Genomic DNA, 113,732 nt, shown 5'->3' on the forward strand with positions numbered 1-113,732 from the left:
GAGAACGGTATTCACATCTGAACTGGCCACTATGCTTTGCGACAGCGCTTGCGGGGTGAGGTTCAGTCCTAAACTATCGATCACGGGTTGAAGAACTGTAGGTGTGTTTACAGTTTTCACATATGACTGCACGCGGGCCTGACTAAAGACGTTACCCTGTTGCAATTCTGTGACGGATCCAGAATTCTGGAGCGCTACAAACAGCTTTGTGTCAGATTTGTAGCTTGGTTTGACAACCAAGGAGGTCGCGCCAGCAGCTAGCACCCCGGTCAATACGCAGGCTAAGACGATAATCCAGTTGCGTCGTAAAATCCGCAAATAGTCCTTCAGCTCCAAAATCGAGCCCCTTCCAGGTATCGTCCTCGGGCAAGTGCTCCTTATGGTACCCGGTGGAGGTCGTGACATGCGGGCACAATCTTATTCCGGCCTGTTCTTCCCGCCGTCCACTTGAATGATCAAGTGAACTGATTGGGGATCTACGGGTACTTCTTATGACTTCCCTTTGTAATTGAGCATCATCAGGTAATAATGAAGAAGAATTTGCAAAGCTGGAATCGGTCTCAGCTTTTGCCAGCCTTGCATTTTCGTAGGGGAACCAAGTCACTGTGGTGCCCTGCCTGTCGAAGTGTCCTCATCGGACTCTTCGCAGTCGAATTTTTCCGGGGGGATACTTTCAATGCGGGCAAGAAACCAAACACAAGGCCGACCTGTCGACGAGGGCCGCACAGAACGATGGGCGTCCCGAGTACTTCAGTATTCAGTGGACGCTGAAGCCTGGGTTATTGCCGTTACCTTCGCCGTGCTATTTCGATTCGACTTCGTTGCTGCCCGGGTCAACTGGGGCTCTGTGGGAATACTTGTAATTTGTGCGATTCTGCTTCAAGCAGCCATTGGTTGGCACTTGGCTCTATATAGGGGGCGCCATCAGCACGGCGTTTTTCACGAAGCCCAAACTCTCCTCTTTACTGTCTGTGCCGTTGCGGCGGCACTGTTTGTCGTCAACTTTCTTCTATTGGATGCAGCCGGCGCCCCTCGCAGCACAGCCTTAGTCGCCTTACCCGTGGCGTTCGTATTAATGGGAGGAAGCAGATACCTGCAGAGACTCGTATCAGAACGACGAGTCCGGCCCCGCGACTCCGCAGAGCGTTCATTAATCTATGGAGCGGGTCAAACCGGGGCTTATCTTGTGAAGCGGATGCTGAGCGATCCAGCCTCCCCTTATATGCCTGTCGGGCTGATCGACGATGATCCGGACAAGCGTCATCTTCGGCTCTCCAATATTCCAGTACTGGGTGATGGAAGCGATTTAGTGGAGTTGGCACGGAGAGTCGAGGCAACGGCTCTTGTATTTTGTATTGCCCGAGCAGATGCCGAGTTCATCCGTCAAGTCTCCGACCAAGCAGATAAAGCTGGGTTGCGAATGATGGTCATGCCACTTCTTTCCGAGATTCTTGAAGACGGCATGAAACTTGGAGACCTCAGAAACGTCGCGATCGAAGACATCATTGGACGACGTCCTGTCGATACAGCGGTGGAGTCTATCGCCGGTTATGTTGCTGGAAAGCGAGTTTTGGTGACGGGGGCCGGAGGATCGATTGGATCTGAACTATGTCGGCAACTGTCAAGGTACCGGCCGCAAGAACTGATCATGCTGGACCGTGATGAATCGGGACTTCATGGCGTCCAGATGAGTATTTCCGGGCATGGCTTGCTGGATAGCGATGACGTGGTATTGGCTGATATTCGGGATCGGGAAGCCCTGAATGAAATCTTTGATCACCGTAAGCCAGAGGTAGTGTTTCACGCTGCCGCCTTGAAGCACCTCCCGATGCTTGAGCAGTATCCGGAAGAGGCCTGGAAGACCAACGTCCTCGGGACATTGAATGTCCTGACTGCCGCACGCCGCGTTGGTGTAAGGACATTTATCAATATATCCACAGACAAGGCTGCGAACCCGACGAGTGTCCTTGGCCATTCCAAGCGTATTGCTGAGAAGCTGACGGCTTGGGCTGCAGACCAAACCGGCGAAACTTTTCTGTCGGTTCGATTCGGAAATGTGATCGGAAGCCGCGGATCAATGCTGCCGACTTTCATAGCCCAGATTGAAGCCGGAGGGCCATTGACAGTCACTCATCCCGAAGTGACGCGTTACTTCATGACCATTCCGGAGGCCTGCCAGCTTGTGATTCAAGCGGGAGCAATCGGCCGCCCAGGGGAAGTCTTGATCTTGGATATGGGGAACCCGGTAAAGATCTTGGATGTCGCTGAGCGCATGATAAGCAAGTCAGGGAGGCGAATCGATGTGGTCTTCACTGGTCTCCGCGACGGTGAAAAGCTACACGAGGAACTCTTCGGGGTCAGTGAACACGATGAACGACCGTTCCATCCCAAAGTGACCCACACCGCAGTGCCTCCCCTGGAGCCCGCGATGCTTGACCACGATCAGTGGGAGCAAACCGAAGGTCATACAAACGACATACCGAAGCCCTACCTGGCTTCATCATTTTCGGGCAACAATGACTGAGCGTATCTACATATCGGCTCCCGACGTTGGTGAGTTGGAGGAAAAGTACGTCCTGGACGCGCTCCGTTCTGGCTGGATTGCTCCGCTGGGGCCGGACGTGGACGAGTTCGAACGGGAAATGTCCGGGCGCATTGGTCGTAAGTATGCTGTGGCGTTGAGTTCCGGAACGGCTGCCTTGCACCTGGCCCTCCTTGCAAAAGGAGTTGGACCCGGTGATGTGGTGCTGACGTCAACTATGACTTTCGCAGCAACTGCAAACGCCATTGTTTACACCGGTGCCGAGCCATTCTTCATAGATTGCTTGTTGGAAACAGGGAATATGGATCCTTCTTTGCTCGAGCAGGCACTTCAAACTCTAACAAGTGCCGGGACACGGGTTGGCGCTGTTGTTCCGGTTGATCTCCTGGGAAAGGCCGTCGATTATACGGCTATCGGTGAAGTTGCAGCTCGCTATGGTGTGCCCGTAATTGCTGACGCTGCCGAATCTTTGGGTGCCCTGCATGCTGGAAAGCCCACTGGCGCCTTTGGTGATGCGGCTATCTTTTCCTTCAACGGCAACAAGATCATGACAACCTCCGGGGGCGGAATGCTCCTGACGGACGAGGAAGCGGTTGCTTTGCGCGTCAGATACTTAGCAACGCAGGCACGTCAACCCGTAGCCCACTATGAGCATCACGATGTCGGATTCAACTACCGCTTGAGCAATTTGCTGGCCGCCCTTGGCAGGGCACAGCTGGCCCGACTTGACGAGATGATATTGAGGCGCCGCGAACACCGGAACACCTACAGACGACTGCTTGCTGGCGTCGACGGTGTCTCGATCTTCGGGGGCAACAGGGACGAGGAGGATAACGCCTGGTTGACGTCGGTACTTGTGGAACCAGAGAAGGCGGGTTTCAATGCCCGAGATCTGAGCCTTGCCTTCGACGCGGAGAATATCGAGAACCGTCCGCTGTGGAAGCCTATGCATCTTCAGCCGGTGTTCAGTAAAGCCGGCGGCCTCATCAACGGCACTTCGCAACGTCTGTTTGAAACAGGCATGACCCTTCCCAGCGGGTCTTCCCTTACCGCCGATTCCATTGAGCGGATCGTTCACACAATTGAGGGCTTTTTGAAGACTCAGAGATGAAGGCATCGATGCCGCTCCCAGTCAGACCTGGAGCTGAAGTGTCTGAGAAAAATGATAATCAAACAAACTTCTTGAAAGATCCAGTACAGATACGGGATCTATTACAACGGCAGGACATGGGGATATGAAAGTCAAAGACCGCAAAGTAGTAATTGTAGGACAGGGCTACGTGGGCCTCCCGGTTGCAATGCGTGCCGTCGAGGTTGGCTATTCTGTCGTGGGGGTAGATCTGGACAAGAATCGAGTCAATAGTCTTCAGAACGGTGATTCGTATGTGGACGACGTGTCTGACGTTCAGTTGCGAGCGGCCTTGGATTCCGGTCGGTATGCAGTTTCGCATAGCTACGAAGCCGCCGAAGGATTTGACGTTGCCGTGATCACAGTCCCGACGCCGCTGCGTGAAAGTCTTCCTGACCTAACATTTATTGAGGAGTCGAGTAAGTCTTTGGCCGATTACCTCAAGCCCGGTGCAGTGGTTGTCCTCGAATCTACGACTTATCCTGGCACGACGGAAGAGCTTCTCGTACCGATACTTCAGCAGGGCTCCGGGCTCACAGCGGGCAAACAGTTTCATGTCGGGTACAGCCCTGAACGTATAGATCCTGGCAACGCGACGTGGGGTTTTGTCGAGACGCCGAAGGTGGTTTCCGGCATGACTGCTCTCTGCCTCGAAAAAGTCAAGGGCTTCTATGACGATATGGTTAACCAGACAGTTCCCGTGAGCTCCCCCAAAGAGGCCGAGCTCACCAAGCTACTTGAGAATACTTTCCGTCACGTCAACATCGCACTGGTCAACGAGCTCGCAATCTTTGCCCATCAGCTAGGTGTCGACGTTTGGGAATCAATCGAGGCTGCCGGAACAAAGCCATTCGGGTTTATGAAATTCACGCCCGGGCCTGGCGTTGGGGGCCATTGCTTACCCGTAGATCCTAGCTACTTGTCCTGGCAAGTTCGTCGGAAGCTTGGTCAAAACTTCCGGTTTGTGGAGCTTGCAAACGACATTAATGACAATATGCCGCAATACGTTGTGCAGCGAATGATGGAGTTACTCAACGTGCAGGGTAAGCCTCTGAAAAACTCACGTGTTCTTCTGCTCGGTCTCGCTTACAAAAAGAATACGGGTGATATCCGCGAAGCCCCCTCGCTTCGGGTAGCCGAACTGTTAGGCGAATTTGGTGCAACTGTAAGCGGTGTGGATAAACATGTTGAGTCTCACCGCTGGCCAACAGGGGTTGCTGAAGCGGAACTGTCGAAGGAAACGGTTAAGGACGCCGATATTGTGGTGCTCCTGACCGACCATGACTACTTCGACTACGACTGCGTGGTAAATGATCTGACCTGCGTTCTAGATACCAAACACCGAGTACGTGGGCCGAAGGTACACCACCTCTAGACCTAAGGCTAGAGAAGACTCGCTATCTCATTTCCAAACAGGAGAGCAATGGACATCCTTATCACTGGTGGTTGTGGCTTCATCGGTACGAATCTCGTAAATCGCCTCCTACGAGAGCCTGAAGTAGAGAGGGTGAGGACGCTGGACAACTATGTCACAGGGGTACGTCGTGTCTCCGCATCCCCTCGCATCCAAGAGATTGATGGTGATCTCCGTAATTTCGATGACGTCCTACATGCTAGCGAGGGAGTGAACGCCATCGTTCACCTCGGCGCCCTTCCGTCAGTCCCGCGCTCCATCAAAGATCCCGTTTCGACGAATGAGGTCAACGTCAACGGGACATTGCACGTATTGGAGGCGGCTAGATTATGCCGTGTTGACCACGTTAGTGTGGCTTCGTCGTCCTCGGTCTACGGGGCAAACCCCACTCTTCCCAAAGTCGAGTCCCTAGCGACTTTGCCGCTTAGCCCCTATGCAGTTACCAAGCTCGCTACTGAGGCGTACGCAAATGCCTATTCCAGTAGTTACGGGCTTTCAACAATAGCGTTCCGTTTCTTCAACGTCTTCGGCCCCTTGCAGCGAGCCGACCATGTCTACGCTGCCGTTATCCCAAAGTTCTTAGCTGCGTTGAAAGATGACAGGCCGCTAACTATTTTTGGTGACGGGGAACAATCCAGGGACTTCACTTCGATTCATGCAGTGACCGACGCCCTAACGAAGGCTGCAACCCGTAAAGCGACCAGTTCTACTCCCGTAAACTTGGCTTTTGGCACACGCACATCCCTCAACGCCGTTGTTCAACTATTGCAGGAGATGCATCCCAAACGCATTGAAGTCGAATACGTCGAAGCACGGCCCGGGGACGTCAAACATTCCCAGGCGTCTTCGACATTATTGGACAGTTTGCTGCCCGATGTGGAAAAGCCAGAATTTGTCCAAGCGCTCAAGGAAGTCTACGAGTGGTACATGGCTTTATAAGCGGCGAGCCGACGCAGACAGTGTTGAACTGCACTGCCATCTAGTACATTCACTTCAGCCGAGACTTCTTTACGGTTGGCGGCCTGGGACTGACGTCTAGCTCTTTCAGGTCCTTATCGACCCCACCCATGGGAGTGCGTGAGTCGACGCTACTTGCCTGGGTTGGATTGGTAGAGATGAACAAACTGCCAAGCCCGGTTGTTGCGGACATTGCAAGGTAGGCCAGCAAAGCGGACCACGCAGCTCCAACCGCTCCGCCGGATGGAACTAACAAAAGGCAAGCTGCTGCCAGCGTCAGAAAACCGACCAGGCCGGCGGCGCTTGCGGTCCGCATACGTTGAGTTCCGACCAGAACCCGTCCGAGAATGAGGAAGGGGGCGAGGGCTATCTCTGCGACTAGGAGCACCCTGAATGCCGCCACGGCTTCTACATAATCGTCGCCGAAGACAAGAACGAATGCCGGTGTGGCTATGAACCAGGCCAATGATGCGAGTGGAAGAAGCAAGCACGTCAGCTTGAGGAGTGTAACGATCAGCTTTGGTCCAGTTACCTGATCCGATGCTGCCTGGTGAAAAAATAGTTGGCCCATTGCATTCGATGGGATGCGCAGTAAAGCAGCAGGAGTAGCGGCTACGGCGTACAAACCCACTTGGGCTGGAGTGGATAGTATCGCCAAAAATATCAGGCCGGAAGTGTAGGTCAAGTGCTGCCCTACATTGAGACCCATGGACTTCAGGCCGTCTCCAGTTAGTTTCAGCATTCCCTCCCGTGAGTGAGTCTTCGAAGCCTTGATAGTGGGCCGCAAGGTCCTCACTGTCAACAGGAATTGGAAAACGACGGACAGACTATAGGCGCAGATCACGGCGATAAGGTTGCCATCTAGCAACCAACACACGAATACAAAAAATAGACATAATACTGAGCCATACGCATTATGTTTCGCAGATTTACTAACAAAGCCTTGGGCATTGAGTAAATCAAGCGACTGGGCCGCGAAAAAATAACCGAGCCCGTAAGCAGCGAATGCGAATGCAACCCCAAAATCAACCAGTCCTCCCTTCACTGTCTGGGACGCAACAAAGTAAGCAACGGCAAGAACTACTGTCACGAGCCCGGCCAATAGACCTGTGAGTCGAACATAGTCCGCAGCGACGACCGATTGCTTCCGGGGAAGATGAGTTCGGACGGCGATGTTGGAGCCGAGTGCTCCTAACAGGACACTTAAACCAGCTAGGGTGAGAACCACTGCAAGAGTCCCTCGTGAATCGGGTCCGAGTGACCGAGCAGTGATTACGCCTGTAACGGTTGAGGCCGCGACAGCGGCAATGGTCCACCGAGCTACCTTGGATGTAGGTCCAGTTAGAAAGCCCAATCCCCTCATAGGATTGACCGCACTTGTTTTCGTGGGATGTCTGGTTTAGGAGTCTTTTGGTTGAATAAATAAACGCATCCAACTACGAGTCCACTGATGAGGATGAACGGCAGCACTGGGACGAACGAGTTGCGGATATGGTTGAAGAGTGGGACCGCAACACAGACGTAAGCTACAGCTACAGCAACATTAAACGATCGCTGCGAGAAGTAACCGAATAGAACGCCCAGACATAGAGCAATGAGTACGACGCCGATAATTCCAAAATTGTGAAATGGTTCGGCAATCACCGAGCCACCGATTGCGCCTGACCTAGACATTATTTCAGAGTTCATCAGTCGAAAATCAGAACCGGCAGGTATGGTACCTGCTGGAGAGAAGAGGCCCTCCAACAATCTGACAGGAGCGACCGTGTAGGTATCTCCCATCTGGTAATCCTCACCTTGGTGTTCGTGCCAGATTATGACTTGGGCGACCACCCTCAGGGATGATCCCATTTCAGCCAACGCCTCAAGCGGGCTAAATGCTGTCACGTCCACTGGACCACCTGAAATGCCTCTCTCGCGAATGTTCCTGGCTCCATTGATAAGTGACAATACGAAGGCGCATGCTGCGACGACCCAACCTCCCCTCGGCATAGGAGCCCGATATGCCAAAACAGACGCAGCGACAGCAGTAGGGAAGAGGACCTCACCCCTTAGACCTAGAAAAAAGGCAATGAAAGCGTAGGCCGCGAACGCGAGGAGGGAGAGTTGCACGAGACGTAAGTCGTGGCCAAGCGCTGCTAGACCCAAGCCCAGGCCAATGACCATGTATGTAACAGGAAGGTTTGTGTTTGCAGTGACAGAAAGAAAGGAAATATATGAACCGAAAAATATACCTACACCGCCAGCGTTATATGTGAGGTAGAACCAATATAGAACCCCCCCTATTAGCGTTAGGGCGCCGAATTTCGCCAAGCCCGTTCTTCCGTCCCCCACATTGTTGCTTGGAACAGGCTCCGTGAGGGAGGATTGTTTATGCGTTGCCAAGGCGACAACAATGCCGGCGAATACAAAACTCGCCATGAAAAGATTTACCGCCGAAAATGCTTGTCTTCCCACCTCACCGTAAAACCATGTGTAGTCATCAGGACGGATAAACAGCGGATCCCAGTCGAAGATGGCAAACGGGGCGAGTCCTACGTGGAAGATCCCGACTATGAGTAGGAAGAGGACCGCCGGGGACCAGAACCCTCGAACAAACGAAGTGCTGAGCGTTGCTACACCCGCCGCGACCAAACTCACTGCTTCGAGGGCCAGCCAGAACAGAGGGGGGTGAAGTTCGAGTATCTGAAATATGATGAATAGTGCTATCAAAAACCACACAATTCCGAAAATCTCCAGCCGGCTCCGACTTCGGTTAGCCACCAGTACATCAGCCATCCAGACCCCACACCTCCATAAATTGGGGGACAACGCTCTTCAGCTGAAAAGGACTCGCATCGAACGAGGAGCGGATAGCATCCTTATTTGTTGATGCCGCTGAATGAATGGCACGGATCCAAGACTGGTTTGGTTCACTAACGTTACAGATCTGAATGCCGCTAACCTGCTGTTGTATCCAGCGGGTCCCGGGAAGATCGTTAGCGACTACCGGGACGCCAAGGGCCAAGGCCTCGAGCACCACGCCCGGAAGTCCTTCCCTGGTGGAAGTAACAAGCAGCACGTCCGCGGAGTAGATGTGGTCCAAAGGACTTGAAGTAAAACCAACGATGTCTATTGTTGAGCGCGTTTCGGATTCCCTGCCGAGTTCGGCACACAAACGCTCCTCGTTCTCGGACAGATCGCCAACCAGTATCAAGGTGGCGTCACAGGATCTTGTCAGCTCTCGCCAGATCTCAATCGACCGCAACCTGTTTTTCTCTGGAAGCCGTCTTCCGACGTTGATTATCCGCAGAGGGGCGCTCTCGATAGGGGTAGTACGTAGAGCTAACGATGTTTGGTTTCTCATCTTCTGGCTGTCATATCCGTTGGGAATCACCTTGCAACGCGGGTCTCGGCGCCATGTTGCTTTCCACCCATTCTGAAGTGCGCCGGGTGATACACCAAGAATATCTGTAGCAACAAGCTGGATTAAGATTCTGGAAACCCACAAATGAGCCATTTTAGAAAGTCGCCGGCTGCCACCTATTCCGTCGCTCCGGAAATGTACGATTCGGCGCGGCACACCGCAGAGGAGAGCCAGAAGCATTACAACGCCCGACGCCGATCCTAGATGGGAGTGAATAGCAACATATCGCCCAGAACGGAAGAATCTGTAGTAATTCAATATGGATTTCAAGCGCAGCTGTTCGTTGATGACGGTGTGACCCTGCCGGATGAGGTCCTCATCGAGTTGACCCGACCCGCCCCCGATGCCATAAAAGTGAAATATGGCCCCGACTTCGCTCACCAGCTCAGCAGTGCGAAGCTCCGCTCCGCCCGGATCCATACGATTGAATATGTGGGCGACGCCGCTATTCCGTTTCTCAGTACTGCTGACCACCGGCGATGTCATGTTGCTTCCGCCTTCTCGGTTCCTTTGACGGGCAGGCCCGTCTTCCATATCGTCGTAGTCATCCATGGACTCTCACGAAGGTGATAGTTCATTGATCACGCTCATGCTGCCGGCCTTCAAACTCTGGTGTAGTTGCATGCCCTGGAGACGCAATACCGTCGCGACGGAGGACTGTCCAGAGCGTCTTCCAAAGGATGTAGACGTCCAGCTTCATGGATCTCTGCTCAACGTAAAGAACGTCCAAGCGAAATTTATCTTCCCACGTCAGCAGGTTCCGCCCATTGACTTGTGCGAGCCCTGTGACGCCGGGCTTAACTTGGTGGCGCCGCGCTTGTTGCGGCGAATATAAACTGAGGTATCCAGTCAAGAGCGGACGTGGTCCTACCAGGCTCATATCCCCTCTAATGACATTAATGAGAGTGGGGATTTCATCTAAGCTCGTTGAACGAAGAAATGATCCAAGACGCGTAATTCGATCGTCGTCAGAGGCATTATTTGTAGCATTTTTCATGGTTCGGAACTTCAGCAGTACGAAAATCTCACCATCCAAACCCGGCCTATCTTGTCTGAAAAGTACCGGTTTACCCAGATCGAAGAGAACTAATATTGCGACTATCGCCTGAACTGGCAAGGTAGCAAAGTAAAGGGTAGATGCTACCGCTAAGTCCAATAATCGTTTGGTAACGGCATAAGTGTTCAAATTGGTCATGCGCATTATCAGTTTCTCTCTCGCATCCGCTGATTCATTCAGGTTCGCTACTATGAAACGTGATCGACATGGCTCTGCTGTTGTGCACGGTGGGATACGATGTCGCACCACTCATCAAAGACCTTTTCCAGTTCCTCGTAGTGGTATCTTCTGGCCACAACGTAGTTGGAGCGTGCGGCTGTTTCCGCCTCCTGAGGATTATCGAGCATGCGCTGAATGCACTCTGCAAGCATCTGGGCGTTCCCGGGTTGCACAAGATGCCTGCCGTTTAGCAACTCTGGTAGTCCGCCGACTGTTGTGGCAATGACTGGACGAGAGCGAGCCATTGCTTCGAGGACCACCCTGGGTAGTCCTTCTGACCGGGAGGGGTGGAGGAAGACGTCAGTTGCATCCAGAAACTTCCAGAGTTCTGATTTAGAGCTATAGCTGTCAACAAAAGTAACGGAATTAGTGACTTTCAATTTGCGTGCCAGATGCAGGAGGTCTGAATGCAGGGCCCCATTACCAATCAGCACCATTGTGCAGTCATAACCACGATCCCTCAAAAAGGTGAGTGCTTCCAGGGCTATATCGTGACCCTTGTAGTTCGTCTCTTGTGTCCCGATGCATGTCAAAGTCCATGAATGCGCACTACGAGGCATGTATGTTGAACAAAAATCATCATCATGCAGTTGAACATTACTCATGTTCAGGGATGGGGTATCTGGTCTGGGTGGATAGAGCGATTGAAGTGTCTTATGGGTTACAAATCGAGTGCCGTCAGCAGTGCGAACACAATAGCGCATGAGAAAGCCCGCAGTCTTCGCAAACGCACGTACCGGACGAGATGAATGATGGCGAATAACAGTTTCCGGATCACCTACCACTTCCACGAAAACTGGCTTCGACAAAATCCTCGCCAAGATGATCGTGATGAAACCGAGAGGACCCGGCAGCCTGGCAATGAGCACCCGTGACCCATGGACAACTTTCCACAGTCGAAATACGAGTGCAGGCGTTGTTCGCAGCAGCTGAACGAGGCCTACGTAATAGGGTAGCCGCTCCAACTCCACTGACCCCAGGGACACTCGTCCGGAACCATGAATGGGCGAGGTCCGGGCAGCTAACCTGAAGTCGTTGATCCGGAACGAGTAGCGTTCCCAAGCAGCCGCGGCACTAGCGGCATCGAGGGCTGCGACCTGTCCGGCTTTGTCCATTCCGAGCCTGGCTTCGCTGACCAGGGTTACGGCTCTGAGTGCTCTACGGGTCCGGATAACGCTCTCCAGGACGTCGACGATTCTCGTGGCGCTCGTTTTTGCGTCGAAGTATTGAGCTGTCTGTTGACGACTGATGATCCCCTTGCCTTCCAGGGCGCCGGCACGGTGCTCGCTGTAGGCTTGCTCGAGCGCCTGAAAGAGGGCTTCTTCATCTCCGCGTGGAACAACCCAGCCGGACGCTTGGTCAGTTGTCTCAGGCAGTCCGCCAGCGTCGCTCACAATACGTGCTACGCCGCTTGCTCCGGCTTCAAGGGCTGCTCCATGATTCTCCGATAGCGATGGGCTGACACTCACGTTGCTGGCCCAGTAGTACGGCCGAACGTCCTCAACATTTTCTATCCACCTGACATCCGTGGATCCGGTCACGTACCTGCCAATAAGTTGCTGCCGGTGTAACTCACCCTCGCGGTCGAAACCATTTCCGACCAATAGTAGCTTTACATCCTTTTTATTGATCGCAAACCTCTTCCAAGCAGATAAAAGAATGTCGTGTCCTTTTATTCCCGAATGAACGTGAACCAGTCTCTTCGGTCCATAAACGTAAGCAACAATGACGGCGACGAACAAGTCCTGAGAGAAATTAAGCTCATCACGAGCCGCGAGTTTCTCTTGAAAGGTCGGCAATCGGAAGGTTTCGACGTCCACTCCATAAGGTACGACGTCCAGATTCGAAGGTTGTAAACCGAGTGCAAGATATCTATCAGCAGTGTTCCTGCTTCCAGCGATAAGCTTCGTGTCTCGTGTCACAAGAAAGCGTTCTGCAAAACGAATAATCCCAGAATCAAGATAGAGCGGTCCTGCCACCATATGTACCGACGGGATTCCCAACCCGATGGCAGCCAAGCGTGTAGCCAATGCAGACGCATAAAGATGATAATGGAGCACATCCGGGCTGGTCTCCTTGATCTGGTCCCGAAGTCGGAGGAGGCCCCAAAAGGTACTAGGTCGAGGTGAGAACTTGAATTCAAATCTCGACGGAACGATTCTCACGTTTGTTTCGCGGAGGGATCGAGTCAAGCGGCCGTCTCCGGGTGGAACGATGACCGACACTGAATGACCGCGCAGGAGCATTTCTTGGACGTGCGGAAGTATCCAGAGACCGCCTTCATTTGTCTTTAGAACAAGTGTTATGCGTAAGGGGTGCTTAGACGGCGGCTTTGCAATCTGCTTCATCATTTTCGCTCATTAAGGGTATTGATCGTACCTTCACCGTGTTGGTTGAACAACCGCTGAAACTGTTTCATTGGCATTCGATTGCTGGCGGATTACATGAACCGGCGCAGCAGATGCTTCTGTTTTTCAACAGGCTGAGAGCCAAAGTTCGCGAGTGTCGTGGATATGAAGCGGCAGTTTTGGTCAACAGTTACCCGTAGTTTCTTGGCCGCCACGATGGGGTCTTGGTCAAAGCTTGCAAGGATGTGCGTGAAGTCTTGACTTCTGCGGATAAGCGCCTTAGGTATGGACATTTTTCGCCTTCGTCTAACTGTCGACCTCGACTGGGGTAATTCTTGTCTACTTGCTCCAAAGACTAGCCGCTCTTCCTGGATTTCGTTATGGCTAGAATTGGGGCGGGACACCGCGTGCACAGCATCTCGCTGTGCTGAGAGACCGCAAAAAGGCCGACAGCTTTGCCATGTTAGGTCCGTATACGATAGTGGTAACCATGACTCTTCCGCTTGTAATAATTGGCGCTGGTGGCTTCGGTCGCGAAACCCTTGATGTGGTTTTGGCGCAAAATGCCGCCGCGTCTGGCCCAAAATACGACCTTTTAGGCGTCGTTGATTCGAGCCCAAGCAGCGAGAATATTGACCGACTGAGTCGGAGCGGTATCCAGTATCTGGGTGACGAGAGTCAATGGCTAGCAAGGGGGCTGGAGACCTGCTACCTGGTGGGAGTGGGTAACCCCACAGCCAGAAGATTGATAAGCGCCCGATTTAGTGATGCGGACAATACGCCGGGCCTGGCGATTCATCCGTCCGTGACAATTGGTTCCCTGAGCACGGTTGGCGCAGGATCCATCATATGTTCGGGAGCGCAGATCTCGACGAATGTGCTCATGGGCAAGCACGTGCAGATTAACCCGAATGCCACCGTTGGCCACGACTCCGTTTTGGGTGATTTTGTTTCCGTCAATCCGGGTTCGGTAATCTCCGGCGATGTTCTCTGCGAGGAGGAAGTCCTGGTTGGTGCGGGGGCCGTTATTCTTCAAGGTCTCAGAGTCGGAGCAAGGAGCACGGTAGGTGCTGCGGCTTGTGTTACCCGCAGCGTCAATCCGGATTGTATTGTCAAGGGGATCCCGGCCCGCTAAAAGAGTCCTGTCCGTAACAGCGGCGACAGTCCATCGCCTGCACTTGCTGAGATTGCCGTCGTCTAACGTCACCGCGTATCCAGATCCTCAAACACCAGGAATGTTTGGGTATCCAACACGCCAGGCATGGATTGCAACTGATCGAAGATCACTCGCCGTAAATCCACGTTATCCAGGGCGCGAACCAAGAGGATCACGTCAAAGTCCCCGCCCACCAGGGCAATGTGATGAATTTCGGGAATGGTCCTGAGCTGTTCCCGGAGCTCACGCCAGGAATGTTGGCTGACTTTGAGCGTTACGTAGGCGGAGGACTTGAGGCCGGCCTTAATGGGGTCCACGAGGGCTGTGAACTTGGTCAGCACGCCTTCGCTGGTCAGGCGCGCGATGCGCGTGTAAGCATGCGCCCGGGAAATATGGACGTTCTCCGCTACCTGTGTCACCGACATCCGGCCATCGCGGGTCAGTTCGGCAATGATGTTCCGGTCCACGTCGTCCAGGAGGACTTCGCCTCGGGCAGTTCCATTCTGTGCCATTCGTCTACACCTCTACCCGTAATCCAGCTCACACTTACGATTTGTCTTTCAGGGTAGGCCATCCAGCCTCGGTTTTCCACGATTTACTGTGACGCTGGATACGAAACAGCCTTCGGGACGATACTGGGAATGAATAGTGGCTATAGAAGGACTGACCAATGACGATCTCCGCAGACCACGCCGCCGTCCAACCGGCAGGACCCGAGGGGCAGCCCGGACATACCGGCGAGGACGCCGTTACCGAGGCTGTACGCAAGTTCGGTATCACGGTTGAGGACTACATGCTGCCCGCCCGGCACCCCATTCAGATGGTGGACCAGGACGGCGCATTGGTACACCACACTGAGCAGGGCACCCAGCCTGGCCACGAGTATCCGCTGCCGGGCGACGCTGAGCTGCTCGCCGCTTACGAGCAACTGGTGGTCGGACGCAGGGTCAATGACCAAAACTCGGCGCTGGTCCGCCAAGGACGCATGGCGGTTTATCCCTCCAGCCATGGCCAGGAGGCATGCCAGGTGGCAGCTGCCCTTTGCCTTTCCGAGGGCGACTGGATTTTTCCCACGTACCGCGATTCCGTTGCGGTGATGGCCAGAGGAGTCGACCCCGTTCAGACCATGACCATATTCCGGGGCGACTGGCACAGCGGCTACAACCCCACCGAGCACAAGGTGGGCCCCCAGTGCACACCGCTGACTACGCAACTGCTGCACGCCGTCGGGGTAGCCCATGCCGCCAAACTCCGTGGCGAAGACACAGTTGTCCTGGCAATGTGCGGTGACGGCGCCACGAGTGAAGGTGACTTCCACGAGGCCCTGAACTTCGCGGCCGTGTTCCACCTTCCCGTGGTGTTCTTCGTCCAAAACAACCAGTACGCAATTTCGGTGCCTCTGGCCCACCAGTCGGTGGCTCCTTCCCTGGCTCACAAGGCTGTGGGCTATGGAATGGCAGGTGAGCGTGTGGACGGCAACGACGTCGTCGCGCTTCTCGCGGTGCTGGACAGGGCGGTGAGCCTAGCCCGCGGCGGCTCCGGCCCCCTTTTGGTCGAGGCCCACACTTACCGAATGCAGGCCCATACAAACGCCGATGACGCCACGCGCTACCGCCAGGACAGCGAGGTGGCCCAATGGGCTGCCCGGGATCCGCTGAAACGGATGCAGGTTTACCTCACCGAACGCGGGCTGTTGGATGAAACTGCAGAGGCCCGGATCACGGCGAAAGCTGAGACGGTGGCTACCCAACTCCGCGAAGGACTGGGCCAAGACATGCCGGTGGATCCGCAGGAACTCTTCCGCCACGTCTTTGCAAAGTCCACACCACAGCTGCGGGAACAGTCAGCAATGCTCGCTGACGAACTTGCCCGAGAAGCAGCAGTTGATGCCAGCACAGAAGAGGCAGAACGATGAGTCCATCCATCACCACCTCATCAGAGGTTAACGGCAACGTCAGCGCTGCCACCGCACGAGCCGCGGCGAAGGCAGCAGCGTCCGCGGAGGAGTCCGGCCCGCAGGCCATCACAATGGCCAAGGCGCTTAACACCGCGATGGTCGATGCAATGCACGCTGACCCTACCGTCCTGGTTTTCGGTGAAGACGTCGGAATGCTCGGCGGCGTCTTCCGAATTACAGACGGACTCACCAAAACCTTCGGGGAGCAGCGCTGTTTCGACACTCCTCTGGCGGAGTCGGGCATCGTTGGCATGGCTGTTGGCATGGCCATCAATGGCATGCGTCCCGTGATCGAAATGCAGTTCGACGCCTTCGCCTACCCGGCCTTCGAGCAGATCGTCAGCCACGTCGCCAAGATGCACAACAGGACCAAAGGCGCCGTGAAGCTGCCGATCGTAATCCGCGTCCCATATGCCGGCGGCATCGGAGGAGTCGAGCACCACTGCGATTCCTCTGAGTCCTACTATGCGCACACTGCCGGTCTGAAGGTCTTCACCCCGGCAACGGTTGCGGACGGTTACCGGATGCTGCGGGAGGCCATCGACTCAGATGATCCGGTGATGTTCATGGAACCAAAGAAGCTGTACTGGTCCAAGGACATGGTTGACCTGAACGCCCTCCGAGCAGAACACCAGGCGAACCTCGACGGCGGCACTTCCTCCGAAGGCCGTGCCGCCGTCGCCCGTCCTGGCACGGACGCAACGCTCATCGCCTACGGCCCCACAGTTCCCACCGCTCTCGCCGCCGCTGCTGCGGCCGCCGAAGAAGGACGCTCGCTGGAAGTCATCGATGTCCGCTCGATTGTGCCTTTCGACGATGAGACGGTGAGCGCCTCTGTCCGCAAGACCGGCCGGGCCGTGGTGATCGCGGAGGCGCATGGCTTCGCTTCCGTGTCGTCCGAGATAGTGGCCAGAGTGCAGGAGCGCTGCTTCCACTACCTTGCGGCACCCATCCGGCGGGTGACCGGGTTCGATATTCCCTACCCTGCTCCCAAGCTGGAGCATTACTACTTGCCGGGCGTGGACCGAATCCTTGACGCCGTTGACGACCTCCAGTGGGAAGACTGATCCTATGAGCGAAACCAAAGTATTCCTCCTGCCGGACCTCGGCGAAGGCCTCACGGAGGCCGAACTTGTGAACTGGCTTGTCTCCGTGGGCGACGAGATTCGCGTCGACCAGCCGATAGCCGAGGTGGAAACCGCCAAATCCATGGTGGAAGTGCCGTCGCCCTACGCGGGCACTGTCGCGGAGCTTCATGGAGAACCGGGCCAGACATTGGATGTGGGTAAGCCACTGATCTCTGTCAGCACGGGCCCAGGCCTTGAACCGGCCCAGACTCCTGTTCAGGAAGCGGCTGAAACCTACCGGGAAGAGGAAAAGGCCGGCTCCGGCAATGTCCTCATCGGATACGGAACTCCGGGCGGAGCGGGTGCAGCACGACGCACGCGTGCACGAAAGGGCTCAGCTTCCCTCTCGTTGGTGGAGCCGGCAGAAGCGTCCAGGCCGGCGGCTGATCCTGGTGACCTCTCGCTACTCCGGACGCGAGTACCGGGAAAACTTGGAGCAGTCATCTCGCCGCTGGTCCGCCGGATGGCCCGGGAGCACGGCGTTGACCTGGGCGAACTGCACGGCTCGGGGGAGAGCGGCCTCATCCTGCGCCGGGATGTGGAGGCTGCCATTAACCCGAGGCCGGAGCAGGATTCCGCTCAGGCTGAAGAGCCTTATGCTGCCGACCCTGCTGCCAGCGTTGCACGCTCTTCAGAGAGCCAACTGGAGACAGATCCACGCAGCGGCCTCAAGATCTCCAGCCGCACGCCTATCCGCGGGGTCCGGAAAGCGACGGCTGCGAATATGGCCAGAAGCCGCTCCGAGATTCCAGAGGCGACCGTCTGGGTAGACGTGGACGCCACCGCGTTGGTGGAGATGAGGGCCTCCTTGAAGAAAGCGGATCCTCACAACACCCCTGGCCTTTTGGCCTTCATCGCCCGATTTGTCACAGCTGGGTTAAAGAAGTATCCGGAGCTGAACTCGCGCCTCGTTTCGGCTGATGACGGTCAGGGCGGTCAGTCTCAGGAGATAGTGGCCTTTGACGGCGTGAACCTCGGCTTCGCGGCCCAGACCGAGCGCGGGCTGATGGTGCCCTCCATTCGGAATGCTGATAAACGAACCGCCCGCGAACTTGATGAGGAGATCCGCAGGCTTACAGCGGTTGCGCGTGAAGGTAAGGCAACGCCCTCTGAGCTCGGCAGCGGCACGTTCACGCTGAACAACTACGGCGTATTCGGCGTGGACGGCTCAGCTGCGATAATCAACCACCCGGAAGTGGCAATCCTCGGCGTGGGGCGGATCGTCGACAAGCCCTGGGTGCTGAACGGGCAGCTGGCGGTCCGTAAAGTCACCGAGCTGACACTGACATTCGACCACCGCGTTTGTGACGGCGGAACGGCGGCCGGCTTCCTGCGTTATGTGGCGGACGGGATGGAGAACCCTGGGACTGTGCTGGCCGATCTTTGATGCCGCCGTTACAGGAGGTGACAGCTGGGGCACACGGAATCGCCGGTGCCTTGGCTGATGCGACTGAGTTTCTGGCAGTCAACAACAAAGTCCTCTGGCCGATGTCAGGCCCAGACGTCGCCTGAGACGTTGCCGCGTGAAAGGTTGTCAGTCGGTCCACCCATCACTAAAGAGTTGACTGAGCTTCGTGGAATGTAAAAACCGGAGCCTCCACATCCTACGGCAACATTGTCCCGGACAATGGCGCCGTCGACCCCATTCAACACATAACCATGGCGAGCTGCGCCGCGGATGTAGTTATTGGTCCAGACGATGTTCTGGGTGTTGGCCAAACCGTCATTCGTTCTTCCCGACCGCATGCCATAAGAAGAACCGCCTTCAATTATGTTGCCGGTAGCTATCACTGCCGAAGTAGCAAGCTGCATTGAGGGTGACGGAGTGCCGGTACCCATGTTGACCAAGTGATTATTGGTGACAATAATGCGGTCTGATGGATTAGTGGCACCGTTCGATGAAACTTTCATTTCTATGCCGTGGACGCCCATGTCTACTATGGTGCATCCATCTATGAGGCCACGTTGCGCGTCATAGGCGTCGATTGCGTCTCGTGTTCCATTGTTTAGACGGCAATGGAGAACTTTCCAGTACTCGGCGCCAGCAGAGAATTTGATCATGTCGCCCTTTGCTGTGTCGGTTCCCGCATCATGGAACCAGCACTTATCCAGGGTTACATGCTTCGTGCCTCTAGCGTGAAAACTGGCGTCTTCCGTATACGCGGTCCATTCGCAACCTTCAAATTCTACGAATGCATCAAGACCGGCCGTCAAGGTTAACGTTGTTCCGTCTATCGTCTTTGACCCTATTCGCCCAGGCACGGTACTAACCCCATCAAACTTGACGTTTTCAAACCGCCAGTTCCTAAAATTGCCGTTATTGACCAGTTGGAACAAAGTGCGGGCGTTGGATCCGTTTCCTTTGATTGTCATGTTCCGAATGAGTACGTCTGATGCTCCAACCTGAAACATGGCAGCGTTCAGAAGGAGAGTAGTGGCATCTACGCCTTCTCCTTCCAAGATCATCCCTGGCCTGGTTATTATTAGTCTCGTGCCCATTAGGTAGGAGCCCTTGCGAAGAAACACTTTCCCGCCTTTAGGCGGTATCAAGTTGTGACTCCCACCAATTTTTGGCTGAGCATCTGTAGTGCCGTCTGTTGGTGTGCCTTCCGCAACCGCGTCTATAAACAGATCACGGTTTCGCAAAGCCTTTTGGTTTCCCACCAATAGAGGTGCGAAGGCTGTAGTGAATCCTTCTGCTGCAGGACCATAGGTTGCAGACAGATCAGGAATTTGAGCAGGTGGGATTTTCGATTCGACATCTAGTGTCGCTACACCAGAGGCCGCGCCTTTTTCCGCAACGGGGACGTAAGTGTTCGGCGGGTTTTTGTCCCCTGGTGCAGCTTCAGCGTTTTTGGCGCCAATGGCTGAAATTGCGGAAGCACCCGTAAAGGCAGTTACTAAGGTTCCAAATCGGAGGAGACCCCGGCGTTTTATGCCGGCAACCGCGTCGGATGACAACTTCTTTCCAGCCTCGTCAGCCATGGCTGCACCGCGACACAACCGAGCGACTAGGGACGGCATGCTCAGTTGAGCGTGTGCAGACCGCACCCGATCCTGGATCCCAGAAGGACCTGTTCGCTTTAGTGCAGAGACGCGCGAGACAAGGGTTAGCAGTTCTAGGTATCAACACTTTGAGCCTCCCAAACTCATAGATTGCTGTACTTAGAAGCTAATTCGCTGAAATGGCCCAAACCACAGTGATGAATACGTGTTTTATTTCGTCCATTTACTTGCCGAAGGTGTTTAGTACGCAGTTATTAACTACCAACACTTAGGCGGCCGGTGGTAGTAGAAGCTCAATTTGACTGAACGTTGATCTAATAGTGAGAATAAATTGAGTAAAGTCGGTCTCTTGCAATGATCAATAAATGCATCTTCGAAAAACTGAATTCACAAGCCTTGACGCAATAGACTGGGTTGTACTTGAACCCTAGTTCCAGGATGTCTATGCAAGCCCAACGCTTCACGTCGGTACTTGTGGCATCGGCTGTGATTGCTTTCTCGGTTGGCTGCACAGCCAACCCGACACCCGTGGCACCCCTACCGTCCAGTGCCACACCTTCAAGCAGCCCGCAACAGTCAATCGACGAGAATCCCAGCAGGGCCGCTCCGGCCCCAACCTCAAAGTCCGTTACCTTCGCCGCCATCGGTGATTCGATTACCGAAGCCAATAGCAGCGATTTTTTGGTCGGCAAGATCGGGTCACGTTCGTGGGTGTCACATGTTGGGCCGGGGGCGAGGTTCGCCGGCGGCTGGGCCCTTAGCGGAGCTCGTTCTGCGGCCATGGCTGAGAACGCCAGTGACGTTGAGGCTGACGTCCTCGTCATCTTGGCGGGAACTAACGATGTCTACAACGGCGTGCCGTTCGAGCAGAGCGCCGGAAACCTGGTCCGCGTCGCAGAGAAGGTGGGCGCCCAGAAGGTGCTCGTTTCCGCCATTCCCCCTATCGATATCGAGCCTGGATTAGCCACGCGATTCAACCAACAGCTGAAACAGTTTGCGCTGTCACGAGGCTGGGTTTTTGTGGATCCTATGGCAGGAGTTCGCCAGGGGGACCGCTTTGCCCCGGGCATGACAACCGACGGCGTCCACCCCACGGAGGCAGCTGCGCAGGTGATTGGGGAGGCCTTGGGTAAGGCCATAGCGGAATGAAGCGCGCGGTTGTTGCGGGCCCCACAACCCGGCCGTCCCAAGCCTCACCGCGTAGAATCGAGGCCTGAACAACGCAGGTACACGCCGGAAGTACGGAGAAGTAATGTCACCATGGCAAGAAGTTGGCTCTGAAAACTATGTGCTCGCAACCCAGGGTTCACTGCTGAACACTGGCTTGGTTGTAGGTACGGAACGGGCCATGGTGATTGATACAGGTTGCGGTCCACGGCAGGCCCGGGAAATCTTGGACGCGGTCCGCGAAAAGACCCAACTGCCCCTTGTGGTGGTGAATACCCACGCCCACTACGATCACTTCTTTGGCAATTCGGTTTTCGCAGGCGCCGGGGTTACGGAGTTCTGGGCCCACGAGAACTGTGCTGCAGAGATTGAGGAAAACGGCGACGCCCAGCGCCGATTCGTTGCCTCCATTGAACCGGAGATGGCCGCTGGTGAAGGCGATAACGTGGAACTGGTGGTGCCCAACGCCATCGTCAAGGACCAGCCCGTGCTGGTTGATCTGGGTGGACTCACAGTAACCCTCTTCTGGCTGGGCCGAGGCCATACTGATGGCGATCTGCTGGTGGGCACTCCCACCACACTTTTTGCAGGCGATCTGCTGGAGCAGGGCGCGCACCCTTCCTTCGAGGACTCATACCCGGAGGAGTGGGCAGACGTCTTGCGGCATATCTCTGCGCTGAGGCACCGATACGAATTCCTCATTCCCGGCCATGGCGGTCCCTGCAGCGACCAGTTCGTGAAAACCATGGCCAATACCATGAGCACGGCAGTGCGCCAGGCCTGGCAATCCATCCGGGATACACCGTCGGATGCCACGAAGGCCATCCCTGTGCTTCCCTACGGCCCGGAACAATCCCGCTGGTTCATTAAGCGGCTCCAGGAGACCCGCGGCCACCACTAGGAGCTGGCCTGCCACCACTACGTTTAAGCGCCAGCTGGGCAGCACTCGGAAGCAATCGACTTTTCCTCGTGACAATCGGACCGTCAACATTCGGGTTACGATCACCGGAGTCTCCCAAGGAAGGTTCCCATGCCGTACATCGACATCAACCCGCATAAGCAGCGTCCAAAATGGGTAGGGCTACTGGTGCTTGCCGTCCTCTCGCTGGCGGCAGCCGCCGTCGTCGTCCTGGCTCTTAGCGCGCACTAGGAGACGCCTCTGGTAATCAGTGCCGGAGCGAAGTCAAAGCTAACCGTCGAAGTGCGTACTGACCTTCGCTCCTGAAATGTTGCCCAGCATTTCCTCGGCCACAACTCGCAGTTTCTGGTTGCGGTGGCTCGATACCTTTCCAAGGATGGCCATGGCCTCCTCCTGCGAGCAGCGGTTCTGGCCCATGATCACGCCGCACGCCAGATCAATGGACGTCCGGCTCTGCATTGCTGACTTGAGATCGTCAGCCAGATTTTGGACAGAACCCAGGCGGACCGCCAGGCGCAGAGCCCGGCCAGCGATGTCAGCGAAGTCCTCTGCTTCCCGCACCACGCCGTCCGTGAAGACGTTCGTTTCGCTGGCAAAGAAGTTCAGGGCCGCTGAAGAGTCATCGCCGATCTCCAAGGGTACGCCCAGAGTGCTGTAACAGCCGACTTTCTCCAACTCCGCCTGATAACGAGGCCAGCGGGGATCGCTGCGGACGTCCGCCAGCAGGACGGTACTTTTCACCCGCAATGCTTGAATGCAGGGGCCGTCACCCAGCTGCTGCTCGATCCTGTCCAGCTTGATCGCATGCGGGCTGCTGCCCGCAACGGTGTCCGTCCGCCGTCGCCGTTTCAGCGTGACCCCGACTTCCACAGTGGAGCCGCTTTCGCGGCTGAGGGCGGCAGCGGCCAATGAGGAGAGGTGCCCCAAAAACTCAGCAACGCTTTCGCTGCTGATGATGAGGTCCTGCAGTTCAAGAACGCGCTCACGTTCCGAGGAAGTGGTCATTCTTCAATGTAAATTGTGCTGCCCATGTGCACAACCAGAAGCGCGGGAGCGGCCCGAGCCCGCTCCAGAATCAGGAACTGCAGGCTAACCACCTAGAATTGCTAGCTGGACGAAGTTTTACGGCCTCCGCAGGTCTCAACTTGCGAGTTATGGGAGATCAGAAATGTCCGATTCTTTGGAAGACCGCACTGATGCAGCGCCAGGCCAGGAAGAGCCGCTGGTGCGCCGCCGCGACCGCCGTCGCACTGATGGCAGCGACGCCACAGGAACGATACCAACGGTACCCAGCGCAACCGGCTCCGTCGCAACCCTCGAGGCGGAGATCCCCAGCCCACCCGAACGTGAACCCTCCGGCTCCCCACTGCCGGATTCGTCCATAGATAACCGCCCGGCCCCTGATGCCGTGGCCGTTCCAAAGCGCGGAAAAAGCCGGAACGCCGCCCGGGAGGCCTTGGCCGATGCCCCGATGCCGGACTTCATCAGCTCACCGGGCCTCTTTGTCCGCGAGCAGAAGCCCCGCCCCATCGGAGGCTTCCGCGGCGTGCTCTACGCCGTCACCGGCGGCGCCCTGAATCTTGGCCCCAGCGCCCGCCAACGCGAGGAAGACGAACTCGGCCGCCGCATCTCACGGCAGCTGCAGGGCAGCTACAACACCGCGGTCCTCAGCCTCAAGGGCGGCATCGGCAAAACCTCCACCACAGTTGGCGTCGGCCTCACTCTCGCCGAATTCCGCGGCGACCCGCCCTGCGCCATCGACGCCAACCCGGATTCCGGCGACCTGGTGGAGCGCGCCCTCGGCGAAGGGATCTACCAGCAGGCCAGCCCGCGCACTATCACGGACCTGCTCAAGAACATCGAATCCATCGATTCGCTCACGGCCCTGGCACGCTACATGCACCATGCAGGCCGGTTGCACCTCATCGCGGGAGAGCAGGATCCTGAAGTCTCGGATTCCCTTACAGCTGAGGAATACCTGCGTATCCGAAAGCTCATTTCCAGCTACTACTCGATCGCCCTGACCGATTGCGGCACCGGTGTCACACACAACGCGATGAGCGGCATCCTGCAATCGGCGGACAATCTCATCATCGCCGCCGGCTACGCCGTCAGCGGTGCCAAGCGCGCCCGGAGCACCCTGCAGTGGCTGGCCCACCACGGCTACGAGGAGCTGGCGCGTAACGCCATTGTGGTGATCACGGACAAGGACGAGGTCTCCACCCGTGTGGATAAGGACGCCATCGAGGAGCACCTGTCAGGCATCTGCCGGCAACTGATTGCCGTTCCCCACGACAGGGGAGTGGCCGACGGCGACCTGGTCACCCTTGAGGCTTTGCGGCCCGAAACCCGGCGGGCCTACCGGGAAATCGCTGCCGCGATTGTGGACGGCTACGTCTAGGCAGGCAAGTCCCTACATCTTGACCCCTTAAAGACGGCGGCGGAGAATTTGTGCCACCTGACGAGTTCGTTGGGACCATCTGAAGGGACAGTCATGCCTGTCATAGAAGAAAGTGTCGTGCTTCATCGGGAGCCGGACGTAGTTTTCGACTTCATCGCCAACCCCACGAATCTCCCCGTGTGGGACAGCTCGGTGGTTGAGGCGGAGCAGGTCAGCGACGGCCCGCCCCGCGTCGGAACCCGTGCGCGTGGAACCAGCAAGATCTTGGGCCGCCGGTTCGAATGGGCAACGGAAGTCACTGAATTCGATCCGCCCAACCGCGTGGTCAATACCGCCGTTGACGGCCCCTTGAAATTCCAGGTGGCCCTTATTTTGGAACCCGTCGACGGCGGGACAAAGCTCACTTACCGCGTTGACGCCGAAACAGGCCTCGGTGGCGTCTTCGGCAAACTGGCCGATCCGCTCATCGAACGCGCTCAGGGCAGGACAATCCGCGCCAACCTGGAGTCTCTGGCCGAACTTCTTGCTGACCACCCGGCGGGCTGACACATGAAGGCGGCCCACGCCGATCGCGGCGGGTACCCCTACCGGATGGCAGGGGCAGTCATTGTGGCAGGCACCATTGTGGTGGGAAGTCGGAATCTCACCGGTACCACGCGTGTACACAACACCCCGGGCAGCGGACCGTCTGGCATTGCTGCAGCGCGGCCGACGTGGATGGGTGGCCGGGCAGTTCCTGACCGCCGCAGGAACAGCCACTGTGCCCGTCGGCTTCGCCCGCTTTGCCCAGGCCCTTCCGGATGGGCCTCCCAAGAATTTGGCGACGGCGGCGGCAGGAGCCTTGCTTGTGGGGGCGCCCTTGTTCGTGGCCGACCTCGCCGACAGGGGATCGGACCTTGAAAGGTTCGCCTACCGGCGCGGTCCGGTGTGGCCCTTCATTAGCTACTGCAGCCTCCACCTCGTGGCCCTCGCGTCATTGGGGACCGCTCTGCTGACAATGCCGGCCCAGAGCGACCCGGCACCGAGCACTCCGGCGCGGGGCGACCGGGCCAGGCGGTGGATCGGGCTGACCACCCTGCTGAGCGCTCCTGCGTTCGCAGCGATTCTTGTGGCCAAGAAGGACATACCGCCGTTCGTGTTCTACATGATGGAACAGGCTGTGGGCTTCTACCTTTGCTTCCACCGGAAGCCCGAAGCCACCCATACTGCACTCCAGCCCTAAACGTGCGGAGGCTGCAAACGTCCTAGAGCGGAATCTCTTCCAGGATGGTGCGGACGGTGTCCTGGTGCCCCAGGATCCGGAAGTGCCCCGGGACGTCCAGCTTGATGTTCCGCGCCCCGGGGAGGATGCTGCCCTCCGGAATGTGAGGATCGAACGGCCCGAACACCGATGTGATGCGGTGGTTGATGCGTTCTTCCCGGGCCAGCTGCAGGGTCAGGGCGTTCCGGGGGGAGAACGCCCGCAGGTTCGGCGCCAGCATGAAACGGGCGTACCGGGATCCCGAGAACGGCGAACAGACCGCCACCATCCGCTCGACCCGCCGCTCGCCGTCGTGCGTCATCATGAGGTATTTGCCGATCAGGCCGCCCTTGCTGTGCGCCACAATGGCGGCGTTCATCACGTCTGCGGCAGCCAGGTGCTTGGCCACCAGCTTGGCCGCCGCCGGTATGGCGAGTCGGTTCCGCTGCAGCACAGTGACCACGTGCACGGGGTGCCCCGCCTGATGCAGGGCAGTGATCAGGGGCAGCATGAACTGCCAGTTTTCGTACACACCGGGAATCACGACGACGGGGCGTCCGGTACCGCTGAGGAAGTCGTCCGGCTGGGTGCGGTCAAAGAAACTGCGGAGCTGCCGGCCGGTGGCATAGGCGTAGTCCTCCGTCCACCACACCGCTTTCTGTATGGCCCGCCGGGCCCTCAATGCCGTGCGGACTTTCTCTGCCGGCCGGGCTTTCCCTCCCCGCCGGGCGGCGCCATTCACCTCGGGCCGTCCTTGGACGCCACAGCGGGAAGGCCTGCGAACGTCCTGATCACCTCGGCAACCTTTTCCGTGGCCAGGTGCTGCACCACGTGTCCGCATCCAGGGAACTCGGCGAGCTGGCCGCCCGCCTGCCTTGCAAGCCTGCGCGCCCAATCCCCCTTGGCCACGGGATCCTGTTCACCCCTGATCACCAGGACCGGAGCCTTGACCTGTGCCACGCGTTCTTCCATGGGGTAGTCCATCATCACGGGCAGCTCCTTCAGGTACCAGCGCGGCCCGCACCTCCAGTAATCCGAGAAGACGATCCAGTTGGAGCTCCAAGATTCGGAGCCCACACCGTCCCGCATAAGATCCCAGGCCTGCTTGAGAACATGCCTCCGCTTCGGATCCACCACAGGCCCCATCAGCACCACGCGCGAAAACTGCCCCGGATCCTGGATGGCCGCCTCCACCCCGAACTGCGTACCCATGGAGTGGCCTATGACGACGCAGTTCTCCGTGATGCCAAGGTCTGTCAGGGCCACCCGGATGAAGGAGGCGTACTCCTCCACGCTCAATTGCCGCTTCGGCTTAGGCATTGAGCCGAACCCCGGGAGATCGATGGAGTAGGTGTCCGCAGACAAGGCCAGGGCCTTGTGCAGCCGGGCAAGGTAGCGGTGGGAGACGCCAATGCCGTGCACCAGGAGGAAGGTAGGCCCGCCGTCGGGATTTCCGCTGTTGCTTTTGGACGCGTAGATGCGCCCGCGGAGGCCCCCGTACTCGACGTCGGTGACGTCAGGCTGTGCGGAACGGTCCATGGCTTGAGGATATCGCCGTCCCGGGTTGGCGTTTCGTGGTCCTTTATCGGGAGCAGGTGCCGGATGCGGGGTGTGGGCATCTTCGTCGATGGACTTCATGGATAGTAAGCTTACTGTCTAAATGGCTGTGCCGAGCAGGAGCGGGGTTGCGGATGTCTGAGAAGCTGGCTTCGGAAGGTCGCGGGTGGAGGAGCGGAGCACCCGCCATCCGGCTGCCGGGGATCCTCTTGGGGATTGGCCTTGGCGGGTTTGTGGATGGCATCGTACTGCATCAGATCCTGCAATGGCACCACATGCTGAGCAGCGCGGACACCGCCAATATCCCGGTCGGACCCCATCCCGTGGATACGGTCGAGGGCCTGGAAATGAATACGCTGTGGGACGGCCTCTTCCATTCGTTCACCTGGCTGGCCGTGGTGGTGGGCCTAGCCATGCTGTATTCCAGGGTGGCAAAAGCCCGGGAGAGGGTCTGGGCTTCAAGGGTCCTCTGGGGTTGGGTCCTGGTGGGATGGGGAGCCTTCAACCTGGTGGAGGGCATAGTGAATCACCATGTCCTGGCCATCCACCATGTGATCAGCGGCCCCTGGCAAACTGCTGCCGACCTCCTGTTCCTGCTCTTCGGCGCCATCCTGGTGGTGGCGGGCTGGCTGCTCCAACGTTCCCGTCCCGCGGGGTCTGCTGGACTTGTTTCCGGGGCGGCGCGGCGGGACACCTAGGATAAAAGGGATGACCACCCAGCGCGCAGCCCCTCCGTTCAGCCTCCGGGGTATCGCCGTTCCCGCTTTCGGTCCCAGCCTGCTGTTCAGTTTGGGGGAGGGGGCCGTACTCCCCGTGGTGGCCTTGACAGCCCGGGACCTTGGCGCCTCCGTAGCTGCAGCCGCGCTTATCGTCACGCTGATCGGGCTCGGGTCCTGGTTCTTCAACCTGCCGGCTTCGCTGATCACCCTGAGGTTCGGCGAGAAGTCGTCCATCGTGGGCGCCGGAGCGGCGGGAGCACTGGCACTGACCGCCGCAGGGCTTTCCCTGCTGGTCCCCGATGGAGTCTGGCTGCTCGCAGCGGCGATGGTCGTCGTCGGGATGGCCTCTAGCGTTTTCAGCCTGGCGCGGCAGAAGTACCTCACGGAAGCAGTACCCGTGAAGTTCAGGGCAAGGGCTTTGTCCACTCTTGGGGGAATCAGCAGGATCGGGATCTTCCTGGGGCCCTTCATCGGTGCGGGTGTAATGCAGTTAGCTGGAATCAGCGGCGCCTACTGGGTAGGGGTGGCCGCGATGCTCGCTGCTGCCGTCATTGCCCTGACCATCCGGGAGCTGACACTCCCGGACACGGCTGGTTCGCAGACCGGACCGGAGCCTACCCTCCGCAGCGTTGGCTCCTCCCATGCAGGCGTGTTCCTCACTGTTGGCTTCGGGATCCTGCTGCTCAACGCCCTGCGTGCCTCCCGCCAGGTGGTGATCCCGCTCTGGGCCGACCACCTGGGGATGGATGCCACCCAGGCCTCGCTGATCTACGGGTTGTCCGGCGCGGTGGACATGCTGGTGTTCTATCCGGCAGGCAAACTGATGGACCGCAAAGGCCGGCTCTGGGTTGCGCTACCTGCCACGCTCATCATGGGGGTTGCTCTGTTGCTGATTCCGCTGACGTCCGGATTCCTGGGGCTCACGCTCGTCGCCATGCTGGTGGGATTCGGGAACGGCATCAGCTCGGGCCTCAACATGACCCTCGGAGCGGACTTCTCGCCCGAGCATGGCCGGGGGCAGTTTCTGGGCCTGTGGAGGTTCATCGCCGATGCCGGCTCCACGGGAGGGCCTGTGCTGCTCTCAGCTGTCACGGCTCTTACCTCGCTGGGTGTGGGAGTGCGCGCAACCGGGCTCCTGGGTTTCGCCGCAGCTGCCGTCTTCGCGGTGACAATTCCCCGGCTCAGGCACCGCCGGAACTACTGATTTCGGGGGAGGAGTCTGCTGGTTCCTTCAAAACCTCCGCTGTGCCGTTCTGAGCCGGCCTGATCTTTCAGGACAGTTCAACCCAGCCAAGGCTGCCGTCGTTATCGACAGCCCGGAGCCATTCGCTGCTGGTGCTCAGTACGGTGTCGATCAGGTCTGCGGTGCCCTGCGCTCGGATCTTCTCGATCACGACGAAGGCGGCAGCTGCCAACTGAGGCCAGGATTGGTCAAAGGCGGTGGAAGGGACGAGCAGCAGTGTGGCGCCGGCTGCCAGTGCGAACGCCACCTGAATGATCAGCACCCAGATGAGCATTCGTCCTCCGGATGGTGCGGTGGAGGCGTCCCGAACCTGGTGCTCGAAAACTGTCTCCGGCAGCGGCGAGGCCGGTGGAGGCTGCTACTGGTATGCGGGGGACGCGCACGCGGCCGCCCCTATCTTGAGGCACCGGTCCTCTGCCGGTTGGCCCGCCGTGTGCCCGGCTGAGGGGTTTCCTCTGAAGCAGTTCGGCGCAGGCGGCTCCGGCGTTGGATCAGCAGGGCCGTGGCGATCAGGGTCATCAGTACTGCTGCAGCGACGGCGGCCACCGGGACCCACTGGTTGTTGTCGTTCTGGACGGCAATGATGGGTTCGCCGGGGCCAGCATCAGGGAAGGTAACCGGGGCCGACGCTTCACGTTCCACCAGCCCGCTCTTGAGCTTGATACCTGCAGTCCAAGGGCCGTTGGGGAGTTCCCGGGGCAGTGTGAAGGTGACCTTCTGGGTTTTGCCAGGTGCGATGGTGGTTGCCGACTGGACGCTGAAGGGACCGGCAGACAGACCACCCGGTCCCGCGGTCAGGTTGAGCTCGCCGGTGATGTCCAGGGCTCGTCCGCCGGTATTGGTGACAAGGGCGCCGAGCTCTGGATCGCCCTCCTGGCTACGGGAAGGTGTGAGGGAGGCGATGCTGAAGTCGGCAGGCGGGCCGTTGCCCGGGCCGACGGAGAGGTAGATGCGGATGCCGACCCGGCTGGCCTGGACGACGCCTCCTTTGCCGGGTGCGCTGCGCATTTCTGCCCAGACGGCGCCGTACTGTTCGCCCTCCGGCGCGTTGGCGGGGACTTTGATGGTCACGAGGACCTCGGCTGATTCTCCGGCCCCAAGATCAACCTCCGGGTCTGCCAGGGTCGTCCAGGTGCTTAGTTCATTCCGCACCCCGGAGTCCTCGCCGACGAAGACACCGCCGTCGATGCGCGCCGCTCCCGAATAGAGGTGCACCGTTTGTGTGGCCGCGCTGTTGTTCTCGACCCGGATCCTGCGTTTGATCTCGCCGCCGGGGGCGAGACGGTCAATGATGTAGGTCCGTGCCCTCGGGTCATTTTGCGTACTGGCCGGAATATCCAGCAGCTGGATGCTCAGATCAGCCTTGGCGGGGGCGGTTGCAGCGGAAGGGTTCGTGATGGCGGATGCCGTGGCTGGCACTATCTGGAGGAGTGCCAGCAGGATCATCACGGACACTGTCATCAGGAAACGCAAAACGGGACCTCGTCTTGAAATAGGGGAACTGGTGGGTGTGCCCCCGGAGCGGTCGCCTGCAAACTGCAGGCGACCGCTCCGGATCTGCTACTTGCTGACTGGTCTTAGAGGAGCGAGTGGGTCAGGGTTGCCGTGTAGGTGTCGGCCAGCGCATTGGAGGGTGCAGTGACGCTGAGCGTGGCTCCCCAGGTGGCGGTGTTGTTTCCACTGACGCCGGTCGCGGCCTGAACTGTCTTGGCCGTGGATAGGTCCGTCTGGGTGGTGGGAGCGACGGTGGATGTTCCGGTTTCATCAGCTGCGGCGGGGGCGTAGCTCGCGGCGGTTGCCGGGATGATGTTGGTGGGGGTCGCACCGACAAAGTTGCTGAGGGAGACCTGGGCGCTCCAGTTGGCTTGACCGGCGCGGTTGTCTGTAACCGCTACACCGGAAAGACTGGCAGATGCGGTGCCGCCGGGGGTCAGGGCGCTCAGCGCGGTATTGGCCGGGGCGGAGATACCAATGGAACCGGCGGGCACCTCCACGGTGGCGGTGGTGTCGGCGGCGGAAGCCGGAAGGGCCATGAAGCCGATGAGTGCGGCGGATGCGGCTGCAACAAGGGAAATACGGGAAATACTACGCATGGGTTGAGACCTTTGCTTATAGAGTGTAGCGATCACGGAAATGTCCCGGATGAAGAATCCGCTCCGCCCGCGGCCTGTTCGCAAAACGACGCGGCTGGAGCGGATTCCTCCCGGTTATTCGAAGCTAACAGCCCCAGCACCCAAGCCGGCCAACGCGGGCAGGAAGCTTTCCCAACCCTTGAGCTTCTTTGAGATACCTGCGCCGGGCCTGCGTAAATTTATGGTTACTGCGGAAAATCTGAAGAAAGCTCAAGCCCTGAACCCGATCGACAGGACCTGGTGCCGGCGCGGCGACAGCCCGACCTCTGGGACCCGCACAGCGGGAATCCGGACCAGAGAAATGGTGACGGCGGTGCGCGAGGAGGTGTGGAGATGGCCCGAGTGCTGTCCGTCGCCTTGCCGATCCCAGCCGATGGTCCCTGCATTAGTATGGGTCAATCCGCAATTTACGGCCTGTTGCCGGGACCCAACTAAGGAACGGCCAGGGCAGAACCGATTCGATTCAGCAGCAAACGAATTGACCGGAATGGCAGGGGGTGCCACAGTGACACGGGGAGACGACGTATGGGTCACCGACCCTGCCACGCTCCGTGAGATCATCCTGGACCGGGCAGCGTTGACGGCGCGGCTGGATTCGTGCCCCGATCTGGAGCGGGTATGGATCCTTGCCCTGCTGGGACGGTTCGAGGAAGCGGCTGCGCGCGGAGAAGAGCTGCTGGCATCAGCATCCAAGAGGTTTCACCCGCTGCTCGCCCTCGCCCGCGTGTACCAGGGACAGTACCGGTGGCAGGAGGCGGCGTTGCTGCAGGAGGAGGCCCTGCGCCTCGCCAGGCGGCGGGCTCGGGAAGCCACCGTACGCTACGAGATCGGCCGACGGCTTTTCCATGAAGCGAAATACGGGGAGTCTGCGGCTGAATTCGAATGGTCCGCGGACCTCCATCGCACAGCCGGCAGGTCTCAGAAACGAGTACGCGCTGCCGAACAAGCGATGGCCAGAGCCCGGGAGCTCGCCGCCCATTCATTTCTGGACGCCCCGACCTAAGCACTGTCCATCATTTGCGCGCCAATTCCTTGGAACCGTCGTCGGAAGGCCCGGATAGTTGCGGCTCGGCGGGGATCTAAGCAGCCCTGGCCTAAAGCACTCCATCAGTTTTATGTCCATGGGCGCGAGGCCCCTGGGTACAGAGTGTCCTTGAGCTTTCTGCCGTTCGCAGGGTAATCGCAGGCTTTCCGCAGCATCTGCCGGAGAATCATCTTTGGCCGAAGTTCAGCACCTAGCCTTTAGAACATGTACATTTCAGGTCCTCAATCGGGCGACAGAGGTCGCGACACTGCCCTGCCGGCTTCCTCTGCAGGCCGCTTCCGGGCAAGCCCGAGCCTTGAAGGGGGCGAGCCGCGCTGGATCGAGAGTGCAGTTCTTGATGACTTGGAGGCCCAGATGGGAAGCCGGGACATCGTCGTGCGTTTCGCCCACGACTACGCCCAACTGTGGGTACAACGGCACCACTCCCTGATGACAGCAATTGAGCGTCAGGATCATCAGGCGGCCCTCGATGCAGTCCTTAGCCTAAAGAACTCCTCCGGGATGGTCGGAGGGCTACGGCTGGCAGGTCTGGCGGAGACGCTTGAGGCGGCTATCCGAATGGGCGAGGTCGGGGACATGGGACAGGAGCTGCTGGAAGCGGTGACGCGGCAGGGCCAGGCAACAGTAAACGAGTTGCAGCACAATTACCTCAGGGACAACCCTGCCGGCGTGCATGCCTTGAAGGATGATTCCAGGCTGTGACCTAGACATCCCGGTTCTCACCCTTCGCCGGAGTCAAGCGATAGCCCAGGCCACGGACTGTCTGCACCCAGTGGGGTGCTTCAGGATGCTTTTCGCCAAGCTTACGGCGGAGGTTGCCTATATGAACTTCCACGGCACGCTCGTCGGCTTCACGAAGATGGTCATCGGGATACTCACCCCTGACGACGCGCACCAGATCGGATTTAGTGCGGATTGCTCCCCCTCCTCGGAGTAGCTCATGCAGGAGATCGAACTCCTTCCGCGTGAGGTCCAATGCCGACCCGCGCACGGCGGCTGTGCGGGTACGGAAGTCCAACGTCAACCCTCTGTGCCGGAGGATGTGCTCGTCGTGGCGTACTTCGGCAGACGCTCGGGCTTCCTGGCGAGATCTGCCCTCATGCCCTCTGGATGGTTCCTTCCGCGGGCGGCGCATCATCGCGGCTATTCGCGCCCGTAGCTCGAGGGGGCGGAATGGTTTCATGATGTAGTCGTCAGCTCCGCCTTGAAGTGCACTCAGAAGATCGGACTCGGTAGTTCTGCCAGTGAGCATAACCACATACCCGGTGCTGAACTGGCGGATCCGCCGAAGGACTTCAAAACCGTCGATGTCGGGAAGCCCCACATCGAGCGTCACGACGTCGGGTTGTTTATCACGGACGACAGCAACGCCCTCACGTCCACCGGATGCTGAATAAACCTCGAATCCCGCTTGATTTAAAACGGCTTCCAGAAGGTTTCGCATATCAGCGTCATCTTCAATTATTACCGCCACGCCAAGATCACTCATGGCCCCCCATGTGTTTTATGTGAATTCTCTTACCAAGATGCCGGTGCGAGTATTCATTCCCCCATTCTTCTAAGCTACAAGGGAACGGACGTAATCGGTAAGTTTCGGTGGAACTGAGAATTACGTTCGCTGGGTTGAACCCGAACCAGCTGCCCCGACTGGGTAGCAGCAGGTGTGGTTCTGGGAGCTCAAAACAGCTTCTACCGCTCCCCAATTGGGTAGAGGTTAGCCAGTTTGGGCGTGGGCCACCCGCTTGGGCGGAGGGCTACCCGGTTGGGCGGAGGGCTACCCGGTTGGGGGAGGGGGCGGGCCTAGCGCGCACACGTGTGCCGCCGTCGTACTGCATGCCCGAAAAGCCAAACTCCCGCCAGGGTGGCCGCATATCCGCCGATCACAATGAGCGAGACGCCAGCCCAAAAATAGCTGATGGTGCTGCCGGCCAGGCCCGCTCCCGGCCCGATCATCAGCAGCGAGTAGGCGGCCACTCCCGCAGATGCCAGGCAGGTCAGCACCGGGAGGATCACCCACAGCCGCAAGGACCCCAGCTGCCGTCCGTAGCCCTCCCATACATTCCATTTCGGGCCGGTTCGGATCACCAGCCAGCCCGCGGGGAACATGAATACCCCCACCACCAGGAACGCCGCAACGACGTCCGCGGGGCGGTGCCACTGGTTGATCAGGGTGGAAACCCCGCTCGCGACGGCGAAGCTGCCGCCCAGGAATCCTGCGAGCGGACGCCAGCGCGGTGAGGCCATGATGAACACCGCTGCTGCGGCGGATGCTGCGAGGGTGGTGTGCCCTGACGGGAGTGAGTTCAGGTCGAGGGTGGTGACGCCCCGGAAGGGCCGGACGGGAACCAGATCCTTGATGACCTGCGTGGCAAGGTTCGCGGCCACACACGCAGTCACGGTGATCCCGGCTGCCATCCACCGCTGCCGGATGACGCACACAAAAATGACCACAATGATGGCCATGACAAGGGAGAGCGTGGGAAGCCAGTCGAGTAACTTCGTGGCCGCCTTGCCTGCCGGTCCGTGGATGGCTACCGCCTCAACCAAGGCCGATTCGTCGATGTACTGGCCAGTGGTGGTGCGGACAAAGAAGTAGTACGTCCCGGCAACGCCAGCGGCGGAGGCCAGTGTAGCCAGCAGGAAAAGGAACCCGGAAGCGAAGCCGCCTCGGCTGAAGTCGCTGCTGTTTTGTATGTCACTCTGAGCGTTACTGCCCCTACGGTGGCGCTGGGTGGCTGCTTCATCGAGTCCGGCAGCCTGATGGTCAGCGCCTGAGGACGCCTGAGCGCTTAAGGGTTGGCCGCTGTGTGTCATCTTTCCCAGATTGCCACAAAAGCCTGCGAACTGCCTGAAGGTAGAGTGGCGCTGTGTCCGAGTCCCCAGCCGCCTCCCTGCTGAATGACCGCGGCCTCCCGCCGTGGGAGGAAATCCGCGACGGCGCCCGCGTTGTCAGCCTGCCCATGCGCGTGAAGTTCCGCGGGATCCTGCGCCGGGAAGCGCTCCTGCTCGAGGGCCCCAGGGGCTGGGGTGAGTTTGGCCCCTTTCCCGAATATGCCGACGCCGAAGCCTCCCGCTGGCTCGCCTCGGCCATTGAAGCAGGCTGGCACGGCTTCCCCGAACCGCTGCGCACACGTATTCCCGTCAACGCCACGGTGCCGGCAGTTCCCGCCAGCCAGGTGCCCGAAGTCCTGGCGCGCTTCGGCCGTGTGGACGCGGTCAAGATCAAGGTCGCCGAGCGCGGTCAGTCCCTGGCGGACGACGTCGAGCGCGTCGCCGCCGTCCGAACCGCGCTTCCCAAGGCGGCCATCCGCGTGGACGCGAACGGCGGCTGGGACGTGGCTGAGGCGGTTCACGCACTGACCCGGCTCGCCGACGTCGGGCTTGAGTACGCCGAGCAGCCCGTCCCGGACATCGACGGCCTTGCGAAAGTCCGCCGGCGCCTTCAGGCGGCCGGAACCCCGGTGCTGATTGCCGCGGACGAGAGCGTCCGCAAGGAAGAGGACCCGCTGAAGGTTGCCCGTGCCGGAGCCGCCGACCTGATCGTGGTGAAAGTAGCACCGCTGGGCGGAGTGCGGCGGGCCCTGGAGATCGTGGGCCAGGCCGGACTTCCCGCCGTCGTGAGTTCCGCCTTAGATACTTCGGTGGGTATCCGAGCAGGGCTCGCGCTCGCCGCTGCGCTCCCCGAACTGCCCTACGCCTGCGGCCTGGGGACGGTGTCGCTGCTCGCCGGTGACGTCACCCGGGATTCCCTGGTGCCCGACGACGGCGCCATCCGGCTCCGAGGCGTTCTCGCCGACCCGGGACTCCTGGCCGAGTTCGCTGCGCCGCCCGATCGTGTGGACTGGTGGATGGAGCGGCTGCGACGGGTCTACGTCCACCTTCAGTTCACCGAAGCTTCACCGGGCCGTCCTCCGGGCTTCGCACCGCGCTGACAGGGTGGGCGGGACCGCATCTCACCCCCTGGAAGGTCCCCATGCCTGATATCTCCACCCCGGATACTGCCCGGCGCAAATTTCCTTTTCTCCCCGTGCTTCCCATGCTCGGTCACACGAAAGGAAAGCGCAGCCCCGTCACCTGCGCCCTGAAATGCGACAACGCCTGCTCCGGCGAAGTCTGCAACACCAGCTCCAACTCCTACTTCCGCGACATCGCCTCCGCCACCATGTCCCGCCGCGCCGCCCTTGGGTTCGGCGCCGCCGGAGCCCTCGCCGTCGTACTTGGTGGCTCGTTGAGTTCGGCAGAAACAGCAGTTGCCGACGGCGGTCCGGGCCTCGCGCCCGCAGCGAAAAAGGGCCTGCATTCCCGGCTCCAGTTCACTGCCATCGCTCCCGTTGACGCCGCCGTTGACGCCGTCACCGTTCCCGAGGGCTTCACGTGGAAGCCGGTAATCCGCTGGGGCGATCCGCTCTTCAGCGACGCCCCCGCTTTTGACCTGTCGAACCAGACGGCTGCTGCCCAGGAGCGCCAGTTCGGCTACAACAACGACTACACGGACATCCTGGAGATCCCCGGCAGCAAGGGCCGCCGAGCGGTGCTCTTCGCGAACCATGAGTACACCAACGACGCCATCATGTTCCCGCCGAGCATGCCGGCTGACCAGGTGCGGGCCGTCGGTGCAGCTGCCCACGGTCTGTCCGTGGTGGAGCTCGAGCGCCAGAACGCGCGCAAACCATGGACCTACGTTCAGGACGCCCCGCTCAACCGCCGCTACCTCAACGAGACGGTCTACGAGCTCACCGGTCCTGCCGCCGGCTCCGAACTGGTCAAGACCGTCGCCGACCCCTCCGGCAAGGCCATCAAGGGAACTCTGGGCAACTGCGCCGGCGGAACTACGCCCTGGGGCACCATCCTTTCGGGGGAGGAGAACTTCCAGGGTTACTTCGCAGCCGCCGGCACGTCCGCCGCTGACAAGCGGTACGGCCTGACGTCGTCGGCCACTGCCAGGGGCTGGGAGCTGGACGATCCCCGCTTCGATACCCGCAACGCCGGGTACGCGAACGAGGCCAACCGCTTCGGCTGGATCGTCGAGGTGGACCCCTTCGACCCGACGTCGACCCCCAAGAAGCACTCCTCCCTGGGCCGCTTCAAGCACGAGGGCGCCAACGTGATCGTTGCGGACTCCGGGCATGTAGTGGCTTACTCCGGAGACGACGAGCGCTTCGACTACCTGTACAAGTTCGTCTCCCGCGACAAGTACATTGAGGGCGACCGCGCCCACAACATGACGCTGCTCTCCGCCGGCAACCTGTACGTCGCGAAGTTCACGGGCAACTCGCCCCTCGCCGAAATCGACGGTTCCGGCGCCCTGCCGGCAGACGGGGAGTTCGACGGCACCGGGCAGTGGCTGCCGCTGGTGGTCGACGGAGCCTCGGCGGTTGCCGGAATGACCGTGGCCGAAGTCCTCGTCTACACCCGCTTGGCCGCGGACAAGGTTGGCCCTACCAAGATGGACCGCTGCGAAGATGTGGAGCCCAACCCGTTCACGGGCAAGGTGTACGTCGCGTGCACCAACAACTCGGACCGCGGCAAGGCCGGCAAGGAAGGCGCCACCGAGGTCAATCCGCGCAACCTCAACCGCGACGGTCACATTGTGGAGATCACGGAGAGCGGCGACCAGACTGCCACGAACTTCAACTGGAACCTGCTGATGGTGTGCGGAGACCCGGCCCAGGGCGACGTCACGTACTTCAGCGGCTTCCCTGTGGACAAGGTTTCGCCGATTTCCTGCCCGGACAACCTGGCATTCGACTCGGTTGGAAACCTGTGGATTTCGACCGACGGCGCGCCCTCGGGCATCGGCAAGGCTGACGGGCTGTTCAAGGTCACCCTGGAAGGTGCCGAGCGCGGCCGTGTGGAACAGTTCCTGGCCGTTCCGCAGGACGCCGAGACATGCGGCCCCATCATCCACGATGCCGAACGCAACGTGTTTGTCGCCGTCCAGCACCCTGGCGAAGACGGTACGTTTGCAGAGCCCCGGTCACTGTTCCCGGATTACGTTGCTGCCGGAGCTGTTGCTGCTCCGGGCACGGCCCGCGCTCCCCGTCCGTCCGTGATCCAGGTCTTCCGCATCGACGACTGACGCTCCCTACCCCCCCAACGCTCCCTCACCTTTCGTCGGTTTTTTGGGGACGCTCCTTCACCTTTCGTCGGTTTTTTGGGAACGCTCCCTCACCTTTCGTCGGCCGCACGGCGGAAGGTGAGGGAGCGTTTGGGGTTTGGGGGCGAAAGGTGAGGGAGCGTTTGGCGTTTGGCTGCGAAAGGTGAGGGAGCGTTGCTTTTGGCGCCGACTGATATTTTGACAGGGTGAACAGCCCAGCCGACCTGCTTGTCCCCAGAGTCCAAACCGCCATTGCCCAAGCCTTCGGCGAAGAATTCCACCAGACAGACCCAGTGATCCGGCCCTCGCAATTCGCCGACATCCAGATCAACGCCGCCATGGCCCTGGCCAAGAAAGTGGGCCTTCCGCCAAGGGAGGTCGCAGCCCGGATCGTAGAGGCATTGGAAGTGAATGGCATCTGCACTTCGGTTGAGATCTCCGGCCCCGGCTTCATCAACCTCACGTTCGACGGCACTTGGATAGAGGAACTCCTCAACCAAGCGAGGGAGCACGACGGCGAGCCGACGGCGGTACGGCATCGCGTCGTCGTCGACTATTCCTCCCCAAACGTGGCCAAAGAAATGCACGTTGGCCACCTGCGAACCACCGTGGTGGGCGACAGCCTGGTGCGCGTGCTCGAGGCGCTCGGGCATACGGTGATCCGGCAGAACCACATCGGCGATTGGGGGACGCCGTTCGGTATGCTCATTGAGCATTGGCTGGAGGTGGGCGAGGGATCGCAGGAGGCCGCGCTGCTGGTGGATGACCCCAGCGCGTTCTACCAGGCGGCGCGGGCAAAGTTCGACGCTTCTGTCAATGATGAGGACGGTTTTGCCGCAAGGGCACGACGGCGGGTGGTTGCTCTGCAGGGCGGAGACCAGGAGACGTTTGAGGTGTGGAAGCGGCTGGTGGCTCAGTCGAAACTGTACTTCAACGCCATTTATGCCAAGCTCGGCGTGAGCCTGACCGACGACCATATTGCCGGCGAGAGCTCCTATGACGCTGATTTAGCACGCCTGTGCCAGGAACTCGAGGACCTTGGAATTGCGCGGGTAAGCGATGGTGCCCTTTGCACTTTCCCTGCTGGCTTCACCGGACGCGACGGCGAGCCCCTGCCGCTCATCATCCGTAAGTCCGACGGCGGCTACGGTTACGGGACCACCGACCTCGCCACCATCCGCTACCGTGTCCGTGAACTTCACGCCGACCGGGTGCTTTATGTCGTTGGAGCTCCGCAAAACGTGCATCTGCGGATGGTCACGGCGACGGCTCGAGAAGCTGGCTGGCTGCCGGAAACCGTCGAGGCCATCCATGTGCAGATCGGCAACGTGCTGGGGGAGGACGGAAAGATTCTGAAGTCACGCTCCGGCGCCCCCGTGAAGCTCATGGCGCTGTTGGACGAAGCCGTGGACAGGGCTCGCGCCGTTGTTGACCTAAGCCGGCCTGATCTGACTCCGGAGGAACGCGAGCTGACGGCCCGGCAGGTAGGAATCGGCGCAGTGAAATATGCCGACCTCTCCGTGGGGCACGACACCGAGTACGTCTTCGACTTTGACCGGATGCTCGCCCTAAACGGGAACACCGGGCCCTATGTGCAGTATGCCGCGGCCAGAATCCGGTCCATCCTGCGGAAGGCCGGGGCGCTGGAGGGCTCGACTGACGGAGGAGCGGGGGGTGCGGGAGCAACGGTGGCCGGGATCGCCGTCGTCGAACCGGCCGAGCGGGCGCTTGCGCTGCATCTTCTGGAGTACGGAACCACCCTTCGGAAGGTAGGCGAACTGCTGGAACCGCACCGGCTTTGCGCATATCTTTTTGAGCTGGCCCAGCTCTTCACCACGTTCTACGATCAGTGCCCTGTTCTGAAGGCTCCCGAATCCGTACGCGAATCACGGCTGGCCCTGTGCGGACTTGTCCTCCACAGGCTAATCGAAGGCCTGGACTTGCTGGGCATTGAAACGCCGGAGAATATGTAGCCGCCTGTGGCCTGACCTGTAACGCTCCCTCACGTTTCGTCGGTTTTTTCAAGACGCTCCCTCACCTTCCGTCGCCGGACGGGCGAAAGGTGAGGGAGCGTTTGGGTTTTGGGGGCGAAAGGTGAGGGAGGGTTTCGGTTTTGGGGGCGAAAGGTGAGGGAGGGTTTCGGTTTTGGGGGCGAAAGGTGAGGGAGGGTTTGGGTTTTGGGGGCGAAAGGTGAGGGAGGGTTTGGGTTTTGGGGGCGAAAGGTGAGGGAGGGTTTGAAGGGTGGCAGACTGGTTCGGTGACTTCTGAGAACACTGGGCCTGCCCGGAACATCCTGACCTCGCTCGCTGCGGCCCGGGTTGCTGTTGCGTCGCTGGTCGAGGGCGGGGTGCATTACGTTGTGGTGGCGCCGGGTTCGCGGTCGGCTCCCATGGCCTATGCTCTGGCTGAAGCCGACGCAGCCGGTCTGGTTGAACTGCTGGTCCGAATCGACGAGCGCGCGGCCGGCTTCACAGCTCTTGGGCTCGCATTGTCCACCGGAGCGCCGGCCGCCGTGCTGACGACGTCCGGAACTGCCGTCGGAAATCTACTCCCGGCCGTGATGGAGGCCAACCACGCTGCAGTCCCGCTGGTAGTCATTTCCGCGGATAGGCCCACGGAACTGCGGGGGACCGGAGCCAACCAGACCACCATCCAGCTGGACCTCTTCGGCGAGCACGTGCGTTTCGCCGCCGACGTCCCCGCGGGCGACAATCCCCAGCGCGCAGTCGAAACCGCCCTGAGCGCAGCCACCGGGGCGTTCGACGACGTCGCTCCCGGTCCCGTTCAGCTCAACCTCGCCTTCCGGGATCCCCTGGTGCCGGCCGAGGGGGAGGGGCTGCCGGCGAGCCCAGACCGCCGCCACTATTTGGTTGGACGATCCCCGGAAGCCCTGGTCCTGCCGCCCGCCCCCACCGAGCTGCCGGAGCGGAGGACAGTGGTCCTTGCCGGGCACGACGCCGGTCCCGTCGCCGAAGCCTTCGCCCGCGCCCACGGCCTCCCCCTGCTCGCCGAACCCTCCTCCAACTCCCGGTTCGGGCCGAACGCGGTGGGACCCTACCGTTTGCTGCTCGAGCACTTCGGACCGGACTCCCCGCTGCCCCTCGAGCGCGTCGTGGTCTTTGGCAGGCCCACCCTTTCCAGGCCTGTTGCATCATTGCTGGCCCGCCGCGACATCCCCAGCGCGCTCTACCAGCCGGTCGCCGTGGCCTGGTATGAGTCAGGGCGTCGGCGCGAAACACCCATCGACAACCTCACCGACCTGGCGCAATTCTCGGGACGCGGCTCGTCGGAGTGGCTGGACGCGTGGCTGCTTTCGGGGGCCTCGGCTCAGCACGCCCTGGACGAAGTTCTTTCGGCGTCAGGTGCTGCGACTGGCCCCTCCGTTGGGGCAACCGTGTGGAAACACTCCCGCGGACAGCTGGTACTGGGCTCCTCCAACGGCATCCGGGACGTCGACCTCGCCGGCCAGCCGGGCCCGAAACCGCTTGCCACCGTCTTTGCCAACCGGGGCCTTGCCGGAATCGACGGAACTGTTTCCACGGCTACCGGAATCGCCAGGGGCGGGCGGCAGGAGACAACCCTCCTGGTGGGTGATGTCACCTTCCTGCACGACGCCGGCGGGCTCCTCCTAGGGGCCGGGGAACCCGAGCCTCAATTGCGGATTGTGGTGCTCAATGACGGCGGCGGCGCTATCTTCGACCTCCTCGAGCACGGTTCTGTCCGGGCCTCCGGACAGTACGGAGACGTCGTCGAGCGCCTCTTCGGCACCCCGCACACAGTGAACCTTTCCGCGCTCGCCGCAGCGTACGGCGTCGACCATTGCTCGGTGACGACGACGGCGGGACTTGCCGAAGCGCTGTCCGCGCGGCCGGAGGGGCGCCAGATTGTCGAGGTGCGCACGGACCGGGTGGCCCTGCGCGAGCTGCATGGCACGATCAAGGCCGCGGTTGCTGCTGCGGTGGCCGGCGTGCTCGCCCCGTAACACCCCCTGAGGACGCGCAAACGGTCGGAGGACACCCGTATTTGCGTGTCCCTGGACCATATGCGCGTCCTGGATCCAGAAGGTTGTCCACATAGCCGCGCTTGACCCTCCAGGCGGCAGGGATATTGGTGCGATGTTGTCACCATGAATGAGCTTCCCCAGCTGATCCTCGCCAGGAACCTGACAGAAATCGGTGCCAGCCCACGTCCACTGTCCGCCGCGCTCAAGGCCGGGAGTCTGGTGCGGATCCGCCATGGTGTCTATGTGGATGCCGCGGAGTGGGGCGGGCTCAGCAGCTGGGAGCAGTACAGGCTTCGGATCGGGGCCGTGGCCGAAACGTGCCGGGCTCCCACAATCTTCTCGCATCATTCCGCCGCGTCGGCGTGGGAGATACCCACCATTCTGCGCCGGCAACCCGTTCATGCGCTGACCACGTATCGGGGCGGTGGCAGGTCCCGTGCCGGAGTCCGGCGGCATCTGGTTGATCCCGCGAGCATGGATGCCGAGGAGCTGGACGGTCTCCTGGTCACATCCCGCATCCAGACAGTCCTGGACCTCGCCGCCTTCGTGCCGTTCGCGGAGGCTTTGGTTCCGCTGGACCACGTGCTGAAGCCCGACGGCGTGCGCGGACTTCCGGCACTGACCAAGGAGGGGCTGCTCGGAGCTCTGCCCGGGCGATACCCCCTGGCAGCAGAACGGCGAGTGGCCGCGGCCATAAAATTCGCCGACCGCACCTCTGCCTCCGCCGGGGAATCCTATAGCCGCGGTCTGATCCATTCAGCAGGGTTTGCCACGCCCGTACTGCAGTATGAGGTGCGCAGCGGGACAGGCAGGATTGGGTACTCGGACTTCTATTGGGAGGAGAGCCGCACAGTGGGGGAGTTCGACGGGATTGCCAAGTACCAGAACCCCGAATACCTCAACGGCAGGAGCCCGGGACAGGTTGTGGTCGACGAAAAGCTGCGTGAGGACCGCATCCGGGCGACGGGCCGGAACGTCGTGAGATGGGTCTGGGCCGATCTCTGGAAGGCGGGCGAACTCGGCCGCAGGCTGACGGCGGCAGGGGTGCCCCGCCGTCGTCCGCTCTCCTCAGGACACGGAAACGGTGGCAGGACGCAGAAACGGTCCAGGGACACCTGAATGTGAGTGTCCCCGGACCGTTTGCGCGTCCCGGCGCGTCCCAGCCCGTCCCGCGACCCTAGGAGAGGTCGATGTGCGTCGGATCGAGGACCCGGCGCAGGAACTCCTTGGTGCGGTCCTGGGTGGGAGCGCTGATGACCTGCTCGGCCGAGCCTGCCTCCACCACAACTCCGCCGTCCATGAACACCACGCGGTCCGCCACTTCCCGGGCGAAGCCCATCTCGTGCGTCACCACCAGCATGGTCATGCCTTCCTTGGCGAGGTTGCGCATGACGGACAGGACGTCGCCGACGGTCTCGGGGTCCAAAGCGGAGGTGGGCTCGTCAAACAGCATGAGCTCCGGATCCATGCTCAGCGCCCGGGCAATCGCGACGCGCTGCTGCTGGCCGCCGGAAAGCTGGTCCGGGTACCGGTCTGCCAGGTGCCCCAGACCCACGCGGTCCAGGTTGGCCTGCGCCACTTTGTCCGCCTCGGCCTGGGAGCGCTTGAGCACTTTGGTCTGCGCCACGGTGCAGTTCTGCAGCGCGTTCAGGTGCGGGAACAGGTTGAACTGCTGGAACACCATTCCCACTTTGCGCCGCATCCGGTCAATGTCTACGTCCGGGTGGGTGGCCTCGAAGCCGCCCACATGGACAGTACCCTCGTTGGGCTGTTCGAGGAGATTCACGCACCGCAGCAGGGTGGATTTGCCGGATCCGGACGGTCCGATCAGGCACACCACTTCGCCCGGCGCTACTTCCAGGTCGATGCCCTTCAGTACTTCGTTGGAGCCGTAGGACTTGCGGAGACCCTTGAGGGAAACACCGGCTGCCTGTACGTGCCCGGCTTTCGGGGAGGAATTTACGACGTCGTTCATGAGTGTCCTGCCTATCGCTTCGTCCGCGCGGAGCGGCTTTCGAACTTCCGGGCCAAGAGGCTCAGCGGGATGGTGATCACCAGGTAGAACGCGCCGGCAACCAGGAGCGGAGTCAGGCCTGCACCGAGGCTCGAGATACCGTCGCGGCCGAACTTGGTCAGTTCGTACTGCGAAGCGGTGAGGCCCAGGACGTAAATCAGTGACGAGTCCTTGGTCAGCAGGATGACTTCGTTGGTCAGCGGCGGCAGCACGATCTTGAACGCCTGCGGAATGATGATGGTGACCATGGCCCGCCACTGCGGCATGCCCAGGGATCGAGCGGCTTCGAGCTGGCCCTTGGGAACAGCCTGCAGACCGGCCCTCAGGGTTTCGGCGATGTAGGCCGCAGCCACCATGCCGAGGGACACCATGACCACAACGGTCACGTTCCAGGACACCCCGAATGCCAGCGGAACGCCGTAGCCGAAGGCAATAAAGACCAGCAGGGCAGGGATGCCGCGGAAGAACTCGATGTAGCCGGTGGCGATCCAGCGGTAGAGCGGGAAGCTGGAGAGCTTCATCAGGGCCAGGAGCAGGCCGCCGGAGAGGCCCACGATGAAGCCGAGGAAAGTGTAAACAAGGGTGTTCGTCAGGCCGACCAGGAAGATGTCCGGGAACATCGGGCCGATCTTGCCAAAATTGAAGACGCTGGCGCCGATGGTCTCCCAGTCCGTGGCCAGGATCAGTGCGGCCACGGCCACAATGAAGATCCCCGCTTGGACGTTCAGGCTGACTCTGGCTCGTTGAGTTGCGGTCATTGCCATGATGTACTCACATTCATTTTTGCGCAGCCTTGAGGCCCCGTCGCCCGTGTACGGACTGCTTCCAGGACGATCCGGGGCCTCAGCTGCTTAGGTCTCAGGGATTGAGGTGCCGGCTACTTGGCGGCGCCGCCGAACCAGGTGGTCTGGAATTTCTTCAGGCTGCCGTCATCCGTCAGGCGCTTCAACGTGGCGTTGACCTTTTCGGCCATTGCAGTGTTGCCCTTCTTGATGGAAATGCCCAGCTGCTCGCCGGTAGAGTAGTCCTCGACGGACTTGAGCTTTGAGTCGTCCTTGATGGCGTAGCCCAATACCGACTGGTTTCCCAGGGCTGCATCGATGGTGCCGGCCTGGAGAGCCTGGACCAGGAGTCCGGTGTCTTCGAACTGCTGGGCGTCGAGGCCCTTTTCCTTGGCGTAGTCGGCCCCGGTGGTGGCCTGCTGGACACCCACCTTCTTGCCCTTGGCGTCATCGAGGTTCTTGACACCTGAATCCTGGGAGGCCACCAGTGCGAGGTCATCATCCATGTACGGCGTTGAGAAGTCCATGACTGACTTACGGGTGTCCGTGATGGAAATCGAGGAGATGGAGACGTCGCATTGGCTGAGGGCGGTCCCGGTTTCGATGGCCTCGAAGGAGCTGTCCACGACGTTGAGTTCCGCGTTCAGGTCCTTGGCCACTTCGGCAGCGATGTCCATGTCAAAGCCGACGATCTTGCCGTCCTTCTGGAACTCGAAGGGCTCGTAGGGGACGTCCGAGCACACCGTCAGTTTGCCCGACTCGATGAGCTGGATGCCGTCTTTTGCGGCCGGGGTGGCGCCGCTGGTGCCGCCGCAGGCGGTGAGGGTGAGCGCTCCGACGGCGAGGATTGAGGCTGCCTTGACGGCGAATTTTGCCGCGGCAGGGGACTTCGGCTGCATAGTTTTCTTACCTTTTGTTGCTGGGGATGTGTTCTGAGACGGCTAATAGTGTATCTGCTGCAATAGAGATGTGCGTCACAGGAAACTTTGTTTCACTATTGGATAACTATTGGAGCACAAAAAACAAGCCTGTTTTTGGGAAGCGTGTCTTGGATACCGGACTGCACCGGTGAACCAAGCGTCTGAATCAGAAAAGCGCAATCAGCTGCTGATGCCCAAGGACTCGAGCATGGGACGGAATTTGGCCCATGTTTCCGCAAGTTCCGCTTCGGGTTGTGAGCCTTCGACGATCCCGCACCCGGCGTACAGGCGGACGGTATCCGGAGCCTCGATCACGGCACCACGAAGGGCGATGCCCCACTCGCCGTTTCCTGCAGCGTCGAGCCAGCCCACCGGTCCCGCATACGGTCCGCGGTCCATGTGCTCGAGCTTCCGGATCAGTGCGCCAGCCACGAGGGTGGGCGTCCCGCACACGGCTGCAGTGGGGTGGAGCGCGTTGATGAGGGCAAGGCACGTGGGGACGTGGCCCTCCACCTCAGTGAGTTCGGCCTTCACATCCGAGGCCAGGTGCCACACATTGGGCAGCTCGAGGATGAACGGTTCGCTGTGGGCGTTCATGGCTTCCGAGAAGGGCGCCAGCTGTTTGGTCAATGACTGGATGGCGATCTCGTGCTCGTGCCGCTGCTTCGCGGAACCGGCTAGCACCCGCTCGGCAAACTCGAGGGGTGAGCCTTCCATGCCATCGGCATCGCGACGGTCCAGGGTCCCCGCCAGAACACGGGCCTGCGCCGTGCGGCCCTCCACCTGGATGAGCATTTCCGGCGTGGATCCGACGAGGCCGTCCACCCCGTAGGTCCAGCATTCCCGGTACCTGATGGCCAGTTGCCGAAGGATCTCGGCGGCGTTGACGCCTTCGGGCAGCGTGGCCACGATGTCCCGTGCCAGCACCAGTTTTTCGAGCTTTCCGGTGCGCACTTCAGCGACTCCGGCGGCCACCGCGGCCATCCAGTCGTGCTCGCTGAGCGACCCGGTTTCGAGCTTCGTTTGGGGCACGACGGCGGCACCCGGCTCCGCGGGCACCCCACCAAGCGGCTCCCCAGCGGGCGCCCCACCACGGGACGTGCCACCCGCGGGTACCCCACCAAGCGGCTCCTCCGGCCCCTCCGCCGAGCCCTCAAGCCACCCCTTCAGGGAAGCGAGGGCGCCGGCCTCGGTGAGCTCGACGTCGTCGAACGTTAACTGCGTGAGCCAGGCCCTGCCGTCCCGGACCCCCACCACAATCTCAGGCACAATCAGCCGTGAACGGTGGGTGGACAGCTTGGAGAAAGCGAAGGAGCCGAAGGCCACCGGGCCTGTGCCGGGGCACAAAACGAGGTCCTCGACGTCGGCCTCGAGCACCAGGTGGCGCCACCAGATGTCGGCTTCCAGGAAGCGGTCCGGGCCGGTTGCGCTGAAGCGGGTCAGCTCCCCGAAACCGACGAGACCTGCTTCGCGGCGGGTCCAGCAGAGGACGTCGTCCCGCGTGAGAAATGACGGCAGCCCCCGTTGCGCTGATCCTGCGTCCAGGGGGACTGTTAAAGTACGGAACGTGCTCGTCATGATGGGTCAAGAGTACTTGAAAGTACCGTGGTCCTTGGGTGCTTTCGGGTATCGCCATCTTCCGCCGCACCCGGGCACACCCGTGGTTCGTGGGCCTGCCTAACATTTGAGACAATGGCATGGTGAACCGAGCATCCTTGGATAAGCGTCCGGACGAAGTAGCCACGATGTTTGACGACGTCGCCCCCAAATACGACGTCGTCAATGATGTCCTCTCGATGGGGCAGACCCGCCGTTGGCGCAGAGTGGTGGTGGAGGCCGTTGATGCCATCCCGGGCCAGCGGGTGCTGGATCTGGCTGCCGGAACCGGAACGTCAAGCGAGCCGTACGCCGATGCCGGCGTCGACGTCGTGGCTTGCGATTTCTCCCTCGGAATGCTCAAGGTAGGCAAGCGCCGCCGCCCGGATATCGACTTCATTGCCGGTGATGCGACCCGCCTCCCTTTCGCGGACAACTCCTTTGACGCTTCCACCATTTCCTTCGGCCTGCGCAACGTCAACGAGCCCAAGAAGGCGCTGGCCGAGATGCTCCGCGTCACCAAGCCCGGCGGCAAGCTGGTCATCGCCGAGTTCTCGCAGCCCGTGGTTCCGCTGTGGCGCACCATGTACACCGAGTACCTCATGCGCGCGCTCCCGGCCATTGCCGTCAAGGTCTCCTCCAACCCGGACGCCTACGTGTACCTCGCCGAGTCCATCCGCGCCTGGCCGGACCAGGACCACCTCGCTGCCTGGCTGCAGGAAGCCGGCTGGGAAACGGTCACGTACCGGAACCTCAGTGGTGGGATCGTGGCAGTGCACCGTGCCCACAAGCCGCTGGATTCAACGCCCGACGGCGGTGCTGCCGCCATCGCCGCCCACACCGGCCCGGTTGCTAAACTGCGGCGCAACATTTCGCGCAGCACGCGCTAGCTCTCTGTGAAAGTTCTGATAGTAGGCGCAGGCCCCGCCGGATCCACCGCTGCGTATTACCTTGCCCAAGCCGGCATTGAGGTAACGGTGCTGGAGAAAACCAGCTTCCCGCGCGAAAAGGTCTGTGGCGACGGCCTGACGCCCCGGGCTGTCCGGGAGATCCAGAAACTCGGCCTTCCCAACGCGGAAGAGGACGGCTGGCGCCGGAACAAGGGCTTGCGGCTCCTCGCCGGCGGTCGGAGTATCGAGCTCCCCTGGCCCGAAGTTTCTGACTTTCCCCAGTACGGCCTGATCCGCACCCGCCTCGGTTTCGATGAAGAGCTGGCCCGTCACGCCCAGGCCGCCGGCGCCGTCATCCTCGAGCGTCACAGCGTCACCGAAACGCTCCGCGCGGAAGACGGCCGGGTCATTGGCGCCCGCGCCGCGACCCTGGACGAGTCCGGACGAAAGACGGGGGAGTCGCATGACTTTACTGCCGACGTCGTACTCGCAGCGGACGGCAACTCAACCCGCACCGCCGTTTCCCTTGGGATCCAGAAGCGCGACGACCGCCCCCTCGGCGTCGCCGTCCGCACCTACTTCACTTCGCCCCGCACCGACGACGACTGGATGGAAGGCTGGCTTGAGCTTCCTGGCCGCGACGGCAAACTGCTGCCCGGTTACGGCTGGGTGTTCGGCGTGGGCGACGGCACCTCCAACGTGGGCCTCGGAATCCTGAACTCGTCCAAGGAATTCGGCAAACTGGATTACAAGCAGGTGCTCCGCGAATGGACCGCCGGCATGCCCGCCGAGTGGGGCTTCACGCCGGGAAACCAGGTGGGGGAGATCCGTGGAGCGGCGCTGCCCATGGGCTTCAACCGCACGCCGCACTACTCGCCAGGGCTCTTGCTGCTGGGCGACGCCGGCGGGATGGTGTCGCCGTTCAACGGAGAGGGCATCTCCTATGCCATGGAGTCGGCCCGCTTCGCCGCCGAGTTCATCATTGCCTCCGATTCAGCGCACGACGCCGACTCCCACCTCGCGGGATACGCGGACTACGTGAGGGGCCAGTGGGGGTCGCACTTCACACTGGGCCGGGCTTTTGCCGCATTGATTGGCAAGCCGGCCATCATGAAACTCGCCCTGCGGACCGGTATGCCAATTCCCGTGCTGATGCGGTTTGTGGTGCGGCTGCTGGCCAATCTCACCGATCCTGCCGCCAAAGGGTTTGAGGACAAAGTGATCCGCGTGCTTGAAGCGCTGGTCCCGGCAACGTCCAACACCTCGAGCCCGCCCTTAGCCACCAAACAGCGGTTTCCGCAACAAAAAGTTAGGGTTAACCCGTGACCAACTCTGCAGACCAAAGCTGGACGCATGCCGGACACGGCCTGCCGAGCTCTGAACCCGATCTAAATACCACTGCCATTGCCACGGGGCTCCAGCTGCCCACTGGCTTCGCGGCCATCGCTGAAGACCCTGAATTGGGCCCGGCGATCACCACCAACCTGGCGCGGGTGGAAAAGAAGCTGCGCGAGGCCATAGCCAACTCGGATCCCCTCGCCGACGCAACGTCGCGTCACCTGGTGGAAGCCGGCGGCAAACGGATCCGGCCCCTGTTGACGCTGCTGTGCGCCCATCTCGGTGACGCTTCCCTGCCCGCGGTGGTTCAGGCCGCCGTCGTAGTGGAGCTGACCCACCTCGCCACGCTGTACCACGACGACGTGATGGACTCGGCTCCCTTCCGCCGCGGTGCTCCCACGGCCCACGAGGTCTGGGGTAACTCCGTAGCCGTCCTCACCGGCGATCTCATCTTTGCCCGGGCTTCCATCCTGGTTTCGGAACTGGGTTCCCGCGCTCTGGGAATCCAGGCACGCACCTTCGAACGGCTTTGCCTGGGCCAGCTTCACGAGACCGTGGGCCCGCGTCCGGACGAGGACCCCATTGAGCATTACCTCTCGGTCATCTCGGACAAGACGGGTTCCCTGGTGGCTGCGTCCGGCCAGCTCGGTGCCATCTTTGCCGGAGCGGATGACACATACGAAGAGGTGCTCGTGGAATACGGCGAAAAAGTGGGTGTTGCCTTCCAGCTCGCGGACGACGTCATTGACGTCACGGGCATCAAGGTGAAGTCCGGAAAATCGCCTGGCACTGACCTGCGCGAAGGTGTGCCTACCCTGCCGGTTCTGCTGCTCCGTGAAGCTGCTTCGGCTGGAGACCAGTCCGCGGTGGAGCTCCTTGATCTCATCGACGGCGACCTCTCCTCCGACTCCGCTTTGGCTGAGGCAGTTGCAGGGCTTCGCGAGCACCCCGTCACCGCTGAGTCCTGGGTTGTGGCGCGCCGCTGGGCCGATGAGGCAATTGCTGCCCTTGCTCCCTTGCCTGAAGGCGTGGTCAAGACTTCGCTGAGCAACTTCGCTTCGGCCGTGGTGGACCGCAACAGCTAGCCCTGTTGGGCTTTTTGTTTCTTTTGGGAGTTTTTGGGCTTTGGGCTGCCGCTTTTTGTGGAGCTGGGGTTCTTTGGTGCGCCAGGGTCTTTGTGGTGCCGCAGATTTAGCCGGGCTTTAACGGAACAGCCCCGGTCCCTGCGCAACGTTCGTCATCCGCTGCACTGAACCGGGGCCATTTCTCCGTTCGCATCAGATCCACCGGAGGCAATTAGTGGATCCGTGTATGAGTCTATGACAGATATGTCATGTTGGCTAACCAGCGTGTAAATGGCGTGTCACAATTCTTCCCTGCCGAAGTGCGTAACTTATACCGCTTTCAGCGAGGAGTGCCCCCGGAAAATCAGGGTCTGAGCTGCCCTGAACCGGCAAAAGTTACGCATTCTGGCAGGACCTGAGCCTGACCATGATTGTCCACATAGCCATTTGCATGTCTTTCCGGGGCGCCGCTGCCCACTCACTGTTGCTTGAGTGGACATCGTTGAATTTCTCCAGCTCAATGGAGGCGCCGCCCGGGCCTCCAGGATCCGCGCTTCCGGGTTCGGCAGGGTGGCGTTAGGGCAGGCACTGGGCCGTGGCACAGTGATCAAGGTCAGCCATGGGATCTACGGGCTTTCCAGCAACGGTGACGTGGCCCAGGCCCTGGCGCATGGCGGATTGCTTACATGCCTGTCAGCGGCTGAAATCTACAGACTGTGGACCTTGAAGCAGGCCGCGCGGCTCCACCTGTGCCGGAGCCACCCTGTTCCAAGCCAAGGTGTCGCCGAGCATGGCAGGCCCAAGCATGAGCGTCACGCCTGGCTCCCTGTGGCTGGCCTGGCAGATGTGCTCCTTCACAGCTTGCAGTGTCTGCCCGAGCTCGAGTCCCTCGTTTTTGTGCAGTCGGCCGTGGGACGCGGAGATATCTCGCTCGACTTCCTTTATGCCAAGGCAATGGGACGGCGGAATGGCAAAGTACGTGCAGTATTGGATCAGTTGATTCCGAGAGCCGACTCACTGCTGGAAGTGCTCGCGAATACCCATTTTGCGAGGGCCGGATTGCGAGTCCGAAGGCACGTTTTCATTCCTGGGGTAGGCGAAGTGGACTTCCTGGTGGAGGAATGCCTTGTGGTGGAAACCGATGGGCGCACTCATTTTGAGCCTAAGTCGGTCAAGCGTGATCAGCGGCGCAATAACAGGAGCACGCTGGGTGGTTACCTGGTGCTGCGTTACTACTATGACGACGTCGTTTTTGCACCGGATGAGATGGTGGCCGAAGTCCTGGCCGTCCTTGAGTTGTGGCGTCGTGGGAAATTCAACGGGTCCCCGAACGTAAATGCGTAACTTTTGGCCCCGGCAGCTGCCTCCAGCCCCGTGATTCCAAGGTCCGCAACCCCCGTAGACGCTAGAAGTTACGCAAATCGGCCGGGGACAAAGCGGCGGAGGCGAAGGGCAGACCAGACAACCTAGTCCTCGTCGTTGAAAGCCCACTCGAACATGTCAAAGACGAACTCGGAGAACGTACCCTCTTCGCTCTTCCATTGGCCGCGGGCATTGTTGCGGCGCCACACAATGGGATCGGGAACATTGAGATCGCCCACGCGGAAACCCCAGGTGAACTGCTCTTCCTCGTCCTCAAGGAACATCAGGAAGCCTTCATCGTCCACTTCCAGTTCCTCTGGGTCCCAGAAGTAGTGGTAAGCCTCCATGAGATCTTCGCAGCCACCCACGGCTTCGTAGAACTCGCGGAGCACCAGCGGGACCGTAAATTGGTGGTCTGCCAGGGCTTTGTCGAGCTCCTCCTGGGACAGTCCATCCTCTTCCTGCCATTCGTCTTCGAGATACTTCGGAACGAGCGCACGGAACTTCTCGAGGAACATGTCAGTCATGGCTCTTATCCTAGCTAATCGCGGGGCCTGCCTGCGCCGTCCAAACCCAGCCGGTGCCATCCTCGGACAGCCAGCGGAACGTGCCACGAACGGCGCCAGGCGGCTACCCGGAAAGCGAAAACAACAGCCGCCACAACACACGCAGTAATGGCGTTGAAGGAACCTGTGAGCCAGAGGACGGTGGTCAGTGCGGCGCCGGCAAAAGCGGGCAAAGCGTAAATGTCCTTGGGATCGAACAGTTGTGGCACTTCATTGGCCGTAATGTCGCGCAACAGCCCCCCGCCCACCGCTGTCGTGACACCCAGGAGCACCGCGGCAAAGGGGTTTATCCCTAACGAGAGGGCCTTCAACGTCCCGGTGATGCAGAACAGGGCCAGCCCGGCGGCGTCGAACAGGATCAGGAGGGAGGTGAAGCGCTGGACGCTGGAAAACAGGAAATACACCAGCAGGGTGGCCAGCAGCGGCGGGGCGAGGTACGCGGGATTGCTGAAGGCAGCGGGAATGGTGTTGAGGATGATGTCGCGGATCAAGCCGCCACCCAACGAGACAAGGGATGCCAGGAGCAGGGAGCCCACGATGTCGAACTGTTTGCGCGCAGCAAGCAAGGAACCCGACACCGCGAAGAAGAAGACTCCGGCGAGGTCCAGCCATACCAGCGCGATGTCAAAAGGGAAGGTCATGCAGCGGCATCCAGTGGATTTCGAAGGGCGGACGGGGCGGCTCCAACGTTACGCTAGCCCTTATGAAGAACCCGATCCTGATCGCCTGTTCCCACGGGACCTCCAATGCGCAAGGTGCAGCAGAGGTGAATGCCCTGCGCGATGAAATCGCAGCCCTGCGGCCGGGTTTGGATGTCCGGGAGTCATACGTCGACGTTCAGCAACCGGATCTGGTGGACGTTGTGGCTGCACTTCCCGACGGCGAGCCTGCCGTGGTGGTACCGCTGCTCCTCAGCGTTGGATACCACGTCAAGGTGGATATCGCCCGGGCCGTGAAGAGCCGTCCGGGAACCCTCGCCGCAGCACCTTTGGGACCGGATCCGCGGCTTGCGGCCCTGCTGGACCAGCGCTTGCGAGAGGCCGGAGTTACAGATCGCGACGCCGTCGTGCTGGCCGCCGCTGGTTCATCCAACCCCAACGCCGCAATCAGCGTCGAAGAACTGGCCGAGCAGTTGCGCGCACTCCGCACCAACAGGATCGTCGCTGCCTATGGCGCGTCTGCCAAGCCGTCGGTGCCCGACGCAGTCGCCATGCTTCGCGAGGAAGCGGCGGGCGGTGCGGGGGCGGGGGAGTCCGCAGGAGCCGTGGACGACGACGGCCGCGTGGTTATCGCGTCCTACCTCCTGGCGCCGGGCTACTTCCACGACCAGCTGGCCAAGGCCGGCGCCGATCTGGTGACCGAGCCCTTGTTGCCGTCGCCGATCGTTGCGGAGATTGCCTTGGAACGGTTCGACGCCGCGCTAGCCAAACTCCCCGCCTGACGCGCAGCTTCCCTCATGGGACGCGCAGCATCCCTTCTGGCCAGAAATTGCTGCAACCGGCCAAGAACATGACGAAATATTTCCCTAGGTGACCTCCCGTTTCCCAACCTTTGTGACGCGTTTCCGGTCCCCTTTACAGTCGATGCATGACTGATACAGCTCTAGCCGGAGCGTCCGCGGATTCCGCTCCGAAGCGACCGGCCCGCACCTCCCGCCCGGCAGCGAAGCCGCACGGCCAGTGGAAGGTTGATGGCACCGAACCGCTGAACGCCAACGAAACCTGGAAACAGGAAGACGACGGCCTCAACGTCCGTGAGCGTATCGAGTCCATCTACTCCAAAGAGGGCTTCGACTCGATCCCCGGCCAGGACCTTCACGGCCGCTTCCGCTGGTGGGGCCTGTACACCCAGCGCAAGCCCGGGATCGACGGCGGCAAGACCGCCACTCTTGAGCCGCACGAGCTTGAGGACAAGTACTTCATGCTGCGCGTCAGGATCGACGGCGGCGCCCTCACCACTGAGCAGTTGCGCGTCATCGGCCAAATCTCCGTTGACTTTGCCCGCGATTCCGCCGACCTCACTGACCGCCAGAACATCCAGCTGCACTGGATACGGGTGGAAGACATCCCCGAGATCTGGCGCCGCCTCGAAGGTATCGGCCTGTCCACCACCGAGGCCTGCGGCGACGTTCCGCGTGTCATCCTGGGATCACCCGTGGCAGGCATCGCCAAGGATGAGATCATCGACCCCACGCCGCTGATCGCCGAGCTGGGCGAACGCTTCATCGGCAACCCGCTGCTCTCCAACCTGCCGCGCAAATACAAGACCGCCATCACGGGCCACCCGAGCCAGGACGTGGTCCACGAGATCAACGACTTCGCCCTCGTCGGCGTACGCCACCCCGAGCTGGGCGTCGGTTACGACCTCTGGGCCGGCGGCGCACTCTCCACCAACCCGATGCTCGGCAAGCGTCTCGGTGCTTTCGTGAAGCCCGAGGAAGCTGCAGAGGTTTGGCTCGGCGTGACCAGCATCTTCCGCGACTACGGCTACCGGCGCATGCGCACCAAGGCCCGCCTGAAGTTCCTGATGGCGGACTGGGGTCCGGAGAAGTTCCGCCAGATCCTCGAGGACGAATACCTCGGCTACAAGCTTGCAGACGGCCCCGCCGCACCCAGGCCCACCAGCCCGGGCGACCACATCGGCGTGCACGAGCAGAAGGACGGCAAGTTCTTCATCGGTGCCACCCCGCTGGCGGGCAGGCTTTCCGGCAAGCAGCTGGTGAAGCTTGCTGACACCCTTGAGGCCAGAGGCTCATACCGCCTCCGCACCACGCCCCACCAGAAGCTCGTGGTCCTCGATGTTCCCAAGGACCAGGTTGAGCCACTGGTTGCCGAGCTGGACGCCCTGGGCCTTTCCGCCCGCCCGTCGGTGTTCCGCCGCGGTACCATCGCCTGCACGGGCATCGAGTACTGCAAGCTGGCCATCGTGGAAACGAAGGTCACCGCAGCTACCGCCGTCGCCGAGCTCGAGCGCCGCCTCGCGGACCTCGCAGCGTCCGGTGAATTGCCGCACGCCCTGTCCCTGCACATCAACGGCTGCCCCAACTCCTGCGCCCGCATCCAGACCGCGGACATAGGCCTCAAGGGCATGATGCTGCCAACGCCCGACGGCGACCCCACCCCCGGCTTCCAGGTCCACCTGGGCGGCGGACTGGCATCCACTGACCGCGACGAGGCAGGCCTGGGCCGCACCGTCCGCGGCCTCAAGGTCTACGTCGAGGATCTTCCTGACTATGTAGAGCGAGTGGTCCGCAGCTTTGTGGCCCAGCGCAATGAAAACCAGACTTTCGCCGAATGGGCTCATGCAGCTGATGAGGAGGCACTCCAGTGAGCGCGGCTCAGCCATCGCCTGTCAACGCCCCGGTCGCCAAGCGCGGTGTCGAGGAGCTCAAAGCCCTCGCAGAGTCCGGTGCTGCCGAGCTCGGTTGGGACGCTCCTGCCCGTGACGTGATTGCCTGGGTGGCGCGCAACTTCGAACTGCCCGCCGTCGCGGTCGCCTGCTCCATGGCCGACGCCGTCCTCCCGGCCCTCGTCGCCGACCAGATCCCCGGCGTCGATGTCCTGTTTTTGGAGACCGGCTACCACTTCCCGGAAACCTACGCCACGCGTGACGAGGTGGCCGCCAACCTCCGCGTCAACGTGGTGGACGTCCTCCCCGAGAACACTGTGGAACAGCAGGACCGGCTCCTGGGCAAGGACCTTTTCGCCCGTGACGCCGCCCAGTGCTGCGCCCTCCGGAAAGTTGCTCCGCTCAAGCGCACCCTTGCCGGCTACGAGCTGTGGTTTACCGGAGTACGCCGCGACGAAGCCCCTACCCGCACCAACACGCCCCTGGTTACCTGGGATGAGGCAAACGGCCTGGTCAAGGTCAACCCGGTTGCGGCATGGAGCTTCGACCAGCTGGTGCAGTACTCCGACGACAACCTCCTCCCCGTCAACCCGCTGCTTTCACAGGGCTACCCGTCCATTGGCTGCCAGCCCTGCACCCGGAAGGTGGCGCCGGGCGATGACCCCCGCGCCGGCCGCTGGGCAGGAACCGACAAGACAGAATGCGGACTACACGTATGAGCACCCAAATCACCAACGAGGACCTGGAGCTGTCTGTGCTGGAATCTGACACCACCGTCCCAGCCACACGCCTCTCCAGCCTGGACACGCTTGAGTCCGAGGCCATCCACATCATCCGCGAGGTTGTAGCCGAGTTCGAGAAGCCTGCGCTGCTCTTCTCCGGCGGCAAGGACTCCGTGGTGATGCTGCACCTCGCCACGAAGGCCTTCTGGCCCGGCAAGGTTCCGTTTCCCGTGGTGCATGTGGACACGGGTCACAACTTCCCCGAGGTCATCGACTTCCGTGACCGGACTGTGGAGCGGCTGGGCCTTAAGCTCGTCGTCGGCAGTGTGCAGGAGTTCATTGACCGCGGCGAGCTGGCCGAGCGGGCTGACGGTACCCGCAACCCGTTGCAGACCATTCCGTTGCTGGATGCCATCCAGTCCAACAAGTTCGACGCTGTCTTTGGCGGCGGCCGCCGTGACGAGGACAAGGCCCGCGCCAAGGAGCGCATCCTGAGCCTCCGCGACGAGTTCGGCCAGTGGGACCCCCGCAACCAACGGCCCGAACTGTGGAACCTCTACAACGGCCGCCACACTGTTGGCCAGCACGTCCGGGCGTTCCCCATCAGCAACTGGACCGAGCTGGATGTGTGGCGCTACATCGAGCGCGAGAACATCGAGTTGCCCGGCCTGTACTACGCCCACGAACGCGAAGTCTTCGCCCGCGACGGCATGTGGCGCGCCGTGAGCGAGGTGTCGCAGCCCCTGGACACCGAGGAAGTCATCACCAAGACGGTCCGCTACCGGACGGTTGGCGACATGTCCTGCACCGGCGCTGTTGAGTCAGCTGCCGCTACCGTGCGCGACGTCGTCATCGAAGTTGCCGCCTCCACCATCACCGAACGTGGCGCCACACGCGCAGATGACCGCATCTCCGAGGCCGCCATGGAAGACCGCAAGAAGGATGGCTATTTCTAATGAGCACCGATATTGACACCGCCCGCGCGGCAGCCCTCCTGGATGAAGCCCCGCTGACGAACGCGACGCTGTTCCGCTTCGCCACCGCCGGATCGGTCGACGACGGCAAGTCCACCCTCGTTGGCCGCCTCCTTCACGATTCCAAGGCGATCCTGGCCGATCAGCTCGAGGCCGTAGCCCGCACCTCTGCTGACCGCGGCTTTGGCGGTTCCGGAGCCACCGGCACTCAAGCGATTGACCTGGCCCTCCTGACCGACGGCCTGCGTGCCGAACGGGAACAGGGCATCACCATCGACGTCGCCTACCGCTACTTCGCCACGGACCGCCGCAGTTTCATCCTCGCGGACTGCCCCGGCCACGTTCAGTACACCAAGAACACGGTGACCGGCGCGTCCACTGCGGACGCCGTCGTCGTACTCATTGACGCCCGCAAGGGTGTCCTCGAGCAGACCCGCCGGCACCTGTCCGTGCTGCAGCTGCTGCGTGTTCCGCACGTGATTGTTGCGGTGAACAAGATCGACCTCGTGGACTTCAGCGAAACTGTCTTCCGTGAGATCGAAGCAGATGTTCAGCAAGTGGGACGCGAACTCGGTCTCGGCAGCGACGGCATTGCCGATCTGCTGGTTATCCCGGTTTCGGCCCTCGACGGCGACAACGTCGTGGACCGCTCGGAGCGCACCCCCTGGTACGACGGACCGGCGCTGCTGGAAACGCTGGAGTCCCTGCCTGCCGCCGACGAGCTCGAAAGCCACCTGGAGAGCTTCCGGTTCCCCGTGCAGCTGGTCATCCGGCCCCAGGGCGCACTCGCTCCCGATGCGGTTGCCGGCGGCCTGGACGTGGAAAAGTACCGGGATTACCGCGCTTACGCCGGGCAGATCACCGAGGGTTCCGTGAAGCTCGGCGACAAGGTTACTGTCCTGACTCCGGGCCAGGGTCCGAGGACCACCACGGTGACAGGGATCGACTTCGCAGGCGCAGAGCTGACCGAAGCAGCTGCACCCCAGTCAGTCGCGATCCGCCTCGCCGATGAATTCGACGTCGCCCGTGGTGACACGATCGCGGCCGCCGGCACCATCCGGGAAAGCTCAGCGGATCTTTACGCCGCGCTGTGCTGGCTTTCGCCCAAGCCGCTCCGCGAAGGCGCCAAGGTACTGGTCAAGCACGGTACGCGCACAGTCCAGGCGCTGGTGCGCAACGTCACCGGCAAGCTCGATCTCGCCAACTTCCAGCTGGAGGCCACGTCCAACCTGGAACTGAACGACATCGGTCACGCCCAGCTCCGGCTCGCTGCCCCGCTGCCGCTGGAGAACTACCTGCACCACCGCCGCACCGGCGCATTCCTGGTGATTGATCCGATCGACGGCAACACCCTCGCGGCCGGGCTCGTGAACGACCACCCGGGCGACCACGAGGACGAGCGCTACTCCATCTAGTTCCGCTGTCCCCAGTTCCGTCGAAGTCACGGTTTCCGAAGTCAGGGTTTCCGAAGTCAGGGGTCCGGGCCGCCCACTACGGGTGCCCGGACCTTCGACTACCTATTTCCTGACGTCCCGCTACGGGTTCCCGGACAGTTCAGCTGTGGAGACACTTAGAGTGACCGAACATGACGCCACGTGAACTTGCATGACCCTGAGTTTCTGTTTCATTTAGCCCCGATTGTGACACTCCCTATGGTGAATTCATGACTAGCCCACAGCCCGGCATGAAGCGCATTGTTGCTGGCCAGAGTAACAAGCCCCAGCGCAGCCGCGCCGTGGAGATCGCGCTGGCCATTGGTCTGGTCCTGCTGATCGGAGCAGGTGCCGCGGTTTCCTCGGCGATGTCCAATGCCCAATCGGCGGCTCCGGCCCCGGCGTCGGACGCCCAGGAACTGAAACTCGGTTACTTCGGCAACATCACCCACGCTCCGGCCCTGGTTGGCGTCAGCGAGGGCATTATTGCCAAGGAATTGGGCAGCACCCGGCTCAGCACCGAGTCCTTCAACGCCGGCCCGGCAGCCATAGAAGCCCTCAATGCCGGAGCGATCGACGCAACCTACATCGGCCCCAACCCGGCTATCAACTCGTTCGTCAAGAGCCAGGGTGAGTCCGTCAGCATCATCGCCGGGGCTGCGGCGGGCGGAGCGCAGCTCGTTGTCAGGGAGGGCATTAACTCGCCTGCTGATCTGCGGGGCAAGACATTGGCGTCGCCTCAGCTTGGCGGAACCCAGGATGTCGCTTTGAGGTCCTGGCTGGCGAAACAAGGCTTCAAAACCAACACCGACGGCAGTGGCGACGTCGCCATCAATCCCACTGAGAACGCTCAGACCTTGAAGCTTTTCCAGGACGGAAAGCTCGACGGCGCGTGGTTGCCTGAGCCGTGGGCCTCGCGGCTGGTGCTCCAAGCCGGAGCCAAGGTACTGGTTGACGAGAAAGATCTCTGGGACGGCTCGTTGACTGGAAAACCTGGCGAGTTTCCCACCACCATCCTGATCGTGAACAAGCAGTTCGCGGCCAGCCACCCTCAAACGGTCAAAGCACTCCTGAGGGGGCATGCCCAGTCGGTAGCGTGGCTCAATGATGCTCCGGCCGCCGAGAAAGCGTCCGTGCTCAACGCCGCCTTGAAGGAAGACGCTGGAGCCGAGCTGAAGCCGGACGTCCTGGAGCGTTCTCTTCAAAACATTGTTTTCACCGTGGACCCGCTCGCAGGAACCTACAAGAAACTGCTCCAGGATGGTGTCGAGGCCGGCACCACCAAGCAGGCAGACCTCAACGGGATCTTCGACCTAACGGCCCTGAATGAAGTTACAGGCGAGAACATCGCGGCCGCCGGACTCGGCAAAGAATAGCTCGGCAAAGAATAGCTAGGCAAAGACTAGCTTTCACGTCGGCTCCACCATCATCAACTAGCAAAGGACGGGACCATGCCAGTCGTACTGGAAAACCTGGGTAAGCGCTTCGGCGACGGCGCCCCGGTACTGGACGACGTCAACGCCAGCATTGCTAAAGGGGAGTTCGTCGCCCTGCTGGGTGCCTCAGGCTGCGGCAAGTCAACCCTGCTGAACATCATGGCGGGACTGGAGCTGCCGACGTCGGGCGCTCTTGAAGTCCCCAGCGATGGCGCCGCATTCATGTTCCAGGACTCGGCACTGTTTCCGTGGTTGACAGCCAGGGAGAACGTTGAGCTTGCCCTGAAACTGCGGGGCGTGGGTAGGTCGGAACGGCGGGTTAAGGCCAACGAGCTTTTGGAGCTGGTGCACTTGGCGGAAGCCGGGGATAAGCGCCCGCACGAGCTCTCCGGCGGTATGCGCCAGCGTGTAGCCCTGGCCCGTTCCCTCGCCCAGGACCGCCAGTTGCTGCTGATGGACGAGCCCTTTGCAGCCCTGGACGCCATCACCCGCGACCTCCTTCACGACGAACTCGAGCGGATCTGGAAGGAAACCGGCCGGACCATCGTGTTCGTGACGCACAACGTGCGCGAAGCCGTCAGGCTTGGCCAGCGTGTGCTGCTCCTGTCCTCCAGGCCCGGCCGCGTGGTCCAGGAATGGAACGTCACCGAGGAACACCGAACTGACGCCGGGCTTGCCGGACAGCTGACCGGGGTCATCACGGCCCGGTTGCGAGAGGAGATCCGTCGCCATGCCAAGTAATCCCACTCCACTGCAGGACGTTTATACGGAGCCAGAGGAATCGCATAAAGTCCACGCTGCGCTGACGCGTTCCTCAACCGGCTCCGAGGACCTTCGTGAGCTCGGCAGCGGTCTGGATTCGCTCCAGTCGGACGCCGTGCGGAAGGCCGGGATCGACTGGACGCGCATCCTGCTTCCGATAGCTGCAATCGCGGTTCTCATCGTCATCTGGCAGCTCTATGTGTCCATGGGCTTCAAGCGGCGCGACCTCGTTCCCGGACCCATGGATGTTGTGGCTCAGTTCGGAACCCTCTGGGGTGAGGGCAAGCTTCAGGAAGCGGTCTGGACTTCCCTTCAACGCGGACTCCTTGGCTTCCTCATCAGCGTGGCCATCGCAACCCCGGTCGGTTTGCTGCTTGCCCAGGTTGCTCCGCTGCGCCGTGCATTCGGCCCGCTGATTTCCGGGCTACAGGTTCTGCCGTCCGTCGCATGGGTGCCTGCAGCCATCATCTGGTTCGGGCTCACCGACGCCACGGTGTACTTCGTCATTTTCATGGGCGCCATCCCGTCCATCATCAACGGACTGATCTCGGGTGTGGACCAGATCCCGCCGCAATATAGAAGTGTCGGCACAGTCCTGGGTGCCTCCCGGCTCCAGATGGCTGTGCAGATCGTCCTTCCCGCAGCCCTCCCCGGCTACCTCAGTGGTCTCAAGCAGGGTTGGGCGTTCTCCTGGCGCTCCCTGATGGCAGCTGAGATCATCGCGGTCGGCGGAACCATTGGTTTCGGCCTCGGCTCCATGCTGAACCAGGGCCGCGACCTGTCCGACATGACAATCGTGATGTCCGCCATCCTCCTGATCCTCGCGATCGGCATCCTGATCGAACTGCTCGTCTTCGCACCGATTGAGAAGCGACTACTGCGCAGCCGCGGCCTCCTCGCCGGCAGCACCCGCTAAGCAACCCGCTCCCGCCGCCCGCCAGGACGCAATCGGTCGGGGGACGCGCAAATGGCTTGGGGACACCCGAATACGGGGGTCCCCGAGCCATTTGCGCGTCCTGGGGTAGGAAACGTGTCCTGGGGTAGGAAAGGGAGGAAAGTTACGCAGCATTACCTTGCGTGAACTGGTGTTTCCGCGGCGTTGGCCCCCAATGTGACGCGGCCCTACCGTTGATTCATGGCTATCCAGGACATCTATCCCACAGCGCTGCGCCTCCTCGGCCGCCCCGTGCTGGTGGTGGGCGGCGGTCCCGTCGCTGCCCGCCGCGCCAAGGGACTCCTCGACGCCGGAGCCCGGGTCACCGTCGTCGCTCCTGTTGCGTCAGCCGCTCTCCTGGAACTGGCCGACGCCGGACTCCTCACCTGGGAGCAGCGGCCTTACCAGCCTTCCGACGTCGAGGTTGTCTGGTTCGTCCAGACCGCCACCGGCGACTCCGCCGTCGATGCCCAGGTCTCCGCCGATGCCGAAGCGCAGCGCATCTGGTGCGTCAACGCCTCCGACCATGAGGCTTCAGCTGCCTGGACCCCCGCAGTCGCCGTTGTAGACAACGTCCATATCGCCGTGAACGCCGGGGGAGACCCGCGCCGAGCCATGGCATTGCGCGATGCTGTTGCCACCGCTTTGGAGACGGGCGACCTTCCCCTGCGCCGTCGTCGTGCTTCCACCGATGCCGGTTCCGTGGCCCTGGTGGGCGGCGGACCAGGCGACTCCGGCCTCGTTACGGTGCGTGGACGGCGGCTCCTTGGCCAGGCCGACGTCGTGGTTGCCGACCGCCTTGGTCCCCGCGAACTCCTCAAAGAATTGGCCCCCGACGTCCGCGTCATCGAGGTCGGCAAAACCCCTGGCCACCATCCTGTTCCGCAGTCGGAGATCAACCGGATCCTTGTCGACGAGGCGCTGCAGGGCCACCGCGTGGTCCGGCTCAAGGGCGGCGACCCGTACGTTCTGGGCCGCGGCGGCGAGGAAGCAGAGTTCTGCCGGCAGCATGGCGTCGAGGTTGAAGTGGTCTCCGGTGTCACATCCGCCATCTCCGTACCAGCGGCCGCCGGCATTCCGGTGACGCACCGTGGCCTGGCGAAGGGCTTCAGCGTGGTCACCGGCCATGAGGAGCTTGCCGAGGTCCCGGCCCGTGCCGACCACACTGTGATCTTGCTCATGGGAGTGGGGCAGTTGCGTGCCTCTGCCGCCTCTCTGGCCCAGGCCGGGCTGCCTGAAGATACTCCCGTTGGTATTGTTGAAAACGGCTATTTGCCTAACCAGCGCGTGACGATCGGCACCCTGGCGTCCATAGCGGACCAGGCAGAAGCCACCGGCGTCGCTAACCCCGCGGTAATCGTGATCGGTGACGTTGTTCGCGTCAGTCCGTTCGCGCCGTCGCACTTCAAAACTTCCGACTACAGCACCATCACTCCGAACCGCCCCCGCACAACCCTGAGCTCCGCCCGCGTTCTCACCACCTGATGCAGAAGAAAAGGAACACAGCCGTGTCAACCAGCACCACCGTAGGATCTGCTGCCCGCCCGCTGCGCGTCGCCGTCGTTGGCTCCGGCCCTGCCGGCGTTTACGCTGCGGACATCCTCACCAAGAGCGAAGCCGTCAAGAGCGGCGAGCTGACGGTCAGCATCGATCTCTTCGACCGCTACCCGGCCCCTTACGGGCTGATCCGTTACGGCGTTGCCCCCGATCACCCCCGCATCAAGGGCATCGTGAACGCCCTGCACAAGGTGCTGGACCGCGGCGACATCCGCTTCTTCGGCAACGTGGACTACGGCACAGACCTTTCCATCGAGGACCTCCGCACTCACTACGACGCCATCATTTTCGCCACCGGTGCCATCAAGGACGCGGACCTGAACATCCCCGGCGTCGAGCTTGAAGGTTCTTACGGCGGTGCTGACTTCGTCTCCTGGTACGACGGCCACCCCGATGTGCCCCGCGAATGGCCGCTGGATGCCAAGGAAATCGCCGTGATCGGCAACGGCAACGTCGCCCTCGACGTCGCCCGCATGCTGTCCAAGCACGCGGATGATCTGCTGGTATCCGAGATTCCGGAGAACGTCTACGCCGGGCTGAAGGCTTCCCCCGTGACGGATGTCCACGTGTTCGGCCGCCGTGGCCCTGCCCAGGTGAAGTTCACCCCGCTGGAACTGCGCGAACTGTCCCACTCCAAGGACGTCGACATCATCCTGTACCCGGAAGACTTCGAGTTCGACGAAGAGTCCGACCGCCAGGTCCAGACCAACAACCAGACCAAGACCATGGTGGGCACCCTCACCAACTGGATCGCCGAGCAGCCTGAGGACCCTTCCGAGTTCAAGGCTTCCCGCCGCCTGCACCTGCACTTCCTGCACAGCCCGGTGGAGATCTACGATGACCCCGCAAACCCCGGCCACGTCGCGGGCATGAAGTTTGAGCGGACCGAGCTGGACGGAACCGGCAACGCCCGGGGCACCGGCGAGTTCATCGACTACCCGGTCCAGGCCGTGTACCGCGCAATCGGCTACTTCGGTTCCGCCCTGCCTGAGGTTGAGTTCGACCACAAGAGGGGTGTTGTTCCGAACGACGGCGGCCGCGTGCTGGACGGTTCCGGCTCCCACGTCCCCGGCATCTACGCCACGGGTTGGATCAAGCGCGGTCCTGTCGGCCTGATCGGCCACACCAAGGGCGATGCCCTCGAAACCGTGACCTACCTCCTCGAAGACCGCGAAAACCTTCCGGTCGCTGCAGCGCCCGCGCCGGACGCCGTCGTCGAACTGCTTGAAAACCGCGGCGTCAAGTACACCAGCTGGGAAGGCTGGCTGGCCTTGGACGCCCACGAACTGGCTCTCGGCGCCGAGGCTACTGCTGCCGGCGGGTCGCACGGTGTTGAGGTCAAGCGTGAGCGCATCAAGGTTGTGCCGCGCGAGGACATGGTGGACATCTCCCGGGACGGCGTTGCCGCCAGCGTTTAGTCCGCTACTTCGGCGCAGCGCGAGCCGGCAGGTAATGACCGCAAAACTCAGGTTTGAGGTCTTTACCTGCCGGTTCGCACTGCTTTTTAAGCGCCAGTTGGCAGCCCAGCCTCAGATGGCCGGACCCTTCGCACCCGCGCCGCCGGAGGCCATCAGCTCCAGCCGCTTGAGCGTCTCCTTGTTGCGGACGGCGATGAGGGGGTCGAGGATGAATTTCGGGATGGCACTGCCGGGGCCCTTGATGGCGTCTTCGGCCATGGTGACCTTGCAGCCGGTGCGCTGTTCCTCAATGGTGATCACCACTTTTGCCTCACCGAGCGGCCAACCCCTGGCGATGAGTTCGATGGACTTGCCCGGGTTTGAGGCAGTGACATGGGTTTTGTCGTTGATCAGGAGTGGCCAGGCTCCTACTGAATGATGGAGAACCGCGCCCTCGGCAGGCCAGAGTGCGTCGACGTCGCGAATCCTCGACGCCCCCACCACCCAACCGGAGTAGAGCCAGCCGTCCGCAATGACGTTCCAAACGTCGTTTGCCGAGGCGAGGAAGGTTTTGCTGACGGTAACCATGTGGGTGCTCCTGCTCAGGGATTGGTGGGTGGGCGGACCAGAGGCGTGGAGGGCTCGACGGCGGGACGAGCGGTCCTTCGGGTGGCGATAGTGCGGTTCGCGATTGCTTGGCTTACGGGCAGTGCCGTACGCCGGGGCCCGCAGCCGTCTGGTCCAGGCGTAGGTCCCGGCGCTTTTCAGCGGATTAAGGACCGGATCGAAGCGGAGGCCGGTATCTTCGGCGGCAGCGGCAGGGCGCAGGGTGAGGGTCCCGAAGCGGATCCAGGGTCCCGACGGCCGGGCGTAATGCATCGCCAGCACCCAGTCAGCTGCCAAGGGCTCTGTTCCCGACGATGCTGTTCCCGACGCAGCTGCACCGGGGGACTCCGTGGTGAGGCCAAGCAGGACAGGACCGCGGGTTCCTTTGTGAGGCATCAGCGTGGTGAAGGTGGCCTTGCCCGGATCCCGTCGCGGCAGGAGGGCGAACCGGGCAGGCCAAGACCAGCCGGTGGTCGCAAAAAGAACATCCTCCGGACCGCCGTCGTCCTTGAGTCGCAGTGCCAGCCCCAGAATGTCAGGCAGGGGAGCGGGCAGTCCTATCGAGCGGGAATAGCGGGCAGTCACAACATGCCTGCCGGGCAAGTCGACCCACGGTACGCCGCTGGATTGGCCGTGTAAGAGGCTCTCGGTGTTGCCGAAACCTGCCTTGGTGAGCTCGCCGGTGAGCAGGGTTCCTTTGGGGTGGATGGGCCGTTCCGGCCGGACAACCTTCAGGGCCTTGAAAATCAAGGAGAAGGCGGCCCCCGCAAGACCCGCAATACCAGCCGCACTGCTGATTCCGATTGCCATAGCTACATCCTGCCGAAGCGGGATCTGACGAGGGCAAAGACTCCGTAGCAGATGAAGCCCGCGCCGATGGCAGTAAGGAGAAGCGGCCCCCACGGATGGTCGCGTAACGCCTTCAAGCTTCCATCAAGACCGGTCGACTCGGCAGCGTTGTTCTTCACAGCAGCAACGATAAACAGCAGTCCTACCAGCTTCAAGGCAACCCCTTTGGCAACATGCCCGGCGACGCCAAGTCCGCTGATTGCCCTGCCCCGCCGTGTCCCCTCGAAGTGATGCAGCTCGTCCTTGAACCGCTTGGCAAATCCTTTGAACACGAAGTAGATGCCGATGCCGATGATAGTCAGGCCCACGATCACCAGCACTGGAGCGCCAAGGGGGCGGCTTAGCAAGGAGGTACTGAAGGCCCGGGTTGACTCGCCGGAGTCGCTCCGCGCACCCACAGCAAAGCTCGCGAAGGTATAGCCCACGCTGCCGTACACCACGCTCAGCGCCCCTGACGAGATCAGCTTGCCCAGGCGCTCGCGGCGGCGCTCACGACGTACCCGCAGCGTCGCTTCGCTTAGTTGCCATAATGCGAGACCCGCGCATCCTGCTGCGCATGACCACATCACAAACGGGCCCCAGGGATTAGCGGCGAGCTGTTCAATAGCACCTGTAGGTTCCGGCTCGCCGGGCTGACCGAACGCGACGGCTATGGCAATGGCGCCCACCACCACATGAAGGAGCGCCATCACCGCAAATCCCCAACGGGCGACGACGTCGAGCGCCTTGGCGTTGGAGGCAGCCTCCGCGGCGCTCGCCGCTTCGCTGAGTGCCGAATCCATGTCCGTCATGTCTGAATCCGATGTCCTTCCTACCCGTTCATGGGTCCCTCGGCGTGAATCTTCTCTGAACCTGGCCCCACGAGCTTGACGGTGCAGCGGACCACGAGGCTGTCCGGTGCCGTGTGGATATCCACGAGGGTTTCCCCAGGAGCGAGGACTGTGTACGTTTCCGTACCCGGCTCCACGCTGACATTTTTGGAAGCAGCAGCCTGCTGTGCGTTCTCAAGCGCTTCATGGCGAAGAGTGTCAACGTACTGCTCGTCATTCTCCCGCGAGGCATCCCCAAAGGCCCAACCGAAGAGTGTTCCACTCATTCCAGTTCCTGCCGATTCCCTAGCCCCGAGCATTCGCTTCAACATTCCCTTCCATTCCAGTTCAAGGGGTATCAGTTCTATAGTAAGTGTGCTTACCATATTAGATCACGACTATCATCCGGATCTTGACTGAACATCTCGCGGTGAAGGTCCGGGAAGTCCTGAAGCCTAAGCCCAATCCAGGAAACGCAAACACGTTAGGAAGAGACAATGGCAGGAAATCTTATTGCCCGTTCCATCCACGATCTGACAGCAGGGGCTTGGTTCGGCGGTTCGCTGATGGGTGCCATAGGACTCAACGGGGCAGCGGCTGAGGCCAAGGATCCAACGGAACGCACACGGCTCTCCAGCCTCGGATGGAAGAGGTGGGCGCCGGTACAGACAGCCGCCTTCACAGCACACATCGTTGCCGGCCTCGCAGTGATCTGGGAGAACAAGGAGCGCATGGCCAAGCAGGAGGGCGTCACCCGTCTGAGCATCTACAAAACAGCCGTGACGCTGGTGGGGGCGGCCGTCACTCTCTATGCGGGCATGCTTGGAGGCAAAGTCGAGAAGCTTGCCGCAGAGGGAGCCGAAGGCGCCACCGAGCCCGATCCTGCGGCTTCAGATGAGCTCAAGTCAGCGCAAAAGCAGCTCAAGTTGCTGCAGTGGGCCATTCCTGTCTTTGCCGGATCGGTGATAATCATGGGCGCCAAGCACGGTGAGATGCAGCGTCCGAAGAACGTCTTGGCAGGCCTCAGGCGCTCCTGATCCACCTGAAATAAAGCCAACCCTTGGAATCAAACCAACACCTGCAATAAAACCAACCAATGCAGCCAGCCCGGAAAGTTACACGGGCTGGCTGTTGGCTGGGGGCAGGTCGGGGTTCATATCCTCGAGTTTCGGGTCCTCGGCTGTCCAGACCTGGATGATGGCCCATGCAACGGCCGCGAGCGGAACGGACAGCACGGCTCCGATGATGCCCGCCAAAATGGTCCCCGCCGTCAGTGCCATCAGGATGACCAAGGCGTGCAGCTGAAGCGATTTCCCCATAACAACGGGCTGCAGAAGGTCACCCTCGAGCTGGTTCACGGCGATAACGACTGCCACCACGATCAGCGCGACCACGGGACCGTTGGCCACCAGTGCCACCAGTGCCGCGAGGATACCGGCAACGGTCGCTCCCACCAGGGGGATGAATGCGGTGATGAATACGATGATGGCCAAGGGTATGGCGAGGGGGACCTGCAGAATCAGCAGGGCCGCGCCGATTGCCAGGGTATCCACGAGGGCCACGATGGCCGTGCCGCGCACGTAACCGCCCAGGACCTCCAGCGTCCGCTTGCCTGCCCGGCGCAGTTTCTGTTCCCGCTGCCCCTTGAAGGGCCGCAGGAAGAACTCCCAGATCTTCGCGCCGTCCTTGAGGAAAAAGAAGAGGATGACCACCATGAGGATGGCGCCGGCCAGGAACTCCGTCACCACGGACAGCCCGGTAATGGCTCCGGACCGCGCCTGGCTGCTGGTGGCAAAATCCACCAGACCTGTCCGTGCCTGTTCCAGCTGCTCCCTGTCCAGCGGGAACGGGCCCGTCAAGAGGAAATTTTCCAGTTCCTCCAGCCCTGACGCCGCTTGGGACACAAGCTCTCCCCATTGGTTGCGGACCGACATGACGATGATGCTCGTGACCCCGGCCAGGACAGTAAGCAGCAGAACAAAGGCGATGGCCGTTGCGGCGCCGCCGGGCAAACCACGTCGCCGCAGCAGGTTCACGAACGGGCCGATCGCAGCGGCCAGGATGAGCGCGATCAGCACCGGAATCACTAACAGCCGGATCTGCATCAGGGCAAAGATGGAGATGCTGACCACCGCCAGGATGAGCAGAATCTGGGCAGAGCGGACGGCCACGCGCCCCAAGCTGTCTGACCAAAGGGAGCGTGGGGTTTTGGGGGTTGTCGCGGCGCTAAGGGTTGGTGCCGCGTGGGTCGTGGATTCCTGTGCCGAGGGTTCCACTGCTCGAGCCATGACGTTCTCCCAGTTGTTGGTGGGCAAAGCTGAATTCAGGATTCATGGAAAAGATAACCCTGAAACAGTAAGCCTTCTGACATTTTGGGGGAAGTTCAGCGGGGTTACTCCGGCAGCCACTCCCGCAGCCACTCCGCGCAGGAGTTCAGATTACGTTGAACGCTTTCGACGGCGGCAGTTTCGTCGTGTGCTTCGATGGCGTCCAGGAGTTCGCCGTGACCCGCAACCGGAAGTCCCTCGAAGCCGGGGCGGCGTTGCTGCCGCACAAGATCGCTGTGGAAGATGCCGCCGAAACTGGTGTAGAGCTCATGAAGCAGCGGATTCCCTGATGCCTGGGCAACTGCCTCGTGAAACTCCCAGTCCGCCCGCGCCCAAGTTGCATAGTCCCCTGCAGTCCAGGCGTTCTGCCGTGCGGCCAGGAGGGTCCGCATCGCGATGATGTCGGCCTCAGTGGCGTTGCGGGCGGCAAGCCGTGCCGCCTGCGTATCCAACCCCACCCGAACCTCGAGGATGTGCTCCTCAGTGTGGTCCTTATACATCCGCCGCGCAGCTCCCGAAAGTTCGCTCGTGGCCCTGACGTAAGTTCCGTCCCCCCGCCGAACCTCCAGCATTCCACTGTGCGCCAACGCTTTAATGGCCTCACGCAGGGTACCCCGGGAGACGCCAAGTCCAGCCATCAGCTCCGGTTCAGCAGGGATCCGCTCCTGCAGGGGCCATTCCCCGGACTGGATCATCTGCCGCAGCTTAGCGGTAACTTCTTCGGCAAGTGCCGGACGGGAGGAGGCAGTGAGGCTCATGGCTTGGCCACCGGGATCTTCTTCTCCGTCCGTTCGCTGGTGAGCTGATGTGCCACCACCACCTGCACAATCGCGACGGCGAGCAAGAGTGCCAGGGGCAGGCTCCAGCTTCCGGTTGCGCTGTGCAGCAGGCCCATCCCAAATGGTCCTGCCGTTGCAAGCAGGTACCCCACCGACTGCGCCAATGTGGAGATCGCCGTGGTTTCCGCCGTCGTGCGCCCGCTGCGGCTGATCATCACCATGACCAGCGGGAAAATTCCGAGCCCGAAGCCCAGTACTGCTGCCGGTACGGCGGCAAGGGAAGGGGGCAGCAGGAGCAGCGCAGCTATTCCCAGGACCATGGCCGCGGTCGCGAGGTAAAAAGCGGGCCGCAGCATCCGCGGACGCGAGCCGATGGCAATGAGTACCATCCCTGAGGGAACCGAGACGAGCTGCATCAGCCCGAACAGCAGTCCGCTGTCCGCCGCGGAGAGGCCGACGGTGGTGAGCATGTATGGGAACCAACTCAAGATGGCGTAGGCCAGCAATGCCTGTAACGTGAAAATGGCCGTGATCAGCCGGCCCTTGCGGGTCCGCAGCATCTGCCAGGGCGAGAAGTGCAGTGGCGTCGCCGCCTTTGTCATCCGGTGTGCACGGAGGGCAACCGGGAGGAAACCGAGGAAGGCTGCGGCGGAGAGCAGGCCGATGGCCCCTACCCCCAGGGATGGTGAGCCGAGCTGATGGGCCAAAGGGACGATGAGTACGGAGGAGAGGGTGGCTCCGGTGGTCATGGTGACGGTGTAAAGGCCGGTCATGAGCGATGTCCGGTGCGCATAGTGCTCGCGGATGAAGGATGGCATCGCCACGTTGCAGACGGCCAGGCCGGACATTGCTGCCACCGTTCCCGCCAGCAGCATTCCGGTCGAGGGGATGCCCCGCAGCAGGAGTCCGGCCGTCAGCATTCCCAACGCCAGCAGAACAGATTTCTCGACGCCCAATCGGCGGCTCAGCCACGATGTTGCGGCCCCTGCGACGGCGAAGCAAAGCGTGGGGATCGACGGAATCACTGAGGCAACGAAGGGTCCGTAACCCAGGACCTGCTGTAGATCATGGAACAAGGCCGAAGCCCCGGTGATGCCCGCTCGCAGGTTCAGCCCGATCAGCACGACGGCGACCACGCCCAGAATCAGCACCGAGCGCGGCTGTGAGGGAACGCCCTCGTCCTCTTTGTTGGGTGCAACCACCGGAAGGGATGCCGTCGTCGTACTAGCCATTATCAAAGGTTAGACGTTAGACGTTTGCATCCGGAACTTAAGTGGCGCAGATCGCTCCATGAAGCACAGGTCGCTCCATGAATGATCTGCGTAAAACGGAGTTAGAAGCTGGTCACCAGATCGCCAAGCACTGCTTCCAGTCGGTTAGGATCACTCGCGTCGTAGAAATGAGCTCCGCTGGCCTTGGCGATTGCCCGCAGGGAAGTGGTGTCGGCGTCGGCGCCGTAGGCGAGGGTGAAGACCAGCACCGGCGCGGTGTGGTGCTGGTCATGGAGCTGCTCTGTCAGGGTGGCGAGGGTTCCCGCGTGGGGAGTGTCGTTCTTGCCATCGCTCAGGAGCACGATGGTGTTGATCGAAGAGCTGTCGTAGGCCTCTGCCTGTTGGGCGGCAAACATCCCTACAGCTTCGAAGAGGGGCGTGTAGGCGACGGGTTGCAGCGCGTTCAGTTCCGCCAGCAGATCAGCCTTGTTTATTTTGAGCGGGGCCACCGGACTCACCAGCCCGGGAGACAGTTCGCCGCCCTCCAGGTGAGAAAACGCAGCCATGCCCACTTGGTCTTCCCCGGTGAAATGCTCCATCGCCTTGGTGACGGCATCCTTTGCGCCCTGCAGGCGGGACACCCCTGGAGCGATTTCCTGGCGCATGGAGCCGGAAACGTCGAGCAGGAAAAGGGCCCGCGCCCTCTTACGCACGTCCGGAAAGCTCTTTTGAACCGCCGTCAGCACTTCATCCGACGGCAGCGGGATCTCATCAAGTGAGGATGCGTAACGTCCCGTAGTCGCCACAACATCCTCCACCTTGTCCTGGATGTTCCGGTACCCGGTGGTCTTGACCACGTTCTGGCCCTGCTCGGTGCCGGCATATGCAATGAAGCTTTCTGCGGCGAGACGCTGCTGCGCACTGATCCAGTTTCCGTCGAGGACCACGGCCGGGCTGTCCGCCACCAGGACGCCTTCGCTCGGGTAGATGGCCAGCAGGGGTTCTTTTGGTGCCAGTCCTGTCTGTTTGGTCACGCCGTCGTTGCTGGAAATGCCCCTGTTGTAGTCCCAAACAGACTTCTCATCAACGATCACTGCCGACAGGAATTCCGAGACCTTGCCGGCGTCATCTGCCTGACGGGCATGCCACAGGAAATGCTCAGGAGTTGCCATGTAGTGGCTCGTACTGAGCTCACCTGCCTTGACCTTTTCAATGACTGCAGCCTCTTTCAGCCTGGACCCGTCCAGCGCCGCCAGATTGTTTCCAGCCACACCGTAGGAGGCCACTAATCCCATCAGGCCGGAGGTCGAAACGGTGGGGCTGGCCTTGCCGAACTTAAACTTCCCCCACTCGGGGTGATTGAGGCGCTCCCAGACGTCCGGGTCTCCTGCGGCTTTGAAGACGTCGGCCCAACTGGGAGCCTTGGCGTCCCATCCGATCGCCTTGGCCATGGAGGCCGGCATGGCTACGACGATCCCGCTCCGCGCAACGCTGGTCCCGCTGGTTTCGAACCCCTTCCCCGCGTCTCCCGCCTTGTCCTTGGCTACGCGCAGCCAAGCGGTGGAATCGGGCAGCCAAACGGTGGGGCGTTCGGCTGCAGGAGTGGTTGCAAACTGGCTCGCCCTCTTCGCTGCTGCCACTCCGGACTTCTCCTGGGTGACGTTCACGGTCACGCACAGTCCGTCCACGCTCCGGGGTTTGGCCATGTATTCCGACGCGAGGGACCGCACCATGTCGGCGTTTTCCAACGACGCGAGCACGTTCACCGAAATGCAGGGCGCCTTGCCCGAGGCGGCAGGGGGTTGATCAGCCGGCAGGACTGCTTTCACGGTTGGTGTGGGGGTGCCGCCCATGGCGGCGCCTCCCCGGGAGGATGCTGATCCGCCCGGTCCCAGGAGCGTCGGCAACAACAGTGCCCCGCCGATCAGGCCCAGCACGGCGGCAGCCGTTATGGCAACGGTCAACAGCCAACGCGGGTAGCTGGGTCTGGTGGCGGCACGTCGTCGGCCCATGCTCGTCGTATCCTTTGATGTCCGCGGGGTCGGGTCCCGGGCTGCATCTCTGAAAATCAGCCGGGGCGGCTGGGGTCGCCACATTGCGCCTAGCCCCCGCCCTGGTGCCGGAACACCTGGATACGCCACTAGAGAATATCCCAAACCCGTCAGCAGCGCGTGGCTTGAGTCACAATCCAAAGCAAGGCCGCAATATGCACCTCGTGCAAGGGCGGGCTAATGGCTCGCGGCCGAGACAAATCCAACGATGACCGCGGTCCACCAGCAGAGTTGCGATGCCGAGAACCGCAAAAGCAACTGTTGCCGGAACCAAGGGGTGAACGCCAGGAAGGGTGCATCCCTGCCTATGGCTCTCAGCCGTTCCTTGAAAGGAACCAGCCAAATGCCGTTCAATATCAGCCCAAGGACGGCTGCGAACTTTGCCAGCGTTGGGAGGGCGTCCAGACTGGGCTCAAGGAAGATGCCGGACACCATCAGAGCCAACAACCCGCCCCAGATGAACGGCGTTACGAAGCTCTCCATTCGCAGGGCGGCCTGGACTGGGCGTACCCCGGCCATCCACAGGAAGCCCCTGATATCCACTGCCAGAACACCGCTGAACGAGACCACCATGGCGGCGAGATGGACCATGAGGGCTGTCTTGTGGACTTCGGGTTCCGGGCTGACAATGGCGCCCAGCGTTATACATACGATCCAGATGCCCACGGCCATCACGGAGACGGTTGGCAGGGGCCCGGTTTGACGCCGTCCGGCCGCAATTAAGGTGCTCGTGGACCAGGTTTCCGGCAAGGTTTCTCCCTCGGGTGTCACCTCCGCGTTGCCGGGACGGATTCCTGCTCGATGGAAGCCGCGGTCGATGCCGGCTAAAGCATACAACCGGGTTTCTAGAACCAGGAATGACTCCAAAAGGGCTACCGTCCTGCGTGCCGCGCCCCAAGGCGGGAGACTGCCAGGGCGAGCCACAGTTGCACGCGGTCCGCCGTAACCGAGGGATCGTAACCGGTCATTTCGGTGATTTGCGCCAAGCGGTACCGGACAGTGTTGCGGTGCAGTGTCAGGGCTTCGGCGACGGCGGCCACGGAACCATTGTTGCTGAGGTAACTCTCCAGGGTGGTCATCAGCTCGGCACCATGATTGGCATCGAACGTCCGGAGCGGATTGAGGGACTCGTTGGCCATGTCCGCGAGGGGTACGTCTTCGCTGGCCAGCAGCAGCGACGTCAGACTGAGCCGTTCCGGTTCGTTCACGGGCAGGCCTCGGCTGGCGGCGTCGCGGGCCTCGAAGTAGCTCCAGCGGAGCCCGTTGGGTTTGGTATACGCTCCGCCGATTCCTATTGTGGCGTGTATACCCGCTTCCGCCAGGTGGTCGCTAAGGCGCCTGGCGAGCGCCCCGGAACCGGTGCCGTCGTCGGGGATGACAGTAATAAGGTCCTTGCCGACGACGGCGGTCACCCCCTGCTCCAGTTCAGGCGGAAGGGAAGAGCTGATGAGTTGTTTCTGGTGCGCGGCGGACTCGGCCAACAACACCACGTTCTTGCGGGTGCTGTTGACCCCTATACCGGCCAGCCGCCGCGAGGCTTCACTGGGTTCCAGGGTTCCGTGGATAACGTCCTCAAGGACCTGCCCCGACAAGGCGCGCTGGGACTGGCGCTGCTTCATCATGTTGTTCAGCTCCACGCTGATGAGGTTTTGGGCGTAATTAACTATCCCTGAATCCTCGAAGGGCCTTTTCACCCAAAGCGTGCAGGCATCCCGGCGGCCCGTCGGAATGGGGTAGGACGCCCACCCGTCCGCCGTGGGGGGCGGGCTTCCGGCAACGCTGTTGTAAAGCTGCGCGGTGAACTGGGTCAGGATGATCTCAGTACGCAGCATGGAACCGAGGTGCCTCAGAAGCTCCGCAAGCCCGCCGCCGGTGAGCAGTGCGCGGGCCAGGATCTGATGGCCCGCGATGAGCCGCTCTAGTTTGGCGTAGTGGTCGGCCGACTGCGCATCGGCCACGAGTTTGCCGATGGCGATGAACGGTGTCTCATAGGGCACTTCGACGACCGGAAGTCCCCAGCGGTTGGCTTCTGCAACGAGTGCCGACGGGACCTCCTCATGCGTCAGCCCCGTTCCGAAGCCGATCCCCACAGCCCCGGCGCGTTGTACCTGGCGGACGAACCTGCGCTGATCGGGAGCCGTGCGCAGGCGCATGCCGGTCGTGAGCACCAGTTCTCCGCCGTTGAGGAACCGCTGTGGATCCTCTTGTTCAGTGACAGCAACCCAGTGGATGTCCTGATGCCAGGTGGTCTCGGCCAAACCGGATTTGCGGAGTTTCAAAGCCTGCACCCCCAGCAGGGCAGCGAGTGAGATTGCCATGCGTAAAGGATAGCCCTGTGCTGTGTCATCGCACTAAAGGAATCAGTCAACGGTGTGCAGGTGGCTATTCCCAGCCATGAGGGCAAGGCATAGGCTCGTTGCAGCCGCATCGGAGGCATGCTTTTATGCTCCGCATCACAAAAAGGCTCTTTGCCTGAGTCAGTACGAAAGAGGTTGCACACCGTGGTTCAAACCTTGCAGAACTTCATCAATGGCGAGTTCGTCACGCCGTCCGGCACCGAGTCGCTGGACATCGTGAATCCCACCAACGGTGACGTCGTGGCGAAATCTCCGGTTTCCGGCCAGGCTGACGTTGACGCTGCCATGACTGCCGCCGCCGAGGCGTTCAAGAGCTGGAAGTACACCACACCCGGCCAGCGCCAGCTGATGCTGCTCAAACTTGCTGACGCCATCGAAGCCAACAGCGACGAAATAGTCGAGGCCCAGCACCGCAACACCGGACAGGTCCGCTCCCTGATCGCCTCGGAAGAAGTTGCAGCCGGAGCAGACCAGATGCGGTTCTTTGCCGGTGCCGCACGCATTCTCGAGGGCAAGTCCGCCGGTGAGTACTTCGAAGGCCACACCTCCTTTGTCCGCCGCGAGCCCATCGGCGTGGTGGCTCAGGTAGCTCCCTGGAACTACCCGTTCCTCATGGCCATCTGGAAGATCGGTCCCGCGCTCGCCGCCGGCAACACTGTTGTGTTGAAACCGTCGGACACCACGCCGGAATCCACGCTGGTCCTTGCCAGGCTTGCAGCGGACATCCTCCCCGCGGGCGTGCTCAACGTGCTCCTTGGCACCGGTCAGACCGGCTCGATGATGGTGGAGCACAAGGTTCCGGGTCTCGTGTCCATCACCGGTTCAGTCAGAGCGGGGATCGCCGTGGCTTCCGGAGCTGCAAAGGGCCTCAAGCGAGCCCACCTGGAGCTGGGCGGCAAGGCACCTGCCATCGTTTTCAAGGACGCTGATATCAAGAAGAGCGCCGCAGCCATCGCTGAATTCGCCTTCTTCAACGCGGGCCAGGACTGCACGGCGATCACCCGCGTGCTGGTGGAGGACTCAGTGCACGACGACGTCGTGGCCGCCATGGTGGACCACACCAAGACCCTGCACACGGGCTCCCAGAACGATGAAGAAAACTACTTCGGTCCGCTAAACAACGTCAACCACTTCAAGGCGGTCAGCGCCGTGGTTGAATCCCTCCCGGAAAACTGCCGGATCGAAATCGGTGGCAAACGGGCGGGGGACAAGGGTTTCTTCTTTGAGCCCACCATCATCACCGGAGCCAAGCAGACGGACAGCGTGGTGCAGCAGGAAACGTTCGGCCCCATCATCACTGTCCAGAAGTTCAGCAGCGAGGAAGAAGCGGTCGACCTCGCCAACGACGTCGAATACGCCCTAGCCTCAAGCGTCTGGACCAGCGACCACGGTACTGCCATGCGGGTCAGCCGGGACCTCGACTTCGGTGCCGTCTGGATCAACACGCACATCCTGCTCACCGCGGAAATGCCGCACGGAGGCTTCAAGCAGTCCGGTTACGGCAAGGACCTGTCCATGTACGGCGTCGAGGACTACACCCGCATCAAGCACGTGATGTCTGCACTTGATGCGTGACTCAGCCGCCTAGTCCCCACAGGGCCCCAGCACCGTCCCCAAAGCAATTAAGAAAGGCTTTCTCCATGACCGCCACAGCAAGTGAAATCACCTACCGTCTGGAGCAGAAGCGCCGCGTCCAGGCAGACTTCCCCGGCCCCAAGTCCTTGGCACTGACTGAACGCCGAAAGGCAGTAGTTGCTGCCGGCGTCGCCTCCGCCGTCCCTGTTTACGTAGCCGACGCCGACGGCGGCATCATCCACGACGTCGACGGAAACTCATTCATAGATCTTGGCTCAGGCATCGCAGTGACCAGCGTCGGAGCTTCCGATCCCGCCGTCGTCGGTGCTGTGAAGGAAGCCGTTGAGCACTTCACCCACACGTGCTTTATGGTCACCCCGTACGAGGGCTACGTTGCCGTCGCCGAGCAGCTCAACAGGCTCACCCCCGGCGACCACGAGAAGCGCACCGTCCTGTTCAACTCCGGTGCCGAAGCAGTGGAAAACGCCGTGAAGGTGGCCCGGCTGGCAACCGGCCGGGACGCCGTCGTCGCCTTTGACCACGCCTACCACGGCCGCACCAACCTGACCATGGCATTGACCGCGAAGGCGATGCCGTACAAAACCAACTTCGGCCCGTTCGCGCCCGAGGTCTACCGCATGCCCATGAGCTACCCCTTCCGCGAGGAGAACCCCTCGATCACGGGCGCCGAGGCCGCCAAGCGCGCCATCACCATGATCGAGAAGCAGATCGGCGGGGATCAGGTTGCTGCCATCATCATCGAGCCGATCCAGGGCGAAGGCGGCTTCATCGTTCCGGCCGACGGCTTCCTGCCCGCACTCTCGGCGTGGGCCAAGGACAAGGGCATTGTGTTCATCGCCGACGAGGTCCAGTCCGGCTTCTGCCGCACGGGTGAATGGTTCGCGGTCAACCACGAGGGCGTTGTCCCGGACATCATCACCATGGCCAAGGGCATTGCGGGCGGGATGCCGCTCTCGGCCATCACCGGCCGTGCAGACCTGCTTGACGCCGTCCACCCGGGCGGTCTGGGCGGCACCTACGGTGGCAACCCGGTAGCGTGCGCCGCTGCACTCGCGTCGATTGGCTCCATGGAGGAGTTCGACCTCAACGCCCGGGCCAAGCACATCGAAGAGCTGGCCACGGGCAAACTGCGCGAACTTGCTGAAGAAGTCTCGGTCATCGGCGACGTCCGTGGCCGGGGCGCCATGCTGGCCATCGAGCTGGTGCAGGCCGGATCCAAGGAACCGAACCCGGAGCTGACCAAGGCCGTGGCTGCAGCGTGCCTCAAGGAAGGCGTCATCATCCTCACCTGTGGAACCTACGGAAACGTGATCCGCTTGCTGCCGCCCCTGGTTATCACCGACGAGCTGCTGCTGGATGGCCTGTCCGTGCTGGCATCGGCGATCAAGGCCCACGCGTAAAGGTTTTCTAAGCGTGCGCCAGCTTCCGCGCAACTGAGTTCTTCCGGGCGTGAATCAGCATGTCCACCGTGAGTACCAGGAGCGCAAGCCAGACGACGCCGAAGCCGATCCACCGTCCGGTTGTCATGGCCTCCTGGAACACCACGAGGGCTATGACGAACTGGAGAACCGGAGCGAAGTACTGCAGCAGGCCGATGGTGGTCATGGGCAGCCGCCGGGCGGAGGCGCCGAAGAACACCAAGGGAACCGCTGTGATGATGCCGGAGGACAGCAGCAGCCAGAAGTGGGTAGCCCCGTTGTTGGTAAGAGTGGCGGTGTTGGTGAAGGCAAGGAAAACCATAGTGGCTGCCGCGAGCGGTGCCAGCACAATGGTCTCCACGGTGAGGCTGGTGATGGCATCCGCCCTGGGACCCACGCGCTTTTTCACGAAGCCGTACAAGCCGAAACTGACGGCCAGCGTGAGGGCGATCCAGGGCAGCTTGCCGTAGGAGATTGTCAGGACCACCACCGCCACAAAACCGATTCCGACGGCGGCCCACTGCAGGGGGCGCAGCGTTTCCTTCAGCACGAACACCCCCAGCAGGACCGAGACGATGGGATTGATAAAGTAGCCAAGCGATGCCTCCACCGCCTGGCCTGTGGTTACACCAAAGGTGTACGTCAGCCAGTTCACGGCGATGAGGCCTGCGGCTATGCCAAGGGTTCCAAAAACTGACCGGTCCTTGAAGGCGCTTATGAGCACAGGCCAGGAACGGGTGACAGTAATCAGCAGTGCGCAAAAGATGAGGGACCACACCACACGGTTGGCCACAATCTCCACAGCTCCGGCCGGTTGCAGCACGAAGAAGTAGATGGGAAGCAGTCCCCAGAGGCCGTAGGCGCCAATGCCGAACAGAATCCCCGCCGTCGTGTCCTTATCTACGGCCTTCAGGCCGGGCTTTTGTCCTGCTGGCGAGGCTGAGGGGGCTCCTGAGTGGGATTCCATCGAAGATCCAGATTCCATTGAGGGGCCAGCCACGGGGTCAGAGCTGGCAACGCTGGCAGAGGAAGATCCGTGAGGTGTAGGCACAAGGTTAAGAACATCACAGCTCCGGCCAGTATTCCGCCAACAGAGAAAAGCCGGCAATCCTAACTTGCCTGGATTCCGGAGTTAGTCAGTAGGCTTACCATTGTGATCATGATGCATGGGCAGGAAAGCATTCCATGAGGCTCCGGCGGAGCAACGCCTCGGGCCGGGGCTACCGCAGGGTGGCTGCCGGAAAGGGCTTCAGCTACAGGGACCTGGATGGCACCACGCTGCCACCGGGTCCTGTCCGTGAGCGGCTGGAGAGCATCGGGATTCCGCCGGCCTGGACGGATGTCTGGATTTCGCCCTTCGATAACGGGCATATCCAGGCAACGGGCCTGGATGCCGTTGGCCGGCGCCAGTACATCTACCATCCCGCATGGCGCGAGCGTAAGGACCGGGTGAAGTTCGATCGCGCCCTGCAGCTTGCCGAGTCCCTGCCATCCGCACGGCGGCGCGTGACCATAGACTTGCGCTCCGAAGGGCTGTCCCGCGAACGTGTGCTGGCGGCGGCTTTCAGGATGCTGGACAGCGGATCGTTACGGGTGGGCTCGGAAAAGTACACCAACGAAAATGGCAGCCATGGACTGGCCACCCTGCTCTGCGCCCATGTAAAGGTCCGGAAGGACACTTTGCTGCTCAGCTTTCCGGCCAAGAGCGGGAAGACCTGGGAATCGGAAATCACTGATCCGGACCTGGCCGCCCTGATGCGCGTCCTGAAGAAACGAGGCGGCAACGCCCGCCTGCTCGCCTACCGGGAACGCCGAAGGTGGCATCCGGTAACCAGCGCCGACATTAACGCTTATGTGAAGGAACGAACCGGGTCCGACTTCACCGCCAAGGACTTCCGGACTCTGCGCGGAACTATTGCTGCCGCCGTCAGCCTGGCCCGGAGCGGACCACAAAGATCAGTGGCCGCCCGCAAGGCTGCCATCAGCCAGGCCATGAGGGAGGCTGCTGCCGTCCTTGGCAATACGCCTTCCATCGCGCGGAAGAGCTACGTTGATCCGCGCTTGCTGGATCATTTCGCGGCCGGAGAGACGATTGATCCCAGGCGCCTGGACTCCGCGGAAGCTGAGCTTCGGGCGCTCCTGTACCGCGAGGGGCGGGTCGTCTCCATCCAGAACGCCGGCTGACGGACAGGCCACTAGAATTGGGTACTGTGCGCTGCATGAGCTCGCGCAGTCTCCAGTCTCAGAAGGGGTCCCGTGACCAGTTCGGCAGAAACAACGGCCAAACGCCCCCTCCGCGTCGCAATCGTCGGCGCGGGGCCGGCAGGGGTCTACGCCGCCGACATCCTCACCAAGTCCAACGAGGTCAAGGACGGGGATTTCGAAGTCAGCATCGATCTCTTTGAAGCCCATCCGGCTCCTTATGGCCTGATCCGTTACGGCGTCGCTCCAGACCACCCCAGGATCAAGGGAATCGTCAACGCCCTTCACAAGGTCCTTGATCGAGGCGATATCCGTTTCCTTGGCAACGTTACCTATGGCCGTGACCTCACCCTTCACGATATCCGCGCCTTCTACGACGCCGTAATCTTCTCCACCGGCGCGATCAAGGACGCCGAGCTGGACGTGCCCGGGGTCGAACTGGAGGGCTCCTTCGGCGGCGCGGATTTTGTGTCCTGGTACGACGGACACCCGGACGTACCCAGGGACTGGCCGCTGGATGCAAAGGAAATTGCTGTCATCGGCAATGGAAACGTAGCGCTGGATGTCGCCCGCATGCTGGTCAAGCACGCGGATGAGCTGCTGACGACGGAAATCCCGGACAACGTGTACCAGGCGCTGAAGAACTCACCTGTCACTGACGTGCACGTGTTCGGCCGCCGTGGTCCGGCGCAGGTGAAATTCACTCCGTTGGAATTGCGCGAACTCAGCCACGCCAAGGACGTGGACATAGTGCTGTATCCCGAGGACTTCGAGTTTGACGAAGCCTCCGAGGAAGCCATCCGCAGCAACAACCAGATCAAGACGATGGTAAACACCATGACCAACTGGCTGGCCGAGGAGCACACAGAGGCGGACGTTCCGTCGTCGCGCCGCTTGCACTTGCACTTCCTGCACAGCCCGGTGGAGATCTATGGAAATGATAGCGACGCCGGCACCGGCAGAGTGGCCGGTATCAAGTTCGAGCGGATGCAGCTCGATGGGACAGGCCATGTCAAGGGGACCGGCGAGTTCATCGACTACCCGGTCCAGGCTGTCTATCGCGCCATTGGCTACCACGGCTCCCCCTTGGACGAACTCGAGTACGACGCAAAGTACGGCGTGATCCCGAACGAAGGGGGACGCGTACTGGACGAGTACGGCGAGCCGGTCCCCGGGATCTACACCACAGGTTGGATCAAGCGCGGACCGGTGGGGCTGATCGGCCATACCAAGGGCGACGCGTTGGAAACCATCGGCTTCCTGTTGGAAGACCGGCTGACGCTTCCTCCCGCGAAAAACCCTGATCCGCAGGCCATCATCGAGCTGCTGGAGGAACGGGGCATCCGGTACACCACCTGGGAAGGCTGGAACCGGCTGGACGCCCATGAGTTGAAACTCGGCGTCACCTGGTCCGGCGAGACTGACTCCGGAGTCATCCGTGAGCGCGTCAAGGTGGTTCCGCGTGAGGAAATGATTGAGATTTCACGCGGACCAGAGGACTGAGGCTTCGGGAGACTGCGCTCGCGGGCTCCTGCGTGGAAGGAAGAGACGCCCTGTGACGTGTCCTGGATGAAGCCGAAAACGAGCGCCGAACCGTCGCGGTCGGTCACCTGGGAGAGGGTAGGAAAAGGACGGCGGCCATCCGGGATAGAAGGGAGGTCTCCTGCAATAAGCAGGAGACCTCCCTCGGTGGTACGGCTTTGCCTGACACCCCCAGCGGGCCAGGCAAAGCAGTTCTTTACGCGGTCACCGCCGCAGGCTGTCCAGGAGTCTGGCTACGTCGTGGACATTGTCCGGCAGGGGTTCGACGTCGATCCTCACCTTCGCGCCCGGGAACTGCCCGGTTAGCAGGGTATTGAGTTCCGCGGCACAGCTGTTGATTCGTCCGAAGGCGTCCTGGGTCCGCTCCGACAGGACGATGACGGCGTCGGGGGCCCGGCTCAAAACGGTTCCGCTCCGGGTGAAGTTCTCCGCGCAGATGTGGCCTATCCTGGCTTCGAGTTCCCAGCGCCGCCCTGCACCGTGATGGCTCGGGTGCCTGAGGACAGCAAGTAGGAAGCGCCGGCTGACGTCCTCGTGGGCTCCATAAAGTTCGTAGAGCCGGTTCCTGAAGTGCGGCCAGGTGGAGAGGCCACTGGCCGGGTCGGTGCAGGAGATGGCTACGCTCAGGAGCGAAGAGGCTTCAACCCAGGCCTCGGCGAAGGCGGCCGTCACGTTCATTGGCGTGGGCTGGTCATGGGCCGAGAAGAGCGCCCCGACGTCGGCCAGTGCCTCGGCGATGCCAACGCCGTCATAAGCCCTGGCCGCCCCCAACTGCCGTACGGGTTCGAGTGAGCCCGTATCTGCTGTCTTGATTCCTGCGCCGAGTGAACCGAGGCTGAAGACCTTGCCGGTGTGCTGGCCGGCCATAGGCTGCCCGCTGAAGTGGTCGCTGTAGGAAGAGGACCGGGTCGGATCGAAGAACCCGCGGGCAAAAGCGGTTGCCAACGCCCGCGTTCCAGCACAAAGCCAATCGGCCTCGACCCGCCAGTCGGCTGCCATGGTGCGGCGGCGCCAGCGCGCCAGCACATCCAAGGGGTCCATTGGCCTGATGCCGGCCGCGGGCTGAAGAATGGTCACACCCGTTAAGAGCACCCAATCCAGGAGTCATGACGCGACTTTTGAAGATTTTCCCAAGACAACCCGGATCCTGATTCGCCGGCCGTAAACTGGGAGCCCTGCCCTGTCCGGCAGGGGATATGACGGACTGTCAGGAAGAATGATGCTCAGCGAAGCCACCCCCGGCGCGGAACCGGCCGAACCCAGCGATGCCGAGCTTATTGCCAAGGTGCGGGCCGGAGAAGGGGATGCCTACGGTCAGCTCTTCGGGCGGCACCACAGGGCCGCCGTCGGGCTTGCCCACCGGTATGCCCGCAATGGATCCGACGCCGAAGACCTGGCTGCCGAAGGCTTCGCAAACGTCCTGGCGGCGCTGCAGAGCGGATCCGGACCTGACGCCTTTTTTCGGGCTTATCTGTTTTCGTCCATTGCGCGGCTGGCAGCCCGGAAGAACGTTGGAGACGGCCGGCAGACCCTCAGCGATGACCTGACTGCCTATGAGAACCCCACAGGCTACACGGATCCCGTGCTCGCATCGTTTGAATCCAAAACCGTTGCGGACTCGTTCCGTTCGTTGCCCGAACGCTGGCAGGCAGTGCTTTGGTACACCGAAATCGATGGCATGCCGCCGGCAGCCGTGGCTCCCTTGCTGGGACTGTCCGCCAACGGAGTGTCTGCGCTCGCCGTCCGTGCACGCGAAGGGCTGCGGCAGTCGTACCTTCAGCACCACATCACCGCCACAGCCGAAGATCCCGGCTGCGCGGCCGTCACCGACAAGCTGGGCGCCTATGCCCGCCGGGGGCTCAGTCCCCGGAACGAAGCAAAGGTCCGTGATCACCTGGACGAGTGCTCCAAATGCCTGGGTCTTCTCCTGCAGGTACAGGACGTGGGGGCGGGCATGCGTGGAATCATCTTCCCGCTCGCTGCCGGGCTGGCCTTCCCCTCCGCAGCCGGGATTGCCGCCGGAGGACTCTTCAGCGGCGCACTCCTGGGACTGCAGCAGGGCGCCTCGCGGACCTGGGACTGGGCCCGCTCCCATGCCCTGATCAGCTCAAGCGCCGCCTCAGTTGCGGCCGCGACCGTCGCAATCGCAGTGGCAGTGCAGTTTGGCGGCCTCAATGCAGGCGGGGCCGGATCGCGGGTGCCTGCCGCGCAATTGCCGGGAGACAGCACGCCGGCGGACACTCTGCTTCCTGGCGGGGGAGTGGCCCCAGACGCCGGATCTTCGCCGGGAGACGTGCCGGAAGCAGGACTTCCCGGCTCACCCCGGGATGGCGAGCAGCTGCCGCCCGAGTCGGCCGAGGAGCGTGCAGCAGACCAGGCAGCAGCGGACCTGGTATCAGCTGACGAGCGGGGCCCTCTGGAAGCAGCCCCCGGCGGCGAACAACCAACAGTGGGAGAGGTGCCCCAGCAGGACACTTCTGCCGATTCCGAAGCTGTGCAACCCGCACCGCAGCCTGAACCACCGGCGACCCCGGCCCCGGCCCCTGCGCCCCCTCCTGCCCCCGCGCCTCCTCCGCCGCCTGCCCCGGCGGAGGCTACTCTGTTCAGCGCTTCGGCCAATGTCAGCCGGGGCGGAAGCGAGCACTTTACCGACGTCCTGACGATTTCTCTCGCCGCTGTTACAGGCGGGACTGAGCCCACGGATGTCCGGCTGGTGCTCAAATACCACGGCTTCCAGACCCTGACGGCAGGCGGAGCGGGCTGGCAATGCTCAGTGGCCGGGCGTGAAATCGTCTGTACGTTGCCGGCTGCCACCGCCGGGGCACTTCCGCCTGTGGTGGCCAATGGAACGAGCCCTGTGGCTCCCGGGTTCGCGCTGGACATCAGCGGTTCACGCGTGGTCGCCACATCTGCCCGTTACTGAGCGCCCGCCACTGATCGCGCCTAACTGACCGCGGGTATGGGCCCGTCCTTGTGCAGCCGCGCCCGGAATCTGCCGCCGTCTCACATTCCGGGACAAATATGGCTGTCCACTGGATGGACACTACTCTTGATAAGTCTGTTTCCCGCACGCAATCAAGATTGTGGACTTCTTCATGAACCTTTTCCGGACCAAGACAGTTGAGCAGTCGATAGCCGACGCCGAAGAGCCGGGCCGCTCACTCAAGCGGACCCTGAGTACCTGGGACCTGATGATCATGGGCGTCGCCGTTGCTGTCGGCGCCGGAATCTTCTCGGTAGGAGCAAAGGCTGCGGCAAACTTTGCCGGCCCTGCCGTTACTGTTTCCTTTGCGATCGCCGCCATCACCTGTGCTCTGGCCATCATGTGCTACGCCGAATTCGCCACGGCCATTCCCGTGGCAGGCTCCGCCTACGTCTTCACGTACGCCACCATGGGCGAGCTCCTGGCTTGGATCATCGGCTGGAACCTGATCCTGGAGCTGTTCACCGCCGCCGCAGTGATCGCAAAGTACTGGGGCATCTACCTCAGCAAGGTATTCGCATTGACCGGGCTGGATATTCCGCCGGCCATCTCGCTCGGAGGAATCGACCTCTATTGGGGCGCCTTCCTGATTGTGGCGATCTTCACCGTGCTGCTGGTACTGGGAACCAAGCTGTCAGCGCGCGTCGGCAACGTCTTCACACTGATCAAGATCGCCGTCGTGCTGTTCGTCATCGTTGTCGGGTTCACCTACGTCAAGTTCGAGAACTACAGCCCGTTCGTCCCGGCATCTGAACCCACCGCCGCAGCGGGGGCCACGGACGTCCTCAAGCAGTCCTTCTTCGGCTTCCTGACCGGGGCCGCCCCCGCGCAATACGGAACTCTTGGCATCTTTGCCGGCGCCGCCCTGGTCTTCTTCGCTTTCATCGGCTTCGACGTCGTTGCCACCTCTGCTGAAGAGGTGAAGAACCCGCAGAAAACCCTTCCCCGCGGTATCTTCGGTGGCCTGGCAGTGGTGACCCTGCTTTACATCCTGGTGTCGCTGGCGCTGACGGGAATGGTGTCCTACACCGAACTGGCTGAGGTCAAGAACCCGACCCTCACCACGGCGTTCGAGGCGGTAGGTGATACCGGCGCGGCCAAGGTGATCGCGTTCGGTTCACTCGTGGGCCTGACCACCGTCATTATGGTGCTCCTCATGGGTCTGTCGCGCGTCGTCCTGGCCATGAGCAGGGACGGGCTACTGCCGCGGTCCTTGTCCAGGACCAGCGCAAAGCGTTCCACTCCGGCCCGTCTGCAGATCATCTGCGGGGCAGCCGTCGCCGTGGTGGCAGGGCTGACAAATGTGGATCTCCTGGAGGAAATGATCAACATTGGAACCCTCTCCGCCTTCGTGATGGTCAGCCTGGGCATCCTGGTGCTCCGGAAGAAGCGCCCGGACCTGAAGCCGGCGTTCCGTGTTCCGTTCGGCAAGGTACTTCCCGTGGTGTCGGCCCTGCTGTGCCTCTACCTCATGACAAACCTGGCCGTTGAGACATGGATCTTCTTCGCGATCTGGCTGGTACTGGGTATCGCCATCTACTTCTCCTACGGGCAGCGGCACTCACGTCTTAACGAGCGGTTCAGCGAAGCCAGGTCAGCAGTCAACAGAACAACGGACAACGACGACGCCCTGACCCGCGTCTAAGCCGCGGTCCGGGCTCCGCCCCGGTCGCGACGTCAACCCTGCCGGGCCATGGCTCCTAAGATGGAGCCATGGCCCGCCCTGCAAAACCCGAGCGCAAAGCGGAGCTCCTAGCTGCCATCCTGGACTACCTGATGGACAAGACTCTTGCTGAACTGACGTTCCGCAGCCTCGCCGACGGACTGGGGATATCCAGCTACGTGCTGGTCTACCATTTCGGCAACAGGGAACAATTGATCGCCGAGATCATCAGTTCCATTGAGTCCAGGCTGGACCCCATGCGAAGCGCTGACGTTCGCGACATTGACCGCGAAGCCTGGCGGGCGTTCCTGCTGCAATCGTGGCAGTGGACAATGGCCCAGAGGAACCGCCACCTGGCCCGGCTGGAGTTCGAGGCCACCGCCCAGGACATCGTGGCCGCAGCACCCCGTGGCACCTCGCAGGAGAACTTCCGGATGCTGCACCACAAGACGAGGGACTGGCTGGTCATCCAGGGCATCCGGGAAGAATTTGCCGACACCGATGCTCGGCTGTTCACGTCCACTTTCTACGGTTTGCAGTTCGACTTCGTGGTGATGAATCAGCCGGAAGAAGCGACGAAGGCGTTCGAACTGATGCTTTCGGTGTTTTTCAGCAACCTGGACTATCGGCTGGCCACCGAAGGCCAACACAGCTGACCTTTGACCTAAACGGAACTTCCTCCGTCAGCACGGCGTAAAATTGAACCTAGGCCGGCGACGGCCAGGGTCTGCAGGTGAACCCGTGTCCGCCTCAGCTCTTACCAGCCCGCCGCCGGTCCTGACTCGTGTTGGCAGCTGTCAACCCAGGTGAGAGAGAAGGTGGCGTCGCAATTGCGGCAGGTTCGGGACATTCCGGACGCTCAATCCCGGCTGCTACTCCATGGGCAGGAAGGTTCCCATGGCTCTATCGGATGAGGAACGCGCGCGCCTTGAAAAGTTAGAACAGGAACTGGCCGCATCCGATCCTGATCTATACCGGAAACTGCAATGGGGAGTCCCAAGCAGCAGAACTTCCTCACAGCGGGTCTACGGGGTCCTGAGCACATTGGCCGGATTCGCGGTGGTCATCACAGGAATCGTCACGGAGATTACGATCATCGGCGCCCTCGGCTTTGTGCTGACCATGGCCGGCGCCTACTGGTTCCTCTATGGAGTTCCCAAACGAACCAGGACCGGCAATCCGCCGCTGTGATGGTGCCTGATACCTTTTCACCTGACACCTCTTCACGACCCGTTTCCGGTCTCATCCTTGGTGGCCTGGTGAAGGTTGAACCGCTTCGCGGCTGATGGCATTAAGGTGAGGCGTGGCGGCCCACCCACTCGACGAGCGGGCGCAGCTGCTCCCAAAGCCCGGCGATTTCATCTGACGCCGCAGGAGTTGCAAGCCATTCTGGCTGCCCCAGGTCAACACCGGCCGTTAGCGTTTTGTGCTTAAGCAGTTCGGCTCGCGGATGGGCGGAATCGAAGCCGCGCGGTACGGTCTTCAGCTTTTCACCTTCAACGTCAAAGCCCGAGGTGCTGAGAGCCTCGACGATATGCTGCAGCGACTCGCCCGTTGCAGAAGCATCTACGGCGTTTCGGTAGCGGGCGAGTTGGGCCGGGGAGTGGGAGTGGTAGCCGCCGCCGACCAGCAGGCCGTCCGCCCCCACTTGAAGGTAGCACCCCACACCTTCCTGGTAGGAAGCGAAGGCGCCCTGGGCCGTTTTGTAAGGGGATTTGTCCTGGGAAAACCGGATGTCACGGTTGGGCCTGAAGATCTTCGCGGGACCGAACCTTGGCTCCAACCCGGCGAGCAGCGCCATCAATGGCCTTTTGACGTCCTCCTCGTAGCGGGCCTTGTTCTGCAGCCACCAGTCGCGGTTGTTGTTTTCTTCCAGTTCCGCGTAGAACCCGAACGCCGTCGGGGGAATTCCTTCAAAAGTTTCCATGTACGGATCGTAGGCAGCCACCGGCAGGGCGGGCCATACTCTCCGGAGGCTATGTGGAAAACAAAAACGCCCCGCCGCGGAGAAATCCGCGACGGGGCGTTCAGTAACGCTTCGATCAGAACATCAGCCGATCTTGTTGGCAGCTTCTGCCTCGGAGTTGCCAGCGCCGGCGGTAACGCCTGCACCAAGGTTGGCGCGGAGTTTCGCACCAAGCTCGGCGTCAACATTGGTCCAGTACTGGATGGCGCGTTCCTTGATGCCAGGGCTCTTGACGCCGCCCACGGCTCCGGTGATGGTTTCGAGGAGACGTGCCTTGGCGCCGTCGTCGTAAACCTCGCGGTAAAGCGCGCCGGCCTGGACGAAATCGCTGTCCTCAGGGTGCAGGGAGTGCGCGGCAAGGGTCAGCTCGCCGTCGTTCTCCCAGCCGCCGGCCGGGCTCTGCGGCTCAACCGCAGCCGGGCCGCCCACCGAGTTCGGTGCGTAAACCGGAACGGAAGGGGCGTTGAAGTGGTAACGTCCCGCGCCGTCCTGGCTGTAGTTGTTGACCTGGTTCTTGGGCTGGTTCACCGGGATCTGGGCGTGGTTGGTGCCCACGCGGTAACGGTGTGCGTCCGCGTACGAGAAGATGCGGGCCTGCAGCATCTTGTCCGGGGAAGCGGCAATGCCGGGAACGAAGTTCGACGGCGCAAACGTGGCCTGCTCGATCTGCGCGAAGTAGTTCTCCGGGTTCCGATTCAGCTCCATGGTGCCCACCTTGATCAGCGGGTAGTCAGCGTGCGGCCACACCTTGGTGAGGTCGAACGGGTTGAAGCGGTAGGTCTTGGCGTCCTCGTACGGCATAACCTGGACGTGGAGGTCCCAGGAGGGGAAGTTGCCGGCAGCAATGTTTTCCTGCAGGTCGCGGATGTAGAAGTCGGCGTCTGAACCGGCGAGTTGTTCGGCCTGGTCCCCGCTCATGCTCTTGACGCCCTGGTTGGACTTGAAGTGGTACTTGACCCAGAAGCGCTCGCCTTCAGCGTTGATCCACTGGTAGGTGTGCGAGCCGTAGCCCTGCATTTCCCGCCAGGACGCCGGGAGGCCACGGTCACCCATGAGCCAGGTGACCTGGTGTGCGGATTCCGGGGAAAGAGTCCAGAAATCCCACTGCATGTCAGCGTCACGCAGGTGGGTACCCGGGAGGCGCTTCTGGGAGTGGATGAAGTCGGGGAACTTGATGCCGTCGCGGATGAAGAAGACGGGAGTGTTGTTTCCAACGAGGTCGTAGTTGCCCTCGGAGGTGTAGAACTTCACGGCGAAACCGCGCGGATCGCGCCAGGTATCAGGGGAGCCATTCTCGCCCGCAACAGAGGAGAAGCGGATGAGCATCTCGGTCTCAACGCCCGGCTGCAGGAAAGCAGCCTTCGTGTAGGCCGAGACGTCCTCGGTGGTGGTGAACTTGCCGAAAGCGCCGCCGCCTTTGGCGTGAACTACACGCTCCGGCACACGCTCGCGGTTGAACTGCGCCAGCTTTTCGACCAGGTAGTGATCCGTGAGGATGATTGCGCCGTCAGCACCGACGGAGCGGGAATGGGCATCTGAAGTGACAGGGGCCCCGGATTGGGTGGTGGATACGGGGATGGGCGCAACACTGTTCGCGGTCATCGTTCTCCTATTTCTTGGATGGTTACTTATCGAGTTCGGAAGGAAGCTGTTGGGTGCGCTGGCAGTCCTGGCAAATGCCCTGATACAACACATCGGCGATCTGAATGGTCATGCGCCGGCCACTGTCCTCGCCCCAGTGGGGTGTAAGGCACGGCGCGTGGCCAACGGCGCAATCGACGTCTTCCACGCGTCCGCAGCTGATGCAGATCGCATGGTGATGGTTGTCCGCCACGCGGGTTTCGTACAGGGCCGGTGAGTGGGGAGGTTCAAACCGGCGCAGCATGTTCAGATCGGTGAGATCCCCCAAAACAACGTAGACGGACTGAGCCGTCAGCTCAGGAAGGTCATTCCGGGCGGCTGCAAGGATGTTTTCGGCGGGGGAGTGAGGGTGGCGTTCGACGGCGGCCAACACGGCGAGCCGCTGTTTGGTCACGCGGCGCCCGTGGGCACGCAGGGCCTTGGCCCATGCTTCGTGGTCGCCACCGGAATCGCTCATGGCTCCATTGAAACACTTATTATGACTGAATCACAATAAGGCTTGGCTAAGTTCCGGGGAATCCGACAATGCAGCGAGCGGATTCCTGGACTCGTTGGCGGAGCGTCCAAGGACATGCAACTTCAGTCTGCGGCCGGTAGTGGAAGGGTCAGGGGCAATGCAGCTGAGCCCACTGACGGTCGGATCCGCGGCAAATCCTTCCAGCGCCTTTGCCAGGGCCAGGACTTCCGCCGGGCGGACGTCTGAGATGGAGGCCAGGGAGCGGTGGAACGTCAACACCCGATGCCCGCCATCGATAGGGTGCGCAGGCGTGACGGTAGCGATGTCGGGGAGCGAGGTTGCTCGGTTCTCGCCGGCCAGCGGGCCACCATCTGGACCGTCCACGGCGGCCGTCAATTCGGCGTCGAACGCGGCCGTGGCCCGGAGAGCGCCACGGAGGGCGAGATCGATGTCCAGGAGTTCGTCGTCGCCCAGGGGTGTCCGACGATGAGCAGGAAGGGCCAGTACTGCGCCGGGGGCGCCTGGTTCCGCGTCCCAGCGTCCGAAGAGATGGAAGGTGGGGGTCGAGGACTCAGCCACCGGCTCGCCCAGGGCCGCCCCCAGGGCGTGCCATTGGTAGGCAAACATAAGCGTGCAGTGGGTGACGCCGAGGACCTGGGTCAGTGCGGCATGAGCTGCCTTGTGGCAGCGAAGCCAGTCTGAGGCGGAGCGCCGGTCAAGGGCGGTGGCGGGATTGCTGAGCCTGATCAGGAGGTGGGCTGAAGTCAGTGGCGTCCGAGGCCGGGCTACTTCCCAGACTGCGGATCCCCACAGCAGCCGTCTGGCCAATCCCATGTGCGCTCCCTTCCCCGCTGACCATATCAAGCGTGACTCAAGCCGCGTCGTCGCCGCTTGAGTTGCAAAATTGCCGCTGTCCCGGTGGGGGAACATTCTTGCTCATGGCGGCATTAAACTTTTGAGTGAAGGTTGGTTCTGCTGTTGTGCGGCGTGTCAGTGGGAGGCGAAGTGCACAAACATTACAACGGATTGAAGACCGCGGCCCTGTTTGGAGTGCTCTGGGCCGTGCTGCTCGGACTTGGTGCCTTGATCGGCAGCAGCATGCGGAGCGCAACACCCATCTGGATCATGGCTTTGATCGGCGTCGGCACCACGGCTTACGGCTACTGGAACAGTGACAAGATCGCGCTCAGGTCCATGCAGGCGTACCCAGTATCCGAGGCCCAGGCGCCCCAGCTGTACCAGATAGTCCGGGAGCTTTCGGTACAGGCCAAGCAGCCCATGCCCCGCATTTACCTTTCGCCAACTATGGCGCCCAACGCCTTCGCCACTGGCCGGAATCCGCGGAATGCGGCTGTGTGCTGCACGGAGGGAATCCTGCAGATCCTCAATCCGCGGGAGCTGCGCGGCGTTCTGGGGCACGAGCTGATGCATGTCTACAACCGGGATATCCTCACGTCCTCGGTAGCTGCCGCCGTCGCCGGGGTAATTACCTCGGTGGGGCAGATGCTCGTGTTCCTGGGCGGGGACCGGCGCAACTCGAACCCCATTGCCCTGCTCGCCATGGCTTTCTTGGCGCCATTCGCAGCTTCGATGATCCAGCTGGCCATCTCCCGCACCAGGGAGTACGACGCCGACGAGGACGGTTCAGCGCTGACCGGGGATCCGCTGGCGCTCGCCTCTGCCCTGCGGAAGATTGAGCAGGGCGTCCAGCTCGCGCCGCTGCCGCCGGACCAGCGGCTGGTGAATGCATCCCACCTCATGATTGCCAACCCGTTCCGTGGAGGCGTCATGAACAAGATGTTCGCCACGCACCCTCCGATGCGGGAGCGGATTGCCAGGCTGGAGCAGATGGCGGGGCGTCCTGGCTGAGGAATTAGCTGCGGAAGTTCACAAACTGGAGGTCAGCCTCGTCGAAGTCCTTCAGCAGAGCCATGGTCTCCTGGAGATCGTCGCGGGACTTGGAGGTCACACGCAGCTCGTCGCCTTGGATCTGGGATTTGACCGACTTCGGAGCCTCGTCCCGGATCAGCTTGTTGATCTTCTTGGCGAGGTCCTGGGCGATGCCCTCCTTGATGGTTGCTTCCAGTCGGAACTCCTTGCCCGACGCGTAGGGCTCGCCGGTGTCCAGGGACTTCAGCGAAATGCCGCGGCGGATGAGCTTTGACTGCAGTACGTCCAGAACTGCCAACACACGCTCTTCCGAGTTTGCCTTCATGAGGAGCTTCTCGCCGCTGAAATCAACCTCAGCGCCTACACCCTTGAAGTCGTAACGCTGAGCCAGCTCTTTCTGCGCCTGGTGCAGGGCGTTTGCAACCTCCTGCTTGTCTACCTTGCTGACGACGTCGAATGTGGATTCGCCTGCCATGACTCTCCTCCTGCTGTTGGTCCGGTGCCTCAATAACGGCCGGGATGTCTGGAATCCAGCCTAATACGGATGGGCTGGAAGTGAAGTCGGGGGGAAGGTTCGCCCAGCACTGCTGTTCACAGTTCACTCCTAGCTAACCTCCGGGAGGAACCAAGCGTGCGCGGCCAGAGTTGTAACTGTTGGAAGTGCCACCCCGAAAGGAAAGACCATGCCGCACAAGGCCGTCCGCTACGTCCTCCGTTCTAGCTCCTATGCCGCGGGAACCATTGCGTCAGCCGCGGGCACCGTTGCTGCTGCAGCCTTGGCCGCTTCGATCATTCTCAGCCCCACCGCGGCAGCGTCAGCACGGATGGACGGGGTGCATACGGATTTGCTGCGCGCAGTCCAGTTGAACCAGATCACAGAAGAACAGGCAGCACGGTTTGAAGCGAAGCTGGCTGGCCGGATCCTCGGAGAAGCCTGATTTTCCGGGCTTTTTAGCTCGTCTCCGCGCCGATTCGATTCTTCGGCGGAAGTTCTGTAAAGTTGTCTTGCCCGCGGTCACCGGAAGCGGAACGGACTGGAAACAGCCCTTCTGGCATGGAGAACGCGAGTGATCTTCTTTTGAAGTTCGGCAGATTACCCGAGCGGCCAAAGGGGGCTGACTGTAAATCAGCTGGCAACGCCTACGGGGGTTCGAATCCCTCATCTGCCACCCAAACGAAGGCCCGTAATTCTCCTGGAACCAGGAAAATTACGGGCCTTTGTCATTCTCCGACATTCCTATTCATTCCAAGCCAACCTCCCCTTGGGCGCGTCCACCGCGGGAACTAAGGCATCATCTGATCCAACGCTGACGTCGTTTCGGAGATACAGTTCTGGCATGGCCACTGCGTCCCGGACGGCCCGGTTGAGGGAGCTTTACGAAAACCTTCCCCTGCCGCCAGGGCAACTGACCGGATTAGCCGTGAATCTCATTCTTGGCCGGATCCGTCCCGCACCTCTTCCTGGATCCCGTGCCCTTCACCGGCTCGGAGGGACCGGAATCGTGGTTGCCGGCGTCGGCCTGAATCTGTGGGCGCTGGCGGAACGGCGACACCACTCTACGGGTGCATTCGAGCTGGAGCGGCCGGAGGTATTGGTTACCAGCGGCCCGTATGCGATTACGCGGCATCCCATGTACGTCGGCTGGTGGTTCATCCATGTAGGGGCGGGAACCCTGTCCGGTTCGTCCTGGGTTCTCGCAACTTTCCCTGCCGCGGCGCTCGCTGAGCATCTTGGTGTCCTCCACGAAGAGGCCGCCACGGCCGCGATCTTCGGACAGTCTTATGCTGACTACGCGGAGAGGGTTCCGCGCTACGTCAGGTTCCGTTTCCGTAAAAAGGGATAGTCGGGAACCACAAAACACGTGCCTTGGCGCCCGAGTGATGGCAGCATTGGAAAGGCCTCCGGAACCGTCAGGATCCGAAGGCCTTTCTGTTGCCGGCTGCAATCACTGGAGGGTGGGTGCGCAACCGGACAGTCGTGGCTCTGCGCTAATTCAGAGCGATCAACAGCATCTGGCTGGTGCCGGGAATGCAGGTTTGCAGGATAGCTCGCGGGAATCCTCCGAACACTGCGATGACGTCATTGGTGGTGCCGGGATTGGGAACCTGACCACGTGCTGTCACCGTATAAGTTCCATACCCGCCCAGGCTTACTGTCTCGCCGATTCCTATTCCTGAAAAACGTGCCCAGCCGCCACAGTAATCGTGCTCGGTGATGAAGAGCGAGTAGCCATCGTTGGGTGTGTAGTGAATGGGCCCGATGCAGCTGTCCAAGAGGGCCTGGCCCCCGGCTCCGGCAACATAGATGGTCCGTACTGTGGGCGCTGGTGGGGGTGCCGGCGCGGCAACTGGGGGTGCCGGGGCAGCAACAGGGGGCGCGACGGGAGCAGGCTCTGGAGCCGGGACTGGTTCCGGCGCGGGAACGGGCTCGGGTACCGGTGCAGGAGCCGGCGGCTCCGGCGCAGGTTCCACAACAACCGGTTCAGCCGGTGCAGGTGCCGGAACCGGGGCCTCCTCAGGGAGCTCAGCCGCAAGGGAATCCGCCGCTCGGTCGCTCCCCGCCGCTGGAGCAGAGCCTTCCTGGTCAGCATTCCCGACGACCCCGACGTCGACAGTCTGAGCGGGCTCCACCGGAGCAGTAGCGCTGGAGTCGCCATCGAAGGTGAACAGCGAGGCAGTGAGAACGACGGCGAGAATGGAGCCCGCGATCCCTCCGGCTTTGAGCTTGTTGCCGGCTCCAAAGCGAGGGGCTGCCTGGCTGACGGCCCTGACCTCGGCAAAGCGTCCGAGATATTCATTTTCCACTGGTTCACCCCCGTCAAACTGAGGGATTGCCGGTCGGAAACCCCTAGGGCGGCAGTTCCTTGTGAGCGCCCCAGGCGAGGCAAGGCGCAGAGCAGTACAAGGAGCTATCGATGAGACAAATCCGACAAATGCTGGTATTTATCGGCCCTAGGAATACCGAGTCTATTAATCGGGCCATACAGGGCGCACGAGTAGCCAATACTCGACTTTCCCGGCGAATTACTTAGGCCGAGGGTGCGTACTTAAGCGTGATACAGGCAAAACGGGCCGCCGGCATTAGGGCATGAAATCAATGCCCCCGAATATGCACAGAGCTAAATGCTCTTTTCACTCCGCAGTGCCTCAATTTCGCGGCGCAATGCGACAACTTCCTGAAGCAGGTCGTTCACTTCGTCAAGCACGGGAGCCTCCGCTGCCTCGGCGGCTGCTTCCGTACCCTCTTCGATGCGCTGGACCAGCCAGGAAGCGATTGAAGCTGTGACCACACCGAGCACCGCAATACCGCTCATCATCAACGCTGCGGCGACTATCCGTCCGATGGCCGTGACCGGGTACATGTCACCGTAACCAACGGTGGTGATGGTGGTGATCGCCCACCACAGGGCATCGCCGAATGTGACGATCTTGGCGTCAGGAGCTGATTGCTCGACATCCAGCACCGCCAACGCTCCTACAAACACCAGCAGCGCCGCCGATCCCGCCACATAGGTAACAACCCGGCCGCGCAGAGTCTCACCTATTGTCCTGTGGAGCACGGAAAGCAAGGTGACCAGACGGAGCAGCCTCAGCGGGCGGAAAAACGGAAGCGCGACGATGAGCAGCTCATGAAGATTCCGGACAAACCAACGGCGCCGATCTTGGGCAAGCCAGAGATTCGTGACGTAGTCGACGGCAAAAATGGCCCAGGTAATCCACATGACAACCTCAAGGACGTCTGCGTCACGCCCTTCGACGGCCCCGATCACCTGCCACGCGTAGGCCGTGAGGAAAATCAGTGCCGTTCCCATGAGGGGCCACTCGGCGAGGTTGCGGTAGCGTTCCTGGGTCATACGGGAATTCTAGGGCGGGCGCTGTCCAACACCCGGAAAGAGCAGCGCTTGGCCATGAAGTTACTGGCCGGTAACATTGTGGCCATGCACCTATTGCTTCGCACGCTCCTGGTCCTTTTCACCTCGTCCCGGAGATTACGCCTGAGCGTTTGGGAGACGTCATCGTTGCCTCTTCGGGTTCTTCCCACCGACATAGACATCGCCCTGCACGTAAACAACGGCATGTATTTTTCCCTGATGGACCTTGGCCGCTTTGACCTGATGGGCCGAAGCGGTACGTGGAAAAAGATGCGCAGGCGTGGCTGGTCGCCGGTCGCAGCTGGGGAAACGATTGCTTTCCGGAAGTCACTCCAGCTGTGGCAGCGCTACACCATTGAATCAAAAATCATTGGACTGGATGCAAAGGCCATTTACTTCGAGCAGCGCATGGTGGCGGACGGCGAGATTTATGCCAGGGCCTATATCGCCACCCGCCTCGTCAGCAGCGGAGGTCCGGTCAGCCAGGAGGAAATCCTGAAGGAGTTCGGTGAACCGCCGGCTGGGCTTGAGCTCCCGGAGTGGATCCACGAGTGGCGTGAGACCAACGCTTTGCCCGGCGCCAGGCGCCCTGCCCCGCATGTATGGGTGTAAGTCCGCTTCCAGGTGAGTCCCGACGTCGCGCATATCCTGGTTGACTGTGCCATCAGCGAACCGGCGGGACATCGGGAGCGGCCTCGCGTACGGTGGAGGGATGGCTACCGTAGACATAACAGGTGAACAGTTCGCATCGACCATTGAGGACAACGACATCGTACTGGTGGACTTTTGGGCGGAATGGTGCGGCCCCTGCCGTCAATTCGCTCCCAGATACTCCGCTGTCTCCGAGAAGCACCAGGACGTCGTTTTTGCCAAGGTGGACACCGAAGCTGAACAGCAGCTGGCTGCCGAGGCAGGCATTACGTCCATCCCCACACTGATGGCGTTCCGCGAAAAGGTGCTGGTATTTTCCCAGCCCGGCGCCCTGAACGAACAGCAGCTTGAACAGGTTGTCGATGCTGTCAAAGCGCTGGACATGGACGAAGTCCACGCCCATGTGGCGCGTTCGCGGGAAGAGGCCGCCGCTTCCGCGGGGCCCCAGGACGGCTCCCAGATTCCGGACGCCTAGTTTTTCGCGTCGCCTGATTATCCGTCACGCCTGGTTTCTAGGACTCAGGTTTCCCGGCTCAGGTGGGGACGGCTCTTTAGAGCCGTTCCCACTTGACCGGCTCGGCCAGCAACGCGCTCAGCCGCTCGTTGAGATCCTGGACCACAACGCCCTTTGAATGCTTTTCCAGGTCATCTTCCGAGGCCCAGCGCTCGGTCAGTACCAGCCTGTCCTCCGTGGCCTCTGTCAGCTCATATCGGATGCACCCCGGCTCATTCGTCGCCTCGTCGATGGCGATTTCCAAGGCAAGCTTGACGCGGAAAAATTCGCCGTCATTGGGGATGAACGTGGTCTTCAAGTCAATGGGTTCAGTCATGCGCTTCACAATACCGGGCACCGGAACGTCGAAAGAATTGTTTAGTAGGACTCCCTAGTAGTTGCCCTTCTCAGGAAGCCGGGGACGCTGTAGCGTGCCAGCATGCGCGCTTACACAGCCGGGGACACTGACGTCCCGTTGCTCGAAGAGACCATCGGTCAGAATCTTGAGCGGATGGTGGCCGAATTTCCCTTCCACGATGCGCTGATTGAAGCGGCCCCGGTTGCCGGCGAAGATGCGCGCCGGTGGAGTTATACGAAGTTCAACGACGACGTCGACCGGCTCGCGAGGGCGCTGCTGGCCATGGGAATCGGCAAAGGGGACAGGATCGGGATCTGGAGTCCCAACTGCGCCGAATGGACCATCCTGCAGTACGCCACGGCCAAGGCCGGGGCCATTCTGGTCAACGTCAATCCCGCCTACCGCAGCCACGAACTCGAATTTGTGGTGAAACAAAACGGCATGCGGATGCTGGTAGCGGCGCCCTCGGACAGCAACAGCGACTACGTGGGCATGGCCCGCGAGGCCCTCGCCGCGTGCCCGGCCCTTCAGGGGCTTGTTTTCCTGCCGGATTCCGGAGTGGAGGGCCTCGACGCCGGTGTCCCGGAAAGCGACACCGAATTGAGTTACGCCGAGCTGCTCAAGCGCGCCGACGACGTCGGGCATGCCGGCTTGAAGGCGCGGATGGCGGAACTTGACCCGCACGATCCCATAAATCTGCAGTACACATCGGGAACCACCGGATTTCCCAAAGGCGCGACGCTGACGCACCACAACATCCTGAACAACGGCTACGCGATTGGTGAGCTGCTCGGCTACACCGAACATGACCGCGTGGTGATCCCGGTGCCGTTTTACCACTGCTTCGGCATGGTGATCGGCAACCTCAACGCCCTCAGTCACGGAGCTGCCACCATCATTCCAAGCCGTGGATTCAGCCCGTCCGCTGCCCTCGAAGCAGTCCAGGACTTCGGCGGGACCTCCCTGTACGGCGTTCCCACCATGTTCATCGCCGAACTCGCGCTGCCGGACTTTGCGTCCTACGATCTCTCCACTCTCCGCACCGGGGTGATGGCAGGGTCCACGTGTCCTGTCGAGGTGATGAACCGGGTCATTGCAGACATGAACATGCGGGACGTTGCCATTTGCTACGGCATGACCGAGACGTCCCCCGTCTCCACCATGACCCGGCGGGGAGACACGTTGGAACACCGCACCCAGACCGTGGGCCGGACCATGCCCAGGCTTGAGAGCCAGATCATCGACCCGGGCACCGGGGAGGTGCTGGAGCATGGCCAGATCGGGGAACTGTGCACCCGGGGTTACGCGGTGATGCAGGGCTACTGGAACCAGCCCGAAAAGACCGCCGAGGCTATCGACGCGGACGGCTGGATGCACACCGGAGACCTGGCCCGGATGGACGACGACGGTTACGTGGTGATTGAGGGCCGGATCAAGGACATGGTGATCCGCGGCGGCGAGAACATCTATCCCCGGGAGATCGAGGAGTTCCTCTACACCCACCCTGCGATCCAGGACGTCCAGGTGATTGGCGTCCCGGATGCCAGGTACGGCGAGGAACTGATGGCCTGCATCATCCAGGTGCCAGGAACCGAGCCCCTGGATGCGGATGCCGTAGCCGACTTCTGCCGCGGACGCCTGGCCCACTACAAGATTCCCCGCTATGTGGATGTCAGGGAAAGCTTCCCGATGACGGTATCCGGCAAAGTCCGCAAAGTGGAGATGCGCGAGGAAGCAGTGGCCAGGCTGGGGCTCTGACTGGAGCGGTAGGCTCAGTGCCTTCGGTGGTCCTGAATGGTCATCCGGGGTCCGAAGGTGGGTTTGCGGAAGCCGCTCAGACCGATCATCCGGACGACACGTTGGCGGTGCCCCTTCCACGGTGCGAGCAGGTCCAGCATGCCGGCGTCGTCCGTTCTCCTGCCTGTCAGCGCCGCACCGACGTAAGCCGCGAGGTGGTAGTCGCCCACTGCGATGGAGTCCGGGCAGCCGTGCGTGCGCTGCACTACCTCGGCGGCGGTCCACACTCCGATCCCCGGAATAGTCTGCATCTTTTCGGCTGCCTCCGCGGCCGGCAGCCCGGCGAGGCGTTCAAGCGCGGCGGCGGAGCGCAGCGCCCGCATGACGGTAGCAGATCGTTGGGGTCCCACTCCCGCCTTATGCCACTCCCAGGACGGAATGCGGAGCCATGCCTCGGGCGTCGGTGGCACCAGGAGTCCGGCGGGGGCAAAGGTACCGGCGCCGGGGGCAGGGGTGCCGTGGCGGTACATGAGGTAGCGGTAGCCGCGGCGTGCCTCGATGACCGTGACCTTCTGCTCCAGAATCGTAGGCACCAGGGAATCAACGACCCGCAATGTGGAAGGCAAACGCACAGCCCTGTTCCGGCGTCGGGCTTCAACCACCAACGGAGGAAGCGTGGCGTGGAACGCCGGTTCATCAAAAGCGGACCAGTCATCCCCGGCCCCGAGCAGCGCCGGCACGCCCTCGATCGCGGCAGTGGAGCCGGGGCCCCATGCGGCAGCATCGATTACCGTTCCGGAACCGGAAGTCCGTGGTGAGAGACGCAGGGTGGCCGGGCCGTCCGGCGTCGTAAAGGCCAGCCAGTATCCATCACGCCGGATGCTGGCGGCGGGATCTGAGTTTCCTCGCAGAAGGATGCCCAGTGTCTGGAGGAGGTCATAGTCCCCATCCGGTGACCACTGCAGCGAGGCATCGGCATGCGTTGTCCCGTCGCTGGCAGCTGTCCCGAGTTGAATGCCAGGGGCGTCGGCAAACGCGGCGACAGGCGCCAAGCCTGTATATGGGGGAGCGGGGGTCACATGACTATGCTCCCACGCCCGGCTGACAGGAACGCGGACTGGTCAGTGGGGCAGGGGCCGGGGGCACACACGTACAGGGTCCCTCCCACGCTTACCCGAAAAGGGCGCCGAGACTAGAATTTGCGTGTGGCGCGGACCGCCCGTGCCAGGCCTTTCGAATTGTCAGGTGAATCAATGGCTGGACGAGTTGTGCACTTCGAAATCCCCACGGACGATCAGGACCGTGCCAGGGAGTTTTACAGTTCGGCATTTGGATGGGATATCAGCCCGGTGCCGGATATGGACTACAACATGGTGATGACGACGCCAACTGATCAACAGGGAACGCCGACCGAACCGGGCTCCATCAACGGCGGAATGTTCAAGAAGGAGGGGGAGCTCACAGTCCCCGTCATCACCGTGGACGTGGAGGACATCGATGCCTCCCTGGCCAAAATCGCGGGCCTTGGCGGGACGGTGGTTTCCCCCAAGCAGCCTGTAATGGACATGGGCTTTGCGGCGTACTTCAGGGACAGCGAAGGAAATCTCATGGGGCTGTGGCAGAACGCCTCTCCCAGCGAACAGAGCGCGGCTGCCGAGCAGCAGCCGGCCGGCTAGCCATCAGCACCCCGCCGGGCAGAAGGGCGTGTGGCCGACCAAGGCCAGGCACGGCACTAGCGGTAACTTTGTACCTATGAAGTATGCCCAGTCCATCCTGGACCTCATCGGCAACACCCCGCTGATCAAACTGAACCACGTCACCGAAGGCATCAGGGCTACCGTCCTGGTCAAACTCGAGTACCTGAACCCCGGCGGCTCCATCAAGGACCGTATCGCGGCGAAGATGATTGAGGATGCTGAGCGCAGCGGCAAACTCCAGCCCGGCGGAACCATAGTGGAACCAACCTCCGGAAACACCGGAGTCGGACTCGCCCTTGTAGCCCAGCAAAAGGGCTACAAGTGCATTTTCGTGGTGCCGGACAAAGTGGGCGAGGACAAACGCGCCGTCCTCCAGGCCTACGGGGCGGAGGTCGTAGTCACTCCCACCTCCGTCGCACCGGACAGCCCACAGAGCTACTACAGTGTCTCCGACCGGCTCGTGACGGAGATCCCCGGCGCCTACAAGCCGGACCAGTTCTCCAATCCGGCCGCGCCCGGCAGCCACTACCTGACCACCGGCCCTGAGATCTGGGAGGACACGGACGGTAAGGTCACGCATGTTGTGATCGGCGCCGGAACCGGCGGCACCATCACCGGCACCGGGCGTTACCTCAAGGAGGTTTCGGCCGACCGTCCCGAGTCCGACGGCGGCCGGGTCAGGATCATCGGGGCTGACCCCGCCGGCTCGGTCTACTCAGGCGGAACCGGGCGGCCGTACTTCGTCGAGGGCGTGGGCGAGGACATGTGGCCAGCCAACTACGACAAAGCCGTCCCTGACAACGTCATCGCCGTCACTGACGGGGACTCCTTTGCCATGACCAGGCGCCTGGCCCGCGAGGAAGGACTCCTGGTGGGAGGATCATCGGGCATGGCCGTGGTCGCGGCGTTGCAGACCGCCCGGGACCTACCGGAGAGTGCTGTGGTGGTGGTTATCCTGCCCGATTCAGGCCGCGGTTACCTCGCCAAGATCTTCAACGACAAGTGGATGCGCTCCTACGGCTTCCTGTCCGGCGGCGAGGAAACCTCCGTGGGAGAGGTGCTTAAGTCCAAAACGGGGGAGCTGCCTGACCTGGTGCACATCCACCCGAATGAGAGCGTCCGCGACGTCATCAACATCATGAACGAGTTCGGCGTCAGCCACATCCCTGTCCTGTCGCAGGAACCACCGGTGGTCATGGGCGAGGTGCTGGGCGCCGTCGATGAACGCTCCCTGACCGCCAAACTGTTCCGCGGTGAAGCCAAGCTGACGGACAAGATCGCCGAACACATGGGGGAGAAGCTGCCCGTCATCGGCTCGCTGGAAACCATTTCGGCCGCCCGCGAACTGCTTTCCGACGTCGACACCGTGATGGTGACGTTTGTCGGCGCCCCGGTGGGTATCCTCACCCGCCACGACCTGCTCGCCTACCTCAGCCACTGACCGCCTCCCTACTCAGCAACGACTCAAGGAGCATCATGCCCGTCTCAGAATCCGCCGGCTTCAACACCCGCGCCGTTCACGCCGGCCAGGCCTTCGAACCCCGTACCGGTGCCGTGGTCCCGCCGCTGCACTTCAGCTCCACTTACGCGCAGGACGGGATCGGCGGGCTCCGGGACGGTTACGAATACGGCCGCGGCGCCAATCCCACCCGTGATTCACTTCAGGAGCAGCTTGCTGCCGTGGAAGGCGGCACGGCAGCCTTTTCCTTCGGCTCGGGCCTGGCCGCGGAAGACTCCCTCATCCGGGCGCTCACCCGGCCGGGGGATCATATCGTTCTCGGCAATGACGCCTACGGCGGAACATACCGCCTGATCAACGGCATCCTGGGCGACTGGGGGATCGGGAACACGCCCGTGGATATGGCCAACCTCGATGCCGTGAGGGATGCCGTTGCGGCCAACAGGACACGGTTCGTCTGGGTTGAAACACCGTCCAACCCGCTCATGAAGATCACCGACATGGCGGCGCTCGCCGAGATAGCGCACGACGCCGGGGCCCTCCTCGTGGTGGACAACACCTTTGCGTCCCCCTACCTGCAGAACCCGCTCGGCTTCGGGGCTGACGTCGTGGTTCACTCCACCACCAAATACATCGGCGGACACTCCGACGTGGTGGGCGGTGCCCTGGTGGTCAAGGATCCGGAGCTGGCGGAGAAGATCGGCTTTGTGCAGTTCGCCGTCGGAGCGGTCTCCGGCCCGATGGACGCCTTCCTGACCACCCGCGGGCTCAAGACCCTGGGTGTGCGTATGGACCGCCACAGCGAGAACGCCCAGGCCGTGGCGGAGTGGCTGCTGGAACGTCCCGAGGTGGAGGCCGTGCTGTACCCGGGCCTGCCGTCGCATCCGGGACACGAGCTCGCCAGGAAACAGATGAAGAAGTTCGGGGGCATGGTCTCCGTCCAGTTCAAGGAAGGAGAGGCCGCAGCCCGGAAGGTCGCCGAGTCCACCTCCGTCTTTACCCTGGCCGAGTCCCTTGGCGGGATCGAGTCCCTCATGAACTACCCGGCGGAGATGACCCACGCCTCCGTCAAAGGCACGGAACTGGCTGTCCCCGAGAACCTCATCCGGCTGTCCTGCGGGATCGAAGATGTTGAGGATCTGATCGCCGACCTGGACCACGCCTTCTCGTTCATCTCCAATGGCCGTACCGGGAGCTAGCGGAAGCTGGGCAACCCGGTTATATGCTGGCCCAGGATCAGGCTGTGCACCTCGTCAGTTCCCTCGTAGGTGCGGACGGATTCCAGATTGGCAGCATGGCGCAGAGGAGAGTGTTCCAGGGTAATCCCGTTGCCGCCGAGGATGGTGCGGGCCTCCCGTGCGATGGCAATGGCTTCCCGGACGTTGTTGAGCTTGCCGAGTGAAATCTGCTCCGGAAGCAACTTTCCGGCGTCCTTGAGGCGTCCCAGATGAAGAGCCAACAGCGTGCCCTTCTGGATTTCCAGCAGCATGTTGACCAGCTTCTCCTGAGTCAGCTGATAGCCGGCCAGGGGCTTGCCGAACTGCAGGCGCTCAACGGAATACCCCAAGGCTGCCTCGTAGGAGTCTCTGGCGGCGCCCATGGCACCCCAGACGATTCCGTACCGCGCTTCGTTGAGGCAAGTGAACGGGCCCCGCAGGCCGCGCGCTCCTGGCAGCAGGGCTTCGGGACCTAGCCGGACGCCGTCGAACGTCACATCACACTGAATGGAAGCGCGCATTGAGAGCTTTTGCCCGATAGGTGTGGCCGTGACGCCGTGCGTACCGGAGGGAACCAGGAAGCCGCGGATGCCGTCGTCGGTCCTGGCCCAGACCACCATCACCCCCGCAACAGAGGCAAGGCCGATCCACCGTTTCGTGCCGTCCAGCAGCCAGCCTGCGCCCTCTCCGCTTCCGTCCCGCCGTGTCTGATACCCGAGTCCCCGGCCTCCAGTTCCATCGCGGCCAGGCCGTACTCGACGGCTGTGCGGCCCGGGCAGCCATACCCGCGAAGACTCATTCCGAGCACGCCCAGTTCGCCGAGCTCGGGAGCAAGCTCCAGCGGAAATACCGCGTCCTCGTACCAAGCGGCAATACCCGGACGGATTCGCTGATCGGTGAAATCCCGTATCCGCTGCCGTAACGCCAGTTCCTCAGGGCTTAGCAGCGCGTCCAGAGCCAAGACGTCGGAGCTGGATGGAATCGAGGCGGCCGCGGGGATGGCGGAAAATTCAGCAGCGTTGCTCATTGGAGCATCCTACGGGCTGACTGTGGTGACCTCCCGTTTGCTGACGAAGTAACCACGGGTGGCCGGTGCAAACCGGCACATTACGGCCAGGACCACGCCCATCGACAACAGGAGCACGCCGCTCACAAACGCGCCGCCCACCCCGAAGATCTCTGTGTCGCCGTAGGCCGGGTCCCACATCTGGACCGCGGAAACAAAGAAGGCCGCTGTCAGCATCAGGGCACCGAGCAAAGGCAGGATGCCGCGGAACCACAGATTCCTGGCTGACTCGCGGAGCGTTCCGCGGAAGAACCAGAAACACGCAAAGCCTGTCAGCGCATAGTAAAAGGCAATGAAGAGGCTGATCGAGCTGATGGAATCAGACAGCAGGTTTTCGCTGAGGATGCTCATGACCACATAGTAGGCAATGGCTGCGACCCCCATCACTGTGGTGGAAAACCCTGGTGTCTGGTTGCGGGGGTGGACCTGGCCGAACCTGGCCGGGAGGGCCCCATGGACTCCCATCGAGAGCGTTCCTCGCGCAGTTGGCAGGATGGTGGTTTGGGTTGAGGACAGCACTGAGGCAAGCACCGCCACCACGATGAGCCAGCCCCAGGGACCCAGGACCACGTCCTTCATCGCGACGAAGACATCGTTCTGGTTTTCGGCGTTGGCCAGGCCGATTCCCTCGGTGCCGATCGTGGCGTACAGCATTACCAGGAGGGCCACGGAAACGTAGATGGCAACGAGCAAGAACGCGGAGATGACGGCTCCGCGGCCGGGGGTTCTAGTGGGATTCTCGGTTTCCTCATTGACGGCCAGGCACGTGTCCCAGCCCCAGTAGATGAAAAGGGCCAAGAGCGCCCCGTGCACCACGGCCCCGGGATCGGCAAAGGCACCGACAGGGTTGAACCATTCAATATCGAACGCCTGACCTTCCGGAGCCCCACCCGCAATCCTGAACACGAGGGCCAGCACGAAGATGCCCAGCGAGATGTACTGGACGTACGTCAGGACGCGTTGGACGTGTTCGCCCAGGCGGATGCCCCGGTAGTTCACCAATGTCATAAGGGCGATGAAAAGCACTCCGGTTGCCGTAACCAGGAGGCTGTTATCCGCCAAGGACCCATCACCGATGAGCAGCCAGACATATTGGCCCGCTACCTGGGCGAGGTTTGCCAGCACCACAATGCCAGCCAGAGCGACACCCCATCCGCCGAGCCAGCCGGCCCAGGGACCGAAAGTACGGCGTGCCCAGATGAACGTGGTGCCGCAGTCGGGCATGGCGCTGTTGAGTTCGCGGAAGGCATACGCGATGAACAGCACGGGGATGAAGCCCAGGAGCAGGATCAGGGGAGTGTAGTTGCCATTGACCGCCACAATCAGCCCCAGAGTGGCCGCCAGTGAATACACCGGAGCGGTGGACGCCAGGCCCAGCATGACGGAGTCACCGAGGTCCAGGATCCCGGCCCGCAACCCTTTGGAGGGAACGGGCGAACCGGGGACTCCCGGCGTCGTTGTCTCGGTGCTCATAGTGCAATACCTGCCTTGCTGGATTGTGCCTGGGTGGAAAGGGGAGCAGGCGCGTCAATGGTGTTGGGGACAAAACGGCAGAAGTAATCGGTGATGGGCCCGTCGGATTCGCGGATGCCGCAGCCCACGGATTCTCCATCCACCACCCAAAGCCCCAGCACCGGATGGTTGCCCTCAAAATCAGGGAGCGGGTGGTACTGCTGGTAGCACCAGCCTTCACGGCCATATCCTCCGGGCATCTCCAGATTGATGCCAGGCGCGTTGATGCGGATGTTGTCCCCTTCGCGCCCGTGCAAAGGCTTGGCCACCCATTCCTTGAGTGGCCCGGGATCGTCCAGGTAGGCCGGAAGCAGGTTGGGGTGGTCCGGATAGAGGTGCCAGAGGGCGGCCAGGAGTGCTTTGTTGGAGAGGAGCATCTTCCAGGCAGGCTCCAGCCAGCGAGGGTTGTGGGCACGCTGCAGGAGGCGATGGCCAAACGGCTCCTTCATCATCAGCTCCCAGGGGTAGAGCTTGAAGATGGTGCTGATCATGAAATTGTCCAGATCCACAAAACGGTTGAGATTCGGGTCCCAGCCGATATCGGACATGTTGATGCCGATCGTGGTCCACCCGGCCTGGCCTGCAACGTCCCGCATGTAAGCAGCAGTCATCCAGTCTTCCCCGGATTCCTCGGCCTCAGAGTGCGCAATGTGGAGCGTGCTCATGCCCGTCCGGTACTGGAGCTTCTTCCACTGCCGGATGAGGGCTTCGTGGATCCCGTTCCACTGGTCCTTTTCGGGAAAGACGTCCTGCAGCCAGAACCACTGGGCCACGGCGGCTTCAATCAGCCCGGTCGGGGTATCGGCGTTGTATTCCAGCATTTTGGCGGCGCCACCCTGGCCGTCATAGATGACGTCGAAGCGCCCGTAAATGTCCATATCGCCGGCCTGCAGGGATTCTGCCGCCAGTTCAAGGGCCTGCGGCCCGATTCCGATGGGTCCCATGGCGCCGGTGGCCAGATACTTCGCGGCCTCCAGGCACATGAGGTGGAGGTCCTCGGCAGTCTTTTCGAGGGTTTCCACCTCGTCCATGCTGAACTCGTAGTAGGCGGCTTCGTTCCAGTATTCGATCTTCTTGCCGTCCGGCATGGTGGTGGTGGAGAAAACCAGCCCCTGCTCCTGGATTTTCTCTTTCCAGCCTGGGCGGGGAGCTGAGGAAAGTCTCTTCACGCTATCCGCCCGTACTTCCACCCTTGGAGCTGCTGCCGAAGCCGCCCCTGCTGACAGTGCCGCCCTTGGTGCTGTAACCGGTGGAAGCCTTCGCGCCCTCGGGGATGCTTCTGGTGAAATTTGGGTAGCTGGTCCGGTTCTGACCCACCGGCGGAACGTTGGCACCTCGGGAGTAAAAGTACCACGCGTAGAGTCCGCCGCCCCGGCCGGCGCTGCTGTTGCACTGGGTATCCTCCACCCGTTCACCCGTTGCCTCGTCAAAACAAACCTGCGCGTAGTCCGGCTCATCCGCGTTGCTCGCCACGATGGCGGTAATGGTTCCGGCCAGGAGGGCAGTAACGCCAAGGCCGACGACGACGGTGCGTCGCTGCGAACGCTTCTTCCGGGCCGCCTGTTCCCGTTCCCTCTCGCGGGCGAAGGGGTCGATCAGCGGAGGCGGTCCGTCCTGTGGCTGTGCTGCATCTTGTAGCTGGGTGGGGGGATTCTGCGGATTCAGGAGCTCTGGATGAAGCTCAGGCTTCGGAACCTGGAAGGGCGGCGCCTTGGATCCTGAGGGGTCCGGTGTGAAATCTGCAGGCGAAGTTTTCCACTCCGGCTGTGGTTCCCCTGAAGAGCGGTCGTTTTCGTCCCGGTTCTTGTCCTGATTCGGGTTCATGGGTCCCCCTTGCTTGTCCATGCTGACTCCGATGGCGCACTGCGGGCATGGTCTAACGCCGGAGTGACAATCCTGAAATCAGCCTAGCCGTTGCAAACCCCGTCGGCTAACAGTTTCTGGGGGAGCAGTACCTATCTGCAGCCCGGTCCGCAGGCCGCTGGCGGGAGAACCTAGACTGTTGCCATGAACACCGCCGCTGTGCTTGCAGTCTGCCGCGTACACCAGCTCCTCCAGGATGAGGGGAGTGTGGGTGTCACCGCCATCGACAAGCGACCAGTGACAGGCCCGGTGAAGGTTCACAAACTCGGCCTTCACGCCGATATCCAGGCGAGCCGCGTCCACCATGGCGGCGAGGACCAGGCCCTGTACGCCTACTCGCAAGCCGATGCTGATTACTGGACGGACCAACTGCAGCGGGAGCTTCCGCCCGGAATCTTCGGCGAAAACCTGCGCGTCTCCGGTATCGAAACCACCGGGGCCATCATCGGCGAACGCTGGAAAATCGGGCTCGACGTCGAGGTGGAGGTAACATCCCCCCGAACGCCGTGCGCCACCTTCCAACGCCGCATGAACGAGGCCCAGTGGGTCAAGCGCTTTGCGGAAGCCGGAAAGGTGGGGACCTATCTGCGCGTCCTCCGGACCGGAACCATCAGGGCAGGAGACCACATCCACAAGCTTTACGTGCCCACGCACGGAGTCACCATCGGCAAATGGTTCAGTGAACCCACCGTTGAGGACATGGAGGCACTGCGGGACGCCGACGCCGACGGCGAGATCCGCTTGCAGCCGGAGTTCCAGGAGGCTTTTGCCAGGCTCGAGCGCAGGCTTCAGGCCTAGCCTCGGCCGCCGTCGAGGTCGCCGGAAAGGCGCCGGGTCGCCGTAAACTTCCGGCGAGTTGACCGGTTTCCGGCGACTTCACCGATGTCGTGCAGGCGGAAGGTGCGCCATGTGCGCAAGGTCACGGCCGCCGTCGGCCTCCCGATTTCCCTGAGTTGGCACCTGTACCCTACACTTGAAACATCCCCCACTCCGGAAATCCCTTATTCTTGCCCAATTTTTGAGGCAGGACTGGCAAGTGTTGGGGCCCGACAATGTGATTGCGGGCATTTTCATAGGGAGAGCCGGCTAAAGAAAACGCTGTACAGACTGCTGGGATAGCAGCCAAGAGATGCAGCGGGAAGTCCTGCCACGGGATTGCGAAAGCGCCGGACTTCTACGTGACCGGCCGGTCAAAGTATGCCCGGCATCCACGGCACATGTACTGCGGCTCCGCTCACCCTCGGGTTGTGCCGCCTGGCCCCCTATGGATGAGGAATTCTTCCCTATGCCCGAAAATCAGAACGACCCCTTCGAAGCGAACACCGAGATCGCTGCCGGCGTCGAGACTTCCGAGGCAGCCGCACCGGCTGACTCCACCCCCGTCTTCACCGAACCCGCTCCCGTAGAAGCTGCGCCTGCTGAAGAAGCTGCGCCTGCTGCGGAAGCCGCCCGCGAAGAAGCCCCGAAGGCTGACACCTCCGCTGGAGACACTGACACCGAGGCCGAAGGCATCCGCTTCGTGGACCTCGGCATCGATCCCCGCGTTCTTGCTGCGCTGCAGGACGTCGGGTACGAGAAGCCTTCCCCCATCCAGGCAGCAACCATCCCGCTGCTGCTCGAAGGCCGCGACGTCGTGGGCCTGGCTCAGACCGGAACCGGTAAGACTGCAGCATTCGCAGTACCGGCACTTTCCCGGCTGGCCGAGCTCCACGACCTCAACGGCCCGTCCCGCAAGACGCAGGCCCTGGTGCTGGCTCCGACCCGCGAGCTTGCCCTCCAGGTCGCCGAGGCGTTCACCTCCTACGCCAAGCACATCGATGACTTCACCGTGCTTCCCGTTTACGGTGGCTCCGCCTATGGTCCTCAGCTGGCCGGCCTGCGCCGCGGCGCCCAGGTTGTTGTCGGTACCCCGGGCCGTGTGATCGACCACATCGCCAAGGGTTCCCTGGACCTCTCCGAACTCCAGTACCTCGTGCTGGATGAGGCCGACGAGATGCTCCGCATGGGCTTCGCTGAAGATGTTGAGCAGATCTTCCAGCAGACCCCCTCGGACCGCCAGGTGGCACTGTTCTCGGCCACCATGCCGAGTCAGATCCGCCGGATGTCCAAGCAGTACCTGAACAACCCGGCCGAGATCTCGGTGAAGTCCAAGACCACCACCGGTGCCAACACCAAGCAGCGCTACCTGCAGGTCATGGGCCCGCACAAGCTTGACGCGCTGACCCGCATCCTCGAGGTTGAAGAGTTCGACGGCGTCATCGCCTTCGTACGCACCAAGATGGCCACCGAGGACCTCGCGGACAAGCTGAAGTCCCGCGGTTTCCAGGCAGCCGCGATCAACGGCGACATCCCGCAGCAGCAGCGCGAACGCACTGTTGAGGCGCTGAAGGAAGGCCGCATCGACATTCTGGTTGCCACCGATGTCGCTGCCCGTGGTCTTGACGTGGAACGAATCAGCCACGTCATCAACTACGACATCCCGCATGACACCGAGTCCTACGTGCACCGCATTGGCCGCACCGGCCGTGCAGGCCGTTCGGGTGACGCGATCCTGTTCATGACGCCGCGGGAGAAGTACCTGCTGCGTTCCATCGAAAAGGCCACGCGCCAGCCGGTGGAGCAGATGCACCTGCCTACTGCCGAGACTGTGAACACGCTGCGCCTTGGCAAGTTCGCGGAAAAGATCACGGAGACCCTGGCGTCCCAGGACGTCTCGGCCTTCCGCGACCTCATTGCCTCCTACGAGGAAGAGCACAACGTTCCCGCCGCTGAGATCGCCGCAGCCCTGGCCGTCATGGCTCAGGGCGGACAGCCGCTCCTGGTCAAGGAACTTCCTGCTGCTCCTGAATTCCAGAAGCGCGAACGCGCCAAGGACGGCTTCGGCTCACGTGGCCCCACCCGCACCCTCACCGAGGGCAACGCCACCTACCGGATCGCAGTCGGACGCCGTCAGCGCGTTATGCCGGGTTCCATCGTTGGCGCCATTGCCAACGAAGGCGGCATCTCCTCGGCCCAGATCGGCGGCATCGACATCCGCTCGGACCACTCCCTCGTGGAGCTCCCGGCGGACCTGAGCGCTGACCAGTTGCGCGCCCTGTCCCGCACCCGGATCGGCGGCGAGCTGATCCACCTCGAGCTGGACAACGGCCGCAAGCCCTCCGGTGGCGGCGAGCGTGGCGGTTACCAGGGTAACCGTAGCGGCGACCGCGGCGGTTACTCGGGTGGGGACCGTGGAAACTTCAAGGGCAACGGCGGATTCAAAAAGGAATTCCGGAAGAACGACGGCGACCGCGGCGGTTACGCCGGCGGCGAGCGTTCCTCTGCTGACCGCGGTGGACGCACGTACAGCGAGCGCACCGAGCGCAGCGTTGGAGCCGACAGCGGTGCCAGCCGTGGACAGTCCAGCGACTCCCGCTTCGCAGGACACGGTGACGGCTCGCGCAAGCCCCGCCACGGCAACGAAGGCGGACAGCGCGACTTCAATCGCAAGGGCAAATGGTAAGCCCAGTTAGTCCCTGAGAACG

General features: G+C 61.7%; 102 protein-coding genes, 1 tRNA gene and 1 pseudogene (1 of these 104 running past the window's edge). 57 read left to right on the forward strand and 47 right to left on the reverse strand.

The genetic code is table 11. From position 1 onward, the window contains the following. Positions 1-336 carry the 5' portion of a tyrosine-protein kinase domain-containing protein gene (locus tag M1E05_RS05635; RefSeq protein ID WP_461164711.1) on the reverse strand. The gene continues 1,167 nt to the left of window position 1, outside the view, so only the first 336 of its 1,503 coding nucleotides appear in the window; the start codon lies at positions 334-336; its stop codon lies off the left edge, out of view. A 424-nt stretch (positions 337-760) separates the two neighbouring features. Here M1E05_RS05635 and M1E05_RS05640 point away from each other — a divergent pair, with 424 nt between their 5' ends. The 4 genes from M1E05_RS05640 to M1E05_RS05655 all read left to right on the forward strand — a co-directional run bounded on the left by M1E05_RS05640 (position 761) and on the right by M1E05_RS05655 (position 6,024). Next, positions 761-2,524, forward strand: coding sequence for a polysaccharide biosynthesis protein (locus M1E05_RS05640; protein ID WP_458111758.1), 1,764 nt, complete (start codon positions 761-763; stop codon positions 2,522-2,524). Next, positions 2,517-3,653: a DegT/DnrJ/EryC1/StrS family aminotransferase gene (locus M1E05_RS05645; protein WP_458111757.1), complete on the forward strand. Its 1,137-nt coding sequence runs from the start codon at positions 2,517-2,519 to the stop codon at positions 3,651-3,653. Before M1E05_RS05640 ends, M1E05_RS05645 begins: the two co-directional genes overlap by 8 nt. Before the next feature lie 124 nt (positions 3,654-3,777). Then, a complete protein-coding gene (locus M1E05_RS05650; protein ID WP_458111756.1) occupies positions 3,778-5,046 on the forward strand; it encodes a nucleotide sugar dehydrogenase in 1,269 nt (422 codons plus the stop codon). 48 nt (positions 5,047-5,094) lie between these two features. Beyond that, a complete protein-coding gene (locus M1E05_RS05655; protein ID WP_458111755.1) occupies positions 5,095-6,024 on the forward strand; it encodes an NAD-dependent epimerase/dehydratase family protein in 930 nt (309 codons plus the stop codon). Between the two features lie 49 nt (positions 6,025-6,073). Here the strand turns inward: M1E05_RS05655 and M1E05_RS05660 are convergent, their stop codons facing one another. From M1E05_RS05660 to M1E05_RS05680, 5 genes are all read right to left on the reverse strand, one after another. Next, on the reverse strand, positions 6,074-7,132 hold the full coding sequence (locus M1E05_RS05660) for a lipopolysaccharide biosynthesis protein (protein ID WP_458111754.1): 1,059 nt from the start codon (positions 7,130-7,132) through the stop codon (positions 6,074-6,076). 269 nt (positions 7,133-7,401) lie between these two features. After that, the gene (gene wzy, locus M1E05_RS05665) at positions 7,402-8,820 is read right to left on the reverse strand and encodes an O-antigen polysaccharide polymerase Wzy (protein ID WP_458111753.1); all 1,419 of its coding nucleotides are present in this window, start codon (positions 8,818-8,820) and stop codon (positions 7,402-7,404) included. Then, positions 8,813-10,000 carry a glycosyltransferase gene (locus M1E05_RS05670; RefSeq protein WP_458111752.1) on the reverse strand — a complete coding sequence of 396 codons (1,188 nt, stop codon included), beginning with the start codon at positions 9,998-10,000 and terminating at the stop codon, positions 8,813-8,815. The genes wzy and M1E05_RS05670 overlap by 8 nt, the downstream gene beginning before the upstream one ends. Before the next feature lie 22 nt (positions 10,001-10,022). Then, positions 10,023-10,643, reverse strand: coding sequence for a sugar transferase (locus M1E05_RS05675; protein WP_458111751.1), 621 nt, complete (start codon positions 10,641-10,643; stop codon positions 10,023-10,025). 50 nt (positions 10,644-10,693) lie between these two features. Beyond that, entirely contained in the window at positions 10,694-13,075 is a 2,382-nt protein-coding gene (locus M1E05_RS05680) for a glycosyltransferase (RefSeq protein ID WP_461164712.1), read from the reverse strand. 487 nt (positions 13,076-13,562) lie between these two features. On the opposite strand from M1E05_RS05680, the gene M1E05_RS05685 reads away from it, so the two are divergent. Next, positions 13,563-14,207, forward strand: coding sequence for a NeuD/PglB/VioB family sugar acetyltransferase (locus M1E05_RS05685; protein WP_458111750.1), 645 nt, complete (start codon positions 13,563-13,565; stop codon positions 14,205-14,207). 68 nt (positions 14,208-14,275) lie between these two features. Here the strand turns inward: M1E05_RS05685 and M1E05_RS05690 are convergent, their stop codons facing one another. Next, entirely contained in the window at positions 14,276-14,740 is a 465-nt protein-coding gene (locus tag M1E05_RS05690) for an Lrp/AsnC family transcriptional regulator (protein WP_458111749.1), read from the reverse strand. A 158-nt stretch (positions 14,741-14,898) separates the two neighbouring features. Between M1E05_RS05690 and pdhA the strand changes: the two genes are divergently transcribed. Genes pdhA through M1E05_RS05705 form a run of 3 tightly spaced genes read left to right on the forward strand, consistent with a single transcriptional unit; the run spans position 14,899 to position 18,699 of the window. Beyond that, entirely contained in the window at positions 14,899-16,143 is a 1,245-nt protein-coding gene (gene pdhA / locus M1E05_RS05695; protein WP_458111748.1) for a pyruvate dehydrogenase (acetyl-transferring) E1 component subunit alpha, read from the forward strand. Next, positions 16,140-17,252, forward strand: a complete 1,113-nt coding sequence (locus M1E05_RS05700) for an alpha-ketoacid dehydrogenase subunit beta (protein ID WP_458111747.1) — start codon at positions 16,140-16,142, stop codon at positions 17,250-17,252. Before pdhA ends, M1E05_RS05700 begins: the two co-directional genes overlap by 4 nt. 4 nt (positions 17,253-17,256) lie before the next feature. Continuing rightward, complete coding sequence (locus M1E05_RS05705; protein WP_458111746.1) at positions 17,257-18,699, forward strand: dihydrolipoamide acetyltransferase family protein; 1,443 nt, start codon at positions 17,257-17,259, stop codon at positions 18,697-18,699. Positions 18,700-18,803: 104 nt separating this feature from the next. Here the strand turns inward: M1E05_RS05705 and M1E05_RS05710 are convergent, their stop codons facing one another. Next, positions 18,804-20,297: a right-handed parallel beta-helix repeat-containing protein gene (locus M1E05_RS05710; RefSeq protein WP_458111745.1), complete on the reverse strand. Its 1,494-nt coding sequence runs from the start codon at positions 20,295-20,297 to the stop codon at positions 18,804-18,806. A gap of 465 nt (positions 20,298-20,762) precedes the next feature. On the opposite strand from M1E05_RS05710, the gene M1E05_RS05715 reads away from it, so the two are divergent. Continuing rightward, positions 20,763-21,467: an SGNH/GDSL hydrolase family protein gene (locus tag M1E05_RS05715; RefSeq protein ID WP_458111744.1), complete on the forward strand. Its 705-nt coding sequence runs from the start codon at positions 20,763-20,765 to the stop codon at positions 21,465-21,467. Positions 21,468-21,570: 103 nt separating this feature from the next. Continuing rightward, positions 21,571-22,386 carry an MBL fold metallo-hydrolase gene (locus M1E05_RS05720; protein WP_458111743.1) on the forward strand — a complete coding sequence of 272 codons (816 nt, stop codon included), beginning with the start codon at positions 21,571-21,573 and terminating at the stop codon, positions 22,384-22,386. 288 nt (positions 22,387-22,674) lie between these two features. Here the strand turns inward: M1E05_RS05720 and M1E05_RS05725 are convergent, their stop codons facing one another. Then, positions 22,675-23,409, reverse strand: coding sequence for a GAF and ANTAR domain-containing protein (locus M1E05_RS05725; protein ID WP_458111742.1), 735 nt, complete (start codon positions 23,407-23,409; stop codon positions 22,675-22,677). A 163-nt stretch (positions 23,410-23,572) separates the two neighbouring features. On the opposite strand from M1E05_RS05725, the gene M1E05_RS05730 reads away from it, so the two are divergent. The 3 genes from M1E05_RS05730 to M1E05_RS05740 all read left to right on the forward strand — a co-directional run bounded on the left by M1E05_RS05730 (position 23,573) and on the right by M1E05_RS05740 (position 26,027). Then, a complete protein-coding gene (locus M1E05_RS05730; RefSeq protein ID WP_458111741.1) occupies positions 23,573-24,805 on the forward strand; it encodes a MinD/ParA family ATP-binding protein in 1,233 nt (410 codons plus the stop codon). A gap of 93 nt (positions 24,806-24,898) precedes the next feature. Then, positions 24,899-25,351, forward strand: a complete 453-nt coding sequence (locus M1E05_RS05735; protein WP_458111740.1) for an SRPBCC family protein — start codon at positions 24,899-24,901, stop codon at positions 25,349-25,351. Positions 25,352-25,463: 112 nt separating this feature from the next. Further along, on the forward strand, positions 25,464-26,027 hold the full coding sequence (locus M1E05_RS05740) for a hypothetical protein (protein ID WP_458111739.1): 564 nt from the start codon (positions 25,464-25,466) through the stop codon (positions 26,025-26,027). A gap of 22 nt (positions 26,028-26,049) precedes the next feature. Here M1E05_RS05740 and M1E05_RS05745 read toward each other — a convergent pair whose 3' ends face one another. Beyond that, positions 26,050-26,787 (reverse strand): esterase/lipase family protein, encoded by a 738-nt coding sequence (locus tag M1E05_RS05745; protein ID WP_458111738.1) that lies wholly within the window; start codon positions 26,785-26,787, stop codon positions 26,050-26,052. After that, positions 26,784-27,584 (reverse strand): alpha/beta fold hydrolase, encoded by an 801-nt coding sequence (locus M1E05_RS05750; RefSeq protein WP_458111737.1) that lies wholly within the window; start codon positions 27,582-27,584, stop codon positions 26,784-26,786. Before M1E05_RS05750 ends, M1E05_RS05745 begins: the two co-directional genes overlap by 4 nt. A 152-nt stretch (positions 27,585-27,736) precedes the next feature. Between M1E05_RS05750 and M1E05_RS05755 the strand changes: the two genes are divergently transcribed. Continuing rightward, positions 27,737-28,300 (forward strand): DUF2243 domain-containing protein, encoded by a 564-nt coding sequence (locus M1E05_RS05755; RefSeq protein ID WP_458111736.1) that lies wholly within the window; start codon positions 27,737-27,739, stop codon positions 28,298-28,300. A 10-nt stretch (positions 28,301-28,310) separates the two neighbouring features. Further along, positions 28,311-29,525 carry an MFS transporter gene (locus M1E05_RS05760; RefSeq protein ID WP_458111735.1) on the forward strand — a complete coding sequence of 405 codons (1,215 nt, stop codon included), beginning with the start codon at positions 28,311-28,313 and terminating at the stop codon, positions 29,523-29,525. A 67-nt stretch (positions 29,526-29,592) separates the two neighbouring features. On the opposite strand, the gene M1E05_RS05765 is transcribed toward M1E05_RS05760, so the two are convergent. The 4 genes from M1E05_RS05765 to M1E05_RS05780 all read right to left on the reverse strand — a co-directional run bounded on the left by M1E05_RS05765 (position 29,593) and on the right by M1E05_RS05780 (position 32,095). Continuing rightward, positions 29,593-29,838 (reverse strand): hypothetical protein, encoded by a 246-nt coding sequence (locus tag M1E05_RS05765; RefSeq protein WP_458111734.1) that lies wholly within the window; start codon positions 29,836-29,838, stop codon positions 29,593-29,595. 119 nt (positions 29,839-29,957) lie between these two features. Beyond that, the gene (locus tag M1E05_RS05770; RefSeq protein ID WP_458111733.1) at positions 29,958-31,025 is read right to left on the reverse strand and encodes a hypothetical protein; all 1,068 of its coding nucleotides are present in this window, start codon (positions 31,023-31,025) and stop codon (positions 29,958-29,960) included. A 116-nt stretch (positions 31,026-31,141) separates the two neighbouring features. Continuing rightward, positions 31,142-31,657 (reverse strand): hypothetical protein, encoded by a 516-nt coding sequence (locus M1E05_RS05775; RefSeq protein WP_458111732.1) that lies wholly within the window; start codon positions 31,655-31,657, stop codon positions 31,142-31,144. A gap of 249 nt (positions 31,658-31,906) precedes the next feature. Next, entirely contained in the window at positions 31,907-32,095 is a 189-nt protein-coding gene (locus M1E05_RS05780; protein WP_458111731.1) for a hypothetical protein, read from the reverse strand. A gap of 106 nt (positions 32,096-32,201) precedes the next feature. On the opposite strand from M1E05_RS05780, the gene M1E05_RS05785 reads away from it, so the two are divergent. Both M1E05_RS05785 and M1E05_RS05790 read left to right on the forward strand, forming a co-directional pair. Further along, on the forward strand, positions 32,202-32,699 hold the full coding sequence (locus tag M1E05_RS05785; RefSeq protein WP_458111730.1) for a hypothetical protein: 498 nt from the start codon (positions 32,202-32,204) through the stop codon (positions 32,697-32,699). Positions 32,700-32,945: 246 nt separating this feature from the next. Then, complete coding sequence (locus M1E05_RS05790) at positions 32,946-33,443, forward strand: Hpt domain-containing protein (RefSeq protein ID WP_458111729.1); 498 nt, start codon at positions 32,946-32,948, stop codon at positions 33,441-33,443. A gap of 1 nt (position 33,444) precedes the next feature. On the opposite strand, the gene M1E05_RS05795 is transcribed toward M1E05_RS05790, so the two are convergent. Continuing rightward, on the reverse strand, positions 33,445-34,230 hold the full coding sequence (locus tag M1E05_RS05795; RefSeq protein WP_458111728.1) for a response regulator transcription factor: 786 nt from the start codon (positions 34,228-34,230) through the stop codon (positions 33,445-33,447). Between the two features lie 311 nt (positions 34,231-34,541). Beyond that, positions 34,542-35,555 carry a phosphatase PAP2 family protein gene (locus M1E05_RS05800; protein WP_461164713.1) on the reverse strand — a complete coding sequence of 338 codons (1,014 nt, stop codon included), beginning with the start codon at positions 35,553-35,555 and terminating at the stop codon, positions 34,542-34,544. 146 nt (positions 35,556-35,701) lie between these two features. Between M1E05_RS05800 and M1E05_RS05805 the strand changes: the two genes are divergently transcribed. The 5 genes from M1E05_RS05805 to M1E05_RS05825 all read left to right on the forward strand — a co-directional run bounded on the left by M1E05_RS05805 (position 35,702) and on the right by M1E05_RS05825 (position 43,960). Beyond that, positions 35,702-36,673, forward strand: a complete 972-nt coding sequence (locus tag M1E05_RS05805; RefSeq protein ID WP_461165197.1) for an o-succinylbenzoate synthase — start codon at positions 35,702-35,704, stop codon at positions 36,671-36,673. Positions 36,674-36,714: 41 nt separating this feature from the next. Further along, on the forward strand, positions 36,715-38,820 hold the full coding sequence (locus tag M1E05_RS05810) for a PhoX family protein (RefSeq protein WP_461164714.1): 2,106 nt from the start codon (positions 36,715-36,717) through the stop codon (positions 38,818-38,820). Between the two features lie 224 nt (positions 38,821-39,044). Further along, positions 39,045-40,811, forward strand: coding sequence for an arginine--tRNA ligase (gene argS / locus M1E05_RS05815; protein ID WP_458111725.1), 1,767 nt, complete (start codon positions 39,045-39,047; stop codon positions 40,809-40,811). A gap of 284 nt (positions 40,812-41,095) precedes the next feature. Next, on the forward strand, positions 41,096-42,820 hold the full coding sequence (menD, locus tag M1E05_RS05820) for a 2-succinyl-5-enolpyruvyl-6-hydroxy-3-cyclohexene-1-carboxylic-acid synthase (RefSeq protein WP_461164715.1): 1,725 nt from the start codon (positions 41,096-41,098) through the stop codon (positions 42,818-42,820). 144 nt (positions 42,821-42,964) lie between these two features. Beyond that, positions 42,965-43,960: a hypothetical protein gene (locus M1E05_RS05825; protein WP_461164716.1), complete on the forward strand. Its 996-nt coding sequence runs from the start codon at positions 42,965-42,967 to the stop codon at positions 43,958-43,960. A 58-nt stretch (positions 43,961-44,018) separates the two neighbouring features. Here the strand turns inward: M1E05_RS05825 and M1E05_RS05830 are convergent, their stop codons facing one another. From M1E05_RS05830 to M1E05_RS05845, 4 genes are all read right to left on the reverse strand, one after another. Continuing rightward, complete coding sequence (locus M1E05_RS05830; protein WP_461164717.1) at positions 44,019-44,816, reverse strand: amino acid ABC transporter ATP-binding protein; 798 nt, start codon at positions 44,814-44,816, stop codon at positions 44,019-44,021. An 11-nt stretch (positions 44,817-44,827) separates the two neighbouring features. Next, positions 44,828-45,619, reverse strand: coding sequence for an amino acid ABC transporter permease (locus tag M1E05_RS05835; protein ID WP_461164718.1), 792 nt, complete (start codon positions 45,617-45,619; stop codon positions 44,828-44,830). Between the two features lie 113 nt (positions 45,620-45,732). Continuing rightward, positions 45,733-46,536, reverse strand: coding sequence for an ABC transporter substrate-binding protein (locus M1E05_RS05840; RefSeq protein WP_461164719.1), 804 nt, complete (start codon positions 46,534-46,536; stop codon positions 45,733-45,735). A gap of 201 nt (positions 46,537-46,737) precedes the next feature. Further along, on the reverse strand, positions 46,738-48,135 hold the full coding sequence (locus M1E05_RS05845; RefSeq protein ID WP_461164720.1) for an isochorismate synthase: 1,398 nt from the start codon (positions 48,133-48,135) through the stop codon (positions 46,738-46,740). Positions 48,136-48,257: 122 nt separating this feature from the next. Between M1E05_RS05845 and M1E05_RS05850 the strand changes: the two genes are divergently transcribed. From M1E05_RS05850 to M1E05_RS05865, 4 genes are all read left to right on the forward strand, one after another. Next, complete coding sequence (locus M1E05_RS05850; RefSeq protein ID WP_458114549.1) at positions 48,258-49,043, forward strand: demethylmenaquinone methyltransferase; 786 nt, start codon at positions 48,258-48,260, stop codon at positions 49,041-49,043. A gap of 6 nt (positions 49,044-49,049) precedes the next feature. Next, positions 49,050-50,369 (forward strand): geranylgeranyl reductase family protein, encoded by a 1,320-nt coding sequence (locus M1E05_RS05855; RefSeq protein WP_461164721.1) that lies wholly within the window; start codon positions 49,050-49,052, stop codon positions 50,367-50,369. Beyond that, positions 50,366-51,466, forward strand: coding sequence for a polyprenyl synthetase family protein (locus tag M1E05_RS05860; RefSeq protein ID WP_461164722.1), 1,101 nt, complete (start codon positions 50,366-50,368; stop codon positions 51,464-51,466). Before M1E05_RS05855 ends, M1E05_RS05860 begins: the two co-directional genes overlap by 4 nt. A 471-nt stretch (positions 51,467-51,937) precedes the next feature. Further along, positions 51,938-52,789 carry an endonuclease domain-containing protein gene (locus tag M1E05_RS05865; RefSeq protein WP_461164723.1) on the forward strand — a complete coding sequence of 284 codons (852 nt, stop codon included), beginning with the start codon at positions 51,938-51,940 and terminating at the stop codon, positions 52,787-52,789. A gap of 122 nt (positions 52,790-52,911) precedes the next feature. Here the strand turns inward: M1E05_RS05865 and M1E05_RS05870 are convergent, their stop codons facing one another. Further along, positions 52,912-53,334, reverse strand: coding sequence for a hypothetical protein (locus M1E05_RS05870; protein ID WP_247042083.1), 423 nt, complete (start codon positions 53,332-53,334; stop codon positions 52,912-52,914). A 14-nt stretch (positions 53,335-53,348) separates the two neighbouring features. After that, complete coding sequence (locus M1E05_RS05875; RefSeq protein WP_461164724.1) at positions 53,349-54,014, reverse strand: trimeric intracellular cation channel family protein; 666 nt, start codon at positions 54,012-54,014, stop codon at positions 53,349-53,351. A 62-nt stretch (positions 54,015-54,076) separates the two neighbouring features. Between M1E05_RS05875 and M1E05_RS05880 the strand changes: the two genes are divergently transcribed. The 10 genes from M1E05_RS05880 (at position 54,077) to M1E05_RS05925 (ending at position 65,957) form a co-directional block, all read left to right on the forward strand. Then, on the forward strand, positions 54,077-54,814 hold the full coding sequence (locus tag M1E05_RS05880; RefSeq protein ID WP_461164725.1) for a sirohydrochlorin chelatase: 738 nt from the start codon (positions 54,077-54,079) through the stop codon (positions 54,812-54,814). A 146-nt stretch (positions 54,815-54,960) separates the two neighbouring features. Further along, positions 54,961-56,703, forward strand: coding sequence for a nitrite/sulfite reductase (locus M1E05_RS05885; RefSeq protein WP_461164726.1), 1,743 nt, complete (start codon positions 54,961-54,963; stop codon positions 56,701-56,703). Next, positions 56,700-57,440: a phosphoadenylyl-sulfate reductase gene (locus tag M1E05_RS05890; protein WP_461164727.1), complete on the forward strand. Its 741-nt coding sequence runs from the start codon at positions 56,700-56,702 to the stop codon at positions 57,438-57,440. Before M1E05_RS05885 ends, M1E05_RS05890 begins: the two co-directional genes overlap by 4 nt. Continuing rightward, the gene (gene cysD / locus M1E05_RS05895; protein ID WP_461164728.1) at positions 57,437-58,399 is read left to right on the forward strand and encodes a sulfate adenylyltransferase subunit CysD; all 963 of its coding nucleotides are present in this window, start codon (positions 57,437-57,439) and stop codon (positions 58,397-58,399) included. The genes M1E05_RS05890 and cysD overlap by 4 nt, the downstream gene beginning before the upstream one ends. Next, on the forward strand, positions 58,399-59,832 hold the full coding sequence (locus M1E05_RS05900) for a sulfate adenylyltransferase subunit 1 (protein ID WP_458111710.1): 1,434 nt from the start codon (positions 58,399-58,401) through the stop codon (positions 59,830-59,832). Before cysD ends, M1E05_RS05900 begins: the two co-directional genes overlap by 1 nt. A 248-nt stretch (positions 59,833-60,080) precedes the next feature. Continuing rightward, complete coding sequence (locus M1E05_RS05905; protein WP_461164729.1) at positions 60,081-61,226, forward strand: ABC transporter substrate-binding protein; 1,146 nt, start codon at positions 60,081-60,083, stop codon at positions 61,224-61,226. A 75-nt stretch (positions 61,227-61,301) separates the two neighbouring features. Then, on the forward strand, positions 61,302-62,027 hold the full coding sequence (locus M1E05_RS05910) for an ABC transporter ATP-binding protein (protein ID WP_309107875.1): 726 nt from the start codon (positions 61,302-61,304) through the stop codon (positions 62,025-62,027). Beyond that, positions 62,017-62,964, forward strand: a complete 948-nt coding sequence (locus tag M1E05_RS05915; protein WP_461164730.1) for an ABC transporter permease — start codon at positions 62,017-62,019, stop codon at positions 62,962-62,964. The genes M1E05_RS05910 and M1E05_RS05915 overlap by 11 nt, the downstream gene beginning before the upstream one ends. A gap of 219 nt (positions 62,965-63,183) precedes the next feature. Beyond that, positions 63,184-64,467, forward strand: coding sequence for a uroporphyrinogen-III C-methyltransferase (cobA, locus tag M1E05_RS05920; RefSeq protein WP_461164731.1), 1,284 nt, complete (start codon positions 63,184-63,186; stop codon positions 64,465-64,467). A gap of 23 nt (positions 64,468-64,490) precedes the next feature. Next, positions 64,491-65,957, forward strand: a complete 1,467-nt coding sequence (locus M1E05_RS05925) for an FAD-dependent oxidoreductase (RefSeq protein ID WP_458111706.1) — start codon at positions 64,491-64,493, stop codon at positions 65,955-65,957. 111 nt (positions 65,958-66,068) lie between these two features. Here the strand turns inward: M1E05_RS05925 and M1E05_RS05930 are convergent, their stop codons facing one another. The 3 genes from M1E05_RS05930 to M1E05_RS05940 are packed head-to-tail and all read right to left on the reverse strand — an operon-like array spanning position 66,069 to position 68,487. Further along, the gene (locus M1E05_RS05930) at positions 66,069-67,352 is read right to left on the reverse strand and encodes an SRPBCC family protein (RefSeq protein WP_461164732.1); all 1,284 of its coding nucleotides are present in this window, start codon (positions 67,350-67,352) and stop codon (positions 66,069-66,071) included. Positions 67,353-67,354: 2 nt separating this feature from the next. After that, positions 67,355-68,182 (reverse strand): DUF1206 domain-containing protein, encoded by an 828-nt coding sequence (locus tag M1E05_RS05935; protein ID WP_461164733.1) that lies wholly within the window; start codon positions 68,180-68,182, stop codon positions 67,355-67,357. Positions 68,183-68,202: 20 nt separating this feature from the next. Next, complete coding sequence (locus M1E05_RS05940) at positions 68,203-68,487, reverse strand: hypothetical protein (protein WP_458111703.1); 285 nt, start codon at positions 68,485-68,487, stop codon at positions 68,203-68,205. Positions 68,488-68,697: 210 nt separating this feature from the next. On the opposite strand from M1E05_RS05940, the gene M1E05_RS05945 reads away from it, so the two are divergent. Continuing rightward, positions 68,698-69,237, forward strand: a complete 540-nt coding sequence (locus tag M1E05_RS05945) for a hypothetical protein (RefSeq protein ID WP_458111702.1) — start codon at positions 68,698-68,700, stop codon at positions 69,235-69,237. A 78-nt stretch (positions 69,238-69,315) separates the two neighbouring features. Here M1E05_RS05945 and M1E05_RS05950 read toward each other — a convergent pair whose 3' ends face one another. From M1E05_RS05950 to M1E05_RS05975, 6 genes are all read right to left on the reverse strand, one after another. Beyond that, the gene (locus tag M1E05_RS05950) at positions 69,316-70,488 is read right to left on the reverse strand and encodes an AI-2E family transporter (protein ID WP_461164734.1); all 1,173 of its coding nucleotides are present in this window, start codon (positions 70,486-70,488) and stop codon (positions 69,316-69,318) included. Between the two features lie 104 nt (positions 70,489-70,592). Further along, positions 70,593-71,285 (reverse strand): FadR/GntR family transcriptional regulator, encoded by a 693-nt coding sequence (locus M1E05_RS05955; RefSeq protein ID WP_458111700.1) that lies wholly within the window; start codon positions 71,283-71,285, stop codon positions 70,593-70,595. Continuing rightward, complete coding sequence (locus M1E05_RS05960) at positions 71,282-72,538, reverse strand: MFS transporter (RefSeq protein ID WP_458111699.1); 1,257 nt, start codon at positions 72,536-72,538, stop codon at positions 71,282-71,284. The genes M1E05_RS05955 and M1E05_RS05960 overlap by 4 nt, the downstream gene beginning before the upstream one ends. Before the next feature lie 101 nt (positions 72,539-72,639). Then, on the reverse strand, positions 72,640-74,529 hold the full coding sequence (locus M1E05_RS05965) for a vWA domain-containing protein (RefSeq protein ID WP_461164735.1): 1,890 nt from the start codon (positions 74,527-74,529) through the stop codon (positions 72,640-72,642). 216 nt (positions 74,530-74,745) lie between these two features. Next, positions 74,746-75,405 (reverse strand): hypothetical protein, encoded by a 660-nt coding sequence (locus M1E05_RS05970; RefSeq protein ID WP_458111697.1) that lies wholly within the window; start codon positions 75,403-75,405, stop codon positions 74,746-74,748. Positions 75,406-75,440: 35 nt separating this feature from the next. After that, on the reverse strand, positions 75,441-76,886 hold the full coding sequence (locus tag M1E05_RS05975) for a PucR family transcriptional regulator (RefSeq protein ID WP_458111696.1): 1,446 nt from the start codon (positions 76,884-76,886) through the stop codon (positions 75,441-75,443). 183 nt (positions 76,887-77,069) lie between these two features. Between M1E05_RS05975 and M1E05_RS05980 the strand changes: the two genes are divergently transcribed. Both M1E05_RS05980 and gabT read left to right on the forward strand, forming a co-directional pair. Then, complete coding sequence (locus tag M1E05_RS05980; protein WP_458111695.1) at positions 77,070-78,500, forward strand: gamma-aminobutyraldehyde dehydrogenase; 1,431 nt, start codon at positions 77,070-77,072, stop codon at positions 78,498-78,500. A gap of 65 nt (positions 78,501-78,565) precedes the next feature. Next, positions 78,566-79,921: a 4-aminobutyrate--2-oxoglutarate transaminase gene (gene gabT / locus M1E05_RS05985; protein ID WP_461164736.1), complete on the forward strand. Its 1,356-nt coding sequence runs from the start codon at positions 78,566-78,568 to the stop codon at positions 79,919-79,921. 7 nt (positions 79,922-79,928) lie between these two features. On the opposite strand, the gene rarD is transcribed toward gabT, so the two are convergent. Beyond that, the gene (gene rarD / locus M1E05_RS05990) at positions 79,929-80,906 is read right to left on the reverse strand and encodes an EamA family transporter RarD (RefSeq protein WP_458111693.1); all 978 of its coding nucleotides are present in this window, start codon (positions 80,904-80,906) and stop codon (positions 79,929-79,931) included. Between the two features lie 218 nt (positions 80,907-81,124). Here rarD and M1E05_RS05995 point away from each other — a divergent pair, with 218 nt between their 5' ends. Together M1E05_RS05995 and M1E05_RS06000 are read left to right on the forward strand one after the other, a co-directional pair. Further along, on the forward strand, positions 81,125-82,123 hold the full coding sequence (locus M1E05_RS05995; RefSeq protein ID WP_461164737.1) for a DNA topoisomerase IB: 999 nt from the start codon (positions 81,125-81,127) through the stop codon (positions 82,121-82,123). A 72-nt stretch (positions 82,124-82,195) separates the two neighbouring features. Then, the gene (locus M1E05_RS06000; RefSeq protein ID WP_458111691.1) at positions 82,196-83,644 is read left to right on the forward strand and encodes an FAD-dependent oxidoreductase; all 1,449 of its coding nucleotides are present in this window, start codon (positions 82,196-82,198) and stop codon (positions 83,642-83,644) included. A gap of 243 nt (positions 83,645-83,887) precedes the next feature. Here M1E05_RS06000 and M1E05_RS06005 read toward each other — a convergent pair whose 3' ends face one another. Continuing rightward, complete coding sequence (locus M1E05_RS06005) at positions 83,888-84,760, reverse strand: hypothetical protein (protein WP_458111690.1); 873 nt, start codon at positions 84,758-84,760, stop codon at positions 83,888-83,890. Positions 84,761-84,899: 139 nt separating this feature from the next. Between M1E05_RS06005 and M1E05_RS06010 the strand changes: the two genes are divergently transcribed. The 4 genes from M1E05_RS06010 to M1E05_RS06025 all read left to right on the forward strand — a co-directional run bounded on the left by M1E05_RS06010 (position 84,900) and on the right by M1E05_RS06025 (position 89,520). Further along, positions 84,900-86,606, forward strand: coding sequence for a sigma-70 family RNA polymerase sigma factor (locus M1E05_RS06010; protein ID WP_461164738.1), 1,707 nt, complete (start codon positions 84,900-84,902; stop codon positions 86,604-86,606). Positions 86,607-86,778: 172 nt separating this feature from the next. Continuing rightward, complete coding sequence (locus M1E05_RS06015; RefSeq protein ID WP_461164739.1) at positions 86,779-88,311, forward strand: amino acid permease; 1,533 nt, start codon at positions 86,779-86,781, stop codon at positions 88,309-88,311. Between the two features lie 68 nt (positions 88,312-88,379). Next, on the forward strand, positions 88,380-88,985 hold the full coding sequence (locus M1E05_RS06020; protein ID WP_458111687.1) for a TetR/AcrR family transcriptional regulator: 606 nt from the start codon (positions 88,380-88,382) through the stop codon (positions 88,983-88,985). 241 nt (positions 88,986-89,226) lie between these two features. Continuing rightward, positions 89,227-89,520 carry a DUF3040 domain-containing protein gene (locus M1E05_RS06025; protein ID WP_458111686.1) on the forward strand — a complete coding sequence of 98 codons (294 nt, stop codon included), beginning with the start codon at positions 89,227-89,229 and terminating at the stop codon, positions 89,518-89,520. A 100-nt stretch (positions 89,521-89,620) separates the two neighbouring features. Here the strand turns inward: M1E05_RS06025 and M1E05_RS06030 are convergent, their stop codons facing one another. The 4 genes from M1E05_RS06030 to M1E05_RS06045 form a co-directional block, all read right to left on the reverse strand. Beyond that, complete coding sequence (locus tag M1E05_RS06030; protein ID WP_461164740.1) at positions 89,621-90,256, reverse strand: DUF2461 domain-containing protein; 636 nt, start codon at positions 90,254-90,256, stop codon at positions 89,621-89,623. A gap of 123 nt (positions 90,257-90,379) precedes the next feature. Further along, the gene (locus tag M1E05_RS06035; protein ID WP_461164741.1) at positions 90,380-91,897 is read right to left on the reverse strand and encodes a catalase; all 1,518 of its coding nucleotides are present in this window, start codon (positions 91,895-91,897) and stop codon (positions 90,380-90,382) included. A gap of 22 nt (positions 91,898-91,919) precedes the next feature. After that, on the reverse strand, positions 91,920-92,393 hold the full coding sequence (locus M1E05_RS06040) for a Fur family transcriptional regulator (RefSeq protein ID WP_309108453.1): 474 nt from the start codon (positions 92,391-92,393) through the stop codon (positions 91,920-91,922). Positions 92,394-92,423: 30 nt separating this feature from the next. After that, entirely contained in the window at positions 92,424-93,227 is an 804-nt protein-coding gene (locus M1E05_RS06045) for a hypothetical protein (RefSeq protein WP_461164742.1), read from the reverse strand. A gap of 171 nt (positions 93,228-93,398) precedes the next feature. Between M1E05_RS06045 and htpX the strand changes: the two genes are divergently transcribed. Further along, positions 93,399-94,262, forward strand: a complete 864-nt coding sequence (gene htpX, locus M1E05_RS06050; RefSeq protein WP_461164743.1) for a zinc metalloprotease HtpX — start codon at positions 93,399-93,401, stop codon at positions 94,260-94,262. Positions 94,263-94,266: 4 nt separating this feature from the next. Here the strand turns inward: htpX and M1E05_RS06055 are convergent, their stop codons facing one another. After that, positions 94,267-94,758 (reverse strand): YajQ family cyclic di-GMP-binding protein, encoded by a 492-nt coding sequence (locus tag M1E05_RS06055; RefSeq protein WP_458111681.1) that lies wholly within the window; start codon positions 94,756-94,758, stop codon positions 94,267-94,269. Between the two features lie 208 nt (positions 94,759-94,966). Between M1E05_RS06055 and M1E05_RS06060 the strand changes: the two genes are divergently transcribed. The 3 genes from M1E05_RS06060 (at position 94,967) to M1E05_RS06070 (ending at position 96,127) form a co-directional block, all read left to right on the forward strand. Then, complete coding sequence (locus M1E05_RS06060; RefSeq protein ID WP_458111680.1) at positions 94,967-95,221, forward strand: hypothetical protein; 255 nt, start codon at positions 94,967-94,969, stop codon at positions 95,219-95,221. Between the two features lie 149 nt (positions 95,222-95,370). After that, positions 95,371-95,452 (forward strand) — tRNA-Tyr (locus tag M1E05_RS06065). A 168-nt stretch (positions 95,453-95,620) separates the two neighbouring features. After that, positions 95,621-96,127 (forward strand): methyltransferase family protein, encoded by a 507-nt coding sequence (locus M1E05_RS06070; protein WP_461164744.1) that lies wholly within the window; start codon positions 95,621-95,623, stop codon positions 96,125-96,127. 145 nt (positions 96,128-96,272) lie between these two features. On the opposite strand, the gene M1E05_RS06075 is transcribed toward M1E05_RS06070, so the two are convergent. Continuing rightward, positions 96,273-97,088: a LysM peptidoglycan-binding domain-containing protein gene (locus M1E05_RS06075; protein ID WP_461164745.1), complete on the reverse strand. Its 816-nt coding sequence runs from the start codon at positions 97,086-97,088 to the stop codon at positions 96,273-96,275. 314 nt (positions 97,089-97,402) lie between these two features. Continuing rightward, the gene (locus M1E05_RS06080) at positions 97,403-98,137 is read right to left on the reverse strand and encodes a potassium channel family protein (RefSeq protein WP_461164746.1); all 735 of its coding nucleotides are present in this window, start codon (positions 98,135-98,137) and stop codon (positions 97,403-97,405) included. A gap of 84 nt (positions 98,138-98,221) precedes the next feature. On the opposite strand from M1E05_RS06080, the gene M1E05_RS06085 reads away from it, so the two are divergent. Together M1E05_RS06085 and trxA are read left to right on the forward strand one after the other, a co-directional pair. Beyond that, a complete protein-coding gene (locus tag M1E05_RS06085) occupies positions 98,222-98,767 on the forward strand; it encodes an acyl-CoA thioesterase (protein WP_458114548.1) in 546 nt (181 codons plus the stop codon). Positions 98,768-98,867: 100 nt separating this feature from the next. After that, complete coding sequence (gene trxA, locus M1E05_RS06090; protein WP_458111676.1) at positions 98,868-99,281, forward strand: thioredoxin; 414 nt, start codon at positions 98,868-98,870, stop codon at positions 99,279-99,281. Between the two features lie 76 nt (positions 99,282-99,357). On the opposite strand, the gene M1E05_RS06095 is transcribed toward trxA, so the two are convergent. Beyond that, positions 99,358-99,636, reverse strand: coding sequence for a putative quinol monooxygenase (locus M1E05_RS06095; RefSeq protein WP_458111675.1), 279 nt, complete (start codon positions 99,634-99,636; stop codon positions 99,358-99,360). 102 nt (positions 99,637-99,738) lie between these two features. Here M1E05_RS06095 and M1E05_RS06100 point away from each other — a divergent pair, with 102 nt between their 5' ends. Then, positions 99,739-101,415, forward strand: coding sequence for an AMP-binding protein (locus M1E05_RS06100; protein ID WP_458111674.1), 1,677 nt, complete (start codon positions 99,739-99,741; stop codon positions 101,413-101,415). Positions 101,416-101,429: 14 nt separating this feature from the next. Here the strand turns inward: M1E05_RS06100 and M1E05_RS06105 are convergent, their stop codons facing one another. Beyond that, positions 101,430-102,410 (reverse strand): DNA-3-methyladenine glycosylase family protein, encoded by a 981-nt coding sequence (locus tag M1E05_RS06105; RefSeq protein ID WP_458114547.1) that lies wholly within the window; start codon positions 102,408-102,410, stop codon positions 101,430-101,432. A gap of 237 nt (positions 102,411-102,647) precedes the next feature. On the opposite strand from M1E05_RS06105, the gene M1E05_RS06110 reads away from it, so the two are divergent. The 3 genes from M1E05_RS06110 (at position 102,648) to M1E05_RS06120 (ending at position 105,749) form a co-directional block, all read left to right on the forward strand. After that, a complete protein-coding gene (locus M1E05_RS06110) occupies positions 102,648-103,070 on the forward strand; it encodes a VOC family protein (protein WP_461164747.1) in 423 nt (140 codons plus the stop codon). Positions 103,071-103,146: 76 nt separating this feature from the next. After that, positions 103,147-104,532, forward strand: coding sequence for a cystathionine beta-synthase (locus M1E05_RS06115; RefSeq protein ID WP_458111672.1), 1,386 nt, complete (start codon positions 103,147-103,149; stop codon positions 104,530-104,532). A gap of 35 nt (positions 104,533-104,567) precedes the next feature. Next, a complete protein-coding gene (locus M1E05_RS06120; protein WP_461164748.1) occupies positions 104,568-105,749 on the forward strand; it encodes a cystathionine gamma-synthase in 1,182 nt (393 codons plus the stop codon). Here M1E05_RS06120 and M1E05_RS06125 read toward each other — a convergent pair. From M1E05_RS06125 to M1E05_RS06140, 4 genes and pseudogenes are all read right to left on the reverse strand, one after another. Next, positions 105,746-106,794: pseudogene (locus tag M1E05_RS06125) on the reverse strand (acyl-CoA dehydrogenase family protein). The gene M1E05_RS06120 and the pseudogene M1E05_RS06125 overlap by 4 nt on opposite strands. 9 nt (positions 106,795-106,803) lie before the next feature. After that, the gene (locus M1E05_RS06130; RefSeq protein ID WP_461164749.1) at positions 106,804-108,306 is read right to left on the reverse strand and encodes an APC family permease; all 1,503 of its coding nucleotides are present in this window, start codon (positions 108,304-108,306) and stop codon (positions 106,804-106,806) included. After that, complete coding sequence (locus M1E05_RS06135) at positions 108,303-109,514, reverse strand: glutathionylspermidine synthase family protein (RefSeq protein ID WP_461164750.1); 1,212 nt, start codon at positions 109,512-109,514, stop codon at positions 108,303-108,305. The genes M1E05_RS06130 and M1E05_RS06135 overlap by 4 nt, the downstream gene beginning before the upstream one ends. A gap of 1 nt (position 109,515) precedes the next feature. Continuing rightward, a complete protein-coding gene (locus M1E05_RS06140) occupies positions 109,516-110,169 on the reverse strand; it encodes a Tat pathway signal protein (RefSeq protein WP_461164751.1) in 654 nt (217 codons plus the stop codon). 183 nt (positions 110,170-110,352) lie between these two features. Here M1E05_RS06140 and M1E05_RS06145 point away from each other — a divergent pair, with 183 nt between their 5' ends. Both M1E05_RS06145 and M1E05_RS06150 read left to right on the forward strand, forming a co-directional pair. After that, on the forward strand, positions 110,353-111,006 hold the full coding sequence (locus tag M1E05_RS06145) for an MOSC domain-containing protein (protein ID WP_461164752.1): 654 nt from the start codon (positions 110,353-110,355) through the stop codon (positions 111,004-111,006). 487 nt (positions 111,007-111,493) lie between these two features. After that, positions 111,494-113,710 carry a DEAD/DEAH box helicase gene (locus M1E05_RS06150; RefSeq protein WP_461164753.1) on the forward strand — a complete coding sequence of 739 codons (2,217 nt, stop codon included), beginning with the start codon at positions 111,494-111,496 and terminating at the stop codon, positions 113,708-113,710. The last annotated feature ends 22 nt before the right edge of the window (positions 113,711-113,732 follow it).

Source organism: Arthrobacter sp. R4-81 (assembly GCF_054792365.1).

What these genes read in the sequence shown, in the direction of transcription:
- M1E05_RS05645 (WP_458111757.1), top strand. Translation starts at nt 2,517, where the DNA reads ATGACTGAGCGTATCTACATATCGGCTCCCGACGTTGGTGAGTTGGAG.
- M1E05_RS05650 (WP_458111756.1), top strand. Translation starts at nt 3,778, where the DNA reads ATGAAAGTCAAAGACCGCAAAGTAGTAATTGTAGGACAGGGCTACGTG.
- M1E05_RS05655 (WP_458111755.1), top strand. Translation starts at nt 5,095, where the DNA reads ATGGACATCCTTATCACTGGTGGTTGTGGCTTCATCGGTACGAATCTC.
- wzy (WP_458111753.1), bottom strand. Translation starts at nt 8,820, where the DNA reads ATGGCTGATGTACTGGTGGCTAACCGAAGTCGGAGCCGGCTGGAGATT.
- M1E05_RS05670 (WP_458111752.1), bottom strand. Translation starts at nt 10,000, where the DNA reads ATGGATGACTACGACGATATGGAAGACGGGCCTGCCCGTCAAAGGAAC.
- M1E05_RS05675 (WP_458111751.1), bottom strand. Translation starts at nt 10,643, where the DNA reads ATGACCAATTTGAACACTTATGCCGTTACCAAACGATTATTGGACTTA.
- M1E05_RS05680 (WP_461164712.1), bottom strand. Translation starts at nt 13,075, where the DNA reads ATGATGAAGCAGATTGCAAAGCCGCCGTCTAAGCACCCCTTACGCATA.
- M1E05_RS05685 (WP_458111750.1), top strand. Translation starts at nt 13,563, where the DNA reads ATGACTCTTCCGCTTGTAATAATTGGCGCTGGTGGCTTCGGTCGCGAA.
- M1E05_RS05690 (WP_458111749.1), bottom strand. Translation starts at nt 14,740, where the DNA reads ATGGCACAGAATGGAACTGCCCGAGGCGAAGTCCTCCTGGACGACGTG.
- pdhA (WP_458111748.1), top strand. Translation starts at nt 14,899, where the DNA reads ATGACGATCTCCGCAGACCACGCCGCCGTCCAACCGGCAGGACCCGAG.
- M1E05_RS05700 (WP_458111747.1), top strand. Translation starts at nt 16,140, where the DNA reads ATGAGTCCATCCATCACCACCTCATCAGAGGTTAACGGCAACGTCAGC.
- M1E05_RS05705 (WP_458111746.1), top strand. Translation starts at nt 17,257, where the DNA reads ATGAGCGAAACCAAAGTATTCCTCCTGCCGGACCTCGGCGAAGGCCTC.
- M1E05_RS05710 (WP_458111745.1), bottom strand. Translation starts at nt 20,297, where the DNA reads ATGGCTGACGAGGCTGGAAAGAAGTTGTCATCCGACGCGGTTGCCGGC.
- M1E05_RS05715 (WP_458111744.1), top strand. Translation starts at nt 20,763, where the DNA reads ATGCAAGCCCAACGCTTCACGTCGGTACTTGTGGCATCGGCTGTGATT.
- M1E05_RS05720 (WP_458111743.1), top strand. Translation starts at nt 21,571, where the DNA reads ATGTCACCATGGCAAGAAGTTGGCTCTGAAAACTATGTGCTCGCAACC.
- M1E05_RS05725 (WP_458111742.1), bottom strand. Translation starts at nt 23,409, where the DNA reads ATGACCACTTCCTCGGAACGTGAGCGCGTTCTTGAACTGCAGGACCTC.
- M1E05_RS05730 (WP_458111741.1), top strand. Translation starts at nt 23,573, where the DNA reads ATGTCCGATTCTTTGGAAGACCGCACTGATGCAGCGCCAGGCCAGGAA.
- M1E05_RS05735 (WP_458111740.1), top strand. Translation starts at nt 24,899, where the DNA reads ATGCCTGTCATAGAAGAAAGTGTCGTGCTTCATCGGGAGCCGGACGTA.
- M1E05_RS05750 (WP_458111737.1), bottom strand. Translation starts at nt 27,584, where the DNA reads ATGGACCGTTCCGCACAGCCTGACGTCACCGACGTCGAGTACGGGGGC.
- M1E05_RS05755 (WP_458111736.1), top strand. Translation starts at nt 27,737, where the DNA reads ATGTCTGAGAAGCTGGCTTCGGAAGGTCGCGGGTGGAGGAGCGGAGCA.
- M1E05_RS05760 (WP_458111735.1), top strand. Translation starts at nt 28,311, where the DNA reads ATGACCACCCAGCGCGCAGCCCCTCCGTTCAGCCTCCGGGGTATCGCC.
- M1E05_RS05765 (WP_458111734.1), bottom strand. Translation starts at nt 29,838, where the DNA reads ATGCTCATCTGGGTGCTGATCATTCAGGTGGCGTTCGCACTGGCAGCC.
- M1E05_RS05770 (WP_458111733.1), bottom strand. Translation starts at nt 31,025, where the DNA reads ATGACAGTGTCCGTGATGATCCTGCTGGCACTCCTCCAGATAGTGCCA.
- M1E05_RS05775 (WP_458111732.1), bottom strand. Translation starts at nt 31,657, where the DNA reads ATGCGTAGTATTTCCCGTATTTCCCTTGTTGCAGCCGCATCCGCCGCA.
- M1E05_RS05790 (WP_458111729.1), top strand. Translation starts at nt 32,946, where the DNA reads ATGTACATTTCAGGTCCTCAATCGGGCGACAGAGGTCGCGACACTGCC.
- M1E05_RS05795 (WP_458111728.1), bottom strand. Translation starts at nt 34,230, where the DNA reads ATGAGTGATCTTGGCGTGGCGGTAATAATTGAAGATGACGCTGATATG.
- M1E05_RS05800 (WP_461164713.1), bottom strand. Translation starts at nt 35,555, where the DNA reads ATGACACACAGCGGCCAACCCTTAAGCGCTCAGGCGTCCTCAGGCGCT.
- M1E05_RS05805 (WP_461165197.1), top strand. Translation starts at nt 35,702, where the DNA reads ATGCGCGTGAAGTTCCGCGGGATCCTGCGCCGGGAAGCGCTCCTGCTC.
- M1E05_RS05810 (WP_461164714.1), top strand. Translation starts at nt 36,715, where the DNA reads ATGCCTGATATCTCCACCCCGGATACTGCCCGGCGCAAATTTCCTTTT.
- M1E05_RS05825 (WP_461164716.1), top strand. Translation starts at nt 42,965, where the DNA reads ATGAATGAGCTTCCCCAGCTGATCCTCGCCAGGAACCTGACAGAAATC.
- M1E05_RS05830 (WP_461164717.1), bottom strand. Translation starts at nt 44,816, where the DNA reads ATGAACGACGTCGTAAATTCCTCCCCGAAAGCCGGGCACGTACAGGCA.
- M1E05_RS05835 (WP_461164718.1), bottom strand. Translation starts at nt 45,619, where the DNA reads ATGGCAATGACCGCAACTCAACGAGCCAGAGTCAGCCTGAACGTCCAA.
- M1E05_RS05840 (WP_461164719.1), bottom strand. Translation starts at nt 46,536, where the DNA reads ATGCAGCCGAAGTCCCCTGCCGCGGCAAAATTCGCCGTCAAGGCAGCC.
- M1E05_RS05845 (WP_461164720.1), bottom strand. Translation starts at nt 48,135, where the DNA reads ATGACGAGCACGTTCCGTACTTTAACAGTCCCCCTGGACGCAGGATCA.
- M1E05_RS05870 (WP_247042083.1), bottom strand. Translation starts at nt 53,334, where the DNA reads ATGACTGACATGTTCCTCGAGAAGTTCCGTGCGCTCGTTCCGAAGTAT.
- M1E05_RS05875 (WP_461164724.1), bottom strand. Translation starts at nt 54,014, where the DNA reads ATGACCTTCCCTTTTGACATCGCGCTGGTATGGCTGGACCTCGCCGGA.
- M1E05_RS05880 (WP_461164725.1), top strand. Translation starts at nt 54,077, where the DNA reads ATGAAGAACCCGATCCTGATCGCCTGTTCCCACGGGACCTCCAATGCG.
- M1E05_RS05885 (WP_461164726.1), top strand. Translation starts at nt 54,961, where the DNA reads ATGACTGATACAGCTCTAGCCGGAGCGTCCGCGGATTCCGCTCCGAAG.
- cysD (WP_461164728.1), top strand. Translation starts at nt 57,437, where the DNA reads ATGAGCACCCAAATCACCAACGAGGACCTGGAGCTGTCTGTGCTGGAA.
- M1E05_RS05900 (WP_458111710.1), top strand. Translation starts at nt 58,399, where the DNA reads ATGAGCACCGATATTGACACCGCCCGCGCGGCAGCCCTCCTGGATGAA.
- M1E05_RS05905 (WP_461164729.1), top strand. Translation starts at nt 60,081, where the DNA reads ATGACTAGCCCACAGCCCGGCATGAAGCGCATTGTTGCTGGCCAGAGT.
- M1E05_RS05910 (WP_309107875.1), top strand. Translation starts at nt 61,302, where the DNA reads ATGCCAGTCGTACTGGAAAACCTGGGTAAGCGCTTCGGCGACGGCGCC.
- M1E05_RS05915 (WP_461164730.1), top strand. Translation starts at nt 62,017, where the DNA reads ATGCCAAGTAATCCCACTCCACTGCAGGACGTTTATACGGAGCCAGAG.
- cobA (WP_461164731.1), top strand. Translation starts at nt 63,184, where the DNA reads ATGGCTATCCAGGACATCTATCCCACAGCGCTGCGCCTCCTCGGCCGC.
- M1E05_RS05930 (WP_461164732.1), bottom strand. Translation starts at nt 67,352, where the DNA reads ATGGCAATCGGAATCAGCAGTGCGGCTGGTATTGCGGGTCTTGCGGGG.
- M1E05_RS05935 (WP_461164733.1), bottom strand. Translation starts at nt 68,182, where the DNA reads ATGACGGACATGGATTCGGCACTCAGCGAAGCGGCGAGCGCCGCGGAG.
- M1E05_RS05940 (WP_458111703.1), bottom strand. Translation starts at nt 68,487, where the DNA reads ATGAGTGGAACACTCTTCGGTTGGGCCTTTGGGGATGCCTCGCGGGAG.
- M1E05_RS05945 (WP_458111702.1), top strand. Translation starts at nt 68,698, where the DNA reads ATGGCAGGAAATCTTATTGCCCGTTCCATCCACGATCTGACAGCAGGG.
- M1E05_RS05950 (WP_461164734.1), bottom strand. Translation starts at nt 70,488, where the DNA reads ATGGCTCGAGCAGTGGAACCCTCGGCACAGGAATCCACGACCCACGCG.
- M1E05_RS05955 (WP_458111700.1), bottom strand. Translation starts at nt 71,285, where the DNA reads ATGAGCCTCACTGCCTCCTCCCGTCCGGCACTTGCCGAAGAAGTTACC.
- M1E05_RS05960 (WP_458111699.1), bottom strand. Translation starts at nt 72,538, where the DNA reads ATGGCTAGTACGACGACGGCATCCCTTCCGGTGGTTGCACCCAACAAA.
- M1E05_RS05965 (WP_461164735.1), bottom strand. Translation starts at nt 74,529, where the DNA reads ATGGGCCGACGACGTGCCGCCACCAGACCCAGCTACCCGCGTTGGCTG.
- M1E05_RS05975 (WP_458111696.1), bottom strand. Translation starts at nt 76,886, where the DNA reads ATGGCAATCTCACTCGCTGCCCTGCTGGGGGTGCAGGCTTTGAAACTC.
- gabT (WP_461164736.1), top strand. Translation starts at nt 78,566, where the DNA reads ATGACCGCCACAGCAAGTGAAATCACCTACCGTCTGGAGCAGAAGCGC.
- rarD (WP_458111693.1), bottom strand. Translation starts at nt 80,906, where the DNA reads ATGGAATCCCACTCAGGAGCCCCCTCAGCCTCGCCAGCAGGACAAAAG.
- M1E05_RS05995 (WP_461164737.1), top strand. Translation starts at nt 81,125, where the DNA reads ATGAGGCTCCGGCGGAGCAACGCCTCGGGCCGGGGCTACCGCAGGGTG.
- M1E05_RS06010 (WP_461164738.1), top strand. Translation starts at nt 84,900, where the DNA reads ATGATGCTCAGCGAAGCCACCCCCGGCGCGGAACCGGCCGAACCCAGC.
- M1E05_RS06015 (WP_461164739.1), top strand. Translation starts at nt 86,779, where the DNA reads ATGAACCTTTTCCGGACCAAGACAGTTGAGCAGTCGATAGCCGACGCC.
- M1E05_RS06020 (WP_458111687.1), top strand. Translation starts at nt 88,380, where the DNA reads ATGGCCCGCCCTGCAAAACCCGAGCGCAAAGCGGAGCTCCTAGCTGCC.
- M1E05_RS06025 (WP_458111686.1), top strand. Translation starts at nt 89,227, where the DNA reads ATGGCTCTATCGGATGAGGAACGCGCGCGCCTTGAAAAGTTAGAACAG.
- M1E05_RS06030 (WP_461164740.1), bottom strand. Translation starts at nt 90,256, where the DNA reads ATGGAAACTTTTGAAGGAATTCCCCCGACGGCGTTCGGGTTCTACGCG.
- M1E05_RS06035 (WP_461164741.1), bottom strand. Translation starts at nt 91,897, where the DNA reads ATGACCGCGAACAGTGTTGCGCCCATCCCCGTATCCACCACCCAATCC.
- M1E05_RS06040 (WP_309108453.1), bottom strand. Translation starts at nt 92,393, where the DNA reads ATGAGCGATTCCGGTGGCGACCACGAAGCATGGGCCAAGGCCCTGCGT.
- M1E05_RS06045 (WP_461164742.1), bottom strand. Translation starts at nt 93,227, where the DNA reads ATGGGATTGGCCAGACGGCTGCTGTGGGGATCCGCAGTCTGGGAAGTA.
- M1E05_RS06055 (WP_458111681.1), bottom strand. Translation starts at nt 94,758, where the DNA reads ATGGCAGGCGAATCCACATTCGACGTCGTCAGCAAGGTAGACAAGCAG.
- M1E05_RS06060 (WP_458111680.1), top strand. Translation starts at nt 94,967, where the DNA reads ATGCCGCACAAGGCCGTCCGCTACGTCCTCCGTTCTAGCTCCTATGCC.
- M1E05_RS06070 (WP_461164744.1), top strand. Translation starts at nt 95,621, where the DNA reads ATGGCCACTGCGTCCCGGACGGCCCGGTTGAGGGAGCTTTACGAAAAC.
- M1E05_RS06080 (WP_461164746.1), bottom strand. Translation starts at nt 98,137, where the DNA reads ATGACCCAGGAACGCTACCGCAACCTCGCCGAGTGGCCCCTCATGGGA.
- M1E05_RS06085 (WP_458114548.1), top strand. Translation starts at nt 98,222, where the DNA reads ATGCACCTATTGCTTCGCACGCTCCTGGTCCTTTTCACCTCGTCCCGG.
- trxA (WP_458111676.1), top strand. Translation starts at nt 98,868, where the DNA reads ATGGCTACCGTAGACATAACAGGTGAACAGTTCGCATCGACCATTGAG.
- M1E05_RS06095 (WP_458111675.1), bottom strand. Translation starts at nt 99,636, where the DNA reads ATGACTGAACCCATTGACTTGAAGACCACGTTCATCCCCAATGACGGC.
- M1E05_RS06100 (WP_458111674.1), top strand. Translation starts at nt 99,739, where the DNA reads ATGCGCGCTTACACAGCCGGGGACACTGACGTCCCGTTGCTCGAAGAG.
- M1E05_RS06110 (WP_461164747.1), top strand. Translation starts at nt 102,648, where the DNA reads ATGGCTGGACGAGTTGTGCACTTCGAAATCCCCACGGACGATCAGGAC.
- M1E05_RS06115 (WP_458111672.1), top strand. Translation starts at nt 103,147, where the DNA reads ATGAAGTATGCCCAGTCCATCCTGGACCTCATCGGCAACACCCCGCTG.
- M1E05_RS06120 (WP_461164748.1), top strand. Translation starts at nt 104,568, where the DNA reads ATGCCCGTCTCAGAATCCGCCGGCTTCAACACCCGCGCCGTTCACGCC.
- M1E05_RS06130 (WP_461164749.1), bottom strand. Translation starts at nt 108,306, where the DNA reads ATGAGCACCGAGACAACGACGCCGGGAGTCCCCGGTTCGCCCGTTCCC.
- M1E05_RS06140 (WP_461164751.1), bottom strand. Translation starts at nt 110,169, where the DNA reads ATGAACCCGAATCAGGACAAGAACCGGGACGAAAACGACCGCTCTTCA.
- M1E05_RS06145 (WP_461164752.1), top strand. Translation starts at nt 110,353, where the DNA reads ATGAACACCGCCGCTGTGCTTGCAGTCTGCCGCGTACACCAGCTCCTC.
- M1E05_RS06150 (WP_461164753.1), top strand. Translation starts at nt 111,494, where the DNA reads ATGCCCGAAAATCAGAACGACCCCTTCGAAGCGAACACCGAGATCGCT.